Genomic DNA, 100,262 nt, shown 5'->3' with positions numbered 1-100,262 from the left:
GCATTCCGCCAGACTCGCAGGACAGGCCTCAAACCAAAACCCCACGCGGACTCAACCGTCAGACCTCAACCACTAGGCGGACCGCGCCCGTGGTCGCGCCAATCGTCCCGGAGACCGGCGCCCTGGAGGCCGCTGCCTCGGTCCAGGCTCCCGATGCTCGACTATGCCTGACGTGACGGCCACGTTTGCAGTGCAACTCAAATGTTGCAAAGCACAAAACTGCCTTTTATTTCTTCTTGTATCCTACATATACCTAGGTAGTCTGGTCGGCGTTGATGTCGGTGTGGAAATGCTTCTGATCTGTTTCGCCTCGCTCGGTGCCGCCGCAAGTCAAGCCGTCCGCCTGCCCGGGCTTCTTCTCATCGTCCTGGTGCTGGCGCTCGCCATCGGGCTCGAGGGCGTGCTGGAGCAGCGGTCCTTCGGGACGGTGCTGGCGGATGCCGGCTGGATGCTGGTGGCGGTCGAGGCGACCTACGTCGCGACGTCCCTGCTCTGGAACGCCGAGCCGTCGCCCGTCTCCCATCGCAAGGCCTGACCGGACATGGGCCGGCGAGCCGGCCGCCGCCGCCGAGGGTCAGCGCCCCAGGATCCGGCCCCTGATCAGCAGCCGGGCCAGGACCGTGCCGCCCAGGGCGCCGAGGACGGCCCCCGAGCCGCTCGCCGCGAAATCGATGAACTGGGCGGTCCGGCCGGGAATCCAGAGCTGCCCGATCTCCAGGACGGCGCCCAGGGCGACGAGGGGAAGGCCGATGCGCCACCAGGGCCGCCCGTGGAAGCCGAGGACGAACAGGCCGGCCGTCCCGCAATAGGCGATGGCGTGCTCGAACTGGCCGGGCAGCGACGTCCGCGCCTCCCAGTCCCGCGGGATCCACGAGAGCCAGACGAGGGCGCCGACGCACAGCCACGCCGCCGCGCGGAACACTCTCGGATGAACGGCGCCGATCTGCGGCATGACGGATCCCCCTCTCGCGTGCCGGTCGCGGGCGGCTCCGCCAGCGCGCGACCATCCACCCTCCTGCCTCAGGAGGGACAAAACGCAAGCCATGCCCCTTCGTTCAGGCGACGGCGTGCCCCGATCCTGCCGCGCGTCACGCCCGTGCTGGCGATGCCGGGGACCCCGCTGGAGCAGGGCGACCGGCCGGCCCGGCCGGGTCTCGTCAGCGTGCGGCTGCGGCGCGCGAGACGATGTCGCGAACCAACGCGTCCTTGCGCGTCTCCGGTCTCGGATAGGCGTTCCGGCTGTGCGTGAGGTCGAGGGCCAGCAGCGTTTCGGCAAGCTTGTAGGAGAGCGGTCCAGGATTGACGACCGGTACGGGCAGATGCTCGGCGAGATAGGCGGCGGCGCCGTGCATGGTGGTGGAGCCGAGGATCACGACGTCGGCGCCGTCCTCCTCGACGCAGGCGCGGGCCGTTCGCAGCATGAGGGGGAAGGTCGCGTCCTCCTTGCCTTCGGTGAGGTTCACGAAGTCCGGCTCGACGTCGAAGGAGCGCACCGAGGCGCACTGCCGTTCGAATCCGTAGTCCCGCATCACCTTCCGATACCGGGGCAGAGCGGGTTTCCACTGGGCGAGGCGGAGAAGCGGTGCCCCAGCGTCAAGGCATGCAGCATCGACGCCTTGCCGGGACCGATCACTGGAATCGTGAGGACGGAGCGCAGCGCTGCCATGCCGGAATCGCTCATCGTGTCGATGACGATGGCATCGAACCCGTCCACCTCCGCCGAAAGCCCGGCCTCGTAGATGCCGAGATCCATGAGAAGCCAGTCCTGCGGGCCGCTGAAGGAGGTAGGCCCGATCCGTACCGGGCGGAACACCAGGTCCGTGCCGGGGTCGAGGGCGACCTGTCCGCCCTGCGCCGCGCGGCGGGCGACGCCCGCCGCGTCGAGTGGAAAGGGATTGATCACGAGGATGCGGGGCATGGGGCGCCTTCGTCGGTCGGGGAAGGGGTCAGGCCATCGCCGCGAAGAGATCGAGCCGGGGCGCCAGCGGCGCGGGATAGGCGCTCCTCGCGTGGGGGAGGCGCAGCTTCAGCGCCGCGTCCGCCATGCGATAGGTCAGCGGGCCGGGATTGATGACCGGCACGGGCAGACGCTCGGCGAGATAGGCGTGGGCCTCGTGCATCGTGGTGGAGCCGAGGATGATGACGTCGGCACCGTCCTCCTCGATACAGCGCCGCCCGGCATCCAGAAGGGCGGGGAAGACCTCCTCCTCGCGCCCGCCGAGAAGGTGCTGGTTGTTGGGCACGAGATCGGCCGAGCGCAGGGAAACACATTTGTCGGCGAGGCCCAGCTCGCCGAGCGTCTTGCGATGGAGCGGCCGCCAGCGGTCCCACATGGACAGGATCGAGAAGCGCTCGCCGAGATTGAGCGCCAGCAGCATGGCGTGGCGCCCCGGCCCGATCACCGGGATCGATAGGACGGAGCGCAGCGCGGCCATGCCGGAATCGCTCATCGTGTCGATGCACACCGCGTCGAAGCCGCGTGCCTCGGCGTCGTGCCCGGCCTGAAGGATGCCGACATCCGCGAGCAGCATGTCCTGCTGGCTGACGTAGGTCTCGGGCGCGATGCGCACGGCCTCGAAGGTGAAGTCGATGTCGGGGCCGAGCCGGACGGCGCGAAGCTGGGCGCGCCGCTTGTCCAGATTGTCCGGCGACATCGGGAAGGGAACGATCACGAGCACCGTGTGCATGGAAGCCTCCTCGAAGGGTCGGGTCCCAAGCGGGCGCGCGCTGGGCCGCCAACGCTTCACCCGGCTTGGCGCCTTGGTCCGTCACGGGTCTTCGACGCAAGATCGGGACTTGCGTGAAACCGGCTCAGAGCGCGGCCAAGGCCTCGGCGATGGGGGTGACGGCGGCGACGGGGCGTAGCGCCGCCATCGCCTCGTCGTGGACGGTGGTCGAGAAGGCGGCGCATCCATCGGACAGGACCGTCAGCCCGAAGTCACGCACATGGGCCTCGCGCACCGTGGAGGCCACGCCGCCATTGGTGACGATCCCGGCGACCGTCAGATGCTCGACGCCGCTCTTGCGCAGCACCCATTCGAGCCGGCTCATGTAGAAGGCCGAATAGGCGATCTTCTCCACCGCGACATCCTCCGGCCCCAGCTCATCGACGAGCTTCTGGCCCCAGGAACCAGGCGCGAAGTCCCCTTTGCGCAGGAAGGGCCGAAGCGCCCGGAGATGCGGCGAGACGATCGGGTCGCCGCCGCGCCCCGGAACGAGGGTGAAGAGCGTCGAGACGACGAGCCCGCCTTTCGCGCGAAAGCTTCGGGCGAGCGGGGCGAGACGCGCCGGCAGCGCGGCGATGTCCGCCGACCGGGCGCCCCCCCTGGCATAGGCCCCGTCAGGATGGAGGAAGTCGTTCTGGAGATCGACGAGCAGGAAGGCCCGCCGCTCCATCGGGGGAAGGGAGAGGCTCATGCGCAGACCGCGATGACCAGATTGCCGAGCGCATCGACGCGGGCGCAGAGGCCGGGATTGACGACCGTGGTCGCGTCCGGCTGCTCCAGGATCGCCGGACCCTCGATCACCGTGCCGACCGGGATCGCCAGGCGGTCGTAGATCGCGGTGTCATGCCAGGCGCCGTCGAACCAGACGGGCCGGGCGGGGCGGCGCGCCGCCTCCAGCGAGGCGTCGTCCCCGGGCGCCAGAGCCGATAGCTCGAAGCGCGGGCGCCGCCCGACGGCGCTGGTGCGCAGATTGACGATCTTGGCGTCGATCCCGTCGAGAAGGCGGCTGTAGCTGCGCCGATAGGCTTCGCGGAAGGCCGCCGCCACGCCCTCGGCGGTGAGCGTACCGAGGGCTTCGGCGGCGATCGGCACCGCGATCGTGTGCGTCTGGCCGAGATAGTGCATGTCCAGCTCGAACAGGACGTCGAGCCGTTCGATGAAGAGGCCGGAGGCGGAGACGACGGCACGCGCCGCCTCGCCCTCCGCCCGCATCCGGGTCACCAGCGCCACGGCGTCGAGGTCCGACAGGAGGAGGTTGACGGTCCGGACCTGGTCATGGCGAACGTCGGCGATGACGCAGCCGAGTGCCGAGGTGACGCCCGGGAAGCGCGGGACGAGCGCGGCCCGGAGGCCAACGTCCTTGACGAGGGCGCCGGCATGGAGCGCGCCGCCGCCGCCGAAGGGCACGGCGGCGAAATCGGCTGGATCGTGGCCGCGTTCGATCGAGACGAGGCGGATGGCCCCGGCCATGCGCGCGTCGGCGATGCGGACGATCGCCTCGGCCGCCTCCATCGTGCCGAGGCCCAGCGGCCTGGCCACATGGCGCTCGATGGCGCTGCGCGCGGCCTCGACGTCGAGCGTGCGGCCCGTGGAGCCGATCGGCCGCTCGGCGTTGATGCGGCCGAGCACGACATTGGCGTCGGTCAGCGTCGGCCGGTCGTTGCCCGCGCCGTAGCAGACCGGGCCGGGCCGCGAGCCGGCGCTTTCCGGGCCGACCTGCAGCATGCCGCCGGCATCCACATGGGCGATGGAGCCGCCGCCCGCGCCGATCGTCGAGATCTCGATCATCGGCGTGCGGATGACCAGGCCGAAGTCGATCGTCGTCTGGGCGGCCAGCGCGGTCCTGCTGTCGGCCACCAGCGAGACGTCGAAGGAAGTGCCGCCGAGATCGCCGGTGATGATGTTCGGGAAGCCGGCGGCTTCGGCGATGGCCGCCGCCGCGATGACGCCGGCAGCGGGGCCGGACAGGGCGGTGCGCACGGGCAGCCTGCGGGCCGTGTCGGTCGACATCGCGCCGCCGTTGGACTGCACGATGTGGAACGTGCCTTCGAAGCCGTCTTCGCGCAGCGCCGCGTCGAGCTTGCCGAGATAGCCGCCGACCACCGGCTGGAGATAGGCGTTGAGGACCGTGGTCGAGGTACGCTCGAACTCGCGAATCTCCGGCAGGATCTGGGTCGAGGCGACGAGGGAGCCGTTGGGCCAGACCCGGGCCGCGGCCTTCAGGGCGCGCATCTCGTTTGCCGGGTTGGCATAGGCGTTGACGAAGACGATCGCGAGGGCCTCGGCGCCTTGCGCCAGAAGCTGGCGCGCCACGGCCTCGACCTCCGCCTCGTCGACGGATTCGCGGATCGTGCCGTCGGCCAGCGTCCGCTCATCGACCTCCAGGCGCATGTCGCGCTCCACCACGGGCACGAAGTCACCCCAGAGGCCCCAGGTGTTGCGCCGGTCGCGGCGACGCATCTCCAGGACGTCGCGGAAGCCGCGCGTGGTGATGAGCCCGACCCGGGCGCCCTTCCGCTCCAGGAGCGCGTTGGTGCCGACCGTCGTGCCGTGCACGACCGAGGTCAGCCCGGCCACCGCCCCGAAGCTCCGGAGCCCCTGAAGGAAGCCCACGGCCTCGTCGCCTCTGTTCGAGGAAACCTTGGCGGTTCGGAAGGCGCGGGCCTCCTCGTCGTAGTAGAAGAGGTCGGTGAAGGTGCCACCCACATCGACGCCGACGATCCGTCCGAGCGCGGTCATGCAGCTTCTCCCTGGCGCGGGCCGCGCGTTCGGGCGGCTTCGAACGTCCCGTCCTCGCCGATGGCGAGGCCATAGGTCCCGAGCGCCGTCTGCCGGCTGACGAAGCCGAGGCGCACGTCGCGGGCGACCGCCTGCGGATCGCGCGAGAGCGGATCGCCCCAGCCGCCGCCGCCCGGCGTCTCCAGCCGGATGCGCTCGCCCCGACCGACTTTCAGGTCCGTGATCTTGGAGACCATGGGAGGCGTGCCGCCGCCGCCGCCGCCCGTCCAGCCGAAGCGGTTGAGCGCGGCCGGTCCGCCCCCGGAGACGCCGAACGGCGCGACCTTGCCGCGCTCGCCGAGGAGCGCCACGTCCGCCGCCTCCAGGAGCTCGATTTCGTAGACGGCGCCGACCCCGCCACGGTGCTCCCCGGCACCGGCCGAATCCGGCCGCAGCGCCCACTGGGTGAACATCACGGGATAGGCCGCCTCCATGATCTCGGCGGGCGGAATGGTCGCCGTGGAGATCGGGCTGTTGGCGTGGTTCAGCCCGTCCGACTGCGGATTGCCGCCCAGGCCGCCGCCGAAGAACGAGAACATCACCCAGCGGCTGCCGTCCCCGCGAAATCCGGACATCGACAGGGCGTTGATGGTGCCGAACGGCGCGGCGGTGGCGCGGGCCGGGTCGGCCTGTGCCAGCGCCCCCAGGATCACGCCGATGAGGCGCAGGATGGTCTCGGTGTAACCCGCCATCGGCTTCGGGGCCTTGGCCGCGAGCAGCGTCGTCTCAGGAATGACGAAGCGGATCGGCCTGAGGCAGCCGGCATTGGCCGGAACTTCGACGAAGACGTGCTTGAGCGCGACGTAGCAAGCGGCGACCGAGGTCGCGTAGGAAATGTTGATGGGTCCGAGCACGGGCGCCGAGGAGCGGGAGAAGTCGAGCACCATGGTGCCGTCCTCCACCGTCAGGTCGAGGGCGATGGTCAGCGGCTCGTCGATGATGCCGTCATTGTCCAGCACGTCCTCGAAGGCATAACGGCCGGGCCGGAGCGTGGCGATGGCCGAGCGCATCATGGTCTCGGCGCGGTCGGAGAAGATGTCGAAGGCGCTGCGGATCACGGCCGTGCCGTACTGGTCGAGCAGGGCGAACAGGCGCCCTTCGCCCAGATCCAGCGCGTTGAGCTGGCCGTTGAGATCGCCCCAGTTGGAGCGCGGCACGCGCGAATTGGCCTCCAGGATGGCGATGACGTCGCCACTCAAGCGCCCCGCCGCGATCAGCTTCACGGGCGGGAAGCGCACGCCCTCCTGGAAGCTCTCGGTGGCCTTCGGGTTGTAGCCGCCCGCGACATTGCCGCCGATGTCGAGCCAGTGGCCGACCGAGGCGAGCCAGCAGAACAGCGCGCCGTCACGGAACACGGGCCGCACGAGGCGGAAGTCGTTGAGGTGGGTGCCGCCGCAATAGGGATCGTTGAAGAGGAACGTGTCGCCCGGCTCCAGCCCGCCCTCGCGCTCGACCTTGTCGATGACCGCGCGCACGGCGAAGGACATGGCGCCCACGAAGATCGGCAGGCCCGTCGTGCCCTGCACCAGGGTGTCGCCGGTCGTGGCATGGTAGAGCCCGTGGCAGGCGTCGCGCGCCTCGGCGATGATCGGGTTGAAGGCCGAGCGGCAGAGGGTCGCGTCCATCTCGTCGGCGATCTGTTCGAGCCGTCCCTTGAGGACGGCAAGGGTCACCGGGTCGATCGCACTCATGCCGCTTCTCCCGTTTTGCGCGAGGCCTCGCCGGAATAGGTCTCTCCGAGCGCCAGAAGCTCGGGCGTCCCGATGCTCGCGTTCAGCCCGTCGAAATCCTTCATGCGACCGGCGAAGGGCCGGTTCGTCCGATGCTGGGCGAGCGAGGCGTAGTAGTCCTCCGCCGAGCGAGCCACGGCGCGCACGATGCCGCCGGGAAAGATGACGATTTTGAAACCGAGCGCGCCGAGGTCGTCGGCCGAATGAAGGGGCGTCGTGCCGCCCTCCACCATGTTGGCCAGAAGCGGGATCCGGCCGGCGAAGGCCGCGCCGACCTTCGCCAACTCCTCGCGGTCGCGCGGAGCCTCGATGAAGAGGACGTCCGCCCCCGCCTCCTCGTAGAGGTGGGCGCGATCCAGCGCCGCCTCGAAACCCTCGACCGCGATGGCGTCGGTGCGCACGATCAGCAGCGTCTCTTCGCTGGCGCGCGCATCAATGGCCGCCTTCACCTTGCCGACCATCTCCTGTGCCGAGATCAGGGACTTGCCCGCCAGATGCCCGCAGCGCTTGGGCAGGCTCTGGTCCTCCAGTTGCAGGGCATTGGCGCCGGCCCGCTCGAAGAGGCGCAGCGTGCGCTGCACGTTGAGCGCGTTGCCGTGGCCGTTGTCGGCATCGACGATCAGCGTGGCATCCACGCGGTCACGGATCAGCGCGACGGTTTCGGCCATCTCCGTCATGGAGACGAGGCCGATGTCGGGACGCCCGAGCCTGGTGTAGGCGACGCCCGCACCCGAAACGTAGAGTGTGGGGAAGCCGGCCCTGGCGGCCAGGAGGGCGCTCATCGCGTCATAGACGCCGGGCGCGACGACGACGCCCTCCTCGCGGAGGCGATGTTTCAACGACATCAGGACTTTCCTCGTAATCGGCTGGGCGTGTTCAGAGCCCGAGATAGGTTTTTCGAAGTTCGGGGTTTTCGGCGACGGAGGCTGCGCAGCCCGAGATCGCGACCTCGCCGTTCTCGATCACGTAGGCCCGTCCGGCGATCTCCAGCGACTGCACGACGTTCTGCTCCACCAACATGATGGCGAGCCCCTGCGCGTTCAGGCGGCGGATGAGGTCGAACATTTCCTCCACCAGAAGGGGCGACAGGCCGAGCGAGGGTTCGTCGAGAATGAGAAGGCGCGGTTCAGCCATCAGGCCGCGGCCAATGGCCAGCATCTGCTGCTCGCCGCCCGACAGGGTGCCGGCAATCTGGCTCTCGCGCTCCTTCAGCCGGGGGAATGTCTCGAAGACGCGCGCCAGATTGGCCGCGCGGTTGCGCTTCCCGCGTCCGTAAGAGCCGAGTTCGAGATTCTCGCGCACCCGCAGGTTGGGAAAGACGCGACGGCCCTCGGGCACCTGGATCAGTCCGGCCGCCACGATCTGGCAGGGACGGCAGTTGGTGATGGTCTCCCCGTAGAAGCGGACGTCGCCGCCGCGCGCTGGCGTCAGCCCCGACAGGACCATGTTCAGCGTCGTCTTGCCGACGCCGTTGGAGCCGAGCACGGTGACGATCTCGCCGTCGCGCACGTCGAGATCGACGCCACGCAGGATTTCGGTGCCGCCGTAGCCGGCCTTCAGGCCGCGGACCTCAAGCATGGGCGGGGCTCCGCGTCGGAGCGAGGCGCGCGGCGGCCCCCGGTCCGAGATAGGCCTCGATGACCGCGGGGTCGGCGACGACCTCCGCGGGTGTGCCGGTCGAGACGATCCGTCCCTGCGCCAGGACATGCACGCGATCGCACAGGCTCACCACGGCCTGCATGACGTGCTCGGTCATGAGGATGGTCACGCCCGCGTCGCGGAGCGAGCGGATGACCGGGATGATGTCGCGGATCTCGGACGGGTTGAGCCCGGCCAGAACCTCGTCGAGCAGAAGGAGGCGCGGCTCCGTCGCCAGTGCCTTCGCAACCTCCAGCCGCTTGCGGCCCGCGACCGTCAGGTCCGAGGCCGGCCGGTCGAGATCGCCCGTCAGGCCGACGCGCCCGGCGACGTCCCGCGCCAGATGCTCGGCCGCGGTACGATCGCGGTGCCACAGAAAGGCGCCGACCGTGACGTTCTCGATGATCGACAGCCCTGCAAAGGGTTTCACGATCTGGAAGGTGCGCCCGATCCCGTGCCGGGCGAGGACGTGGGCGGGACGGTTGGTGATGTCCTTGCCCTCGAAGAACACTTGGCCCGTGGTCGGCCCGAAACTGCCCGCGACGATCGAGAAGAGCGTGGTCTTGCCCGCGCCGTTCGGTCCGATCAGGCCGGTGATGGAGCCTGTCTCGACGGTGAAGCTCGCGTCCTTGATGGCCTGGAGGCCACCGAAGCGCTTGCCGACGGATCGAACCTCCAGCATCAGACCACCTTTCGAGAGGAAAGCTGCCCGGGCTGGCGACCGGGCACGTGCCGGCGCCTGGCGAGGCCGATGAGCCCGCCGGGCATGAAGGCGATCGCGACGAGGAGGACGGCGCCGTAGAAGGCGAGGTCGATGCCCGGCACGCCGCCGACCATCGCCTTGGCGAGTTCGCCCAGGCCGTGGAGAGCGAGGGCGCCCAGGACGGGCCCCAGGACCGTGCCGAGGCCGCCGACGATGCTGGCGAGCAGCGCCTCGACCGAGATCCAGCTTCCGAAGGCGACCTGCGCATCGATGTAGAGGAAGTTCTGGAGGTAGAGGACGCCGGCGGCCGCGGCGAGCCCCCCGGACAGCGCCATCGCCTTGAGCTTGACCGACAGGACGTCGACGCCGAGCGCGCTCGCCGCTTCCTCGTTCTCGCGCAGGGCCACCAGGTGGGCGCCGAAGCGCGAGCGGCGGATCGCGGCCATGCCGAGGAGACCGGCCGCCACGACGAGCAGGACCAGCCAGTAGAAGACGGTCCGGTCGGAAAACTGAAGGTTGCCGGCCCCGATCTTCAGGGGCAGCAGCAGCCCGGCCGCGCCACCCGTGACATCGAGCGCGTTCGTCAGGACGCGGAACACCTCCGCGAAGGCCAGCGTGACGAGGGCGAAATACGAGCCCCGCAGCCCGGCACGGAAGGCCAGGAAACCGATGCTCCACGCGAGCGCCGCACCGGCGGCGACGGCGACGGCCAGCCCGCTCCACGCGTCCAGCCCCAGCCGCATCTGACACAGGGCCGAGACATAGGCCCCTGCCCCGAAGAAGGCGGCGTGACCGAAGGAGAACTGCCCGCCGAAGCCGCCCAGAAGGTTCCAGGCCTGCGCGACGATCGAGATGATCAACGTCACGATGAGAAAGTTGAGTACGACGTTGGATTGCGTGACGATCGGCGCGAGAGCCAGGAGGGCGACGAGCCCGAGGGGGGCGAGAAAGGGACGGCCTTTCATGCGCGGGCTCCGAACAGGCCCGCCGGACGCAGCAGGAGCGTGAGGATGAAGATCAGGAAGATGCCGATCTGACCGAGGCTCTCGCCCAGGATCAGGCCGCTCAGGCTTTCCACGACGCCGACGATGAGGCCGCCGACCAGCGCCCCGACGATCGAGCCCATGCCGCCCAGGACCACGATCGTGAAGGCGACCAGGACGAAGGTGTTGCCGATGCGCGGGTTCACGTAGAAGGTCGGCAGAAGGAGGCAGGCGGCAATCGCGAGACACGCGCAGCCCAGCCCGAAGGTGACGGCGTAGATGTGCTTCACATCGATGCCCTGGAGCGCTGCGCCGACCTTCTCCTTGGCGACGGCGCGGATCGCCCGGCCGGTGTCGCTGCGCGCCAGGATGAGCCAGAGGACGGCGGCGGTGAGCAGCGAACCCAGCGCGCTCCAGACCCTGGCGGTCGAGAGGAGATAGGGGCCCAGCTCGTAGACGTCGAAGGAATGACCCGTGTTGAGCGAGCGCATCTCCGAGCCGAAGCCGGCCAGAAGAAGGTTCTCGATGATGATGGACAGTCCCAGCGTGACGAGAAGGATGTTCTCGTCGGACCCATGGCTCGACGGCCCGATGATGAAGCGCTGAAGAGCGTATCCAGCGCCGTAGAAGGCGGGCGTCAGCACCAGGACAAGCATGTAGGGGTCGAGGCCCGTGGTCCTGTTCAGGATGAGGACCGCGAACATCGCTGCCGCCAGAAGGGCACCGTGGGCGAAGTTGATGATGTGCAGAACGCCGTAGACCAACGTCAGGCCCAGCGCGATCAGCGCATAGATCGCGCCGTTCAGAAGCCCGTTGATGACGGCTTCGACGATGATGTCTGGGGAATACATGTCAGATCCTCGGCCGGTTCGGGAAGCCGGCCCCGAAGGACCGGCGGCGGAGGCTTAGGGAACCGGGAAGACGGGCTTCGCGTCGGAGAATTCCTGGGGGAAGATGACCTTGATCTCGCCCTTCTGGACCTGCGTGTTGACCGGAGCCGCGCCCGTGTTCTGGCCGTTCTCCATGCGCGTCGGGCCATAGGGCATGATCGGAGACGCGAAGGTGGAAGCGGCGAGCGCCGTGTTGACGGCGCCTGGCTCCAGGGACGCTGCGTGCTCGAGTCCGTCCGCCAGGAACTGCATCGCTGAGTAATTCAACGCGATATTGTAGTTCCATGGCCGGCCGGCTTCGGCGACCTGCTTCATGAGGGCGCGTGCCGCTTCCTGGCGCGGATCGCACCAATGGTTGCAGTCCATCACGTTCTCGGCCGCCTCGGCGAACTCCTTGACGAAGCGGATGTTGGAGGCGGCGCCGTTGAGGACGGCGTAGACGCCCTTGGTGCGCACCCGCTGCTGCTGGAGCGTGCGCATGAGCAGCACCGTCTCCCCGTAATAGGATGAGGGAATGAGGAGATCCGGCTTGAGCGAACGGATGCGCAGGGCGACGTTCGACATGTCGCGGGCGGGCGTCGGATGGGCGATCGTGTCGAGGATCTCGAACCCGTGCTTGGGGAGCTCCGTCGCCATGAGCTTGGCGAGCCCGGAACCGAAGAGGCCGTCCTCGTGGACGAGCACGATTGTTCGCGCCGGGTTGCCGGCGTCCTTGTTGATGCGCACGAGATTGTCGATCGCGGCCTTCGTGCAGATGCCGAAGCCCGGCGAGAAGCGGAAGGTGTTTGTGAGCCCCCGCGCGACGATCTGATCCGATACGCCGACATCGACGAGGTACGGCAGGTTGTACCGCGCCGCCGCTTGGCTGGCCGTGAGGCAGATCGGGCTGGCGAAGCCGCCGACCACGGCCGCGACCCCGGCGGACTGCATGCGCTCCACTTCCTGCGACCCGGCCTCCGGGCTGGAGCGGGCATCGCCGAACACCATTTCGAGGGGCCGCCCGCCCAGCGCCTTGATGCCACCCGAGGCATTGATCGCGGCGATCGCGAGTTCCGCGCCCAGCTTGCCGTAGGCGCCGTCCATCGCGAGATTGCCGGTGACGGGTTGGAGAACACCGATCTTGATGCTCTCGGCCGCCGCCCGCACAAGGCCCGGCATCGCGAGACCACCGACCAGGGCGGCTCCGCCTGCGACGACGGCACGGCGGCTGATCCTGGGCGTATACGTCGTCATCGCGTGATCTTCCGGGGCTTGAGGGGCGGGTCCGAGGCGTCTCGCGCAGGGCCTCCCTCGCGCGAAAGGGTGGGAGACTTCGCCTGCCAGCGCATGGCGTCGCCCTCGCGAGTGCGCTCCAGATCGAGCTGGAGGACGTAGAGGTCCGGCCGGTAGAGGCCGTAGAGATACTCGACGCCTCGACCCTGGTCGTCCTCGACGATACGCGTGATGGAAAGGAGCGCCGAACCCGTCTCGATGCCGAGCTCGGCCGCGATCTCGGGGCCGGCCAGGGCCGCGCCCACCGTCTGCCGACCGCTGACGACGCGCGCGCCCGATCGCTCCAGCAGTTCCAGGAGCGGCGTCGAGCGCAGGTCCGCCTCCGAATAGGAGACCCCGATCCGCTCGGGCACGTAGGTCACGAGGTAGGAGAAGGGCTTACCGTCCGCGATGCGCACACGCACCGTGCGCTGCACCCGCTCGCCGCGCCGGAGCCCGAGCGCCTCGGCCACGGCTGGCGTCGGCGATGTGTAATGGAAGGCGAGAAGCTTCACGTCCGTCCGCCGTCCCATCTCGACCAGGTGAGTGAAGACGTTGGAGAAGTCGGCCACGATCGCGTTCTGACCGGCCACGAGGCGCACGAAGGTTCCCGAGCCCGGTCGACGCTCGACCAGCCCGTCCTTGGCCAGCATGTCGAGCGCGCTGCGGATCGTGGCGCGCGACACGCCGAGGCTGGCGGCGAGGTCGGGCTCGCTCGCCATGCGCATGCCCGCCGAATAGTCGCCGGACAGGATGCGGTCCCGCAGATGCAGGAAGGCGACCTGCGACTTGCGCGGTTCGCTGGAATGGGGGGCTGGGCGAGCCGTCATGCTGATCTCCGCCGGTTCGAGATCAAAGTTTCATCCCAAACCTGTCCTGTCAATCGGACATCTTCTGTCCGGTCTAGAAATCGTCCGGAATTGTGGATGGCGCCGCCCATGGGCGCAGGACGCGGTCCTGCACAGCGAAGGCCGCGATCGCCTCGCCGTAGCTTGCCGTCAGGTCGAGGTCGTCCCAGCCGTTGAGAAGCTTGGTGCGCCAGACCGGCTCGACGGCGAAGTCGATCGCCTGTCCGGCCGCCTCGATGCGGCGTGCCGCGAGATCCACGACGAGGTCGCGTCCGCCCACCGTCAGTGTCTCGATCAGCGCTTCGGCCTCCGCTTCCGTGACGCGCGCGGGCAGCAGGCCATTATTGACGGCGTTGCTGGCGAAGATGTCGCCGAAGCTCGGTGCGATCACGCAACGGATGCCGTAGTCGACCAGCGCATAGACAGCCGCCTCGCGCGAGGAGCCGGCGCCGAAGTTACGGCGCGTCACGAGGATTTCGGCATTCCTGGCGTTCGGCGCATTCAAGGGGAAGTCGGCGACGAGGGCGCCCGCCTCATCGAATCTCAGGTCGCGGAGGAGAAAGTCGCCGTAGCCCTCCGCGCGCGAACGCTTCATGAAGCGCGCCGGAATGAGCTGATCGGTGTCGATGCTCGAATAGGGCAAGGGGCAGGCGATGGCGCGGAGCCGGTTGAAAGGGGTCATGCTCGGCCTGCCTGCGACAGACGCCGCACATCGGTCAGACGGCCGGTGACGGCCGCGGCCGCGACCATGGCTGGCGACATCAGATGCGTGCGCGCGCCAGGGCCCTGACGGCCCTTGAAATTGCGGTTGGTGGTGGAGGCACAGCGCTCGCCGGGCGGGACGATGTCGCCATTCATGCCCACGCACATGGAGCATCCCGCGCCGACCCATTCGAGCCCCGCCTCGATGAAGATGCGATCGAGACCCTCCGCCTCGCATTGCCGCTTGACCTCGGCCGAGCCGGGCGAGACGAGACCCGGAACCTTGGCGCTGCGGCCCGAAAGGACGGCGGCTGCGGCGCGCAGATCCTCCACCCGGCTGTTGGTACAGGAGCCGATGAAGACCCGGTCGATCGCGATCTCTTCCAGGGGGCGCCCGGCGACGAGGCCCATATAGTCCAGCGCCGCGCGGATGTGGGCAGCCCGTCCTTCGTCCGCGGCCCGCGCGGGATCGGGCACCGCCGCGTCGATGGGCAGCGTGTCTTCGGGGCTGATGCCCCATGTGACGCTCGGCGCGATGTCGCGCCCCTCGATCGTCACCTCCCGATCGAAGGCGGCGCCCGGATCGGAGGCAAGCCTCATCCAGATCTCCGCCGCTCGCTCGAAGGCCTCCCCTTGCGGGGCGAACGGGCGCCCGCGCAGGAAGGCGATCGTGGTCTCGTCCGGCGCCACCATTCCGCTGCGCCCGCCCGCCTCGATGGACAAGTTGCACAGAGTCAGGCGTCCCTCCACCGAGAGCGTGCGCACGGCCTCGCCGGCATATTCCACCGCGTGGCCCGCCGCACCGTCCGCGCCGATGCGCGCGATGATCGAAAGCGCGAGGTCCTTGGCCGTGACCCCCTCGCCCAGCCGCCCGCTTACGTCGATCCGCATGCGCTTCGGCCGCCGCTGCCAAAGAGTCTGAGTCATCAGGACATGGGCGACCTCGGACGCGCCGATTCCGAAGGCGAGGGCGCCCAGCGCACCATGCGTGGCGGTGTGGGAATCGCCGCAGACCATGGTCAGGCCGGGCAGCGTCAGCCCCTGTTCGGGCGCCGTGACGTGGACGATGCCCTGGCGCCAGTCGCCGGGGCCGAACAGGCGGATGCCGCTGCGCCGCGTGTTGTCCGCGAGCTTTCGTATGATGTCGGCCACCGCCGGATCGCGGGCGCCGGGCGAATCGGAGCGGGTGGGGATGTAATGGTCCGTCACCGCAAACGTGAGGTCCGGCCGCGACACCTGCGCCCCGCGCGCCGCCAATTTGTCGAAGGCGTGGAAGGAGCCCTCGTGCAGGAGGTGGCGGTCGATCCACAGGAGGTCGACGCCGTCCTCGCGCCGGGTCACGACATGCATGTCCCACAGCTTGTCGAGAAGCGTGCGCGGCGCACCTGGCCGTTGCGCATCTCGCGATACCGGGTCCTCGTTTGCGCTCGTCATCCTCACGCCTTCTGCCGTCGCCGCTGACGGCCCTTGTTGGCTTGTCTTATTTTTAGGACAGGATAGGCTTGTTTTTAAGACAGGCGCAAGGGGCGGCCGACAAGGCGAAGGTTCAGGCAAATGGCATCCATCGAAAGTCGGAACGCGGCATCCTTCGAGGTCGAGGTGGATGTGGTCGTCGTCGGCGCCGGGGCGGCCGGTCTGATCGCGGGCCTGAGCGCCCGCGAGGCGGGTGCGGGCAGTGTCGTGATCTTGGAGCGGGACGCCGTCCCCGCCGGCTCGACGGCCTTGTCCGCCGGCCTCATCCCGGCGGCGGGAACGCGTTGGCAGCGCGAAGGGGGGATCGAGGACGACGCCCCCCGCTTTGCCGAGGACATCATGCGCAAGGCCGAGGGTGAGCCGGACGAAGCGTTGGTCCGTCTCGTCTCGGAGACGGCGGGGCCGACGGTGGAATGGCTCGCCGATCGCTACGGCCTGCCCTTCTCGGTCATTCCGGACTTCTCCTATCCGGGCCATTCCCGCCGGCGGATGCATGGCCTGCCCTTGCGCTCGGGCCAGGAACTCGTGGACGCCCTGCGCGAGGCCGCCGAGGGGGCCGGATGCGACATCCTGTGCGATTCCACGGTGGAGACGCTGTTTCGCGACTATTCGGGGCGGATGACGGGCCTCCGATCGGCGCGGCCGGACGGAACGCGCGAGACTTTGGGGGCCAGGGCGCTGGTGCTGGCCTGCAACGGCTATGGCGGCAACAAGGCGCTGGTCACGCGCGACATTCCCGAGATGGCACAGGCCCATTACTTCGGCCACGAAGGCAATCGAGGCGAGGCCGTGCTGTGGGGCGAGGCGCTCGGGGCGCGTCTGCGCCACCTCTCCGGCTATCAGGGGCATGGTTCCGTCGCCCATCCCGCCGGCATCCTCATCACCTGGGCGGCGATCACCGAGGGTGGGTTCCAGGTGAACCGGGCGGGCGAACGCTTCTCGAACGAAGCCAAGGGCTATTCCGAACAGGCCGCGGAGGTTCTTCGGCAACCCGAGGCCACGGCCTTTGTCGTGTTCGACGAGCGTATCGCGGCGATCTGCCGCCAGTTCGAGGATTTCCGGCGCGCCGAGAGCCTGAACACCGTCGTCGAAGCCGCCTCCTTCGCCGAGCTCGCCCAGCGCATCGGCGTCGATGCGGAGCGCTTGAGCGCGACGGCCGCCGAGGTCGAGGCCATGAAGGCGAGCCGTTCGAGCGACCCGTTCGGGCGCGACTTTTCCGGCGTGGCTCCCCTCAAGGCCCCCTTGAAGGCGGTGCGCGTCACCGGCGCGCTGTTTCACACGCAGGGCGGGCTCGTGGTGGATGAGAAGGCGCGTGTGGTGACGCGAGGCGGCGCGCCGGTCCCCAATCTCTTCGCGGCGGGCGGCGCGGCATGCGGCGTTTCGGGCTCCAAGGCGTCCGGTTATCTCTCCGGCAACGGACTCCTGACCGCCGTCACGCTCGGCCGGATCGCCGGGCGCGAGGCGGCGGGGGTGGTCTGAGAAGCCGCTATCGTACCGCCGCCTCGGCCTCGAGCCAGTCGCGAAAGCTCTTCAGCGTCGTGTTCGCCCGACTTCGAGCGGGGCAGATCAGGGCGTAACGCGACCGACCGGGCAGGACGCGCGAGGAGACCTTGCGCAGACGGCCTTCCGCAAGATCGTCCGCCGCCAGCAGGTCCGGCACCAGCGCGACGCCGAGCCCGGCTCGCGCCGCCGCCAGCACCATGCCGAAATGTTCGAAGCGTGCCCCGCGCAAGATGGCGATGGGATCGAGCCCGGCATCCGTGAACCAATCCAGCCAGAGTTCGGGCCGGGTCGATTGCTGAAGCAGCGGCAGCCCTGCGATCGCCGCGTCGCTCAGGGGGGACTCGCCGTCCTCGGGCAGCAAGGACGGGAGCGCGACCGCAATGAGCGTTTCCTCCGCCAGGGGAACGACATCCGTTCCCGGCCCCGCCAGTTCGGTTCGCTGGATCGCGGCGTCGAACGGTTCGCGTTCGAAATCCACGGGTGCGAGGCGCGCGGCCAGGTCGATGGAGAGGCCGGGCGACAGGCGATGAAACCCGGCGAGGCGCGGGATGAGCCAGCTTGTGCCGAAGGTCGGCAGCACGGCGAGACGCAGCACGCGCATCTTGTCGCCGAAGGACATCACCGTCAGGGCGCTGGCATTGAGGTCCGTGAGGATGCGCTCCGTGTCGCGCAGCATGGCCCGGCCCGCATCCGAGATCACCAGCCGCCCGCGCACGCGATGAAAGAGTTCGACACCGAGCCGCGCCTCCAGCGAGGCGAGCGAGCGGCTGACGGCGCTTTGCGTCAGCCCCAGCTGGAGCGCCCCCGCGGTGACCGAGCCGCTGTTCGCGCAGGCGCCGAAAGCTTGCAGTTCCGACAGGGTCGGCGTGAACGATCGTCTCATGAGGGCGTCCTGCTCGCTCGCATCTTGATGAAGGTAGGCTGCGCGAACAAGCCGAGGGCCGACGGTCGCCCATTCCTTCGCCTCATGGATTCACCAGTCGAACTCATTGGAGTGCACCGGGCGGGGGATCTAGGGTCGCGCCCATCGTCGCGCTTCGGCGCGGTCCGTCGAGGAAATCCCACCATGTCGCTCAAGCCCAAGGACGCGCCCGGTCTCGGCCGGTTCTCGTGGGACGATCCGTTCCGGCTGGACGAGCAACTGACCGACGAGGAGCGCATGCTGCGCGACGCGGCTCGTGCTTTCGCGCAGGAAAAGCTGCGGCCGCGCGTCATCGAGGCCTATCGCGAGGAGACGACCGATCCTGCCATCTTCCGCGAGATGGGCGAGATGGGTCTGCTGGGCGCCACCATCCCCCAGGAATATGGCGGTCTCGGTGCGTCCTACGTCGCCTACGGGCTGATCGCACGCGAGGTGGAGCGGGTGGATTCGGGCTATCGCTCGATGATGTCTGTTCAGTCCTCCCTCGTCATGTATCCGATCTACGCCTATGGGTCGGAGGCGCAGCGCCGCAAATACCTGCCGAGGCTCTCCAGCGGCGAATGGATCGGCTGCTTCGGCCTGACCGAGCCCGATGCCGGCTCCGATCCGGCGGGCATGCGCACCATCGCCCGCAGGACGCAGGGCGGCTATGTCCTGAACGGCGCCAAGACTTGGATTTCCAATTCACCGATCGCCGATGTCTTCGTGGTCTGGGCGAAGTCCGAGGCGCATGGCGGTAAGATTCGCGGCTTCGTTCTTGACAAGGGCCTGACGGGACTCACTGCGCCCAAGATCGGCGGCAAGCTTTCGCTACGCACCTCGATCACCGGCGAGATCATCATGGACGATGTCGAGGTGTCCGACGACGCGTTGCTGCCGGATGTGGAAGGGTTGAAGGGCCCGTTCGGCTGCCTCAACCGCGCGCGCTACGGGATTTCCTGGGGGGTTCTGGGGGCGGCGGAATTTTGCTTCCACGCCGCGCGGCAATATGGGCTCGACCGCCAGCAGTTCGGCCGCCCTCTGGCACAGACCCAGCTCTTTCAGCTGCGCCTCGCCGACATGATGACCGAGATCACCCTCGGCCTTCAGGCGAGCCTGCGGGTCGGGCGCTTGATGGACGAGGCGAATGCCGCGCCCGAAATGATCTCGCTCGTCAAGCGCAACAATTGCGGCAAGGCGCTGGAGATCGCCCGTCGTGCGCGCGACATGCATGGCGGCAACGGCATCTCGGAAGAGTTCCAGGTGATCCGTCACATGGTCAATCTCGAGACCGTCAACACCTACGAGGGCACGCACGACGTCCACGCGCTGATCCTCGGCCGGGCCGTGACGGACCTCCAGGCCTTCTTCTAGGGCGATGGCAAGGATGGAGCCTGCACAGGAGTCGAGTCCGCCTCCGCTCGCGGGTCTCAAGGTGGTGGAACTCGCCCGGATCCTGGCCGGCCCGTGGATCGGGCAGACGCTGGCTGACCTCGGCGCCGATGTCGTCAAGGTCGAGGCGCCGGGCGGGGACGATACGCGCCGCTGGGGGCCGCCCTTCGTGGACCGCGACCTGGCGGACGGAACGCACGACCGGACGGCCGCCTATTTCCACGCCACCAATCGCGGCAAGCGCTCGATCACCTGCGATTTCGAACAGGCGTCCGACCTGTCCCGGCTCCTGGACCTCGTGCGCGAGGCGGATGTCCTGATCGAGAACTTCAAGGTCGGCGGCCTCAGGAAATACGGGCTCGACTACGAGACGCTCTCGGCGCTCAATCCGCGCCTTGTCTATTGTTCCATCACCGGCTTCGGACAGGACGGGCCCTCCGCGCCGCTGCCGGGCTACGACTTCCTGATCCAGGGTCTCTGCGGCATCATGGATCTGACGGGCGAGCCGGACGGAGAGCCACAGAAAATCGGCGTCGCCTGGATCGACATTCTGACCGGGCTATACGGCACGATCGGCATCCAGGCGGCGCTTGCCGAGCGTGCGCGCTCCGGTCGGGGCCAGCATGTCGATCTGTCGCTTCTGGATTGTGGCGTCGCCGCGCTCGCCAATCAGGCGACGAATTATCTGGCAGGCGGCACCCCGCCCCGGCGCATGGGCAACGCCCATCCCAACATCGTGCCCTACCAAGTCTTCAAGGCAGCCGATGGCCACGTCATCGTCGCCTGCGGCAACGACCGACAGTTCGCCGCCTTTGCCGCTCTTCTCGACCTCGGCGGGCTCGGGGCGGACCCGCGCTACGCCACCAACCCGGCCCGCGTGGAAAACCGCGTGTCCCTCTGTACCCTCTTGGCCGAACGTACCGCGCTCATGACGCGCGACGCGCTGATCACGGCCATGCAGGCGTCCGGCGTACCCGGAGGGCCGATCAACGACGTGGCTGGCGCGATCGCTCATCCGCAGATCGCGCATCGCGGTCTTCTCATCGCGCCCGAGGGCGTTCCCGGCCTTCGTACCCCCATCGCCTTCTCACGCAGCCCTCTCGTCACCGAGCGCGCCTCGCCCGCTCTCGGGCAGGACGATCGTCGTCCAGGGGCCGACGAAGGGCGCTGATCCGGCCGTTCCCTCCGACAATCGACACTCAACCGAAAGGCCGTCCGGCATGAAGATCCTGGTCTGCGTGAAGCGGGTTGTTGACTACAACGTGAAGATCCGGGTGAAGCCCGACGGAACCGGCATTGATCTCGCCAACGTCAAGATGAGCATGAATCCGTTCGACGAGATCGCCGTGGAAGAGGCGATCCGTCTGAAGGAGAAGGGCTGCGCGAGCGAGATCGTGGCCATATCGATCGGTCCCGCGCAGGCCGCCGACACGCTCCGCACGGCGCTGGCGATGGGCGCCGACCGCGGCATCCTGGTGAAGGTCGAGAGCGTGGTGGAGCCGCTCGCGGTGGCCAAGATCCTGAAGGGCGTGGTGGAGGCCGAGGCGCCCGACCTCGTCATCCTCGGCAAGCAGGCGATCGACGACGACGCCAACCAGACCGGGCAGATGCTGGCGGGGCTGCTCGGCTGGAGCCAGGGCACCTTCGCCTCGAAGCTGGAGCTCGGCGAGGGGCGGGCGAGCGTGAGCCGCGAGGTCGACGGCGGCCTTCAGACGGTGGACCTGAAGCTCCCGGCGATCATCACCACGGACCTGCGCCTCAACGAGCCGCGCTACGCCTCGCTACCCAACATCATGAAGGCCAAGAAGAAGCCGCTCGACGAGAAGACCGCCGCCGATTTCCATGTCGATACCAGCCCGCGCATCGAGGTGCTGAAGACCGCCGAGCCGAAGGGCCGCGAGCCCGGCATCCGCGTCGGATCGGTGGACGAGCTCGTCTCGGCGCTGAAAGGCGCCGGCCTCGTCTGAGGGCCTTGCCCGCCGCGGGCGCATCGGGCGCGCCGCCTTTGACCTCTTCTTCGCGAGGACGACCAGCATGACGACGCTCCTGATCGCAGATCACGACAACACCACGCTCTCGGGCGAGACCGCCAAGGCGCTCACCGCCGCCCGCGCGCTCGGCGGCGAGGTGCACGTCCTCGTCGCCGGCGAGGCGGCGGGCGCCGTGGCCGAGGCCGCTGCCGGGCTCGCCGGCGTCGCGAAGGTCCGCCTCGCCCAGTCGCCCGAACTCGCCCATCGCCTCGCCGAGCCGACTGCCGCGCTCATCGTGTCGCTCGCCGGCGAGTACGAGGCGATCGTGGGACCCTCGACGGCGATGATCAAGAACCTCCTGCCGCGCGTCGCCGCGCTTCTCGACGTGATGCAGGTCTCCGACGTCACGGCCGTGGTATCGCCCGACACGTTCGAGCGACCGATCTATGCCGGCAATGCCGTGCAGACCGTGCGCTCTACCGACAAGGTCAAGGTGCTGACGATCCGCACCACCGCCTTCGCCGCAGCTGCCGAGGACGGATCGGCCCCGGTCGAGCCGGTGACGGCGGGCGCAGGCGATCTCGGTCTGTCGCGCTTTGCCGGCCAGGAGGTGGCCCAGTCCGAGCGGCCCGATCTCTCGGGCGCCAGGATCGTCGTCTCCGGCGGCCGGGCGCTGGGCTCGAAGGAAAAGTTCGAGGCGGTGCTGCTGCCGCTCGCCGACAAGCTGGGCGCGGCGGTCGGCGCCTCACGCGCGGCGGTGGACGCGGGCTACGCGCCGAACGATTGGCAGGTCGGCCAGACCGGCAAGGTGGTGGCGCCCGACCTCTACGTCGCCGTGGGCATTTCCGGGGCGATCCAGCACCTGGCGGGCATGAAGGATTCAAAGGTGATCGTCGCCATCAACAAGGACGGCGACGCCCCGATCCTCCAGGTCGCCGACTACGGACTCGTCGGCGATCTCTTTGCCATCCTGCCCGAGCTGACGAGCAAGCTATGATCGGGCTGACCCGACGAGGGTTTCGGACCCGGCCAGATGAGAGCCGGGATCGAGGCGGGATTGGAACTCGCTCAAGACCGAAGCGTCGAGGCCGGGATGGTCGGGACGAGCCCGAGCCGGTCCTTCCAGTCGATGCGGACACCGAGGGCGTCGCGCAGGCCGAGACAGGCGTGGCGCCGCGGGAACGTATCGGTTCGATGGACACCGAGACGGCTTTCGCGTCAGGTGTTCGTCCGACGCCCGAGAGCGGCACCTGCCAAGCCGGGTCCGTCGAAAGATGGTCGCGTTGGTCCGCGCCGGCCGGCGCTCTCGACGGGGGCGGTCGGCGATGCCGACCGCAGCGCCATGACCGAAAGCGTCATCCCGATCCCGAATGCGCGTTGCTCGGCCGCCATCGCTTCCGCTCACAGGTTAGGGCTCGGACGGCCTGCTTCGGCGACCGGCCTGCTTCGGCGACATCGAGGGCTTCCATGACCCGCTGCGCCGGTATCCGGCCCTCGGATGCCGCCCGCCAGTCGGTACGAGCCGGCGTCCCGCTCGGACCCGTCACCCGAGATCCGCCTGAGCCCAGCCGAACCGTCTACACATCCCACACGATCGCCGGCCGACATGATGGCGGAAACGGCTGCGGTCTTCGACCGATAACGGTCCCGCCTACCGGCCTGTACGCTGCCGGCGTCGAGGAGACGTGCTTGCTTTCGCTGTCGATGCCGTAGGCTCAATGCCTTTCCAAGCTGTCGGCGCACCAATGCCCCGTAACGCACACTGCACAATTTCCTGTAAGATCAGCGTGTTGTCATCCACGTCAACTTCCCGTTTGCCGCCGGATATGATGTCGAGCTTTGTAGACAGCGGGTCGCAGAGCGCGAGCATATGAATGGCGGCACCCCGCGCAAACTCGTAACGCCAGATCAACTCCGAGCGTGCCAAGCCCGGCATCGCTCGCGCCAGGGCATCTATGAAGCTCTGGGCCCCATAATCGAAGTGGAGCGAAACGAAGACGGAGATCGGGTGGGTCGGCGTCGCCTTGAGATGCTGCATCATGCGGATCACCGTGCGGCCGCCGTCCGGCCCGCGCGGTGCTTCCACGAGAGGCTGGATCAGCGCGGCCAGAATCGCGTCCAGCGTCGGCGGCTCGGGCGCACAGCGGTCCAGAACCAGCGACAAGGCGTCTGATCGGGCCGTGCGCACGGGATTGAACACCTCCAGCATGACTTCCTGAAGCAGCCCTTCCTTAGATCCGAAGTAGTAGCTTACCGCCGCGACATTCACGCCAGTCGCGGCGGTTACATCCCGCACGGTAATCGCCGACAGGCCCTTCAGAGACACAAGCTGAATCGCTGCATCGAGTATACGGCGTCTTGCATCGGCCGAGGATGCGGTCGAAGTCATGGCGGTCGACAAAGGCTCTGGTCCTTCCGGCGAGATGGAGTGCACGGTTTCAGGCTGTGAACTTAATCGTCGCGTCTGTTTGTTGAAAAAATCGCTTTGTAAGAGTATCTAATATTCAGAAACATGACATCGATGCGTGTATTTTTTGCTTTTGGAACATCTTGATGGCGGGTCGCTCCGGGCCTGATGGTGTGGATGGCCCCCGCCACGATATCGCTGTGCCGCGATGAGGTTGTTGGATCTCATCGACAGGAGGTGTTCATGGCACAGGTTCGTACCATCGGCCTCGATCTGGCGAAGAACGTCTTCCCGGTCCACGGCATCGATCCACAAGGCGAGGTCCTCCTGCGTCGGCGACTGCGCCGGGCTGAAGTCCTCCCCTTCTTCGCCAAGCTCGCACCTTCGATCCGCCCCCATCGAAGTGTCTAATCGCTAAGGCGGGCGCGTCGCAAACGCGATCGGGCCAGTGTTCACCTTGCGTTGACCATATGCCCTGCCTGGCGCCTTCCGAACCGGAAGCCGCCCATGATCCTGTCCGCCATTGTGGCCAAGCTCAAGCGGCGTGCCGGGCCAGGCGTGCCGGGCCAAGTTCAATCGCCGGCACTATGAGGCCGGCCTGATCATGCGGGCCGTTTCCCAGGGTCTGTCGTCACGTGAGTCACACGAGGGCTGCGGCGAAGCAGAGCGGGCACCCAAGAAGCTGAGTGCGGCCTTCTCTCAGCGAGGGACGATGGCGCGCCACGCCTTGGGGCGGGCCCAGAGGCGCTCGACCGGGTTGCGGTTCTCGGAGATCGGATCGAGGTACGCGACGGTTCTTTAGCGTTGGTTTGGCATGGCCAGGCCGCTTCTCCCCGGCGATCTCCGGGATGAGATCGCTCCGCAGCTGCCACCGTTTCGTCACCGACGCGCGGCTTCCGCCTGAGCGGAGCCAACCGGCACGACGACGGTGTGATGATGGCAGTCCCCCTCGATACCATTCCGCCTTTTCGGAGTGGTCGGCGCGGGCGATTGCGACGCGCATCGCACGCAACGCCATCGAGAGCTGCGCGAAGCTCGGTCGTCACCGTTGGGCCGTGGAGCGCATCCACGCCTGCTTCAACCGGATCCGTCGTTTGCCAGTCCGCTACGAACGACGCGGAGACCTCTACGCGGCCTTCCCGCGCTTCACGGCCAGCCTCATCACCCTCGACCAGATCAAACGGTTCTGTGAGGCGCTCTGACTCGGGCTTCCTTTAAACCGACTTGTAAAACACATGTTTAAAAATCTATCAATGCCGGCCTCAGGATACCTATTCGGCAAGACGCTGTGGCGGCGCGCGTTTCTCAACTAAACAGTTATAGCTACCTAAAAACAGATCATTAGAGCATATAACTTGTGCTTAAAGCAAAAAATTCAAATATAAATGGTTCGGCGGCTTGTGATATGACGGACCTAGATGTTAAACAAACGTTTGAAAAGAGCGCCGAGCGGTCAGCAGCGGAAGACTGTCCCGCCCGCGTCGAGCGTAGGCGATGATCGTCCCTTTCTGTGACGAGAGAAGATGGCGAGCACAGGATAGTATTTTTACGGAGAGGTTGCTTCGCAAAACCGATCAATCTTGGTCCGTATATACGTATTTTTACTTGAATAAAATAAGTAGTTCTGCTGCACGAGCAGGCATGATTACGGCGGTCAACTGAAGCATCGGGGGCACCAATGACCTATATGAAGCTTTCTATTCTCGCATCGGTGGCCGGATTTGCTTGGATGTCGGGAGCCAATGCTGCAGATTTTCAGATGAAGTCCACAAAGCCTGTGGAATATGTTCGTGTCTGCAATGCGTATGGAGCGGGTTTTTTTTACATCCCCGGTACCGAAACCTGCATCCGCCTGTCGGGGCGGGCGCGATTTGAGTATGCAACCCAAAGTTCCTATAGCAGATCAGGAGGTGTCGGCGATTATAGTTCCTATCGTAGTCTTCTCCGCATCAATATCGATGCGAGAACGCAGACCGATTACGGCGTCCTGCGCGCATTCCTGCGCCTCGAGGCCGCCAGTCGTACGGGAGGGGCACTCCATTCGGCTACGGCGAATCGCATCGGCAACGCCTTTACTGCCACGGGCGTCGATGGAGTCGGTCGACTCCAAAACTATATCGCGACCGATAAGGCATTCATTCAGTTCGCGGGCATCACGGCCGGCCGTGCTTCGTCATTCTTCGACTTTTACGCCCATGACTTCGAGCTGATCGGTGCGACCGCCGGATCCGACATGGGTTCAACGAATCTGCTCGCCTACACGGCATCCCTCGGCAATGGCTTCTCGACGACGCTATCCCTGGAGGATCCCACGTTCCGCCGTACACCGGTCTATGCCGCGCAGGGCATCGTCACGGCATCCTCGGGCAGCCAAGTCGTCCTGACTCCGGTCTTTGCTGGCTACACTACGAATGGCGATCCTTCCGGCGCTGGCTTTGTCGATGTCGTCCAACGCAACCGGATGCCCGATTTCGTCGGGACCTTGCGCTACGACTCTACCTGGGGGTCGGTCCAACTCTCCGGTGCCGTTCACGAGGTGAACACGGGCGGACCGAGTTTGACGAATTTCGCGGGCACCAATCTCGGCACGGCCGTGAGTGCGACCAATATCCGGGCCGTCACAGCCCCGCGGAGCATCTATGGTTGGGCGGTCCAGGGCGGCGTGAAGGTTAATCTTCCTTTCGCTGCTGTCGGCGATGCCTTTTACCTTCAGGTTGGATACGCCGATGGCGCGCAACTGTATTCTGGCTACTCAAATTTCTCGGGCTCTTATTCAAGCACCCCCATCGCGGTGCAGGGATCGGCGTTCAATCTGACGTTCAACGATGCCGTCTTGAATCCCTTCACCAGCAAGCTCGAATCATCGACGAGCTTCACGGCGGTCGCATCGATCCTTCATTACTGGACGCCGGAGTGGCGTTCGGCCCTCTATGGGTCCTATGGCGAGTTGACCTATGCAAAGGGGTCTCGCGCGGCACAGGGGGCGTTCTCCGACTTCCTGGGCACAGGGCCGGGTGCCGTCGGGACGCGATACTACCAAACCAGTGCGATCTTGCGAGATTCCTACCAGTTCATTGCCGGAACGAGCCTGATCTGGTCTCCGGTCAAAGACCTCGATATCGGCATTGAAGGTCTTTATACCGTGTTTGGTCCGAAAAACGGGCGTATACTCGATACGAGCAAGTTTCCGCTGCAGAACATGAGTTACGTGAACAATGTTTCGAACCAGATTTCGACCAGATCCAGCCAAGACGCCATTCATGTCAGGGCGCGCATCCAGCGCGATTTCTGAGGGCTGTCATCAGCCAGCCGTCAGTTGTGCGGCCTGTTGACGAAGGCGACGCGCCTCGGGCTGTCGGGCCACGATCCGTTGCAGCGCTTCATCGCCGGCCCCGCCTGGGATGAAGCGCCGCTCTGGACGGAACTGGCCCGCCAGGCGGATCCGATGCCTGCCTGGTGATCGACGACACGGCCCTGCCGAAGAAGGGCACGCGCTCGGCCGGGGTGGCGCTTCAATACTGCGGTGCGTTGGGCAAGCTGGACTTGCACCGGTTTAATGGAGAGCGGTTTGGTGGGCGATGCCCCTTTCGAACAGGATGGGGCTGGTGAAGCCAAGCGCCGAGTGACGGCGACGGGGATTGTAGAAGTCATCGATGTAACGGGCCAGCGCGTCGATGGCTTCGGATCGTGTCTGGAACGCGGTGCGCCAAACCAGTTCGCTCTTCAGCGTCTTGAAGAACGTCTCGACCATCGCGTTGTCATAGCAGTTGCCCTTTCCGGACATCGAGATCACGATGCCATTTCTTCGTAATTCCGCTTGGTACTCATTTGTACAATACTGACTGCCGCGGTCGGAGTGATGCATCAAACCTGACGGCGGCTGCCGGACGACGAGGGCGCGTCGCAGCGCGGTCAGCGCGAGTTCCTTGTGAAGCCGGTCGCCCGCCGCCCAGCCCACGACCCGCCGAGAGTACAGGTCGAGGACCACCGCCAGGTACAGCCAGCCCTCCCGCGTCCAGACGTAGGAGATGTCCGCGCCCCATTTCCGATCCGGTCCTGCCGCCGTGAAGTTTTGATCGAGGTGGTTGGGCGCGACCGGGAAGGCGTGGCCGCTGTCCGTCGTGCGCTGGAAGCGGCGCGGCTGGCGGGCCTTGAGCCCATTCTACCGCATCAGCCGGGCCACGCGCCGCCGGCCTGCCGCCAAGCCCTTCTCGCGCAACTCGTGCGTCATACGGGGACTGCCATACGCCTCGTGCGAGAGCGTGAAGGCGGAGCGGACATGGGCGAGCAGCACGAGGTCCTCGCGCTGGCGCGTCGAGGCCGGGCGGTTCTTCCAGGCGAAATAGCCGCTCGGACTGACCTCGAGGACCTTGCACAGGCGCGCGACCGGGAAGTCCTTCTTCGCCGCGTCGACGAGGCGGAACCTCATCGACTTCCCTCCTTAGCAAAAAAAGCCGTGGCCCGCTTCAGGATCTCCCGTTCCTGGCGCAACGCCTCGTTCTCACGCCGCAGGCGCCTGAGCTCGGCGGCCATGTCCTCCTGCCGGTCGGCCGGCGGGTGGTCCATCTCCCGCTCAGGCCGGCCGTCGATCCAGTTGCGCAGCGTCGAGAGCCCCACGCCGAGATCGGCGGCGATCTCCCGGCGGGGCCGCCCACTCCTCTGGGCCAACCGCACCGCCTCGGCGCGAAACTCGGGGGTAAAGGTCTGCTTCCGGTCTGCCATCGGAACCCTCCTCATTCAGGAAAAGAGCTCTTCACTTTCGCGGTGCAGGTCCATCGGCTGGCTGAGCCACTGGGGTGGATTTCTGCGCGAGCGCGCCGGGCGCCTCGACGTCGCCGCAGGCCGCCTCGCCTGCCTCATGGCCGCCAACGCTCTCAACAATCCAGCATAAGCTCGCGTCCTCAAACAGGCTCTACGGTGCCGACATTTGCTGACATGCTGAGATAACTGAAAAAATAATTGGCGCGCCCGAAAGGAGGGCGGGGATGCCTCGAATTTCTCAATCAAAACAGTGCGATGCAACCGCCTTCGTAAAAACTATTGTATGACCTAATGGCTCTAGCGCCAACGCCGAGACCTCAGCAAGCCCTCTGGTCCGCGATGGGCGAAAATCCTTTGCGTTTGTCAGCAGCGACAACGAATCAGGACAAAGCGATCATCAGGTAGGCCGCAGGCCACCTTCATTAATTAGCGCGGCTTAGAGAGAGGTAGCAGGAGCCACACGTGTGCAGTCCGCATGGCTCCGCGTTTGCACAGTCAGGAAACCGCTGTAAGCACGTCGGTGGCGTAACTCCGCTGCAAGCGTTCGAAGATCTGACGCATCGTCATTTGGTTGTGCTCTAGAGCTTCTGCTGCTTGTGCCCGCCAGACAAGGTCGCCCGGTTCAACGAACGTGACTCGGAGGTGTCGAACTGCGGCCAACGCCTGCTGAGCCCAATCAACGAACTCCGCGGTGGTCCAGAAGCCCACGCTTCGTGCGTGAGGAACCGCGCCACGTTTGATCTTCGTGATTGGCCCTACGATTGCAGAGATAATTTCGCATGCAGTGGTCTCGGGAACATTGTCGCGCATCCAGCGGGGATGCGATTCTGCTTGTCTGGCTTTGGTAACTGGCAGCGCGGTCTCTGCATCGGCATCTACATAGTCTTCAAAGACCAAGGCGCGACGCCCAGAAATCCACCAGGGGTCGGGGGAGCCGTCCGTCTCAACTTTGCCTGCAGCGAACCCAATGAATTCACCTAAGGCTTTCTGTGCATTTTCAAAGGTGGCCGCAGAGCGGAGGCCAGTCATGATCTCCTTTTCCTTGATCGAGAATCGCCCATCGTGAGAGGTGCCAAGATCTTCTAATACAGCCTCTAGCTGCTCAATTTGTTCCTCCAGGCCGATATCTGCGGATGCAGCACCCACCTCATCTTTCGGCTGAAAGCGTGAGAGTGATACGAGCCACGGGATTAGGGGAGCAGCACCTTTGGCCGCATTGAAGTGCGCTCGCGCTTTAACTTCAAGCGAACTGACGCCCGATTGGAATCCGAGCCATGCAGCACTGCCCGCTAGGTAGTGCCAGAGGGCGCGATAACCCCGCAATTCGGAAGATGTGAGGCATCCCAGCACTCGCTCTGCTGCTGCGAGGGCACCCTCATAATCGCTTTGCCAAAGGCGCGTCTGCCAGGTTATTTCGTGGCCTACAGATTGCCGCAAGTGCTCAACGCCAGGAAACTGCTCCTGCTTGACCACCGCACGATGAGCAACGATTTCTTGGTCGGCAGCTTCCCACTCGGCGCCATGCTTAAGAAAGACGTCAAGATAACCCGTGAAGTCTTCCAGTGCTACGCTTTTGGATTGCTCAATGCCAAAGTGAAGCTCAGCTTGCAGTTCTGGATGCAAGAATTTGCGCCGTTGAGCGCTGACAAGATAATCTGGGATCTCGTCACCTGAGACGACTACGGCTGAAAAATCCTCAAGCGATCGCGTGCAACGCCCAATCGCTTGCAGAACCCGCGTTTGAACTCGCTCATTAAGCAGGATGCTTGCGCCCATGCGAGACATGAGGAAGCGCTCTTGAATATTGGTTGCCTTGGGGAGGCCCTCGATAAACACAAGGCGACACTCGTCTCCGGGAAAGTCGATGCCGTCATAGCGGTTTGCAACAGCTGCAACAGCCTCTTTGGCTGCTACAAAGGGTTTCTTGGAAATTTCAATATCCTCGGCACTAAACACTGGAAAGCCGAGGCTGCTCGAAACGTCATCTACGATCTCGCTTCGAGCGAATTCGCTTGGTACTAAGACAAGACTGCGACCGCTTCTTCTCATCAGCGTGCGGCGTAAAATCTTTTCTTTAGCTTCCGTCAGTGACATGCCGGGGAACATAAAAAATCGGCGCCCGACCCCCTGCCTGTCCCATCCTTCCGGAATGGGGAGACGCTTGATTGAGGGTCGCCCAGTAAGTCGCTCAAGGTCTCCGCCTGCACTCAATGTCGCCGACATGAAGATGCGCTGCTTCGGATTTGAGAAGCCTTCGTGGGTCCAAGCCGGTGGGATCAAGGGCCTAATCAGAATTTCATTCGGCGACATATACAATTGGCAGGCGGCGAGCTGATCGCGTATGAGGCTCCAAGGGTTTGCGAGTTCAGGCGCTTCAGCGTGGGCGTCTAAGATCTCCCGTAGCTGATCCGCGATCTCTATCAACGTGGGGGTTGGGAGCTTATCGACCCAGTTTCTATCAAAGGCACCTTCCGTACGTCCGGAGAGGCGTGTGTGATTGGCTAAGCCGAGGTATTCAGCGAGCAATCCTCGTATCGAAGCATGCAAAGCAGCGTGCTTGCTTCTTTCGATTTTTAGCGACCACAGTGCGGAGATGTAATTCTCGGCCGCGTGAGCGTCATCAACAACGATGATATTAGCTTCGGCAAAGAAAGTGTTTGTGTTAAACAGGCTGCTGTATGTGGTAACTGAAACCTTCTCGTTGCTTAAGTACGCCGCCCGCGCTGCTGGATCATATTTGCGGGCACTGCCGGTAAATCCCTGCACGGACAAGCCGTACTTCTCATCCGCCTGCTCAACCACCTGGTTTACAAGCTGCCTTGTTGGGCACAGGTAGACGATGCGGTCGCCGTACTTCCGCCTTCGCCACTCTCCGATAAGCAAGCCGACTAGCGTCTTACCGCTGCCGGTTGGAAGTTGGAGCGCCACGTCAGGCACATCCAACGCACTAGCTGAGTAGGCCGCGAGCATGGCTTGCTGGTGTGGAAGAATATCCGGAAATTTGCGACGCGGGAGGGTTCGGAAAAGTTTGTCGGGGGAGTCGGGCGCAGCTGGTGCTTGAGTCAGCTTCTTGAACGGCATGAATTTTTCGACCCCGACTAGGCTGCGAACCGAGCGCACTCACCTAGAAGAGCGTTACCGTACAATCAACCTACCTGAAGTCTGACCAGAAGGTTTCGTATGGTGGGCGTGTGACCGTCGAATCATGTGAGCAGGCCTTCGAGGAACGAGTGTGCGCAATGTCTCGCGTCACTTTGGGGCGCCTCCTTGGCAACACCTGGCTTCCGGTAACCCGACTACCCAAGGGGTCACGCACTTCTGACGCCATACGGAACACGCAACGGCAGGATTTCCCCCCGTATGGGTCTGCTGGGTGGGCCTCAGGCCGAACGTGAGGGCGAGGTCCTACCTGGGTCTATCTCGGCAGCTCTAGCTCGCCCCGCTCAGTTCGCCTCGCGACAGCTCAATGTCAGCCCTCGAAGGCTCGTAAGCACACCAGTGGCAGTAGCCTTTGTCCGCGACCTTCGGTGCATTCCGCTGCGAGCACTGCGGGCAGATCAGTACCGACAGCTTGGAGCCTAAGAGGCGAGCGAGCCCACGGCCTTTGAAAGTGACTGTTACCGGTTCGATCTGCCAGCGATTGCTGCCTCGGCTCATCCGCTCTCCTCATCCTGAGGTATGTCAGACCAAACGGACAGCAGGCCTCCTAGTTCACTTCCGCGTGATCGAATGCATATCATCACACGTCGATGGACGTTGATGGGTATTGACACACACCTATCGAGGACTCAGCTTATGGCGACCGCCACCGAGGCCCGCCGCCATGACCACCTACGTTGCCTACTGCCGTGTGAGCACCGACAAGCAGGGCCGGTCCGGGCTAGGCCTTGAGGCTCAGCAGGCCGCCATCCAGTCCCACCTCCGCCCGGGAGACACCCTGCTCCAGCCGCCCTACGTCGAGGTAGAGAGCGGCAAGCGAGCCGACAGGCCGCAGCTTCAGGCCGCCATTGAGCGCTGCCGCAGGACAGGCGCCACGCTCCTCATCGCCAAGCTGGATCGACTGGCCCGCAACGTGGCGTTCATCTCGAACCTCATGGAAGGGGGCGTCGAGTTTGAGGCGGTGGACTTCCCGAAAGCCAACCGGCTCACGGTGCACATCCTCGCCGCGGTGGCCGAGCACGAGGCCAAGATGATCTCCGAGCGCACCAAGGCGGCCCTAGCGGCGGCCAAGCGGCGGGGCACGAAGCTGGGAGGGGATCGGGGATATCGCCCATCCGCGCCGCCATCGCCGGAGGACGTGGCTCGGGCTACGGCTATGAGGCAGCGCAAGGCAGACCATGCGGCCTTCGCGGTGCTGCCCGTGCTGGAGGGGCTTCAGGCCAGCGGCGTGGTGAGCCTCAACGCCCTCGCCAAGCGGCTCAATGAGCTGGGCCACCAGACGCCGCGCAAGGGTGCCTGGACGGCTACGGCGGTGAAGCGGGTCTTGGCGCGGGTGGCCTGAAGTTGCCGCAACGCTGGGCCGCCCGGAGGACCGCTCCGCCATCCGTGCGCCTACAGCGTGTTCCGCTTCAGGGAGGTAGTCATCCGGCCACCCACCTCCTCCTGTCCCATCGAGGCCATCGCTCAAGCCTACCTCGTGACCACCGCGGGCAACGAGGGGCAGGCGCTTCGCATCGCCATCACGGATGCCCTGGCGGACCTCATGGAAGGCGACAGGCGAGCCCGAGCACAGAGCCGACTCATCTCGCGGGGCTACGTGCGTGGTGGTCTGGACGATGCCGCCGAGGAAGCCTGATGCTGTCCCGAACCTCGCGGCTTACCCGTTTGTCGTGGTCCGCGTGGCCTGCACCATGTGCCCGCACCGGACGGGCAGCTATCGACTAGCGAGGCTCGCCGCACGCTTCGGCCCAGAGACGCCGCTGGAGGAAGTCTTGAAGCTCATCGCCCTGGACTGCCCGCATCGGGACCACCCTGGGCGGCGGAAGGGGAACCAGTACGTGCCCCGCTGCCATGCCCACTTCCCGGACCTAGAGCGGGCTCCCACGCCGCCAGACCTGCCGCCGGGCTTGATGGGCCTGCGCGTGATCCAGGGTGGGAGGCGGTGAGGGGCAACCCCGCGCCCAACCGATTCGGCTTCCGCCTAGCCTGGATTGGGCGGCGCCGCGTCATCTGTTCGATGGATTAAGCGCCAAACGGATTCGGGTATTCACCGTCGCTGCACCCCGGGTTTACGAAAGGGTTGGTTGGATGGAACAGAGTCGCGAATCCTTGAAGACGGCACATGACAACCTCACCAAAGCGATGTCTGAATTTGCTAGACTAGTCCTATCATCGGATGCTGGCCGCGCCTCTCTTCCCGATGACCTAAAAAGCCTGTCAATCGCCATTACTCAGCCGGGCCAAATGAAGGTGTTTCGCAAAAACGGCTGGTGTTACATCTATGACGATGCACAGGGCGTTTGCCGACAGTGCACGGCTGAAGAAGACCAGGGGACCATCGATCTTCCTCATTAGCTAGCTTTTGTGTCTGGGCAGCGGGACCATGATCGCTAGTTCGGGCGCCATGGTGTTCCTTAGAGGCAGCAGCTCAATAATCTTCGCCCTCGGTTGGCTTCGCGCTGGCCGGGGGCTTTGCGCTTGAGGTGACCGCTTCGCGGCGCTCTAACTCGGAGACCACAGCCTCCCGAATGAACTCGGCCATCCTCCGCTCACCTACCAGTGTGGCGATGCGTTCGAAGACGGCCTCAGGCAGCCTTACCGTTGTCTTGCGAACCTGGAGGGGCGGGCGTCCCATGGCAGAGGTCTCCGATTGGGCGGCCGGCAGTGCGCAGAACTAAAGGATGGCGCTTATTGACAGCCTAAAGGATGGCGGTTACCTCAGGGCTCGTTAAGGAGCCGTCACCGGCCAAGCCATTTACCTCTGCCGTACCCCTATCCCCGGAGCCGACCAATGGACGAGCATCAAGCTCCGCCCAGTGAGCCGTCACGCCCTATCCCCTTTACCATCGCCCACCTCAAGCTCTGGCAGAGGATCAACGCCGAGGTCCATCGCATCGCCCTGGCGGCCTCTCAGCTCGACATCGCACCCGCAGCCCTGCACCGAGCAGCCCGTCTGCCCTTCGTGCAGCACCAGCCTGGAGCCGACCCTATCGGCGGGATGGTCGAGTTCGCCACTCCTCAGTCCGTCACCTCCGACAATGGCGCGGACGGCTGGCTGATGGTCCACCTCGCGGCCTGCTTCAGCCAGACCTCAGGCTCACACGAGGACCGCATGGCGTGGGTCCTGGGGCAGGAGCCGCTCTGGCGCCGCATCGCCTCCGATCCCTTGGGGGCCACCGAGTGGGCCGCCCCGGAGATAGCCGACCCGTGGTCTGCCCTAGCCGCGGCCCTGGAGTGGGCACGCTTCCTGGACGTTGGGTTCGGCATGGGGTCTCGCCTCCCGGTGGTGCTCCAGGCCGGGCACCTGGAGGGCCTGATGCCGGGCTTCACGCTCCCCGCGCCGCTCAGCACCGCCGATCACGATGCCCTCTCCTGGGCCTGCCGTGAGGCCAGGGAGGCGGGGATAGAGGTAGCAGATGGCCGGAGCGGGGTCTTCGGGGTGCACGCGGCCAATGCCTGGACGGTGGCGCACTACCTGAAGACGGGCATCGAGCTGGCACGGGGCGCTGGGTAGCGGCAGGTTCATCGCCCGACCTCCAACCTAGCAGGTGCCCCCATGCGATCCGTTCCGCCCGCACTAGCCGCTGCCTTCGAGGGCAAGCTCACCATCACGGCACCCGAGCTGTGCCAGCTTCTCCCGTTAGACCCCGACACGCTTCGCCAGCACATCCGCCGCGGGCACATCAGCTTCGTCCAGATGGGCTTCGGGGAGAAGGCGCCGAGACGGGCCTTCACGTTGGAGAACGTGGTGGCTTTCCTGGATGGCCAAGGCCGAACGGAACAACTGCCGGAAAGCAAGCCAATGCGCCGCCGGCCGGTCGCGGCCACTGACAGGGTGGCAGCGGACTTTCTCGAAACGCTAGCCGCAATGAGCACCACTGAGCAGCGCCGGCCCGTGGTCGGGGGCTTCCTGGCCCGACGAGCACAACGGATCGCCCAGGAGCAGGGAGGCGGCACTACCGAGATTGGAGCTAGCAAGAGGGCGCAGCGGCCATGACGCCCATCCCTCCCGCCCTTGCCGCCGCCTACGCAGAGCGAGTGACCCTGACGGCGCCCGAGCTGTGCAGGCTGCTGCCACTGGACAGCAAGACGCTTCGTGGGCACATCCGCCGCGGCCACATCGAGTTCGTAGAGCTTGGCTCCGGCTATACGTCCCCGCGGCGGGCTTTCACGCTGGCGCAGGTGATGCAGTTCCTCCAGGGCCAGAGTTTCCGCGCGACACCGCATGCGGGCCCTCAGGGACAGCGTACGGTCGGCGCGAACTCCGGCGAGGCGGAAGGCGGTTTTCTAGCTCGTCTGGCCCGAGAGCGAAGCGGGCAGCAGCAGTCTCTAAGAGCCACCGCTGCCAAACAGTCCCCAAGTCCTCACTCCCTCCGGCAGCACCAAGCCGCCGAACGCAAGCAGCGCGTGGCCGAGCGCACTGCCAGCAGAGCGAAGTCGCCAACCTGATCCCATCCCGTAACCGAACCAGGAGCCAATCATGGGCCAGAGCACACAGCCGTCCTTCAACGCCGCCACTCTGATGCAGGCCGCCATCACCGAGCACCGCCGCCTCCTGGATGCCATCGAGGCCTCCCCGCCGTTCGATGGCGACTGTGAGGAGATGGTGACGCTAGACGTTGCCGAGTTGCGTGCTCTGGAGGCTATCGTAGCCACGCCCTGCTTCAACCGAGCAGACGCTCTGGCAGTCTTGCAGCACTTCCGGCCCTACGTGGCCGCCCAGGGCAGCGCCTTCGGCGGGATGCTACGAGACATGGGCGAGGTCACCTGCACGGTGGCGGAGACGATCCTGCGGGCACTTGCGGTGGCCCTTGGCGAGGACGAGGCAGCGGATGGTCTTCCCGGCGTGGTCCTACCCCGGGCGCCGAGTAGGGCGCCTATCCACGCCTGAAGGGTTGAGCCTTGTCGCCAGGATGGCCGTTGCGTCTCCCAGGAGAGTCGCTGGCGGCCATCGGTGCTTTTTGGCTCCCTGCGGAGGGCTCGCGGCCGGCGAGTCCTGGCGGGGCGCCTGGAGCCGCAAAACAATAGGCAGCCATATGTGAGAGGCAACTCCGCCCCCGCCACCGGTACGCCTGGATGTACCAGCTCACGCACCTCACGCGGGACAAGGACAGCCTGCACCATGACGACCGCGTGGATGGGCTTGCGGGGGTCGTGGGGGCCTTCGCGGATGTCTTAGGCGTAGACCCCCAGCTCATGGCCGCGAGGAACTCCCAGGAGCGCTACGACGAGGAGTGGGAGAAGCTGTTCGGGGATGACGATGGGGAGGACTCTCAAGGGCTCCCGCGGTTTGGCGGGGGGAGCAAGAGGGCGGCCGGGCTGAAGCCTCAAAGCCGGTAACGGCCGGAAGGCGCTGAAAGTGGGCCTAATGTTTTCAATGACTTAGACCCCCTATTACTAGGCGTATATGAGGGGGCGCCTCCAGGTTACCTATAGGCATAGACCTCCACTCCCCCACCACCCCTATGACCTTGGGCTCCTAGTTCACCCTACCCTTAAGTCTGGCATCACCTGTCCACCTTGAGCACCACACCCAGTTCGGCTCCTGGTTCATCCCCTAGTTCCGCCCCAGGCCCACACCCCAGGTCACCCGGGATAGGGAGCACACCCACCCCCTCATCACCCTTGGCCCGCAACATGGCCACCCGAGGCCTGCACTAGGAGACCGCAGTCCTAGGCTGGTTGGGCCAGGGGTTGGGCATCGGGTGGCGTAGGGCCTACCCCAGGTGACCCCGGCGGAGTGGGAGGCGGTACAGTTCAAGGCATCGAAGTGCATGAAGTGACGCAGGGTCCCCGCGACGGGGCTCAAAACATCATCGTGTGAAGGATCGCTATTGCGCATCAGCGAGATGGACGATGGTGCGACAGAATGGCGAGTTAATAGGTAGCGTATATGAGAAGTGATAGCTCAAAGCCCCTCTGCCGGGCCCTATAGAGACCCATCCCTCGGCACCCACTCCCAGGGGGTCTGAGGAGGGTAGGTCTCACCCAACCCAGGCAGCGCCACCCCCTCGGCACCTTAGACTGACAGCATTCCTACCCTTGTGTGATACCATCGGTTGGCTCCAACTTGGATTGCCCTCCTGATGCCCGACCTCTCAGCCCCCACTTGAGGCCCGCATCATGCCCACCCCCACCAGCACCCACGCCAAGCCCCGGAAGCCAGGAACCGCCCGGTCCTTCTACACCTCGGAGCCCCGGGCCACCGCAGGCAAGCCCAAGGATCGCAGAGTTCGCCTGAACTTCGGCCCACCCCTTCCAGACAGCGTAGAGTCCCTCGTCGCCTACTTCGATGAGGCGGTGGCCTATCTCCAACCTCCGTACACCTCCCCAGCCCCTAGCCCAGTCCTCCTGCTCACCGGAGCGGCGTGGGGGTCTATCTCCTATGCCCGGTGGCTGGACCCTGACGGACCCGACGCCCCGCCCGATGGCGGCCCGGCAGTGGCGTTCAGCCTTGCCCATGGCAGCCACCGCTTCATCGTCCCCGCGGGTTTCTTCCTCCTCCGGGTCCTCACCCTGTTCGAGCGCGAGCGGTACGAGGCGCCCCCTATCCACGGTGTCGAGGTCCTGGCGTCCGGCTTCGAGTTCACCCGGCTCATGGCGAATGCAGACCCCGATGAGGAGGTGCGGCTTAGGAGCGTCTACGCAGACCTCCGCCCCTGGGCCTTAGAGCTTGTTCCCGGCTGCCCGCGCCATGACAGGCAGCGGGAGGATGCCATCAGGTTCGCCCTCGACGGGCACCGCCAGTGCGCTTCACCAAGCATCAGCCGAGAGGACTACTCAGCCCTGCTGAAGGGCGCCTTCCGCCTGTTCGATGCCGAGCATGGGGCACACCTCCTTCGGCCGCTTGGTGGCGGGGGTGCCAAGCCGATGGTGGCGGGAGGGGTCTAATGCCGCGAGGCCAGTTCCTCTCCGGCTCGCCTAGTTCGGCCCCAAGTTCGAATTAGGCATAACTCTGAGAAGACATAGCGCCACCGCCGGGTAGACACCCTGCCCACGAGGTCCGGCCCCTAGTTCATCGCCTAGTTCGAAATAGATATAACTATGAGAAGACGTAGCGCCGGACCACGGGTTCATCTCTCGCCCCTCTGCCTCGACATGTGGTTCGGCCCCAGGTTCGGCCCCCAGTTCGAAATAGGCATAGATACGGTAGGCCCTAGCGCCCGCCTCCAAGTCACCACACCCAGCCCCCGCCCATGTGATGCCATCGGTACTTCCCTACTTGGTGCCCCACTTCGAGCCCGGCATCGCGCCTACTTCGGCCCCTAGTTCGATGCCCCCAGCCCGCCGGTAGCAGTCCCAGGTCGGGCTCCCGGTTCACACCAGACCATCCCCTTTCGGCCACCCCTCAAGCCCACCGAGGCGGAGGAGGCCAACACCCATCACAGCCCGCCATCACCCATCCCCTGCCCAGCCTTCGGTCACCAGCACCGAGGGGCCGCCACCCCATGCCCGCATTGCGCCCGGCATCAGGTCCCCCGGCAGAGGAGGAGGCGGAGCTGTGTGCCCCCGACTGGCCCCCAGGCCGGTCACCCTCACCCCAACCTCCAGCACGACAGGAAGCCACCCCACATGGCCGACACCAGCACCATTGCCGAGACCACTATCCCGGCCGGCACCAAGCCCGCCCAGGGCCGCAAGTCTCCCTACCCAGCGACCACACCGGAAGCCCTCCGCGCGGTCCTCACGTACTTCAACCAAGCCGTAGCCCACCTCCAGGCACCCGAGGCCAACCCGGCGCCAGATATCGCGGTGCTCCTCGAAGGTCTCCCGCAGGGCTCCCTCACCGCGGCCACTCTTGCGGTCTGGCCCGGCGGGGATGTGATCGGGTTCCGGGTGAAGGAGCGCAACCCGCGCTACGTGGTCTCTGCCGGCTTCCTCATCATCCGAGCCCTCAGCCTGTTCGGCGGGTCTCCCTTCATCGACACCAACCGTAAGGGCGGCCAGGAGCAGCACTACGTCGAGGTCTTGGGACAGGGCTACACGGTCCAGCGCCTCATGGCCGGCGCGGAGCCGGGCGAGCGGGTGCGCCTCATGGGAGACCACCACGACCTCACCCCCGGGTCCCTCGCCATCGAGGCTAACGACCCCCGCTCGATGCGGGACCGCCGAGGTGCCATTCGGATCGCCCTCCAGCTTTACCGGAAGAACGCGGTGAAGTGGGGTCTGGCGGACCTCATCTCCCAGGCGGAGTACGAGGCGCTGCTTCGCGGCTGCTTCAGGCTGTTCGACGCCCTGCACGGCAAGCACTTCATCCGTCCAGTCGGCCGCATCACCGGCTGACATCGAGTTCCCCGCCAGGAGCCTAGCCTCCAAGCGCGGGGTGCGGCGGCCGGGAGGGATCACGTGGGGTGGCGCCCTCCCGGTCTAACCAGCTTCTCCAGCCACCCCGGCCATCACCACCGACACCACCTGAACCCCAGGCGCCCGGCATCGAGCACACCCGCTCTGCCGGGCGCTTCCGCATGTCTGATTTGGAGACCACCCCACATGGCCCGACAGCCCTACCGCCCGATGGACGTTGAAGCCCTTCGTCCCGTGGCGTCACCCGTCGATACCTTCGTGAGGCCGCAGGAGCCTTCACGCGACACTAACCTCCAAGACCTCGCCCGCTCCCTTTCAGGGCTAGGTGGGTCTCTCGCCGGCATGGTCGGCAAGCGAGACGCCCAGGCCGAGGAGGACGATAAGATTAGGGGCGAGGCCGCCTACTGGCAGACCAATGGCACCGGAGCGGCCGAGGCGGTCTCCCGTGGTCTCATCCCCGCCCAGGCCAGCCCCGCCTACATGCGTGCCTATAAGCGCCTCGAAGGCGAGGTGGCCGGTGGGCAGTTGGAGCAGAAGTTCTCCGCCGCCTACGAAACCTGGGAGGGGAAGTCCTCGACAGACCCGAAGGCCTACGATGCGTTCGTGGGTGGGTTCATCAAGGACAACATTACCACCGAAGACCCCGACATCCTTCGAGGCCTCCTCCCGAAGGTGCATCAGGTCGCCACCAACTTCCTCCAGCGCCACATCGGGGATGCCTCCAAGGCCACCCAGTCCGGCTTCACCACCGCCCTCTCGGCCAGAGGGGAGCAGGCGATAGATGCGGCCAACACCGCCGGCCTCGCCTCCCGGAAGGGCACCGACTACGCGGGGGTCTTCGGCCAGTTGGAGACCATCCGGGCCGAGGGCCTGAAGGTCGGAGCCAACCGAGAGCAGGTGGACCAGAAGCTCATCGACACGGTCACCGCCGCCGCCATCGTGAAGCGGGACCCGAAGCTCCTGGACTTCCTGGACCGCAAGGTCCCCGGCACGGACTACACCTGGGGCAACACCCCCTACGGCCGGGACCAGCGGCAGAAGACCATCGACACGCTGGAGACCATGGGCCGCAAGTCCATCGCGGACGACGAGAAGAAGAACCGCGAGGAGAAGGCCGCCACCAAGGACGATGTCACCCGGCGCACCATCCAGGCCATCACCAAGTCGCCCAACGACCCGATCCCGGAGGACCTTCTGGCGGCAGGGGAGAAGGTGGACCCGGACTTTCGTATCAACGCCATCCGGTGGCGCGACACCATCGGGAAGGGCGCCCAGACCTCCGACCCGGAAGACATGCTCGCGATCACCACCGACATCATCAACGGCGGGGGGCTCCAGCGCGTCCAGCGCGGCATCCGGGAACGGGTCTTTAAGAACCCCGAGGACCTCACCCGGGCCTACAAGCTGGCCGAGAGCATGAAGGCGGAAGGACCGAAGCTGGACGAGATGCTCCGGGTTGGCACGGCCAAGACCATCATCGACACCCTGAAGAAGCAGACGGCCACCGAGAAGGACGTCTCCAAGATCCTGTTCGATGACGGCTCGATGTCGCGCGAGGGGCTCCAGTCCACGTCCGACTACAAGCAGGCCCTCATGGAATGGCTCATCGAGAACCCGAGGGCCAACAGCCTGGAGAGGGAGAAGGCCGCGCAGGATATCGGCGCCAAGTTCCTGGACCGCCTCTCGCAGCCTGAGGGGCCGATGTCTACGACCTACTACGACCGGCAGGGCCTCGGCTCTCCCAATACGTTCGGTGCCAGCAGCCCGCCTAAGGTCGATCCCACCGCGCCAACATCGGCTCCTAGCAATGCAACCCAGCCCCCTGCTCCCCGGCCCGGGCCGGTCTTCGCGGACCCCTCAGTGCAAATGCCCAGTGGGCTGCCGGGCATTGAGGAGGCTCCCCCGCCAAAGCCTGCCGCTCCAGAGGGACCCGTAAGGATCAAGGGCACCTACGATGGCGCCGCGGCTTGGTACAAATCGCTGCCGGCGGAGACCAAGGCGGCCATGAAGACAATGGCAGAGAGGCAGGGCATCACAGAGCGGCATATGTCGCAGATACTTCACCAGCGTGCCCTCGATGCCGGGCTGCTCACCTCCGATACCGACCCGACGCCTGTGCAGCGTCCAGTTCCGCCGGCACCCGCCGCCCCTGGCAAGCAGTCTAGCATGAAGGCCCCGGACGGGACGCCCATAGAAACCGCCAGCGCCCAGGAAGGGGACCGGATCGGACGGGCTTTCCAGGAGGCAATCGACGCGCCACCCACGCCCGACACGGTGCGGTTAATCGGAGAGGCGTTCCAGAGGGCGATTGCCGCGACAGGCCAACCCACCGGGCACTACTCGGCGGCCACCCTCACCGCCAACCCGAAGGCCGCCCGCATCCTGGACTTCGTGGCGGGGCCGGAGAGCCGGGGCAACTACAACGCCTACTTCGGCAACGCGGGGTCCACCAAGGACCTCGGCGCCATGTCGCTGGATCAGGTCATGGCGTGGTCTGGCAACCGGGGCACCGCCTCCTCCGCCACCGGGCGCTACCAGTTCATGCAGGGGACCCTCCGCGGTCTGAAGCAGGAGATGGGTCTCTCGGGTTCCGAGAAGTTCAGCCCCGAGTTGCAGGACCGGATGGCCCTCCAGCTCTTGGAGCGCCGGGGCTTCTCAAAGTGGACGGCGGGCCAGCTCAGCACCGAGCAGTTCGCCAATAACCTCGCCTTGGAGTGGGCCGCCCTGCCGAACCTCATCCCTCAGCGGGGGCGAGGCGTCGGACAGAGCGCCTACGAGGGAGACGGGCTCAACAAGGCTCTGGTGACTCCCGGAGCGGTGATGGCGGCGCTTAACAGCTCGGCGGGTGCCGCGGCGGCGTCTCCTCGCACGGGCATCGGCGGGATGGTCTCTAGGCTTCTCGGCCGAAGGTCTCCGCAGCAGACCGCCTCGGCACCGTCGAGCGGCCCGGCTGGTCCCGGCGAGGTCTACGCCAGCATCCCGGACGTGGACGGTTCAGGCCGCCCCGGGCAGCGGGCCAAGTTCCTCGAATGGAACCCGGACCCAGTTGGCAACAACGAGCGCAACCTCCAGTCCATCAACCCTTCCCTCGCCTCCGTGATCCGCAAGGCCCAGGCGGATAACCCGGCGCTCCGCTTCGTAGTGGCGTCAGGGCACCGTGATGAGGAACTCCAAGCGAAGGCGGTGAAGTGGGGGTGGTCCAAGACCAACGACAGCAACCACGAGCACGGCGATGCGGCCGATGTCTGGGTGCTCAACGACAAGGGGCAGGTGGTCTTCGACCAGAAGCTCCAGGAGCAGGCCGCCGCTGCCATCAAGAAGGCCGCCGGGGAGCTGGGCACTGGCGTGAACTGGGGCGGCGACTTCCGCACTTTTAAGGACCGGCCGCACTTCGAGCTGGCCAAGACGAGGAAGGCGTGATCCGTTAGAAAGAGGTCTGAGCCGATGAGTGATGAGAAGGACGTAGCCGCCGGCATCGTGCGGGCCTTCGAGGGAGCCGCGGCAGGCGCCGAGCCCAAGACCCCGCCGCCTGGAGACCGCCCGGATGCCGTGAGGTTGATGGACGATGCCTTCAGGCGGGCAGAGGCAGCGTTAGGGACCAACGTGCTGCCGTTCGTGCGGAGGCTAGCGGATCACAGGAAGGTCTAGCGGCAACGAGTGACAAGGCGGCGGGTGACACCCTGAGCGATGCTCCCGCCGCCATCTAGCCTGACTTAGTTCCAACCACTCCGGGGATTTGCCCACAGCCGAAACAGCGCCGCCTCGATCTGCTCAGGGGCGACGCTCCAGGAATGGCTGAGGGCACCGGCCTCTGAAATGAAGCTGCCGTAGCTAGCGGTGCCTCGATGGTAGAACGTCGAGCCCTTTCCGAGTGACGCCCGGGTTCGCGCGAACTCCTCGCCTTGGCTGTGCTTGATGGCGAGGATGACGTTGCTATCGTAAATCAGCGCTCCTCCCTCCAGCAGAGGTAGGCGTGCGAAGTATGCTATTTTACTGGTGGTCGCGAAGCCGATTCCAGGCTGCACGGCGTTCAAGCGAGCCAAGGCTTCACAAGCTGGAACCTTTGCCTTGGCATCGCGAATGCATTCGATGACCTCGGCGTAGCGCTCAGCTTGGCGGAAGGCCTCAGCGAACGGCTGCCAGCGCCCGCGTAGCCCGCCTTTGGGAAATCCCCAGATGATTGCAGCAGCAGCTCCGGCAGCGGTGTCGCAATTCGCAATGTCGAAGACGTGCTTCCGCGTCAGCTTTGAACCACATAGAGTTCGGAAAGCGTCCAGGGACCGGATGGCAGCCCCGGAAGGGGTGTCAGCGGCGGCAAGGAATAAGCGGTGCTTCTCCCACACCGCAGCGTTATGGGCAGCGCCGAAGGCATCAATGGCGGTCAGCGGCAGCAGGTTATCGCGAGCAAGCATCGGAGGCCTCCTACGCTCAAGCTCTCGGGAAACACTGCGTCGGTCAAGAGCAGCGCGACGAAGTGGTCTCAGAAAGCCAAGGCAGATTGGCGAGCTTCATCGAGACGGATCACTCCTAGAAGCTGCCACGTCTGTGGACGCTTTGCTTGGTTCCCAATGGCGAACACCATGCCCTTGCGCGGATACTCTTCGTTGAAGACCCCGTCCATCCACCGGAGCGCGTTGGCCTCGTTGGTCCGCCTGCGCTCATGCCAGAACATGGCGTGGGCCTCCCAGTCGCCATTCTGGTAGTCGTGCTTCCCGGACGCGTCCTCGAAGCGGAAGCGGAACTCGAATGGGGAAGGGTCTAGCGCCGCCAACTCCTCATCGAACATCCCGATTTGCCGTGCCGCCCGAACGTAGGCCTCCCGGTCCTCCTCAATGTCGGCGGTGGTCTTGGGGCGTGCGATGAATCGGGTATTACGGGGGCGAATAAGCGCGAGTGATTGGCCCAGGCTTGCTGCCTCTGCGCCTGATCCTAGGATAAGGGGCTCCAATAGGCTTGACCGGTCCCGCTCTGGGAGCTTGCCGGCGATGGCGATGGTTTCCTCATGAACGTGGCAACTCTCAACCCTGCGGTCGGTCTTCGGCACACCATGCTTGAAGCTCACCCAGTCCCATCGCCCGAAGCTGTGCTCGCCTTTCAGGTGCCGGAACCGCACCGGGAACATCCGCTTCCAGACCCCTTCGGCGGTGACGCCGGCACAGCAGACGGTCTCCCCGTATGCTTTGCTCGGCTGAGGCAGTGCCTTGACTAGGATGGCAACCTTTGCGGCGTCTTGCATTTCAGCGGCGACCCATCCCCGTACAGGTCTATAATCTTAATGCGCTGAGCGGGAATTGCACGCGCCACGATGGTCCGGTGGCACTCGCTTGGCTCCCGCTCGAAGCACATCAAGCAAGTCTTCCGGCCGAATGCCAGCTCGGCAAGGGTCGTAAGTGCGGCTTGTGCGTCGTCGGTTGCGAGATGTCTGCCATAGATCGCGCGGAACTCATCGTACTTCCCGGCCCTGGCCGCGAGGCGGCCGGGCTTGGGATCACCAAGACCGCCAAGATGAACGTACTCGATGCCTGCCTCCGCGAGCCGGGCACGGAGCCCATTCTTGGAGAACCCGGGCTTGCGTGAGACCGTCACAGCCCGCACGTCCGCGAGCACGTCAACACCAGCGCCAACAAGGGTGGTAATGAACCGCTCGATGTCTGTCCCCTCGTACCCGATGGTGAAGATGGTGCTCACAGGACCCCCTCGGTGCTCGCGCACCCGATAGGCTAGGCTTGAGTACTCGTCCACCCTGGATACCTTGGCATCCATCTCAGGCTCCGCACCGCTTCTGGCGCCTCTATGCGGACCATCTCTTCCGCCAGCGCCTTGAGCCCGAAGCCGCTCCCGTAGTCCCGTCCAACGCTTCCCCCGCTGCTGTGCCCTGTGAGGGCATCGTGCGCTTCTTCTGGCACTTTCGCATTGCGTGCGAGCCGCTTGAAGCTGTGGCGGAACGAGTGGAAGACCTTCAAACGGTCCTCAATCCCAGCCTTTTCGCGGAGGTAACGGTTGAACCACTTGGAGTACGGCCCGTTCTGCCGGCCCTCTTGGTCTGCCTCGACGTTGGGCCACAGCGATGTCTCAGGCCCGCTGCCCGCCTCGATGAGCGACTGGCGGTAGCGGAGCAGCCCGATGTTTTCCAAGGCGGGATGCACGGGCACCTTTCGGCGTGAGGAGGCGGTTTTGATGCTGCGCCCGCCAGCCGTGCCGATGTCGAAATACCAGACCCCTGTCTCGGCATCCCGTGTGAGGTCCGCGATCCGAAGCTGGGCTAGCTCCCCCTGCCGGGCACCCGAGAGCAGCGCGATAAGTGGAAGCCAGAAGGCCGCTTCCCCGCCCCCTCCCCTGGGCCGCTCGCCAGCCAGATAGACCCCCGTGCTGAAGATGGCAGCAAGGTCGGCTTGGCTGAAGGGTTGGCGCTTCTCCTCCGCCCTCGCGTCCACCACCAGCTTGGTGCCTTTGCCGAAAGGATTGCGGAACGCCGGCAGGGCGTCGAGCTTACCCGCTGCCTCCGCGTGGCTGACGATGGCGGCGAGGATGTTGAGGACCTTGTTGACGGTCGCGGCGTGCTGCGGCGGGTAGGGCTTGAGGTCCGCCTTGAGCAGCTCCCGCATGGGCAGCCGCTTGAGTCTGTCGGGCATTCGCGTCGGGACGGTCGCCAGCGCGTCGCGAAACTCTCGGGCTTTCTCGCGCGTGAGGTCTCCCAGGCGGATGTCGCCGTGCCATTCCGTTAGGCGCCGCACGGCGTAGGCCGCTTCCAAGAGGGTCCGCTGGCCGGGCTTCTTGCTGCCTCGCGCTCCGCTCCCAGTTTTCCAACTCGCGTATGCCTCCGAGAGCTTCGGGCCCCGGTTGGCGCTTGAAGCAGGGGTGGCGACGATCTCTCCTCGCTGACGCTCCAGCATCAGGGCGTATGCCTTCACGTGTGCCTGTAGCACCGCAAGGCCTGCCTCATGGTAGGCGTCCGAGGCGGGGTCTATCGGTATGTTTTTCCGGCGGAGGTACTCGCGGCACTCGACAGCCACGACACTGGTGTCTGAGCGGGAGAGGGCCCGGCGGTAGTCCTCCAGGAGCAGCTCGATGCCCCCTCCCATGGCATGGTGGTAGTCCTCCGGGATGCCCCTGCGGTCAAAGGAGACGGAGGCCAGATCGCGCCATTGCCTCCGCTCCTCCCGGGTCTGGTGCTGCTTGCGGGGGTCTCCGTCAGACCTCTCCGCCGCATCTGCGGCCAGGAGGTCAGCCAGCACGTCTCCCGCAATCTCACCGGGCGGGGGCATCAGAGAGGGCCGCAGGTCCGCCGTAACCACTTCGCCGCGCTGGGCCCGCTCGGCTGCCTCGAAGTCCGCCATGCAGTCGCGCAGCAGGCGTGACCCGGATCGTTTGGCAGTGGCTGGGTCTTTGGTGCGGAGGCTTTGCTTCCAGTTAGCCTTGCCCGTCCAAGGGGCCGGCATGAATGGCTGGAGGCCCGCCGGAATCACGCGGCGGAAGTAGTACGTCCCAAGCCTATCGCGAAGCAGGTACGACATCAGCGCCATGACCGTTTGCACCACCGGATTGTATGACCGGCGTCTGCGTAAGGCACTGATTTAAGCGAGAATTATTCCCGAACAATGGCTTAGGAATATAATGGCGCGCCCGAAAGGATTCGAACCTCTGACCCCCAGATTCGTAGTCTGGTGCTCTATCCAGCTGAGCTACGGGCGCCTGCGACCGGTGGGCGGGTTGGTGCCGCCCCGGTGTGAGCGGGTGTTTAGAGGCTCCCTTTTGCGCTGGCAACCCTGGCCGGACAGATTTTTCGCACGGACGGGACGGCCGCTCCCTCTGCGCGGCGCCTGGCGAGGCCGCAACGGCGCGTCCGGTCGCGATCCGGGGATACCGTGCGGCGGGACCAGGTGTTTCCACGTGCCTGAGCGATGCGGGTCGCCAAGCGCAGCGTATGCGTCGATAAAACTCTATGTTTTGCCGGAACCTGACCTTGTCGTTTCATTCGATGATCTGTGTCAGGCCAAGGTGGAACAATTATGACGAGGCTCAAACGTGGCCATTCGGAGGTGAATTCGTTGGTTCTGGCCTGGAACGCTTTCCCGTTCTGCGGGATTGAGAGGGACTTCCGCCAGTCGCAGACTTATCCAAGGAGAACGCCGTGAAACGGTCCCTGACCACCCTCGCCATCCTGACGGTCCTCGGTGCGGGTTCGGCCTTCGCCCAGACCACCGTCACCGGCACGCCCGCCCCGGACGCGAAGTCGAGCGCCACCTCCGGCGGCCAGGAAGCGGTGACCCGGCCCAACACCGACAAGCCCGACGCCACCAAGCCCGCCACCGCCAAGGCCGCGTCCAACGCCAAGCTCGAGGAAGGCGCCAACAGCTTCACCGAGGCCCAGACCCAGCACCGCCTCACCGAGGCCGGCTACAAGGACGTCAAGGGCCTGACCAAGGACGACAAGGGCATCTGGCGCGGCGAAGCGATGCTCGACGGCAAGCCGGTCAAGGTCGGCGTCGACTTCAAGGGCAACGTGGCGGCGCAGTAAGCCCGCCCGCGAAACCCGCCCGCACCCCCTCGCCCGCCCACAGGAGTTTCCCATGGCCCAGCAGACCATCACCGCCCTGTACGACGACTACAACGATGCCAGCGCGGCCGTCTCCAAGCTGGAGGCCGCCGGCGTCGCGCATGCCGACATCAGCATCGTGAGCAGCAACGAGGGCGACCGGCATGCCGGGCGCCTGCGCACCACCACCGACCTTGATGCGCCCGGCCATACCGGTGCGGTCCATGGCGACACCCCCGAGAAGGCGTCGAGCGGCGCCGGCGCGGGTGCCACGGTCGGCACGGTCCTGGGCGGCGCCGCCGGCCTGCTGACCGGCCTCGGCCTCCTGGCGATCCCGGGCGTCGGCCCGGTGGTGGCGGCCGGTTGGCTCGTGGCCACGCTCACGGGCGCGGGCATCGGCGCCGCGGCCGGCGGCCTCGCCGGCGGCCTCACGGGCGCGGGTCTCAGCGAGTCCGACGCCCACACCTACAGCGAGGGCGTGCGCCGCGGCGGCACTCTGGTGACGGTCCGGGCCGACCAGGCCCATGCCGCGCGGGTGATGGACATCCTCGAGGAGCACGGCTCGATCGACGTCGACGAGCGCGCGCAGAACTGGCGGGCCGAGGGCTGGACCGCCCCGCAGGCCGCCGCCGCCACTTCGCCGGATGCGATCCCGGGCAACGCCCTGGGCGGCACCGTCGAGGGTCGCAACCGCGTGCGTGCCTATCCGACCACCCCGGTCTGAGCGGCGGATTGCGGCCGCCTGCTTCGCGCAGGCGGTCCGAAACACACGAAGAACCCCGGTGCCCTCGGCGCCGGGGTTCTTCGTGTGCGGGATGGCGCTTCGGAGCGTGGGCGCGACGGCGCGCCTCGGGCTATCGGGCCCCGATCTCTCGACGATCTGCGCATGATAAGGAAAGGGTGGGTCCCGGAGCCGAAGCTCCGGGTTCTGTTTCGACGGTTACCCTACCGCAAGATGCTTACGCCGCGAGGCGGGCATCCATGACAACGTTATCGTTGGCATTTAGAGTTTTGGCCAAATGCTCGAAACAGGGGTTGCCTGCGTCGAACCGGTCGAGTCCTTACCGACAGCCGCATCGTCCCTCACCGAAGTGAAAGCGAACTCGCGATCCCTTTACCGCCCAGTCGATCCTATTTCGCCCCCATCAGAAGACCACCTGCCGCAGCGACTCGCCGGGGCGCGATGAGCTTGTGGTGGAGGCGCCGGAGTACTGCCCTCCGGGTCCTGAAACGTTATTACGAACCGGTCATCAACCGCAGTCCCGATATAGGCGAGATCGCCCCGCGGGTCCAGCCGGCGCGCTATCCCGCCGCACCGGTCCCGCGATCCGTCGCCTGCGCGAACCAGGTGGCGTAGGAGGTGGTGCGGGCCATGTGCCGGTTGAGGTCGGGCGCGCCGTCCTCCCACCAGACGGGGCCGCGCTCGCCGAGGCCTCGCTTGGCCGCGTCGACGGCGCGACGGGCCGCCGCGACGGCGTCCGGGTCTCCGGCCGCCCTGCCGGCCTTCACCGCCCGGCGCGCGTCCATCAGGGCGGCGACGAGGGCTTCGCGCTGGGCCGGCGCGAGGTCGGGCCGGGTCCGGCGCCAGAGCCGCCCGCGGACGACAAGGTAGCGTCCGTCCGGGGTCACCAGGGGCGCGGCGGCCGTCTCCCGTGGCGCGGCCCTACCCCGTGGCGCGGCCGCGGCGATGGGCCTGCTCCTCGATCAGGGCCTCGACGGCCGCGATGGTGTTCTCGAGATCGGCGACGCGGCGCAGCACGCTGTCGGGCGGCAGCATCTCGATCTTCGCGGCTTCGGTGATGAGGGTCCTCTGAGCGTCCTTGAGACGGTTGAGGAGGGATTCCAAGTCTGACATCTCTCGGCTTTAGCGGATGCCGGGGCCGGCCCGCAATGCACATCGCGGCGAGGGACGGAAGATATCCTTGGCTGTTGTCCTGTCGCGCGCCGAAATCCGACGCGCGACAGGGTTCAGACTTCGAAGATCCTGACTCCGTCTTGGCGGTCCCGGCTCAGTTCGGGTGGAAGACCACCTTCACGCAGCCGTCCTTCTTGTCGCGGAAAGTCTTGTAGAGGTCGGGACCGTCGGCGAGGTTGCTGGAACGGTGCGTGATCAGCGAGGTCATGTCGAACTTGCCTTGCTGGATCAGCGCCGTCAGCGTCTCGAGGTAGCGCTTCACGTGGGTCTGCCCGCTCTTCAGGGTCAGGCCCTTCTGCACGATAGAGCCCATGTTGACCGGCACCGGGCCGCCATAGACGCCCGGCACCGAGACGATGCCGCAGGGGCGCACGGCCTTGATCGCCTCGGCGAGCACGTAGGGCCGCTCGGTCGAGGTCAGCTTCTCCTGCAGGGTGCTGAGCACCCCGGCGATGCCGTGGCCGGCGGTGGCCTCCATGCCGACGCAGTCGATGACGCCGTCGGCGCCCTCGCCCTTGCTGATCTCCTTGATGCGCTCGAAGACGTCCTCCTTCATGAAGTCGATGACGTCGGTCGCGCCGTATCTCCAGGCCAGCGCGATGCGCTCCGGCACGGTCTCGATGGCGATGATGCGCTCGGCGCCCATGATCCTGGCCGACTGGATCGCGAACAGGCCGACGGGCCCGGCACCCCAGACCGCGATGATCTCGCCGCCCTTGATGTCGCAATGCTCGGCGCCCTGCCAGCCGGTGGGCAGGATGTCGGTGAGGAACAGGACCGACTCGTCGTCCATGCCGTCCGGCACCTTCATCGGAGCGACGTCGGCCATGGGCACGCGGACATACTCGGCCTGGCCCCCCGCATAGCCGCCGGTGAGGTGCGAATATCCGAACAGGCCCGCGGTGGTGTAGCCGAACTGGGCGGCCGCCATCTCGGCGTTGCGGTTGGAGCGCTGGCAGACCGACCAGTTGCCGAGGCGGCACTGGCGGCACTCCCCGCAATTGATGTTGAAGGGGACGACGATGCGGTCGCCCTTCCGGAACTTGGTGAAGCCCGCGCCGACCTCGACGACCTCGCCCATGAACTCATGGCCGAGCACGTCGCCGGATTCCATGGTGGGCATCTGCCCGTCCATCAGGTGCAGGTCCGAGCCGCAGATCGCGCAGGACGTCACCTTGATGATGACGTCGCGCGCATCCTCGATCGTCGGATCGGGGACCGTGTCGCAGCGGATGTCGCCCTTGCCGTGCCAGCACAGTGCCTTCATGGCGGATCTCCGCCCGCCCGGGGCCGGAATCCGGCGCGCGGCAGGCCTGATTGTGAGGGAAGCGGTGGCCGTGAGCCGGCCGTCCCGACGAGAAGGCGGCCGCACCGGGCCTTGTTCCCTCCGGACCTTGTTCCCTCCGGGTCTTGTTCTCTCCGGGTCTTGTTCTCTCAAGGATCCGGTCCCTGGATCGATCCGGCGGGTGGAACGGGGACGGGCCTTGCCCCGTTGGCCCCGCGGTCCGCGCCGGGCATCCGCGCCGGATCCGCCTGTCCTGCGAAGGCCGCATGCTGCTCCTCGTCCTGTTCCTCCTGCTCTTCGCGACCCTGGTGCTGATGGTCGTCCGGCGGCGCTACATCGGCCGCCTCACCTCCTTGGCGACGCTGCTGGCGGTCGCCATGCTGATGATCTGGATGCAGGACAACGGGCTCCTCCCCGGGACCCAGGGCCGGTTCAGCGACAGCCGCCCCCATACCAGCCTCGATCCGCCCCTGCCCGCGCCTCCCATGCCCGCTCCCCCGCGCGCGCCATGACGGACCGGGCCGTCGCGGCACCGCCCCCGTTTCTCTTCTTCTCTTCGGGTCTTCTCTTCGACCCCTGTTTCTCTTCGGCCCCTGTGTCGCTGGATCGCGTCGGTTGCCATGGACCGTTCGGGCCGATCGTGCGTTCACAGCACGGCCCGAGCCCATGTCTTGCTCGGGAGGCCGCGTCTTGGGGCCTCGGGTCCCGTGCGGACCGCCCGGGCCGCGATGAGCCGGGCGGGATCGGGGCCGGCGACGAACGAGGGGTATGGGGGCGATGGCGAAAATCCTGCTGGTGGAAGATCACGAGGAGATCTGGGACTTCCTGTCCCGCCGGCTGAAGCGGCGCGGCTACGACGTGATCCTCGCCCATGACGGCGAGTCCGGCGTGCAGCAGGCGCGCACCGGGCGGCCCGACGTCATCCTCCTCGACATGAACCTGCCGATCCTCGACGGCTGGTCGGCGGCCCGCGTGCTCAAATCCGGCAGCGACACCAAGGGCATCCCGATCATCGCGCTGACCGCGCACGCCATGTCGGGCGATCGCGACAAGGCGATCCAGGCCGGCTGTAACGACTACCATCCGAAGCCGGTGGATTTCTCCAAGCTGCTGACCCAGATCAACGCCGCCGTCGGACCCCAGGCGCCCGCCGTCGCCTGAGGCGCCGTTTAGGTCGGCGCCTCCCCTGTCGGCGCCCTCGGGAGGCCCGGGCACCGGGCGCCCGCGTCGCTCACCTCAACGAGACCCATCCCATCCATGAGCGACGATCCCATCACCGCCCGCCTCCTCCGGCAGGCGATGCCGGTCTTCACGACCCTGGCCTCCTGCCTCCTCGTGATCACCATCGCGGCGGCCCTGTATCTCGGCCGCGACATCTTCGTGCCGGTGACCCTGGCGATCCTGCTCAGCTTCGTCCTGGTGCCGGGGGTGCGCCTCCTGCGGCGCATCCGGGTGCCGCGGGCGCTGGCCGTCCTCGCCGTGGTGCTCACGGCCTTCGGGGCTCTGCTCGGGATCTCGCTGCTCATCGCCAACGAGGCGGCGCAGCTCGCCTCGGACCTGCCGCGCTACCAGGTGACGATGCGCGAGAAGATCGCCTCCCTGAAGGAGGCGACCGCCGGCAGCGGCACCCTCTCCCGCATGGTCGACATGGTGCAGGACCTCGGCGCCGAGCTGCAGCCGGACCCGAACGCCGCCGCCCCCGAGGGCAGCGCGGGCAGCCCCGCCCATCCCCTCCACGTGCAGATCGCCTCGGCCAAGGCGGGGCTGCTCGGCACCCTCGGCGCCGTCGCCGGGCCGATCCTGCATCCCCTCGCCACCACGGGCCTGATCCTGATCTTCACGATCTTCATCCTGCTGCAGCGGGAGGACCTGCGGAACCGGGCGATCCGGCTGGCGGGCTCCGGGGATCTGCGCCGGACCACAGCGGCCATCGACGACGCGGTGGCCCGCCTCAGCCGCTTCTTCCTCGCCCAGCTCGTCCTGAACATCGCCTTCGGCGTCGTGATCGGCTTCGGCCTGTGGTGGATCGGCGTGCCGAACCCGATCCTGTTCGGGGTGCTGGCCGCGATCATGCGCTTCGTGCCCTATATCGGCGCGGCGATCAGCGCTCTCCTGCCCCTCATCGTGGCCGCCGCCGTCGATCCGGGCTGGAGCATGGTCATCGCCACCGCGATCCTGTTCGTGGTGGTGGAGCCCATCGCCGGCCACGTGGTCGAGCCGCTGCTCTACGGCCATTCCACCGGCCTCTCGCCCATCGCGGTGATCCTGGCCGCCACGCTCTGGGCCTTCCTGTGGGGGCCGATCGGCCTCGTGCTGGCAACGCCCATCACCGTCTGCCTCGTGGTGCTGGGGCGTCACATCGAGCGGCTCTGGTACCTCGACGTCCTCCTGGGCGACCGCCCGGCCCTGGCGCCGCCGGAGATCTTCTACCAGCGCATGCTGGCGGGCGATCCCGAGGAGGCGATCGACCAGGGCCGGATGTTCCTGAAGGCCCGCGCCCTCGTCACCTACTACGACGAGGTCGTGCTCGCCGGCCTGCTGATGGCGCAGGAGGATCTCTCGCGCGGCACCCTCGACCGGACCCGTCAGGACGAGGTCGGCGCCGCCCTGCGCGCCGTGGTCGCCCGCCTCGGCACCGTGCCTGTGGGCCGCAGGGGCGGGTCCTCCGCCTCGGCCGGCAATTCGGAGACCTCGGCGGCCATCGCGGCCATCGGGCCCGACCGGCAGGTCGCCGCGGTGGTTCTGCGCCCCGACGAGCTCCCGGCCCGCTGGCGGGCGCCCCGGCCGGTGCTCTGCGTCTCGAGCCGCGGCCCCTTCGACGAGGCGGCGACGCTGATGCTCGGGCAGATCCTCGGCCGCCACGGGCTCGGGGCCCAGGTGATGTCGATGGCGCAGCTGCGCCGGGGCGAGACGCCGGACGACCTCTCGGGCATCGCCCTGGTGTGCTTCTCCTACCTGGAGCCCGTCAGCCTGTCGCAGATCCGCCTGAACGTGCGCCAGGCGCGCCGGGCGATTCCCGGCGTCCGGGTCTTGGTCGGCTTCTGGCGCGAGCGCGATCCCGCCTCCCTCGACCGCCTGCGCCGCACCCTCTCCGCCGACGTGCTGGTGACCACCCTGAACGGCGCCCTCGACGCGGCCCTGACCTTCGCCAGGCGGGCGTGAGACCGGTCCGGACCGCGGGGGGCATTTGACATCCCCCTGGGCTTGACCCACTTCTCCCCCGCGCCGACCCCCTCTCCGGACGGATGGCGACGCCCCCCGCACAATCTGCGCACGGTCGTTGCCGCGGGTCAGGCCCTGACGAGAGGCTCGTATCAGCACATGAAAGTCGTCGTCGTCGAGTCGCCGGCCAAGGCCAAGACGATCAACAAGTATCTCGGCCGCGACTACGAGGTTCTCGCCTCGTTCGGCCATATCCGTGACCTTCCGGCCAAGGACGGCTCCGTCGATCCGGAGGCGGACTTCCACATGCTGTGGGAGCTCGACGACCGCGGATCGAAGCGCGTCTCCGACATCGTCAAGGCGCTCAAGGGCGCCGACGGCCTGATTCTCGCGACCGACCCGGATCGCGAGGGCGAGGCGATCTCCTGGCACGTGGTCGAGGCGCTCACCGCGCGGCGCGCCCTCAAGGGCATGCCGGTGGAGCGCGTGACCTTCAACGCGATCACCAAGGCGGCGGTGGAGACCGCCATGCGCCAGCCCCGGCAGATCGACCAGGCCCTGGTCGACGCCTACCTGGCCCGCCGGGCGCTCGACTACCTCGTGGGCTTCAACCTCTCGCCGGTGCTCTGGCGCAAGCTGCCCGGCGCCCGCTCGGCCGGCCGCGTGCAATCGGTGGCGCTGCGTCTCGTCTGCGAGCGCGAGCGCGAGATCGAGGTCTTCAAGCCCCGCGAGTACTGGTCGCTGGTGGCGACGTTGATCACGGAGAACGGTGCCAGCTTCGAGGCCCGGCTCACCGGCGCCGACGGCAAGCGCATCCAGCGCCTGGACGTCGGCTCGGGCGACGAGGCGGCGGCGTTCAAGCGCGATCTCGAACTCGCCACCTTCTCGGTCGGCAGCGTCGAGGCGAAGCCCGCCAAGCGCCACCCCGCCCCGCCCTTCACCACCTCGACCCTGCAGCAGGAGGCCTCCCGCAAGCTCGGCATGGCGCCGGCCCAGACCATGCGCGCCGCCCAGAAGCTCTACGAGGGCGTGGAGATCGACGGCGAGACGGTGGGCCTGATCACCTACATGCGGACCGACGGCGTCGACATGGCGCCGGAGGCCATCGAGGACGTGCGCCGGGTCGTGGCCAAGGAGTACGGCGAGCGCTACCTGCCGGGGAGCCCACGCAAGTACAGCGTCAAGGCCAAGAACGCGCAGGAAGCGCACGAGGCCGTGCGCCCCACCGACATGAGCCGGCTGCCGAAGACGGTGGCCCGCACCGTCGATGCCGAGCAGGCCAGGCTCTACGAGCTGATCTGGACCCGCACGGTGGCGAGCCAGATGGAATCGGCCGAGCTCGAGCGCACGACGGTGGACGTCGTCGCCCAGGTCGGCCCGCGCAAGCTGGAGCTGCGCGCCACCGGCCAGGTGGTGAAGTTCGACGGCTTCCTCACCCTCTACCAGGAGGGCAAGGACGACGAGGAGGACGAGGACGGCCGGCGCCTGCCGCCGATGAAGGCGGGCGACCCCTTGAAGCGCGAGCGCATCGCCTCGACCCAGCACTTCACCGAGCCGCCGCCGCGCTATTCCGAGGCGAGCCTCGTCAAGCGCATGGAGGAGCTCGGCATCGGCCGCCCCTCCACCTACGCCGCCGTGCTGCAGACCCTGCGCGACCGCGAATACGTGCGCATCGACAAGAAGCGCCTGGTCGCCGAGGACAAGGGCCGCCTCGTCACCGGCTTCCTCGAGAGCTTCTTCAAGCGCTACGTCGAGTACGACTTCACCGCCGACCTCGAGACGCAGCTCGACCGGGTCTCGAACGCCGAGATCGACTGGCGCGAGGTGCTGCGCGACTTCTGGCGCGAGTTCTCCGCGGCCATCGCCGGCACCAAGGAACTGCGCGTCGCGGAGGTGCTCGATGCCCTCAACGACCTCCTGGGCGCCCACATCTTCCCCGAGAAGGCCGACGGCTCGAACCCGCGCACCTGTCCGACCTGCGGCTCCGGCCAGCTCTCCCTGAAGCTCGGCAAGTTCGGCGCCTTCGTGGGCTGCTCGAACTATCCGGAGTGCAAGTACACCCGCCAGCTCGCCGCCTCGGGCGTCGAGGGCGACGGCGAGGGCTCGTCCGAGAATGGCGGCCAGCCCGGCACGCGGGTCCTCGGCAACGACCCCGTCTCCGGCCTGCCCGTGACGGTGCGCGACGGGCGCTTCGGCCCCTTCGTGCAACTCGGCGAGGCCTCCACCGAGAAGGAGGCGCCCAAGCCCAAGCGCTCCTCGATCCCGAAGGGCACCAGCCCGTCCTCGGTCGACCTGGAGATGGCCCTGAAGCTGCTCTCCCTGCCGCGCGAGGTCGCCCGGCACCCCGAGACCGGCGAGCCGATCCTGGCCAATCTCGGCCGCTTCGGACCCTACGTGCAGCACGGCAAGATGTACGCGAATCTGGGCCGCGACGACGACGTGCTGGAGATCGGCGCCAACCGGGCCATCGACCTCATCGTCGCAAAGGAGCAGGGCGGCGGCCGGCGTGGGCCGGCGGCCGATCCGGGCCGGCCGCTGGGCGAGCACCCCGAGACGGGCAAGCCCATCGTGGTGAAGTCGGGCAAGTACGGTCCCTACGTCACCGACGGCACCACCAACGCCACGCTGCCCAAGACCATGGCCGCCGAGGCGGTCGACCTGCCCCAGGCGCTGGAACTGATCGCGGCCCGGGAAGCCGCGGGCGGCGGCAAGAAGAAGGCTCCGGCGAAGCGGGCGGCGGGTGCCAAGGCCCCCGCCAAGAAGGCGCCGGCTAAGAAGGCGGCCGCCAAGAAGGCTCCGGCCAAGGCGAGTGCGGCCGAGGGACGTGCGGCGGATGCCGATGAGGTCGCGGCCGAGCCCGTGGCCAAGTCCGCTCCCAAGTCCGCTCCCAAGTCTGCCTCGAAGTCCGCTCCCGAGAAGCCGGCGCAGAGTGCCGACACGCCCACCGCGGCGGCTCGCAAGAAGGCCTGAGGCGCAAGACGGCCTGAAGCGCCCGCGCAAGTCGACATCCCCTTCGTCCCCCGACCGCCGCGGTTTCATCCGAAAACCACGACGGTCGGGGGACTGCGATCCGCTCGACGGCGGCAGGCCGACAAGTTCCCCGGACGTGAGATCCTGCCGGCCTCGGCGTTCCGTCCCGACGAATCCCGAATACGTGATCGGTCCCGCGCTCGAAATCCGGGCGCTGCGGATCGGCGCGCGCCACGTTGTTAGCGATTGCTTACGGGGTCGTGCCGAACATTGCGGGCATGCGATTCTTGTCGAGACAACGGGCCGCCCGGCCCCCCGCGACTCCCGCGCACGCCCCGCCCCTCGCGGAGCCTCGGGCGGGGGCCGATCCGTCGCCGCAGGCCGGCCACGGCGATGTGCTGGACGCGATCGAGAGCGACGTCCTCAAGGCGATCGGCAATGTCGGCGATTCCATCGCGGTCACGCGCACGGAGATCGTGGACATGCAGGCGGGGCTGGCCGCCATCCGCGCCCGCATGAGTCACCTCGCCGCGGCGGCGGAGGCGGCGAGCGCGGCGAGCGCTGGCTTCACCGGGCGGACCGAGGGCCTGTCCACGGTCTCGACGCGCATCACCGACGCGATGGACCAGGCCTCGGGGCATCTCGACCAAGCGGGCAGCCGGGGCGCCGAGGCCCGGGCCCTGATCGGCGCCCTGGCGACGGCCGGCAACGAGATCGCCAGCATCGTCGACACCATCTCGACGGTGGCGCGCCAGACCAACCTGCTGGCGCTGAACGCCACCATCGAGGCGGCCCGGGCCGGCGAGGCGGGCCGCGGCTTCGTCGTCGTGGCAGCCGAGGTGAAGGCCCTCGCGGTGGAGACCGCCCGGGCGGCCGACGATGTCCGCAGCCGGATCGCGCGGCTGCGCGAGGGGGCGACCGCCTCCAGCGCGGCTATCGGCGCGGCGGCGGAGGCGATCGAGGCGGTCCGGCCCGCCTTCGGCACCGTGCGGGGCATCGTCGACCAGCAGGTCGGGATCGTCACCCACGTGGTCTCGGAGGCCACGCGCACGGCGGGCCTGATCGCGGACGTGAGCGCCGGCGCCGGCGAGACCAGCGCGGCCACTGTCGCCCTCGATCGACGGGCCGAGGCCATGGAGAGCGCGGCCGGCCAGGCCGCCGAGGAGGCCGCCGGCCTCGGGCGCCGCTTCGTCGCCGTGATCCGCCAGAACGAGATCGGAGACCGGCGCCGGGCCGATCGCTACCCGGCCGACCTGACGGTGGAGATCCGCGGTGGCGCGCGCACCCGCACCATCGACCTCAGTGCCGGCGGCGCCCTGCTGGGCCGGCCCGAGGCCGGGCCGGAGATCGCCGCCGGCCAGAGCCTCGACCTCGACATCGCCTCGATCGGCGCCGTCCGGGCGCGGGTGGCGGCGGTGAGCCCCATGGGTCTGCACTGCGCCTTCGACGGGTTCGATGCCGGAACGGACGCGAGGCTCGCCGACCGGCTCGGGGCGATCCAGGCGGAGTACGCCCCCCTGGTCGCCCGGGCCCAGGGCCTCGCCGGCCGCATCGGCGGCCTGATGCAGGCCGAGATCGCCGCCGGGCGCCTCTCCCCCGCCCTCCTGTTCGACACCGACTACGTGGCGGTGCTCGACACCAACCCGCGCCAGTTCACGACCCGCTCGGTCGAGGCCCTGGAGCGCCTGCTGCGCCCGGTGCTGGAGGCGCCGCTCGCCGAGGACCCGGCGATGATGTTCTGCATCGTGGCCGACCGGAACGGCTACGTGCCGGTGCACAACCGCGCGGTGTCGCAGCCGCAGCGGCCCGGCGACCCCGTCTGGAACAACGCCCACAGCCGCAACCGGCGCATCTTCGACGACCGCACCGGCATCACCGCGGCGCGCTCCACCCGCCCGGCCACCGTCCAGGTCTATCGCCGCGAGGTCGGCGACCGCATCGTCATGGTGCGCGAGGTCGACGCGCCCATCCGCGTCCAGGGCCGGCACTGGGGCGCCTGCCGGACGGCCTACCGCTTCTGACACCGAGGGCGCTGTCACACCGGTGCCATGCGTGCCGGCTAGCGGAAGAGTTTGCCACCCGCCTTCACGGACCCGACGCATGACCGAACCGACGCGAACCCGCTCGCAGGCCGCGGAGGCGGCGGAGGATCGCGGGTCGAACGGCAGCGCCAACCCGACCTTCGGCGACATCGTCGCGGCGCGCTTCGACCGGCGCGACCTCCTGCGCGGGCTGCTCGGCGTCGGCGCCATCGCGGCGGTGGTGACGCCCCGCGCCCTGGCCGCCGGGGCGGCGCAGGCCGCCGAAGCCCCCGACACCCGCTTCCCCTTCGCCGAGATCGAGGCCGGATCGGACGCGCACCATCACGTCGCCGCCGGGCACGACGCCGAGATCCTGATCCGCTGGGGCGACCCGGTGCTGCCCGGCGCGCCGGCCTTCGACCCGCGCAACCAGACGGCGGCCGCGCAGAGCCAGCAGTTCGGCTACAACAACGACTTCGTGGGCTACTTTCCTATGCCGGGGGCGGCCGACCCGGCGGCGCACGGCCTCCTCGTGGTCAACCACGAATACACCAACGAGGAGCTGATGTTCCCGGGCCTCGGCCGCCAGGACATCAAGGCCGTCGCCTTCAAGGGCATGACCCGGGAACTCGTCGACATCGAGATGGCGGCCCATGGCGGCTCGGTCATCGAGATCCGCCGGCAGGACGGCAAATGGGCGGTGGTGCCGGATTCGCGCTACGCCCGCCGCCTTACGGCCGCGACGCCGATGGTCCTGACCGGCCCGGCCGCCGGCACCGACCGGGTGCGGACCGCGGCCGATCCCGGCGGCCGGGCGGTCCTCGGGATGATCAACAATTGCGCCGGCGGCACGACCCCCTGGGGGACCTGGCTGACCTGCGAGGAGAACATCAACTACTACTTCTCGGGCGCCTTGGCCGAGAGCTCGCCGGAGGCCGCCAACCACAAGCGGTTCAACCTGCCGGCCAGCGCCTATGCCTGGGGCCGCTTCCACGAGCGCTTCGACGTCTCGAAGGAGCCCAACGAGCCCAACCGCTTCGGCTGGGTGGTGGAGATCGACCCGTTCGACCCGACCTCGACCCCGAAGAAGCGCACGGCGCTGGGGCGCTTCAAGCACGAGGGCGCGGCGGGCATCGTCGCCAAGGGCGGCCAGTACGTGATCTACCAGGGCGACGACGAGCGCTTCGACTACGTCTACAAGTTCGTCACCGAGGGCCGGGCCGACAGCGGCGACCGCGACCTCCTCGATTCCGGCACCCTGCACGTGGCCCGCTTCGACGCCGACGGGCGCGGCACCTGGCTGCCGCTGGTGTTCGGCCAGGGGCCGCTGACGCCCGGGAACGGCTTCCACGGCCAGGCCGACGTGGTGATCGGCGCCCGGCTCGCCGCCGACCGCCTCGGGGCCACCAAGATGGACCGGCCCGAGGACGTCGAGGCCAATCCGAAGACCGGCAAGGTCTACGTGATGCTGACCAACAACGGGAAGCGCAAGGCCGACCAGGTCGACGCCGCCAACCCGCGCGCCGACAACCGCTTCGGCCACATCGTCGAGCTCACCCCCGACGACGGCGACCATGCCGCCCCCGGCTTCACCTGGGAGATCCTGGTCCGCTGCGGCGATCCGAGCGTCGCGGCGGTGGGCGCCACCTTCTCGTCGGCCACCACGGCGAACGGCTGGTTCGGCATGCCGGACAATTGCTCGGTCGACGGCCTCGGCCGGCTCTGGGTCGCCACGGACGGCAACGCGCCCTCGCGCACCGGCCGCAACGACGGCATCTGGGCGGTGGAGACGGAAGGGCCGGGCCGCGGCACCGGCAAGCACTTCTTCCGCGTGCCCGACGGCGCCGAGATGTGCGGCCCCTATTTCACGCCGGACGACACCACCTTCTTCGTCGCCGTCCAGCATCCCGGCGAGGCCGACGAGGAGGACCCGAAGGCGGTGCCCGCCACCTTCGAGGCGCCCGCCACGCGCTGGCCCGACTTCGACCCGTCGATGCCGCCCCGGCCCGCCGTGCTGACGATCACCCGCCGCGGCGGCGGCCGCGTCGGGACCTGAGGCGGGGCGCGGGAGGGACGCGCGTTCCGCAACGATCCACCGATCACGCCACCGTCAGGCCTTCTTAACCACATCCATACCATGTCATGGGGTGGTACGCCCTGTGCGGCGGGGGCTTCCGGCCCCTGCTCCACCAGGCGGGAACCCCTTTCTGTTTCCGGTTTGTTCCGGTATGGTGAGAGGATGAAGGCGAATGCTGCACGGTCTCCCTCTGCGATCCGGCCCGCGAAGCCCGCGGCCTCACCATCACCCGCGCGAGGCGCTCCGGTGAGCGACCCCGCACGCGATCTATTCGCCGGCGGCAAGGCGCCCGCGCCGAAGGCCGCCGAGCGCCGCAAGCTCGAGGCCGCCGTGGCGCCGCTCGCGCCGCCGCCCGTCTCGGCGGAGGCCGGCTACGACGCCTCCACCATCGAGGTGCTGGAGGGGCTGGAGCCGGTGCGCCGCCGCCCCGGCATGTATATCGGCGGCACCGACGAGCGCGCCCTGCACCACCTCTTCGCCGAGGTGATCGACAATTCCATGGACGAGGCCGTGGCCGGCCATGCCAGCTTCATTGAGGTGGAGCTGGAGGAGAGCGGCCACCTCATCGTCACCGACAACGGCCGCGGCATCCCCGTCGACCCGCATCCGAAATACCCGAACAAGTCCGCGCTCGAGGTCATCATGACCGTCCTGCACGCGGGCGGTAAGTTCGACTCCAAGGTCTACGAGACCTCGGGCGGCCTGCACGGTGTCGGCATCTCGGTGGTCAACGCCCTCTCGGACGAACTCGAGGTCGAGGTCGCCCGCAGCCAGACCCTCTACCGCCAGACCTTTTCGCGCGGCCACGTGCAGGGGCCGCTGGAGACCGTGGGCCGGGTGCAGAACCGGCGCGGCACCCGCGTGCGCTTCCACCCCGACGCCGAGATCTTCGGGGCGCTGAAGTTCGACCCCCGCCGCCTGTTCAAGATGGCGCGCTCCAAGGCCTACCTGTTCGGCGGGGTCGAGATCCGCTGGCGCTGCGCGCCCGCCCTGCTCGAAGGCCTCGACGACGTGCCGGCCGAGACCGTGCACCGCTTCCCCGGCGGCCTGCGCGACTATCTCGCCCGCGACCTCGAGGGCAAGGAGCTCGTCACCGACGCGATCTTCTCGGGCAAGATCACCAAGCCCGGCGGACACGGCTCCCTCGAATGGGCCGTCGCCTGGATGGTGACCGACGACGGCGTCTCGGCCTCCTACTGCAACACCATCCCGACGGCCGAGGGCGGCACCCACGAGAGCGGCCTGCGCGTCGCCCTGCTGCGAGCCCTGCGCGAGCATGCCGAGCGCGTCGGCCAGGCCAAGCGCATGACGGCGGTGACCACCGACGACGTCATGGCGACCTGCGCCTCGATGCTCTCGGTGTTCATCCGCGAGCCCGAGTTCCAGGGCCAGACCAAGGACAAGCTCGCCACCGTCGAGGCCTCGCGCATCGTCGAGACCGCGATCCGCGACGCCTTCGACCATTGGCTCGCCGCCTCCCCGGGCCAGGCCAACAAGCTCCTCGACTGGGTGATCGACCGGGCCGAGGAGCGCCTGCGCCGGCGCCAGGAGAAGGAGGTCGCCCGCAAGTCCGCCACCCGCAAGCTGCGCCTGCCGGGCAAGCTCGCCGATTGCTCCAAGGCGGGCATGGCCGGCTCGGAGATCTTCATCGTCGAGGGCGATTCGGCCGGCGGCTCGGCCAAGCAGGCGCGCGACCGCGCCACCCAGGCGATCCTGCCCTTACGCGGCAAGATCCTCAACGTCGCCTCGGCGAGCCGGGACAAGCTCGGCGCCAACCAGCTGATCTCGGACCTGACCCAGGCGCTCGGCTGCGGCACCGGCACGGGCTACCGCTCGGAGGACCTCCGCTACGAGAAGGTGATCATCATGACGGACGCCGACGTCGACGGCGCCCACATCGCCTCGCTGCTGATCACGTTCTTCTACCGGCAGATGCCCAAGCTCATCGACCGCGGGCACCTCTACCTGGCGATCCCGCCGCTCTACCGGATCAGCCAGGGCGCCAAGACGGCCTATGCCCGCGACGACGACCACAAGGCGCAGCTGATCCGGACGGTCTTCAAGAACGGCAAGGTCGAGATCGGCCGCTTCAAGGGCCTCGGCGAGATGATGCCGGCGCAGCTGAAGGAGACCACCATGGACCCCAAGAAGCGCACGCTCCTGCGGGTCGAGGTGCTGGACGAGGCCCGCGACTCCACCGGGGACGCGGTCGAGCGGCTGATGGGCAACAAGCCCGAGGCCCGCTTCACCTTCATCTCCGAGCGCGCCGCCTTCGCCGACGGGGCCGAGCTCGACATCTGAGAACGCGCTCGCCCGCGCCTTCGGCATTCCGGAGAAGCGGGCGATCGACGGGCGCTCGGACAGGACCCCAGACGCGAGAAAGCCCGGCCGCGAGGCCGGGCTTTCTCGTTGGCCCGAGCCCGCGCGACCGGATCGGTCGCGCGGGCGGCCGTTCGGATCCTAGTAGGAGCCGAACTTGTAGTTCAGGCCGGCGCGGACGACGGCGAACTCGGTGTCGCGGACCTGGCGGCCGCCGCTGACGAGCACGACACCCGGGCTGGTGACGCTGACTTCCTGGCCGGCGTTGTTGACCGCGAAGACGCCGTTGTTGCGGTTGCCGCGGTCGAGGTTCACGTACAGGCCTTCGACCTTCAGCGTGACGGCCGAGGACTTGAAGAAGTTCAGGAACGAGTCGGTGGGGAGCGCGTACTCGATACCGCCGCCGGCAGCCCAGCCGGTCTGGAAGTCGTCGCGGCTGCTGTTGGTCAGACCGAAGTCACGGCCGCCGCCCGAACCGTAGGCGAAGCCGCCGGTGCCGTACACGAGGGTGCGGTCGAAGGCGTAGCCGAGGCGGCCGCGCACGGTGCCGAAGTAGTCGAGGCCCGAGACGCCGGCCGGGTTGAAGACCTGCTGGGCGGCCAGCGGGCCGGTGGCGGAGAAGCGGTTCCGCTCACGACCGAAGTCGACGTACTGGGCGTCGGCCTCGACACCGATGACTACGCCCGAACCCGGGGTGAACTGGTAGTTGTAGCCGACCTGACCACCGCCGACGAAGCCGTCGTTGCTCTGGCCGTTGCTGAACGCGATGGCAGCGGTGGTGCCCGGCAGGACCAGGGTGCTGGCGCCGTTCACGCCGATGACGGTCGGCTGGCTGTTGCTGGAGGCGTCGAAGCCGTAGCCGGCGTTGAAACCAGCGTAGAAGCCGGTCCAGGTGAACACCGGCACCGGCACGAACACCGGGGGAGCCGCGCGGCGCGGAAGATCGGCGGCCGAAGCGACGGCAGTCAGGCCGGCGAGCACGGTGGAGGCGAGAAGCAGTCTTTTCATGGGTTTAACCTGGTCCTGGTTGGCGAGAGCCGGCGCGCTTGTAGTCCCTGGCCGACGCGAGGTCTGTCGCTTTCCTGCAACAAGGCCACCTATTAGGCCCCCAGATGTCAAAGAAGGGTAAAGGTTAGCGATCGGTCATTTCGAGCTTTGTGCGTCGGTGCCATCACGCACATCCTCAAGAGACAAGTGATCCCGGCATTGGGCCTCACCTGTTGAAATCAAGACCTGCCGCAAGACTTTCTTCAGATCCCAATTGCCTGCAGGATCGTGCCGGATTGCGGGTCGATCTCACGTTTTATTGCCGTCCGGCGCGGGGCGGCGCCGTCTCGAAGCGCCCTTGGCGCAAGTCCTCCTTAACCATGACGGGCGAGACTTCGGGACGCGCGGCCAGGGTCCGCGCCGCCAGACGGACGATCGCGCCCATGCTCCTGCCTAGCCCCCCTCTCGACCTGCCCGCGGACGCGCTCGCCCGCGAGGCGAGGATGGAGTTCGGGCGCGGGGCGGCGGAACCGCCGCGCCCGGCGACCCTGCTGCCCTGGGCGATCAAGGTCGGCCTGGTCGTCGCGGTGTGCGCCTTCGGCGCCACCCATTACCTGTCCCGCGCCGTGGAGCGCGGTCCGGATCGCCAGCGCGAGGCGCGGATCCCGGCCACCGATCCCGAGACCACGGGCGCCATCGGCCCCGCGGCGTCCCGCACGCGCCTCGATCCCTGCACGGCGCTCGACCTCAGGCGCTGAGCACGCGCACCGAGGAGGGCGCCGCCCGCCCCGCGCGCCTCGAGGGCTCGTCCGCGCTGCCGGCCCCGAAGCCCGGGGTCTCAGGCGGCCCGGGCGGGCGCGGCGAGACCGCCGAAACGGCGGGTCCGGCCGGAGAACGCCCGGAGCGCGGCGGCGAGGTCCTCCGGACCGAAATCGGGCCAGTGCGTGGACGTGAAGTGCAGCTCGGCATAGGCGCTCTCCCACAACAGGAAGTCCGAGAGGCGCTGCTCGCCGCTGGTGCGGATCACGAGGTCGACGTCCGGGATCGGCTCGCCGCTGACCGCCCGCCCGAAGGCGGCGGCCGATGGCGTGCCGGTTTCCACCGACGTGCCCGCCAGCGCGCCCGCCGCCGCCAGGATCGCGGCGCGGCCGGAATAGTCGATCGCGATGCGCAGGTGCAGGCCGGTGCCGGCCGAAGTCAGGTGCTCCGCCCGGCCCATGGCCTCGGCGAGGCCCTCGGGCAGGCGATCCCGCCGGCCGATCACGCTGAGGCGTATCCCCGCCCGCGCCAGGCGCGCGGCCTCGGTCTGGAGATAGTGCCGCAGCAATCCCATCATGCCGGTGACCTCGTCCGGCGGCCGGCGCCAGTTGTCGCTGGAGAAGGCGTAGAGCGTCAGGGTGCCGATGCCGGCCCCGGCCGCCGCCGCGACGACCCGCCGGGTCGCCGCGACACCGGCCCTGTGGCCGGCCACTCGCGGAGACCCGCGCTCGGTCGCCCAGCGGCCGTTGCCGTCCATGATGATGCCGACATGAATTCGGTCCTGCAGAGTGCTTTGCATTGTAAAGTTTCCTGGCAAATGGAGGATGGATCTTGGGCGTCGGAGAGTGGCGAGGCCTGCGGACGGATCAGGCCGGCTGCGGCTGGGCCGCGGCTTCGGGGGCGCGCTCGGCCGCCTCGGCGGCGTCGCGCACCACGCGCTCCAGCACCGCGAGATAGTCGAGGAAACGGCTGCGCCCGGCGGCGGTCAGGCCGCAGGTGGTCTGGGGCCGGTTGCCGTCGTAGCCCTTGCGGATCTCGACGAGGCCGGCCTCCTGCAGAACCTGGAGGTGGCGGCTGAGATTGCCGTCGGTGAGCCCGCAGAGCCGCTTGAGGTCGCCGAAGGCGAGGCCCTTGGGATGGGCGATCAGGGAGGTGAGGAGGCCGAGGCGAGCCTTCTCGTGGATGACCCGGTCCAGCCCCTCATAGGCGAAGGGGGCAGCCTCAGGCCGCGACATCGGTGGCCTCCGTGCTCTGGCGGACGACCAGCGCCATCAGCCCCTGCCCGACGGCGAAGGGCAGCCCCATCGCCCAGGGCGACAGGGCATGGCTCTCGGCCGTCAGCACCAGCACCGCGAGGCCGGCCACGAGGTACCAGGCGCCCACCAGGGCGACCGCCCGCGGCATGACCCGGGCGCCGGCGAAGATCCCCAGGCTCACCAGCACTTGCCACAGGCCGGGCAGCATCCACAGGTTCTCGGGCGAGACCCGCGCCAGCACCAGGGCGAGGAGCGCGCCGGCGGCACCGGCCGGCAGGAACTGCTCCACCGCGTCCCGGATCATCCCGTCGGCGAAGCCACCGCTGTGCCGGCGGGAACGGGCGCACATCTCCCACCCGATCAGCCCGAGGGAGCCGAAGGCGGTGGCGATCCAGCCGCCGAAGTAGAGCAGCGGCGCTGCCGTCGGGTCGTCGAGGAGGAGGGTCTGTGCCGTGGCGGTGGCGAGCGCGAGCCCGGCGGTGGCCGCGAAGGCCGCCGCCCCGTACCCCCGGAAGGCGCTGCCGCGGCCCAGCTGCGCGCGGATGGCAACGATGTCGGCCAGGGCCTTGTCGAGATCCGTCATCGGGAATACCTCACTCTGCATCGCAGAGTATATGGGCCTGCAAAGCCGATGCAAGCGGATTCTTTGCATCGCAAAGCGAGGGGCGTCAGGTACGGGCCAGAAGATTCGCGAGCGCCGGCGGCAGGCCGAGACTCGCGAGCGGCGGAGCTTCCTCCGCCGGGCGCCCTCCCCCGGCCGCGGCGGCCAGCACCGCGCGGGTGCCGGCCTCGACCGAGCACAGCACCGGGGCCGGCACGGCGGGCTGGATCCGCGCCGCGAGCCCGGCCAGGGCGGCCCCGCCGAGGATCACCGCCTCGGCGCCATCCTCCCGGACGCAGGCGGTGCAGGCCGCGGCGAGGAGGCCGAGGGCCGCCTCCGGGTCGGCGGCGATCTCGGCTCCCGTGGGCGCGACGGTGCGCACGCCGGTCAGGCGCTCGCCGAGGCCGAGGCCGGCGACGAACTCCGTCAGCATCGGCCCCCACAGGACGCCGCCCGTGACGATGCCGAAGGGCCGGGCGCCCGCGCTCGCGGCCCGGCAGGCGGCCTCGGCCATCCCGACCACCGGGACCGGCGAGACCTCGCGCAGGGCGGCGAGGCCGGGATCGCCGAAGCAGGCGAGGTAGACCGCGTCGCAGCCGTGCCCGTGTTCGGCGAAGGCGTCGAGGGCGGCGTGCCCGGCGATCGCCGCCGCCGCGCGGCTGGAGATGTAGCGGGCCCCGAACCGTCCGGTGGCGGGCACCAGGGCGATGCCGTCTCCGGCGATGGCCCGGACATGGGCGGCCACGAGGTCGGTGACGGAGGCGGTGGTGTTGGGGTTGATGAGCAGGATGCGCAATTCGGTCCTCGGTCCAGGGCGGGGATCGTACCCGCCGAGGCAAGGGGCCGGCCAAGGGGCCAGCCAAGGGGTTCGGCCGGGATCCGGGTCATGGTGCGCGGGCGAACGGGCCTGCGGATAAGCCGTCCTGACCGGGTTCCCCTCGATTGACAAGGCCGTGCAAGGCCCTAAGTGTCCCCGCAACGCGGGTGCGCGGCGGGTCGTGTGTCGAAGCCGCCCCTGATGCCAGCCGTCGCCGTGTCGATGTCCTCCGCGCCGGTTGGTCCATTCCCGCGCGCAACGGTTCTCATAGAATATGTCTTTTGCCGACCTCGGATTGAGCGACAAGGTCCTCCAGGCCGTCACGGCGGCCGGTTATTCCGAGCCCACGCCGATCCAGGCCCAGGCCATCCCTCACGTGCTCGCGCGCCGCGACGTCCTCGGGATCGCCCAGACCGGCACCGGCAAGACGGCGGCCTTCACGCTGCCGATGCTGACGCTCCTGGAGAACGGCCGGGCCCGCGCCCGCATGCCGCGCACGCTGATCCTGGAGCCGACCCGCGAGCTCGCCGCCCAGGTGGTGGAGAATTTCGACCGCTACGGCATCAACCACAAGCTCAACGTCGCGCTCATCATCGGCGGCGTCTCCTTCGCGGAGCAGGACGCCAAGCTGATGCGCGGCACCGACGTGCTGATCGCGACGCCGGGCCGGCTCCTCGACCATTTCGAGCGCGGCAAGCTGCTGCTCACCGGCGTCGAGCTGCTCGTCATCGACGAGGCCGACCGCATGCTCGACATGGGCTTCATTCCCGACATCGAGCGCATCGTGAAGATGGTGCCCTTCACCCGCCAGACCCTGTTCTTCTCCGCCACCATGCCGCCGGAGATCGAGCGGCTGGCCGACATGTTCCTGCACACGCCGCAGCGGATCGAGGTGGCTCGGCCCGCCTCCACCGCCGCGACCATCGTGCAGAAGCTCGTGGCCACCAGCTCCGAGGGGCACGAGAAGCGCGACCTTCTGCGCCGCCTCATCCGCGGCGAGGCCGAGCTGAACAACGGCATCATCTTCTGCAACCGCAAGCGCGACGTGGCCCTGCTCCAGAAGTCCCTGGCCAGCCACGGCTTCAACGTGGCGGCCCTGCACGGCGACATGGACCAGCGCGCCCGCACCATCGCGCTGGACGGCTTCCGCTCGGGCGAGGTGCCGCTCCTAGTGGCCAGCGACGTGGCGGCGCGCGGCCTCGACATTCCGGCGGTGAGCCACGTGTTCAACTTCGACGTGCCGCACCATCCGGAAGACTATGTGCACCGCATCGGCCGGACCGGCCGCGCCGGCCGGGCCGGACACGCCTTCACCCTGGTCAGCCGCGCCGACGAGCGCTCGCTGAACGCCATCGAGGCCCTGATCGGCCAGCCGATTCCCTGGGCCGAGGGCGACCTCGCCTCGGTGCCGGATTCCGCGCCTTCCGCGGACGGCGAGTCGACCCGCACCCGCTACCGCGGCAAGACGGGCCGGCAGGTCCGGGGCGGCGAGGGCCGCGGCAAGCCGGAAGGCCGCAGATCCGAAGGCCGCGCCGCGTCGGGCGGCCGTCCGGAGCGGACCAGGGCCGAGAGCGCCAAGGCGAATCCGGCGATGTCGAATCCGGCCGTGTCGGATCCTGCCCAGTCGGAATTGCTCGGCTCGGACGATGCCTTGAGAGCGGATGCCGGCAGCGGGCCGGAGGCGGCGGAGGACCGTGCGCCGAAGCGGGCGAGTCGCCGGGATGGGCGCGGCACGCGCTCCTCGTCCCGCCGCGGCGTGTCCGAGCGCGCGGCGCCGGATACGGAGGTCGTGCAGGATCTCGCCCCGGCCCCCGCGCCGCAGGCCTCGCACCGGGCGCCCCGTCCCGAGCGCACCGCCGAGCGGTCCCGCGAGGAGCGCCGCCCGCCACGCCGCCGCGGCGACGAGGACGAGGGCGAGACGCCGGTCGGCCTCGGCTCGCACGTGCCGGCCTTCCTGCTGCGTCCGGTGGTCGTCAAGCCCTCGAAGTAAACCGGTCCGTCGAGGCGCGCGTCCGCGCCGAGCTTAACCGCATCTCCACGATCGTTTCTGCATGATGCGGCGACGCGAGGACGCTCCGCTCCGGAATCGGGCCGGAGGGATGGGACGGTTGGACGAACGATGGACGGCAGTCATGGCGACCGTGAACGGAGCTTTGCGCTGGCCGAGCGCGCCAACGCGTTGATCCGCGATTACGGCCCGTCGGCCGAGCCGCGCGCCTACGCCGTCTGGTACGCCTACGTCGCCGGCACGCAGCCGCGGATGAACGACGCCCTCAAGCGCCTGACGGCGACCTCGGGGCGCTTGACCGAGGCGGACGTCGACGGCCTCTACGAGACCTATCTCGATCCCTCGCGCCTCTCGGCCGCCACCGAACGTGCGAGCAGCAGCGTGCTGTCGGAGATCGCGGGGGTAATGGAGGTGCTGGACCTCTCCCTCGGCACCACCGCTCAGTACGACGCATCGCTGCGGGATCTGACGCGGGACCTCGACGGCGCCGTTCCGAACGCGGCCGGCCTGCACTCGATCGTCGCCGCCCTGGTGGCGACCACCCGCGAGGTCACCGCCAACAACCGCACCCTCGAGGCGCGGATGCGCGAGAGCCGGAGCGAGATCGAGACCCTGCGCGAGACCCTGGAGGCGACGCGCCTGGAGAGCCTGACCGATCCGCTCACCGGCTTGTCGAACCGCAAGCACTTCGAGGACAGCCTGTGCCGGCTGGTACAGGGAGCTTCCGCGGCAGCGCCGGCCTGCCTGATCGTCATCGACGTCGATTCGTTCAAGCGCTTCAACGACGTCTACGGCCATATCACCGGCGACCAGGTGCTGCGCCTCGTGGCCATTGTCATGCGCGAGCACGTCAAGGCCCACGCGGTCCTCGCCCGCTTCGGCGGCGAGGAATTCGCCATGCTCCTGCCCGCCACTTCCCGCGCGGCGGCCTACGCCCTCGCCGAGACGGTGCGGACCAGCGTGATGGCGCGCGAATTGGTGAAGCGCTCGACCGGCGAGTCGCTCGGCAAGATCACGATTTCCCTCGGGGTGGCGGTGCACCGCCCGGGCGACACGGCGGTGTCGCTGCTCGAGCGCGCCGACCAGTGCATGTTCAGGGCCAAGCGCGACGGCCGCAACCGCACGGTCGACGACGCCGACATGGACCTGTCGAGCGTCGCCTGACGCCGCGTCCGCCCCGCGCGTCAGGCGCTGGCGTGGACCGCCTCAGGGTTCACCGGAGTGATCGCGACGGATTCGCCGCAGCCGCAGGCCGAGGTCTGGTTCGGGTTGTTGAACACGAACTGGGACGAGAGCTTGTTGGTCTGGAAGTCCATCTGCGTCCCGAGCAGGAACAGCAGCGCCTTCGGATCGACGAAGACGGTGACGCCGCGATCCTCGACCTTGTCCTCGCCCGGTTTCTGCGCCTCGGCGTATTCCATGGTGTAGGACATGCCGGCGCAGCCGCCGTTCTTCACGCCGACCCGGACGCCCGCGATGGGCTGGTCCGCATCGGCGATGATCGCCTTGATCCGGTCTGCGGCCGCGTCGGTCAGCGACAGGACCTTGAACTTCGATGCCATGATGTCTCTCCGACAGCCGGGTTCAAGGCCCGGGCGGGTGAGGGTGCTAGAACCCGGTTAAGATAAGGATCGCGGGGCCCGGGGTCCATGGCCGTCCGTGCACGGTCCGGTGGCCCGGCTCGACCGGCGAATCGGACAGGTTCGGGAGACCGCGACCATCGAAGGGCCGGTGGCCGTCATCATCGTCCGGGTATCGGCGCCACGCCGGGGATGGCCGACATATCCGATGGCCTCGCCTTCCTGCAGCGCCGGGACCTCGCCAGCGAGGGCTGATCCCGCGCGCCGCTACCACATGTCCAGCGCGACGCGGGCCTCGTCCGACATCCGGCTCTGGTCCCACGGCGGGTCGAACACCATCGTGACGGCGCAGGATTGCACGCCCGGCACCGCCGCCACCGCGGTCTCGACCCAGCCCGGCATCTCGCCGGCCACGGGACAGCCCGGTGCCGTGAGGGTCATGTCGATGGCGACCGTGCGGTCGTCGGCGATGTCGACCTTGTAGATCAGGCCGAGCTCGTAGATGTCGGCTGGGATCTCGGGATCGTAGACGCTTTTGAGGGCGACCACGATGTCGTCGGTCAGGCGGTCGAGTTCCTCGGGCGGGATCGCCGAGTCGCTCGCGATGGTGGGGGTGTTGGCCCCGCCGGTGATGGCTGCGTCGCTCATGGTCTGGTCCTCAGGCGAACATCATCTCGGCCTTGGCAAGCGCCTCGGCGAGGGCATCGACTTCCTCGGTGGTGTTATACAGTCCGAACGAGGCGCGACAGGTGGAGGTCGCGCCGAAGCGCGTGAGGAGGGGCATGGCGCAGTGCGTCCCCGCTCGGATCGCCACGCCGTAGCGGTCGATCACGGTGGCGATGTCGTGGGCATGGGCCCCCTTCATCTCGAAGGCGATGACGCCGCCCTTGTCCCGGGCCGTGCCGATCATCCGCAGGGAATTCATGGCGCCGAGGCGCTCCTGGGCGTAGGCGAGCAGGGACGCCTCATGGGCGGCGATCTTCTCGCGGCCCAGCGTCATCATGAACTCGAGCGCCGCGCCGAGGCCCACCGCCTCGACGATCGCCGGCGTGCCCGCCTCGAAGCGGTGCGGCGGATCGTTGTAGGTGACGCTGTCCTGGCTGACCGTGCGGATCATCTCGCCGCCGCCCTGGTAGGGAGGCAGGCGCTCCAGCCAATCCTTCTTGCCGTAGAGGACGCCGATGCCGGTGGGGCCGTAGACCTTGTGGCCCGTGAAGACGAAGAAGTCGCAATCGAGCGCCTTCACGTCGATGGGCTGGTGCACCGCGCTCTGGGCGCCGTCGAGGAGCACCGGCACGCCGTGCGCGTGGGCGATCCGCACGATCTCGGCGGCCGGCGTCACCGTGCCGAGCACGTTCGACATGTGGGTGATCGCCACCATCTTGGTGCGGGGCGTGAAGAGTTTCTCGTACGCGTCGACGAGGAAGTTGCCCTGGTCGTCCACCGGCGCCCACTTGATCACGGCCCCGCGCCGCTCGCGCAGGAAGTGCCAGGGCACGATGTTGGAATGGTGCTCCATGATCGAGAGGATAATCTCGTCCCCCTCCCCGATCAGGCCGGCGTGAGCCATGGACGAGGCCACGAGGTTGTAGGCCTCGGTGGCGTTGCGGGTGAAGATGATCTCGTCGGTGGACTCGGCGTTCAGGAACTGCCGCGTGGTCTCGCGCGCGCCCTCGAACCCTTCCGTGGCGGCATTCGCCATGAAGTGCAGGCCGCGATGGACGTTGGCGTAGCCCGTCTCCATGCAGTTCACCATGGCGTCGATCACGGCGCGCGGCTTCTGCGACGAGGCCGCGTTGTCGAGATAGACCAAGGGTTTGCCGTAGACCTTCTGCGACAGGATCGGGAACTCGGCCCGGATCGCCTGGACGTCGTAGGGAGTGTTCGGGACGGGTGCGTTCATGCGTGGACCTGTTTCGTGTCCGATCCGCCCCCTTCGCGGGGCGGGCGCCTCGCGGAGCGAGGCGAGAAGAGGTTGCTCGCGAAGTCGGCCGGATGAAGCGAGCGCCTTGTCTCGATGTGGCGCGGCCCTTCTCCCGGTCGCTCCGCGACCACCCTCCCCCGCGGAGGGGGAGGGTTTTGTCAGGCCCGCGCCGCGAGCCACGCCTCGATGGTACCGACCAGCGCCTCGCGGGCACCCTCGTGGCTGACCGACTCGATGGCCGCGCCGAGGAAGGCCTGGACCAGGAGGCTCTCGGCCTGGGCCTTCGGCAGCCCGCGCTGCATCAGGTAGAACAGCAGGTCCTCGTCGAGGGCGCCGCAGGTGGCGCCGTGGCCGCAGGCGACGTCGTCGGCGAAGATCTCCAGCTCGGGCTTGTTCATCATCTGCCCGTCGTCGGACAGGATGAGGCAGGCCGACATCATCTTGCCGTCGGTCTGCTGGGCCGCCTGCTGGACGATGATCTTGCCCTGGAAGACGCCCGTGGCCTCGCCGTCCACCACGGTCTTGAACAGCTCGCGGCTGACGCCGCCGGTGGCGGCATGGTCGGCCAGGAAGGTGGTGTCGGCGAGCTGGCGGCCGTTGAGCATGGCCGCCCCGTTCACCACCGCGCGGCCGTCGGCCCCGGCGAAGTTCAGGTAGACCTGGTGGCGCGAGAGCACGCCACCGACGACCACGTTGACGGTCTCCACCGCCGACGCGGCGCCGAGCTTCACCGAGAGCGTCGACAGGGCCACGGCCTCGCGACCCTCGGCGTTCAGGCGGGCGTGCCGGAAGGTGGCGGTGTCGGCCACCGTCACGTCGAGGGCGTCGTTGGGCTGGTAGGCGACGCCGTCCGGCCCCTCGTGGCTCTCCAGCACCATGACCTCGGCGCCCTCCCCCAGCACCACGAGGGCGCGGGTGGCGGTGGAGAAGGCTTGGGCGCCGGAGGCGACGAAGCGCAGGTGCAGCGGGGTCTCGACCTTGGCGCCGGGCTCGACGGCGATCAGCGCACCATCCGCCAGGAAGGCGGTGTTGAGCTGGTAGATCGGGTTCTCGGAGGCCTGGCGCACCGGCGTCAGCCGGTCGAGGAGCGCATGGCCCTCGGTGAGCGCCCGGGTCAGCGGCGTGACCGTGACCCCGGCCGGAATCCGGCCGAGGTCGGATTCGGCCTCGATCAGGTGGCCGTTGACGAAGGTGAGGCGCACGGCCTCGATCCCGGCAAAGCCCCTGGCGCTCGCCACGGCCGCCTGCGCGACCTCGGCCGAGGGCATCTCGGCCGGATGGGCCGCGTCACGGAAGGCCGAGCGCAGGTCGGTGTACTTGAAGGCCTCGACGCGGCGGGTCGGCAGGCCGACCGCCTCGAAGTAGCGGAACGCCTCCTCGCGGGCGATCGAGACGCCCGTGGGGTACTTCATCTTGGTGGCTTCGAAGAGCTTGGAGAGCCCGGCCTCGGCCGCGCTGCGCAGGGGGGTGATGTCGGCCATGATCAGGCGGCCTCGCCCGTCCGGTACTCGGCGTAGCCGGAAGCCTCGAGCTCGAGGGCGAGCTCCTTGCCGCCCGACTTCACGATGCGGCCCTGCGACATCACGTGGACGACGTCCGGCACGATGTGGTTCAGCAGGCGCTGGTAGTGGGTGATGACGAGGAAGGAGCGCCCCTGGGCGCGGAGCGCGTTGACGCCCTCGGAGACGATGCGCAGGGCATCAATGTCGAGGCCGGAATCGGTCTCGTCGAGGACGCAGAACTTCGGCTCCAGCAGGGCCATCTGCAGGATCTCCATGCGCTTCTTCTCACCGCCGGAGAATCCGACATTGAGGGCGCGCTTGAGCATGTCCTTGTTGATCTCCAGCTTCTCGGCCGCCGCGTTCACCCGGCGGATGAAGTCGGGGGTGGAGAGCTCGCCCTCGCCGCGCGCCCGGCGCTGGGCGTTCAGGGTCGCCTTGAGGAAGGTCATGGTGCCGACGCCCGGGATCTCCAGCGGATACTGGAAGGCCAGGAACACGCCCGACGCCGCGCGCTCGTCGGGGCTCATCTCGAGGATGTTCTCGCCGTCGAGCAGGATCTCACCGTCGAGGACCTCATAATCTTCCTTGCCCGCGATGACATAGGACAGGGTCGATTTGCCCGAGCCGTTCGGGCCCATGATGGCGGCCACTTCGCCGTCGTTCACCGTGAGGTCGAGGCCGTTGAGGATCTGCTTGTCCTCGATGGCGACCACGAGGTTCTTGATTTCGATCATTGTAGGGTCGTCCTAAGTCTCGAAGCGTTGGATCGCGAACCCTCCCCCCTTTGCGGGGGAGGGTGCCTGCGGAGTAGGCGGGAGAGGGGCGACCTCTCCGGGAAGTGCGCTCCCCTCACCCGGCCCGCTTCGCGGGCCATCCTCTCCCGCGAAGGGGAGAGGGCAAGTGCGCGCTGATGTGGTCGAGCCGGCTCAGCCCACCGAGCCCTCGAGGCTGATCGAGATCAGCTTCTGGGCCTCGACGGCGAACTCCATCGGCAGCTGTTGCAGCACGTCGCGGACGAAGCCGTTGACGATGAGCGCGGTCGCCTCCTCGTTGGAGAGGCCGCGCTGCTGGCAGTAGAACATCTGGTCTTCCGAGATCTTCGAGGTGGTGGCCTCGTGCTCGAACTGGGCCGATGAGTTCTTCGACTCGATGTACGGCACGGTGTGCGCGCCGCACTGGTCGCCGATGAGCAGCGAGTCGCAGTTGGTGAAGTTGCGCGCGCCCGTCGCCTTCCGGTGCGCCGAGACGAGGCCCCGGTAGGTGTTCTGCGAGCGCCCGGCCGAGATGCCCTTCGAGATGATCCGGCTGGTGGTGTTCTTGCCCAGATGGATCATCTTGGTGCCGGAATCGACCTGCTGCATGCCGTTCGACACCGCGATCGAGTAGAACTCGCCGCGGGAATTGTCGCCGCGCAGGATGCAGGACGGGTACTTCCAGGTGATGGCCGAGCCGGTCTCGACCTGCGTCCAGGAGATCTTCGAGTTCACGCCCCGGCAATCGCCGCGCTTCGTCACGAAGTTGTAGATGCCGCCCTTGCCCTCGTTGTCGCCCGGGTACCAGTTTTGGACGGTCGAGTACTTGATCTCGGCGTCGTCGAGGGCGACGAGCTCGACCACGGCGGCATGGAGCTGGTTGTCGTCGCGCTTCGGGGCGGTGCAGCCCTCGAGGTACGAGACGTAGCTGCCCTTGTCGGCGATGATCAGCGTGCGCTCGAACTGGCCGGTGTCGCGCTCGTTGATGCGGAAATAGGTCGACAGCTCCATCGGGCAGCGCACGCCCGGCGGGATGTAGACGAACGAGCCGTCGGAGAAGACCGCCGAGTTCAGGGTCGCGAAGAAGTTGTCGGTCACGGGCACGACGGAGCCGAGGTACTTGCGCACCAGATCGGGGTACTCGCGGATGGCCTCCGAGATCGGCATGAAGATCACGCCGGCCTTCGACAGCTCGGCCTTGAAGGTGGTGGCCACCGAGACCGAGTCGAACACCGCGTCGACCGCGACCCGGCGCTCGGGAGCGATGCCCTCCAGCACCTCGACCTCGCGCAGGGGAATGCCGAGCTTTTCGTAGGTCTTCAGAATTTCCGGATCGATCTCGTCGAGCGACATCGCCGCCGGACGCTTCGGGGCGGCGTAGTAGTAGATGTCCTTGTAGTCAACCTTGTCGTAGGAAACCCGCGCCCAGTCGGGCTCCTGCATGGTCTGCCAGCGCTTGTAGGCGTCGAGGCGCCAGGCCAGCATCCACTCGGGCTCGTCCTTCTTGGCCGAGATGAAGCGGATCACGTCCTCGGAGATGCCCTTCTCGGACTTCTCCATCTCGATCGTGGTCTCGAACCCGTACTTGTACTGATCGAGGTCGATCGAGCGGACCCGGTCGATGGTTTCCTGCACTGCAGGCATTATGCGTCTCCTGACATGCCCGGCGTCAAGGACCGGGTGTTGGTCGGATGGCTTGGGACGGCGGTACTCACGCCGCGTGCCCCTGCCGTCGATATAGGGTCTCCACCAGGCGTTCGCAGGCGGCGCGACACCGCGCTGCGTCGCTTTCGGTGCTGTTCCACCCGAGGCTCACGCGCAGGGCCCCCGCGGCCAGCGCAGGGGTGACGCCCATCGCGATGAGCACGGGCGAGCGCGCGACCTTGCCGGAGGCGCAGGCCGAGCCGGAGGAGATCGCGACGCCCGAGAGGTCCAGCCGCATCAGCGCCGTCGGGGCGTCGAGCCCCGGAACGGCGAAGCACAGGGTGTTGGGCAGGCGCGGGGCGCCGGCGCCGAACACGACGAGGTCGGGTGCGCAGGCGCGCAATCCGTCCTCGATGCCGTCGCGCAAGGCCGCGAGGCGGTCCGTCCGCGCGGGATCGGCGAGGTCCGCGGCGACCCCCAGCCCGACGATGCCGGGCAGGTTCTCGGTGCCGCCGCGCAGGCGGGCTTCCTGGCCGCCACCGCGCAGGAAGCCCGCATCCAGGGTCACGCCCTCGGCGAGCACCAGGGCGCCGACGCCCTTGGGCGCGCCGAACTTGTGGCCCGACAGGCTGAGGGCGTCGAGGCCGAGGGCGGCCATGTCCAGGGGGATCTTGCCGATGGCCTGCACGGCGTCCGTATGCACCAGGGCGCGGCCATGCGCCCGGGCAAGCGCGACGATCGCCGCCAGCGGCTGGATCACGCCGGTCTCGTTGTTGGCGGCGTGGATGGAGATCAGCACGTCCGCCCCGGCATGCCGGGCGAGCAGGGCCTCCAGGGCGTCGAGGTCGATCACGCCGGCGGCGCCCACCGGCACGATGTCGACGGCCTCCGCCGGGAAGCGATGGCCCGCCGAGACGCAGGGGTGCTCGGTGGCGCCGATGAGCAGGCGCGTCGGCGCCGGACGGCCGGCGCGGACCAGGGCACCGGACAGGACCGCGTTGGCGGCCTCGGTGCCGCCGCTGGTGAACACCACGCGGCCCGCGCCCGCCCCGACGCGCCGGGCCACCGCGTCCCGGGCGGTCTCCAGGGCGGCCCGGGCCGCCCGGCCCTCCGCGTGGATCGACGAGGGGTTGCCCGGCAAGCCGAGCGCCCGCGCCACGGCAGCCGCCACCTCCGGCCGAACCGGTGAGGTCGCGTTGTGGTCGAGGTAGGCGCGGGGCGAGGTCATCCGGGAAAAACCACTGGCGGCGTCAAGGGCGAAAGCGACAAATCCTTGCTTTTGCCCCCCACGATCATGCTAAGGCGCGGACACGATACGTGTTCCGGTCGCCCATCGTGCGGGGAACGCGCCGGTCCGAAGCTGGCTCGACCGACGCTTATTTAGAATGATTCTAGTTAGCTAGAATTATTCTAAGAGCGCTTTTAGGTTCGTGGCCGGATGAGTCAAGGCACGCCTCACGGCTTTGCTCAGGCGTCGGATGTGCGCGAGTTCCCGCCGAGCCGGCGATCCCCCGCGCGATGCCCGTCCGGGTCATCCGCTCAGGAGTGTTGGTTTCCATGCCCGAAGTCATCTTCACCGGTCCCGCCGGCCGTCTCGAAGGACGCTATCAGGCCCCCAAGAAGAAGGGCGCGCCGATCGCGATCGTGCTTCATCCACACCCCCAGTTCGGGGGCACGATGAACAATCAGATCGTGTACAATCTTTTCTACACCTTCGCCAATCGCGGCTTCGCGGCCCTGCGCTTCAACTTCCGCGGCGTCGGCCGCAGCCAGGGCGCGTTCGACCACGGCACCGGCGAGCTCTCCGATGCGGCCTCGGCCCTCGACTGGGTGCAGTCGGTGAACCCGGAGGCCCGCGCCTGCTGGATCGCCGGCGTCTCGTTCGGCTCGTGGATCGGCATGCAGCTGCTGATGCGCCGCCCCGAGATCGAGGGCTTCATCTCGATCGCCGCGATGGCCAACCGCTACGACTTCACCTTCCTGGCCCCCTGCCCCTCCTCGGGCCTGTTCGTGCACGGCTCCGAGGATCGGGTCGCCCCGGCCCGGGAGGTCATGCCGGTGATCGAGAAGGTGAAAACCCAGAAGGGCGTCATCATCGAGCACCAGATGGTGGAGGGCGCCAACCACTTCTTCGACGGCAAGGTCGACGAGCTGACCCAGACCGTCGACACCTACCTCGACAAGCGCCTCGGCCCGAAGCCCGAGGCGGCGTGAGGCAAGCGCCGCGCCGCGGGCTCGCTGGGCTTCCCGCGACCCTGCGGCGATGGCGGATAACGGATCGCATCGTTCAAGGCCAAGCGTCGGTCCAGGGGTTCAGCAGCGGCACGCGGGTCTTCCGGTAATCCGCGACATCCCGGGTCACGATCGTCAATCCGTGCAGGAGGGCCGTGGCCGCGATGATCAGGTCTGGCTGCGGGAAGGTGTGGCCCGCCTTGCGGCCCTCCTCGACGAGGAGGCGCCAAGTGAACATCACGTCCTCCGTGATCTCCAGAACCCGGTTCTCGAACAGCGGCCGGACCCTCTGGGTCAGCCACGTATTGAGTTCTGCACGCCGGCCGACATCCGCGACGCATTCGATACCGAAACGGATCTCGGCGAGAGTCGCCATGCTGACATAGAGGCGATCGAGGGGCTGCCCGGCCACGAAATCCACCACGCGCCGCTCCGGTTTGGGTCTGCGCAGCTCGGAGAGAATGTTCGTGTCGAGAAGCCAGCCGGTCACAGGGTCACGTCGCGCACGGGCATGACGGTCCGCGGTGGATCGAGGTCGACATCCTGGGAAGGCCCGGCCTGCATCGCGGCGACCAGCACCGTGCCGTCGCGATCGCCCTTGAGCCGTCGGAATTCCTCGGCGGAGATCACCACCACCTCGTCGCGCCCACGCACCGTGACGTGCTGAGGACCCTCGCTGCGGACACGACGTACGAGTTCACTGAAGCGCGCCTTGGCGTCTTGCAACGGCCAGGTTCCCTGTTGAGGCGACGACTCGGGCGACTTCGACGATCTGGTCATACTGACCAGATTAACAGGTCGTCGCCGTCGATCCAGCGACAACTCTCACGCCGGCGCGTGCACCACCGGCACCGCCGGCGCCCCCTCCCACTCCGAATGGGCCGGGATCGACTCGCCCTTCATGACGATGGTGAGCGGGCGCAGGCGGGCGTAGTCGCCGACCTTGGTGTCGTAGAGCACCGTCGAGAAGGCACCGACCGAGACGCCCCGGCCGACCTCGACCCGGCCGACCTTCATGATGCGGTCCTCGTAGAGGTGCGTCTGCAGGGCGGAGGTGCGGTTGATGGTGGCGTAGTCGCCGATGGTGACGCAGTCGAACTCGGTGATGTCGGTGGTGAGCATGCACACCCCCCGGCCGACCTTCACCCCGAGGAGTCGCAGCATCCACGGCAGGAACGGGGTGCCGACGAGGTGCTCCAGCAGGACCTTGCCGGCGAGACCCCAGTAGAGCACCGCGACGGCCTCGGTGCGCATGGCCCACCAGGACCACATCGGCTGCATGCCGGGCTTGTAGGCGCCCATCAGCAGCCACTTCACCGCGATCACCGTGAAGGACTGGATGAAGGCGATGGCGACGGAGACGGCCACGAAGCTGACCGCGAGGCCGGTCCAGTCCTGGGCCAGGATCGCCGGGTAGAAGTAGAAGTCGATCGCCGAGATCGCGAGGGTGATGAACAGCATCGGCGAGAACGAGGTCGAGAACGCCTCGAAGATGCCGCGCCGGAGCTTGGGTCCGATGCCGGGCTCATAGGTCTGGGCGTTCGAGCCGAGATCGACCCGCTGGCGCGAGGGCAGCTTGATCGGCGGCGAGCCGAACCAGGTGTCGCCGGGCGTCATCAGTTCGTTGGCCGGCGGCTTCGACTTGATGCCGATGAGCACGTCCTCGGGGATCACGGCGCCGGGCGGCACCACGGCGTCGTTGCCCACGAAGACGCGCGGGCCGGTCCGGACCTCGTGCATCGTCATCCAGCCGCGCCGGATCTCCTCCTCGCCGAAGACCACCTCGTCGGCGATGAAGTTGCGCGCGCCGATATCGGCCAGATCGTAGCGCCCGGCGAGGTTGGTGGAGATCTCGGCCCCCTGCCCCATCCGGGCGCCCATCAGGCGGTACCAGGCCCGCATGTAGACGGTGGCGAACAGGGAGGAGAGCGTCTCCAGCGTCACCTCCGCCGCCAGGGCCACCGCCCACTTGCGCAGGTAGAAGCCACTGTAGATCGAGTGGGTGCCGGAGGAGACGCGGGGCAGCACCAGCCAGCGGATCGCCGCGATCAGCAGCACGGTGCCCGCCGTCATCAGCATGGCGGTCGGCCAGGTCAGCAGCGGCAGGTACCAGTGGTAGTCGATGTCGGTGATGTCGCCGAGGGAATCGCTGAGCTGGTCGAAGATGTAGAAGGCCGGGAAGATCGGCAGCAGGCCGATGGCGGGGATCGCCGCCAGCAGGAAGGTGTAGAGGGCCGCGAAGGCGAAGCGACGCCCGGGCGAGGCCGTGGCCGGTTCGGGGAGCGCCCCCGGATCGGCCTCGCCGACCTTGCGCCCGGGTGAGCCGTCCCAGATCTCGGCCGCTCCCACCCGCGTCCCGGTGGGGATGGTGGTGAGGTCGCCGATCTCGGCATGGTCGCCGATGACCGTGTCGGGGCCGATGACGCAGGAGGCGCCGATGGAGACGTCGGCGCCGATGCGGACGCGGCCGATGATCAGCGCATCGCCCACCACCTCCGCGTTCGCGATGACGAGGCGTCCGCCCAGCGAGGCGCCGGGGCCGACGCTGAGAAGGTCCGGCGCGCCGATCTCCGCGTCGGAGATCAGCGCGTCCTTGCCGATGTCGGCGCCGAGCAGCCGCAGGTAGAACACGATCGCGGGCGAGCCCTGCAGCCACTTGATGTGGACCAGCGGCGTCAGGCGCTGCGCCAGCCACCAGCGGTAATAGTACACGCCCCAGAGCGGGTAGCGCCCGGGCTTCGTGCGCCCGAGGATTAGCCACTTGGCCGCCACCGCCACCGAGGCCGTCACGGCGTTGATGCCGATATAGACCAGGAGCAGCACGGCGAGCTCGCCGAAGAACCCGAGCCCGCCGCCGGTGAGCAGCAGGTAGGTCACGAAGATGCCGAGCCACTGCGCGGTGGCGAGCGCGATGACGAAGGGCAGGGCCGCGGCTTGCGCAAGGCCGCAGAGGAAGCGCCGCTTCAGGGAGGGCGCCGGGAAGCTGAGATCGCGGATCGCCATCTCGGTGCCGACGCCGCCGGTGCGGGCGATGAGGGTGTCCGCCATGGCCCGCAGGGTGCGCTGGCCGTAGACGTCCTGCAGGGTGATGGCGGCGAGCGCCGGTACTTCGCGGACCGCGCCGACGAAGCGGGCGGCCAGCAGCGAGTGGCCGCCGAGATCGGCGAAGAAGTCGCCCTCGAGGGGGATCGCCTGGTTGCCGAAGATCCTGTTGGCGGCGGCGAGCAGCGCGGCCTCGGTCTCGTTGCGCGGCGGCTCTTGCTCGCCCGTGGTGTCGGCCACCGTGAGGGTGGCGATGCGCAGGGCCTTGCGGTCGACCTTGCCCGAGGTGAGCCGCGGCAGCACCTCCACCGCCTCGAAATGTCCCGGCACCATGTAGGGCGGCATCTGCCCGGCCAGGGTCTGGCGCAGGGCGGCCTTGTCGATCTCGCTGCCGCGCTCGGGCACCAGGAAGGCGACCAGGCGGTCGACCCCGTCGTCCTGGCGCAGCACCACGGCCGCCTGGTTGATGCCGGGCACGACCTGGATGCGCGACTCGATCTCGCCGAGCTCCACCCGGAAGCCGCGGATCTTGACCTGGTCGTCGATGCGGCCGTGGAACAGGATGTTGCCGGCCGCATCCAGGGAGACCGCGTCGCCGGAGCGGTACAGGACCGGGTCGGTCCCGTCCGAGGCGAAGGGGTTGGCGATGAACTTCTCGGCCGTCAGCTCGGGGCGCTTCAGGTAGCCCCTGGCGACGCCCGGGCCGCCGATGAGGAGTTCGCCGGGCTGGCCCGGCCCGAGGAGTTCCAGGGTCTCGCCCGCGACGTAGACGGAGTAATTCGGGATCGGGCCGCCGATGGTCACGGGCACGCCGGGCCGCATCTCGGCGGCGGTGGCCACCACCGTGGCCTCGGTCGGCCCGTAGGTGTTGAAGAGCTGTCGCGCGCCACTCGCCCAGCGGGCGACCAGGGGCTCGGGCAGCGCCTCGCCGCCGAGCAGCACGAGGCGCACCGTGGGCAGGTCCCGCGAGATCATGGCGAGGAGCGTCGGCACCGTGTCGAGGACGGTGACGCCGGCCCGGGCGATGATGTCCGGCAGGCTCTCCACGTCGCCCATCATGGCCGGCGAGGCCACGAACAGCGTCGCGCCCACGAGGTAGGGCACCCAGATCTCCTCCATCGAGAGATCGAACGCGACGGAGGCGCCCTGGAAGACCACGTCGTCGGGCCGCATCCCGTAGAGCGCGTTCCCCGAGCGCAGGAAGTGGCAGATGTTGGCGTGGCTGATGACGATGCCCTTCGGCACGCCGGTCGAGCCCGAGGTGTAGATGAGGTAGGCCGGGTGCTCCGGCGTCAGGCCCGCCGCCCGCAGGTCCGGGAGTGCGGCCTCCGCCGGCGTCGCGGCCGCGAGTCCGGCCACCGTCAGGCTCGGCGTGCCGGCGGGGGCCTGCGGTTCCAGGGCGGGCGAGACGAGGAGCGCCTTGGCCTGGGCATCGTCCAGGCAGACCGCGACCCGGTCGGCCGGGGCCTCGGCGTCGAAGGGCAGCCAGGCCGCGCCCGACAGGGTGATGCCGATCTGGGCGATCAGCAACTCGGGTCCCCGTGCCATCCAGAGGCCGACCACGTCGCCGGGGCCGATGCCGCGGTGGGCGAGGCCGCGGGCGATCGCGCTCGCTTGGGCCTCGACCTCCGCATAGGTGACGGCCGGATGGCTGCCGTCGGGGCCGGTGCGGGCACCGTCCACGAGGGCCGGATGGTCGGGACGCGAACGGGCGCTCTCCCGGAAGATCTCGCTCAGGGTCTCGTCGCGGATGAGGTCGGGGCGGACCTCGCCGCGCAGGACCGCCCGCGGGCCGGCCGCCTCCGCCGAGGGACTCGTCTCCTGAGGCCCGCGCGTTGCCGCCCGGGGCCGGGTCGTCTCGGCGAGACTGGTCATCCGCTGCTCCGCTGCCGGCGCCCGATCGATCGGGCGCCGTCCTTTTGGCCGGGTAGGCGCCCGGATCGCGCCGAAATCACGGCGCGTCTAGCACGTTTGGGCGGCAGGCTTGAACCGGGGTTGAACGCGCAGGACGGCCGAGTCAGGCCCAGCGCCACCCGGCCCGGTCGAGGACGAGGACGCTGCCCTGGCGGATCCCGATGCGGGGCGCGTCGCGGATGCCGAGATGGCCCCGGATCACCAGGATCGCCCGGGCGACGCCGCCATGGGCGACGATCACGGCCGGCCGCGTCAGCGCGGTGATGGCGGGCGTGACCCGTTCCACCAGCATGGCGTAGCTCTCGCCGGTCCCGCCGGGCGGGCGATAGCCCCAGCGGTCGCGGTCGCGGGCCAGGGCCCCGGCGGAGTCCCAGCGCCGGATCTCGGCCCAGGTCGAGCCCTCCCAGGCACCGAAGCTGATCTCCGTCAGGCGGGAATCGAGGCGATAGCCCTCCGGCTCGAGGTCGAGGGCCGTGCGCAGGGTCTCCATCGTCCGTCGGGTCCGGGTCAGCGGGCTCGCGACGAAGTCCATGCCGGCGAGGTCGGCGCCGCCGGTGGCGGCGGCGAGGCGGGCGGCCACGGCGCCCGCCTGACGGAGGCCCTCGGCGTTCAGGTCGATGTCCCGCTGCCCCTGGAGGCGCCCCTCTGCGTTCCAGTCGGTCTGGCCATGGCGGATGAAGTAGATCGGGTTCACGGCCTCATGACCGCCGCTCGCCGGAACGGCCGAGCCGGGCTATCGTTCTCGCACTCACATCCTGGCCCTGCACATCCTGGCCCTGCATCTCGGCGGCCGCCCCAGTCCGCCCTCCACCGAGGAAGCGAGTCTCATCATGTCGAAGCATCACGGCAAGCATCGCCGGGGCCAGAGTTCGGGAGAAACCGAGGTTTCCGCGTCGCAGCGTGACGTTTCGCACCGCAAGGATCCCGCGCACGGCAAGGGGGACAAGAAGGGCAAGTCGCGCCGGGCCGGGCACCGGCCCCACTCCTCCGCGCACTGGGCCCGCGAGGCCGAGATCCGGGTCGGCGCCGCCCTCGATCACGTCGATCCCCGCCCGGCGCCCGCCGCCTCCGGCATCGTCACCGTGCAGCCCCGTAGCCGCTGCGACCTCGGCGCGATCGATCCGGACGCCGATGGCGGCCTCGACAAGGACGAGGCCAAGGCGGCGCTCGTCACCGAGCGCGCCCGCATCGCCGCCCTGCAGGAGCGGCTCTATGCCGAGCACAGGCGCAGCCTGCTCGTCGTGTTCCAGGCCATCGACACCGGCGGCAAGGACGGGACGATCCGGGCGGTGTTCGAGGGTGTGAACCCGCAGGGCTGCCGGGTGTGGTCGTTCAAGGTGCCGAGCGCGGAGGAGAGCGACCACGACTTCCTGTGGCGCTACCACGCCAAGGCGCCGGCGCGCGGCATGATCACCGTGTTCAACCGGAGCCATTACGAGGACGTCCTCGTGGTGCGGGTGAAGGACCTCGTGCCGGAGCCGGTCTGGCGCGCCCGCTACGCTCAGATCAACGACTTCGAGCGGATGCTCGCCGCCGCCGGCACCACCGTGCTCAAGTTCTTCCTCCACATCTCCAAGGACGAGCAGAGGGAGCGCCTGGAGGCCCGGATCGCGAACCCGGACAAGCACTGGAAGTTCGATCCCGCCGACCTCGTGGAGCGCCGGTCCTGGGACGCCTACCAGGCGGCCTTCGCGGATGCCCTGACCGCGTGCTCCACGCCGCAGGCGCCCTGGCACGTGGTTCCGGCCAACCGGAAGTGGTATCGCAACCTCCTGATCGCCCGCACCATCGCCGACACCCTGGAGGCGATGGACCCGCGCTTCCCGCAGGCCCGGGCGGGGATCGCCGGCATGACCGTCCCGGATTGACCCTACGCAAAAATGAAACCAAGGGTTGTTTTCGAGCCTCGCGCGTCCCGCGCGACCGGTGGGAGCGCGCGCATGCTGGCTGTCCGTGACGTCGCCGTATCGGGGTATCGGTCGTTGCGATCGATCCGCTTCCCGGTGGGCGCCCTCTCGGTCTTCATCGGCGCCAACGGCGTCGGCAAGACCAACCTCTACCGGGCGTTGGAATGCCTGCAATCGGCCGCCGCGGACACCCTGATCCGGGATCTCGCCGCCGAGGGCGGAATGGATTCCGTGAGCTGGGCCGGGGAGCGCAAGCGCCACGAACCGGCCCGGATCCGCTGGAGCGTCGAACTCGCCGACGACGCCAGCGGCCTGGCCTACGATTATGCCGTCGAGGTCGGGTTCAAGCCGGTCAAGGTGGCGCCGGGCTTTCCCCTGGAGCCCGACCTGAAGACCGAGCGCCTTCGCCTGATCTCGGCCCGGCGGCCGGCCACCATGCTGGAGCGCGACGGTCCGGCAGGCTTCGTGCGCGACGCGGAGGGGCGCAAGCGCAGCCTCGGGAGCGATCTCCTGCCGTCCGAGACCGTCCTTGGCACCATCCAGGATGCCGGTGCCTATCCGGAACTGCATCAGGTGCGCAGCGCCCTGGCGGCCTGGCGCTTCCACCACGATTTCCGGACCGACGGCGCCTCGGCGCTGCGCCGCCCCTGCCTCGCGGTCACGGCACCGGTTCTCGCCTCCGATGGATCGAACCTCGCTGCCGTGTTCGCCACCCTCGAGCATATTCGCGGCGACACGGTCGACCTCGCGGTCGCCGTGGACGACGCCTTTCCGGGGGCCCGTCTCGACCTGCCGGTGCCGGGGCGCGAGGCGCGGTTCGGAATGGTGTTTCCCGATTATCCGAAGCGGGTTTTCGAGGCGGCCGAGCTCTCCGACGGGACGCTACGGTTCCTGGCCCTGGCCGGCGCCCTGCTCGCCTACAGGCTGCCGCCCTTCATCGCCCTCAACGAGCCCGAGACCAGCCTGCATCCCGACCTGCTGGTCCCCCTCGCCCGCATGATCGTCAAGGCGTCCGAGCGCACGCAGGTCTGGCTGGTGACCCATTCCGAGCGACTGGCCGACGCCATCCTGGCCGAGGGCGGCGCCCGGCCCCACCGGGTGATCAAGCGCGAGGGCGCGACCTGGATCGAGGGCCTGAAGCACTTCGGCGAGTTCGCGGAGGACGATTGAGAAAGGGCGACGCCCGCCCTCAGTCCTTGTCGAGGCTGAGATCCGGGGCTTCCGGGTTCTTCATGCCGACGACGTGGTAGCCTGCATCGACATGGAGGATCTCGCCGGTCATGCCCTTGCTCATGTCCGAGACGAGGTAGGTCGCGGTCTCGCCGACCTCCTCGATGGTCACGGTGCGGCGGAGCGGCGCGTTGTACTCGTTCCACTTCAGGATGTAGCGGAAGTCGCCGATACCGGAGGCGGCCAGCGTCTTGATCGGGCCGGCCGAGATCGCGTTGACGCGGATCTTCGAGGGGCCGAGATCGGCGGCGAGGTAGCGTACGGAGGCCTCGAGCGCGGCCTTGGCCACGCCCATGACGTTGTAGTGCGGCATCCACTTCTCGGCGCCGTAATAGGTCAGCGTGAGGAGCGACCCGCCGTTCGGCATCAGCTTCTCGGCGCGCTGGGCGATGGCCGTGAACGAGTAGCAGGAGATCAGGAGCGACTTGGTGAAGTTCGCCTCGGAGGTCTCGACGTAGCGGCCCGTCAGCTCGTCCTTGTCCGAGAACGCGATGCAGTGGACGACGAAGTCGATGCCCTCGGGAAACACCTCGGCGGCGGCGGCGAAGACCGCGTCGATCGAGGCCGGATCGGTGACGTCGCAATGCCCGACCACGTGGGCGTCGAGTTCCCGCGCCAGGGGCTCGACGCGCTTCTTCAGGGCGTCGCCCTGATAGGTGAAGGCGAGCTTGGCGCCGTGGGCGGCCGCACTCTTGGCGATGCCCCAGGCGATCGAGCGATTGTTGGCGACACCGAGCACCAGGCCGCGCTTGCCGGCGAGGAGACCGCCGACGTGATCGTGAACCGGGTGCGTGTCCGCCATGTGTCACCTGAGCCAGAGCCGTGGCGCGTGCCGACGGGTCCGTCGGGCGACGGATCGGCGTGTTCGCGCCGGGCATCCTTAGCGGAGGCGCGCCTGGGACGGAAGTCCGAGGCCTGACAGCGCCGAAGTGCCGTCGCGCCTCCGGCGAAGGCGCCCGATCGCGCGGCCCCGTCAGCCGGCCTTGGCCGCGCGCCGGGCCTGGGCGAACTGGGTGAGCGCCGGGTCCTCGCCGCTGGGCAGGGTCACGGCCGTCACGGCGAGGAGGTCGCCCCGCGTTCCGTCCTTCTTCGGCAGGCCCTTGCCCCGGAGGCGGAAGGTGCGGCCCGAGCCGGTCATCGGCGGGATCTTCATCTCCACCGCGCCGGTGAGGGTCGGCACCCGGATCGGACCGCCGAGGATCGCGTCCTCCAGGGCCACCTCGACGCTGCCGCGCAGGTCCGCGCCGTCCACGGTGAAGCGGGCATGGGGCAGGATGCGGATGGTCAGCAGCGCATCGCCGGGCGCACCCCGCAGGCCGCCGGAATTGCCGAGGCCTCGCAGGCGGATGGTCTGGCCGTCGACCACGCCCTTGGGCACCACCACGTCCACGTCGCGGCCGCCCGGCAGGGACAGGCGCAGCTTCTCCTCGCTGGCGACCTGCTCCAGGGTCACGCTCAGTTCGGCCGCCACGTCCTCGCCCTTGACGGGGCCGCGCTGCGGGCCACCCGGCCCTGCGCCGGCCGCCCGGAAGGCGTCGCCGAACAGGTGGGAGAAGATGTCTTCGCCGATGCCGCCCCCTCCGGTGGGGCCGCGTCCGCGCGCGGCGCTCTCGAAATCGAAGCCGCCGCCCCCGCCGCCGCGACCGCCTCCGAACCCTCCGAAGCCCTCGAAGCCCGTGGCGCGCGGCTTGCCGTCCGCGTCGATCTCGCCGCGGTCGAACTGCGCGCGCTTGCCCGCATCACCCAGGATCTCGTACGCGCTGTTGGCCTCCGCGAAGCGGTCCTTGGCCTTGGCGTCGTCCTGGTTGCGGTCGGGATGGTAGGCCTTCGCGAGCTTGCGGTAGGCCTTCTTGATGTCGGCTTCGCTGGCGCCCTTGGAGACGCCCAGCACATCGTAGGGATTTCGCATCGGTCTTCAGGATTCTCGGTGCCGCCTGGGACCGGGCACGGGCCCGGTTCCTTCGGATTCGTCTGTCATGTGGACGGCCTGTTGCTTCTCTGCAACGGTCTCGCGCGAGAATTCGCTGCGATTGGCGCGGCGTCAACGCTTCTGTTCGAACTGTGATCCGGCCGGACCTGCGAGAGCCCTCAGGAGGATGCCTTGGCAGCCCGCACCTTGGTCAGGGTCCAGTCCCCGCCGGACGGCTTGCAGCCCGTGCCGCGCACGAAGCGGCTGCCGGCGGGAGAGATCACCGAGGCGAGGAAATCGCGGCAGACGAGGTCGTTGGCGACGTAGGGCAGGCCGGTCGGGTTCACCGAGCCGCGCAGGGTCGTCTCCGGGTTGTCCCACTTCACCGGGCGGCCGTTGCCCTGCGGATCGAGGGCGATGGCCAGGGCCGCGTTGGCGCGGCGCCAGTCCTCGGCGCCGAGGTCGTTGCCGAATCCGAGCGGGCGCCTGTCGATGCTGCCCGTGCTCGTCGGCTCGTCCGGCAGTGCCGCGCTCGCCTTGTCGCCGCGCTTGGCCGCCTCCGCCACGGCGCCGGACGCGGCCGTCTCCTCCGCCTGGAAGGTGATGATCGGCAGCCCGCAGCCGCCGAGGCCGAGCAGCACGCTGAGGCCGATGGCCCGCGTGGCGCGCTGCGGCACGGTCCTCGACCGGCGGCGGACACGAATTTCTGGGACGGCCTGGGCTTTACAGTCGCGCCGACGCATTACACCTGATCTCAAACGACGTGTTGGGCCGAAAACGTTCGTGTCCCACGTCGGTGCCCCCGACCCGGATCTCACCACAGGATTACGCCTTGGAACGGTTAAGGATCGATGATCCCGCTTCCCGCAGCGCGACCGGGGACGCCACGGGGTCCGGCGACGACTTCACCCGTGCCACCGATCCCTGGGCGCTGTTCGCGGCCTGGATGGCCGAGGCCGAGGCCTCGGAACCCAACGATGCCAACGCGATGGCGCTGGCCACGGCCGGCGCTGACGGGCTGCCGGACGTGCGCATCGTGCTGCTGAAGGGCGTCGATGCGCGCGGATTCGTGTTCTACACCAACCTCGACTCCGCCAAGGGCGACGAGCTGCGCGAGAATCCCCAGGCCGCCCTGGTCCTGCATTGGAAGAGCCTGGGCCGTCAGGTCCGCGCCCGCGGCCCGGTGACCCAGGTCACGGCCGAGGAGGCGGATGCCTACTTCGCCAGCCGCGCCCGCAACAGCCGCCTCGGCGCCCATGCGAGCCGCCAGTCGCGCCCGCTGGCCGACCGGGCGACCCTCGAGCGCGAGGTCGAGGCCCTGGCCGAGCGCTACGGGGAGGGCCCGGTGCCGCGCCCGGAGAACTGGACGGGCTTTCGCATCGCGCCGGTCTCGATCGAGTTCTGGCAGAACGGCCCGTTCCGCCTGCACGATCGCGTTCGCTTCACCCGCGACGGCGAGGCTTCCGGCGGCGGGACCTCCGGCGGCGGGGCTTGGCGCGGGGCGCGTCTCTATCCCTGAGGCGGATCGACGGCCCTCCATCCCTGAGGCGGATCGACGGCCCTCCGCCGTCGGCGCGCCGGCACCTTGGTGCGTCGCGGGATGACCCTGGATTTTAGCACCCGCGCCCCTTAGACCTGAGCGTGGCGTGGGGGCTTCTCGGCGGCACGGCGGTCTCGCCGGCCGGACGCCTCCCGATCCTGAAGGAACGGTCTTGGCCTCATCCAACGAACGCCGGCGCGTCATGCTGCTCACGGGGGCGAGCCGTGGGATCGGCCACGCCACCGTCAAACGGTTCTCGGCCGCCGGCTGGCGGGTGATCACCTGCTCGCGCCATCCCTTCCCGGAGAACTGTCCCTGGGAGATGGGTCCGGAGGATCACCTCCAGGTCGATCTGTCCGACCCCAAGGATACGGTGCGGGGCATCGAGGAGGTGGCCGGGCGCCTCGCCGCCGAGGGCGGTCTCCTGCACGCGCTCGTCAACAATGCCGGCATCTCGCCGAAGGGGCCGCAGGGCGAGCGCCTGGGCGCCATCGCCACCGAGTTCGGGGACTGGCAGCGGGTGTTCCAGGTCAACCTGTTCGCACCCCTCCTCCTGGCGCGCGGCCTCTGCGAGGAGCTGACCCGGGCCAAGGGCTCCATCGTCAACGTCACGTCGATCGCGGGCTCGCGCGTCCATCCCTTCGCGGGCGCCGCCTACGGCACCTCCAAGGCGGCCCTGGCCGGCCTGACCCGGGAGATGGCGAGCGATTTCGGGCCCCTCGGCGTCCGCGTGAACGCGATCTCGCCGGGCGAAATCGATACCGCGATCCTGTCGCCGGGCACCGACAAGATCGTCGCCGGCATCCCGCAGCGCCGGCTCGGCACCCCCGACGAAGTCGCCAAGGCGATCTACTTCCTGTGCACCGAGGCCTCGTCCTACGTGAACGGCGCCGAGTTGCACATCAACGGCGGACAGCATGTCTGAACGGGGGACGCGCCGCGCGCTTCTCATCGGGCTCCTGATCGCCGCGACCCCCGCCTGGGCGGAGCCCTCTGTGACGATCCTCGACCTGCCTTTCCGCGCCCGCGCCCTGCGGGGGCCGGGTAGCGAGGTCGCCACCGCGGTGGCGACCTCCGGCCTGCTTCCCCTGGCGCGGGCCCGCAACGCCAATCCCGCCGTGGTCGAGCCGGAGGCGCCGATCGCCGTGGTCTGGGGTGATTCCGGCGGCGCGGCCCTCAGCCTGGTCGACGGACAGGTGGCGACCACCCTGCTCGGCGCCGAGGCGGTGGAGGGACTGGCGGCCGCCGAGACCCCGCGCGGCGCCCTGCCCGGCTCCCGCCGCGCCGTCGCCGGTCCCTTGAGCGTGCACCTGGCGAACCCGGTGCCGGCCCTGGCCGGCGGCCCCGAGCAGGCCGGAAGCCTCGTCCTCCGCGAGCGCCAGCCCGTGGCGATGGGGGGCGATCCGAAGCCCGTGCCGGTGGCCACCACCACCCTCTCCGCCGCGCCCGATACGGCCTTCGCCCTGCGCCGGCCCCGGATCGGCCGGCTGGACGGCAGGCCCATCGTCCTCGCCGTCACGATCGCGCCCGCCGGCGGCGCCGCCCTCGCCCTGTTCGCCAAGGCCGAGCCCGGCGCGGGAACACCGCCCGGCACGGGCTGGACGCTGCTGGCGCGCGGTCCCGAGCAGCCCACGGGTCCGGGCGGCCAGCCCCTGAAGCCGGCCGCGATCGCGGATTTCTCCGGTACCGGCCGGCCGCAGGTCGCGGCGGTGGCGGCCCCCGACGGCGCCGGCCAGCTGCAACTCTGGACCCTGGAGGCCGGCACCCTGCGCCTGGCCCAGGAAGCGCCGGGCTACACCAACGTCTCCCCCGGCGAGGGCGAGGCCGATCTCGCGGCCCTGGTCGAGCCGGAGCGCGAGGGCGCACCCGAGCTCGCCTTGCCGATCGCGGACCGGAGTGCCCTGGCGATCCTCTCCCTCAAGGAGGGCATCCGCGAGCGATGGCGTGCGCCCCTGCCTGGCCTCGCCGCCTTCGGCCTCGCCAGCCTCGGCCGGGGCGCGGCCACCCGCCTGCTCGTCGGCCTCGCCGACGGTCGCATCGCCGTGGTGACGCCGTGAGCGGAACCGAACCGGAGGCGGCCGAGTCGCGCCTGTTCCCGACGCGGCCCTTCGTCGGCACCTCGATCGCGGTCCTGCGCGACGACCGCGTGCTCCTGGCCGCCCGCGCCAACGAGCCGATGCGCGGTGTCTGGACCCTTCCCGGCGGCCTCGTCGAGGCGGGCGAGCCCCTGGCCCAGGCGGCCTTGCGCGAATTGCAGGAGGAGGTCGGGCTGTCGGCCGAGGTGGTGGGCGTTCTCAGCCCCACCGAGATCATCCTCCGCGATCCCGAGGGACGCGTGCGGCATCACTACGTGGTCCATCCTCACGCCGCCCTCTGGCACGGGGGCGAGCCGGAGGCCGGTCCGGAGGCTTTGGGCGTCCGCTGGGCCACGCTGGCCGAGCTCGAGACCCTGGCGACCACGCCCGGCCTCGCCGGAACCGTCCGCGAGGCCTTCGCCCGTGCGGCCCGGCACGGGGAGCCGGCGGCGTGAGGGTTCGTGATGCGGGACTCGCGGTCGTGGCCGGCCTCGCCGTGCTGATGGCCGTGCCGGATGACGGCTTCGCGCAGCAATCCCGCGGCGGCTCGTCCCGGGCCGCCCCGAAGCCGGCCGAGAAGGAGAAGGAGCCGCCGCCCCCGCCCGAGCCGCCGCCCGCGCCCTACGACCGGGATCTGCTCCGTCTCTCGGAGGTCATCGGCTCCCTCGCCTTCCTGCGCGACCTCTGCGCCGCCCCGGATGCCCCCGAATGGCCGGCCCGGATGAAGGCTCTGATGGAGGCCGAGGGCGTGACCCCGGGCCGGCGCGACCGTCTCGCCGGCGCCTACAATCGCGGCTATCGCGGCTACAGCCTGACCTACCGGGTCTGTACCCCCGCCGCGAACGAGGCGGCGGCCCGCTACGTGGCCGAGGGCGAACGCCTGTCGCACGCCCTGGCGAGCCGGTTCGGCGGGTAATGATGCCGTGCGGCCACAGGGTGCGCGCGGCGCGCGAAAACGAAGAATTTGAGCGCCCGCGTTAACCGCTTCGCAATTCCTGGCTTTGCGAACCTGACCGATCGCCCTATCCTCGTGGTTACTCGCCGGGTCGTTCACCGGCGCAAACGATGATGTGGCCCATGCACATGGATACGGTTTCCTCGCCCTTCGAGGCGGATCTCGACGACAAGCGCGTCGCTCTGGGCTACGTCTCGGAAGCCTTCGCCGAGGGCTGTCTCGACGGTCTCGACGGCGACTGCATGGCCCAGGCCGCCCTGTTCGCGGCCTTCCAGGAACTCGTCACGACCTATGGCGAGGAAGCCACCGCCCGCTACGCCGAGGGCTTCCCGGACCGCATCCGCGGCGGCGCCTTCACCACCAGCCCGCAGCATTGACGACACCGCCCGTCGCCCGCTCCGGCGCGACGGTGTGACGACCACGGGGCAGGCGCCGGGCGCCTGCCCTTTTTGCTGCGCGACGGCGATCAGGCCGGCGGCAGGGCCTCCTCGAACAGCACCGCCTCGCCGCGGGACGGCGCAGTCAGGGTCCCCTCCCACATCACGCTGTTGCCGCGCACCAGGGTGCCCACCGGCCAGCCCGTCACGGTGACGCCGTCATAGGGCGTCCAGCCGCATTTCGAGGCGATCCAGGCGTTGCGGATGGTCTCCCGGCGCTTGAGGTCCACCACCGTCACGTCGGCGTCGTAGCCCACCGCGAGCCGGCCCTTCCTGGCGATGCCGAACAGCCGCTTCGGGCCGGCGCTGGTGAGGTCGACGAAGCGGGCCAGCGACAGCCGGCCGGCGGCGACATGGTCGAGCATGACCGGCACCAGGGTCTGTACCCCCGTCATGCCCGAGGGCGAATCCGGGTAGGGCTTGGCCTTCTCCTCAAGCAGGTGCGGCGCGTGGTCGGAGCCGAGGATGTCGGCGACGCCCTGCGAGAGCCCGTGCCAGATGCCGTCGCGGTGGTCGGCGCCGCGCACCGGCGGGTTCATCTGCACCAGGGTGCCGAGGCGGGCATAGGCCTCGTCGCCGTCCAGGGTGAGGTGGTGGGGGGTCACCTCGCAGGTTGCCACGTCCTTGGCACCGGCGAGATAGGCCATCTCCTCCTTCGTCGAGATGTGCAGGATGTGGATGCGCGCGCCGGTGGCCCGGGCGATGCGCACGAGGCGCTGCGTCGCCTTCAGGGCCGCCTCGGGCGAGCGCCAGACCGGATGCGAGGACGGGTCGCCCGGCACGCGCCGGTCCTTCTGCGCCCGCAGCATCGGCTCGTCCTCGGCATGGAAGGCGGCGCGCCGGCGGGTGCGCTTCAGGATCTCGGTGACGCCGGCATCGTCCTCGACCAGCAGCGAGCCGGTGGAGGAGCCGACGAACACCTTGATGCCGGCCGCCCCGGGCAGGCGCTCGAGCTCGGGAACCAAGTGGGCGTTCTCGTGGGTGCCGCCGACCCAGAACGCGAAGTCGCAATGCATCCGGTGGTGCGCCCGGGCGACCTTGTCGGCGAGCGCCTCGGCGCTGGTGGTGAGCGGATTGGTGTTCGGCATCTCGAACACCGTGGTGACGCCGCCCATGACGGCCGCGCGCGAGCCGGATTCGAGGTCCTCCTTGTGGTCGAGCCCCGGCTCGCGGAAATGCACCTGGCTGTCGATGATTCCGGGCAGCAGGTGCAGGCCGGTGCAGTCGCGCCGCTCGGCGGCTTGCGCCTGCGCCAGATCGCCGATCGCCGCGATGCGTCCGGCACGGATGCCGAGATCGGCTCGGGTCGCACCGTCCTGGTTCACCACGGTGCCGCCGGTGAGGAGGAGGTCGAAGGGCTGGTCCATTCCGGATCTCCTGGGGCCGTCCGCGGGTCGGACGCGCATTGAGACGGGGTCGCGGGCGGCTTATGTCAGCCCCGGACGGCGCGCAATGCCGCCGCCGCTCGTGAAGGAGTCGTCATGCCGATCGCCCTGCTGCCGGACCGCGCCGTCGTCACCGTCTCGGGCGAGGATGCGACGAGCTTCCTGCAGGGCGTGGTGACCTGCAACGTCGAGACCCTGGAACCCGGCGAGGCCCGCCTCGGTGCCCTGCTCACGCCCCAGGGCAAGATCCTGTTCGACTTCCTCGTCGCGCGCACGGCCGACGGCTTCCAGCTCGATGCCGCTGCCGAGCAGGCGCCCGGCCTCGCCAAGCGTCTCGGGCTCTACCGCCTGCGCGCCAAGGTGACGATCGCCCTCGACCCGACCCTCGGCGTCGCGGCCGCCTGGGACGGCGCGGAGACCGCCGCGGCGGTGAGCCGCCTGCGCGACGGCCGTCTCGGGACGCTGGGCGAGCGCCTGATCTTCCGGCTCGGCGCCTTCTCGGCGGACGCGACGGAGGCCGACTACCACGCCCACCGCATCGCCCTCGGCATCCCCGAGGGCGGGCGCGACTTCCCCTGGTCCGACGCCTTTCCGCACGAAGCGCTGATGGATCAACTCGGCGGCGTCGATTTCCGCAAGGGCTGCTATGTCGGCCAGGAGGTGGTCTCGCGCATGCAGCATCGCGGCACGGCCCGGACGCGGATCGTCCCGCTGGTGGCGGTCTCGGACCAGGCCCTGGCTCCGGACCAAGTCCTGCAGGGCGGCGCCGAGATCACCGCCGGGCAGCGCGCGCTCGGCACCGTCGGCAGCGTCGCGGGCCGGCGCGCCCTCGGCCTCCTGCGCCTGGACCGCCTCGCCGACGCCCTGGCGTCCGGCGAGCCCCTGCGGGCGGGCGCGGTTCCGGTCGGCGTCGAGAAGCCGGCCTTCGCCACCTTCGCCTTCCCCGGTACGGCCCCGGCCGGTTGAGGGCGCCACGAGATCGACGCGCGGGCCGTCCCCGGCTAAACCCTCGCCGATGCCCACCGATCCCTCCGGCCTGATCCACCATCCCGACGGCTGCGCCCGCTGCTGGTGGGCCGGGCTCGACCCCGTCTACGTCGCCTACCACGACACCGAGTGGGGCGTGCCCGAGCGCGACGGCCGCGCCCTCTACGAGAAGCTGATCCTCGACGGTTTCCAGGCCGGCCTGTCCTGGATCACGATCCTGCGCCGCCGCGAGGGGTTTCGGCGCGCCTTCGCGGACTTCGACCCGGAGGTGATCGCGCGCTTCACGGAAGCGGACGTGGCCCGCCTGATGCAGGATACCGGCATCATCCGAAACCGGGCCAAGATCGTCGGCACCATCGCGGGCGCCCGGGCCTACCTCGCCATCGAGGCGCGTGGGCCGGGCTTCTCGGCCTTCCTCTGGGACTTCGTCGACGGCGCGCCGGTCCAGGGCACGGCGCGGGATCGCCAGGGCATCGCCACCGAAACCGAAATCTCGCGAAAACTGTCCAAGGCCTTGAAGGCGGAGGGTTTCACGTTCTGCGGGCCGACCATCGTCCATGCATTCATGCAGGCGGTGGGCCTCGTCAACGATCACCTCGTCGGCTGCCACCGGCATGCCCCCTGCGCCGCCCTCGGGGATCGGACGATCGGGAGCGCGGCATGAGCGGCGACCGCGGCCGTGCTTGGCAGCGAATGCTGTCGGGACGGCGCCTCGACCTCCTCGACCCGGCCCCGCGCGACGTCGAGATCGCCGACATCGCCCACGGACTCGCCCGCGTCGCCCGCTGGAACGGGCAGACGGCTGGGCCGCACGTCTTCTCCGTGGCCCAGCATGCCCTGCTGGTGGAGGCCATCGGCCGTGCGCAGGCGTCGGATCTGGCCGGCGCCGACTGCCTCGAACTGCTGCTGCACGATGCCCCCGAATACGTCATCGGCGACATCATCTCCCCCTTCAAGGCGGCCATCGGCGATTCCTACAAGGCGGTGGAGCGCCGGCTGCTCACCGCCATCCGCCAGCGCTTCGGCCTTGCCGAGCCGGGCCCGGAACTGTCCGCCCTGGTCAAGCTGGCCGACGGCATCGCCGCCGCTCACGAGGCGACGCGCCTGGCCGGGTTCTCCGAGGCCGAGGCCGATGCGATCTTCGGGGTCCGCGTGCCCCTCGGCCCCGAGGCCGAGGGGCTGCTGGCGCCCTGGCCCACCGGCGTGGCGCAGGCGCGCTTCCTCGCCCGCTTCCAGGCCCTCGCGCAACCGGATCCCGCCTGATGCCGCATCTCCAGGTCTGCCCCCTGTCGCGCTTGCCCGAGACCCTGGACGCCTCGGGCGCGACCCACCTGATGACCCTGATGAAGGTCGGTACCGCCATCGCCCGGCCCGAGGGCATCGCGGAGGGGCGCCACTGCGTGGTCGAGGTCAGCGACATCGTCGCGCCGATAGACGGGCACGTCACGCCGGGCGAGGTCCACGTGGCGCAGATCCTCGACTTTGCCAGGGACTGGGACCAGGCGCGCCCCCTGTTGATCCACTGCTACGCCGGCATCAGCCGCTCGACGGCGGCCGCCTACATCGCCGCTTGCGCCCTGGCGCCGGAGCGCAACGAGGCCGAGATCGCCCGGTCCCTGCGCCTGGCGGCCCCATCCGCGACGCCCAACGCCCTGTTCGTGGCCATCGCCGACCGCCTGCTGGAGCGGGACGGTCGCATGGTCGCGGCGATCACGGCGATCGGGCGCGGCGCCGAGGCCTTCGAGGGCGAACCGTTCCGCCTCGCGTTCGCATCCGACATTCGGGTCGCCGGTTAAGGCACTGACGGACAGTCCTGTTCGGCGCTGTCGGTTCGGCCCGAGGCGTGCGAAGCGAGGCACCGAGACTGTGGCGCAAACGCCGCCCCGGACGACGAAACGACGATCCGCGGGCCGGATCGGGTTGTCGGCTTCCGGGCCGGAGGCTTAGACCGTCCAAATCACGGGGTAGTTTAGAATGAGTGTCACGCGACCCGCCGTTGCGTCGACGTCCGGCACGGACGAGCCGAGCCTCGACCTGCCCTTCGAGAAGGCACTGGAGCAGCTCGAGGACATCGTGCGCCGCCTGGAGAAGGGGGACGTCCCCCTCGACGAGTCGGTGGCGATCTACGAGCGCGGCGAGGCGCTGAAGCGCCATTGCGAGGGCCTGCTTCAGAAGGCCGAGGCACGCATCCAGAAGATCACCCTGGGTCCCGACGGCAGGGCGGCGGGCGTCGCCCCCCTCGACGTCGACTAGGGAGCGGCCCCGCTCCCGAACGAAATAATCCATCGGCGCCAAATCATTGCGCGCATGTTTTCCCTCCGGGCGTGAGGTTGGTTCGGTGTCACGGCAAGAAACCTCGCGAGACAAGGGCTCGCAAGACAAGGTCGCGCAGGACAAGGCTTCGCCGGGCTCGGC

At 68.4% G+C, this 100,262-nt stretch carries 88 protein-coding genes, 1 tRNA gene, 1 other RNA gene and 6 pseudogenes; 46 read left to right on the top strand and 50 right to left on the bottom strand.

The window, feature by feature from the left end; genetic code table 11:
- The first annotated feature begins 289 nt into the window (after positions 1-289).
- Positions 290-535 (top strand): hypothetical protein, encoded by a 246-nt coding sequence (locus AC0IWM_RS20735; RefSeq protein ID WP_471758087.1) that lies wholly within the window; start codon positions 290-292, stop codon positions 533-535.
- 39 nt (positions 536-574) lie between these two features.
- On the opposite strand, the gene AC0IWM_RS20730 is transcribed toward AC0IWM_RS20735, so the two are convergent.
- The 16 genes from AC0IWM_RS20730 to leuC all read right to left on the bottom strand — a co-directional run bounded on the left by AC0IWM_RS20730 (position 575) and on the right by leuC (position 15,683).
- Positions 575-952, bottom strand: coding sequence for a VanZ family protein (locus tag AC0IWM_RS20730; RefSeq protein WP_471758085.1), 378 nt, complete (start codon positions 950-952; stop codon positions 575-577).
- 205 nt (positions 953-1,157) lie between these two features.
- On the bottom strand, positions 1,158-1,529 hold the full coding sequence (locus AC0IWM_RS20725; protein ID WP_471758083.1) for an aspartate/glutamate racemase family protein: 372 nt from the start codon (positions 1,527-1,529) through the stop codon (positions 1,158-1,160).
- Positions 1,529-1,918 carry an aspartate/glutamate racemase family protein gene (locus AC0IWM_RS20720; RefSeq protein ID WP_471758081.1) on the bottom strand — a complete coding sequence of 130 codons (390 nt, stop codon included), beginning with the start codon at positions 1,916-1,918 and terminating at the stop codon, positions 1,529-1,531. Before AC0IWM_RS20720 ends, AC0IWM_RS20725 begins: the two co-directional genes overlap by 1 nt.
- A 28-nt stretch (positions 1,919-1,946) precedes the next feature.
- The gene (locus AC0IWM_RS20715; RefSeq protein ID WP_471758079.1) at positions 1,947-2,687 is read right to left on the bottom strand and encodes an aspartate/glutamate racemase family protein; all 741 of its coding nucleotides are present in this window, start codon (positions 2,685-2,687) and stop codon (positions 1,947-1,949) included.
- 124 nt (positions 2,688-2,811) lie between these two features.
- Positions 2,812-3,417: a cysteine hydrolase family protein gene (locus tag AC0IWM_RS20710; protein ID WP_471758077.1), complete on the bottom strand. Its 606-nt coding sequence runs from the start codon at positions 3,415-3,417 to the stop codon at positions 2,812-2,814.
- The gene (locus AC0IWM_RS20705) at positions 3,414-5,465 is read right to left on the bottom strand and encodes a hydantoinase/oxoprolinase family protein (RefSeq protein ID WP_471758075.1); all 2,052 of its coding nucleotides are present in this window, start codon (positions 5,463-5,465) and stop codon (positions 3,414-3,416) included. Before AC0IWM_RS20705 ends, AC0IWM_RS20710 begins: the two co-directional genes overlap by 4 nt.
- Positions 5,462-7,195, bottom strand: a complete 1,734-nt coding sequence (locus AC0IWM_RS20700; protein WP_471758073.1) for a hydantoinase B/oxoprolinase family protein — start codon at positions 7,193-7,195, stop codon at positions 5,462-5,464. Before AC0IWM_RS20700 ends, AC0IWM_RS20705 begins: the two co-directional genes overlap by 4 nt.
- Positions 7,192-8,079, bottom strand: coding sequence for an isocitrate lyase/PEP mutase family protein (locus AC0IWM_RS20695; RefSeq protein ID WP_471758071.1), 888 nt, complete (start codon positions 8,077-8,079; stop codon positions 7,192-7,194). Before AC0IWM_RS20695 ends, AC0IWM_RS20700 begins: the two co-directional genes overlap by 4 nt.
- 31 nt (positions 8,080-8,110) lie before the next feature.
- Complete coding sequence (locus AC0IWM_RS20690; RefSeq protein ID WP_471758069.1) at positions 8,111-8,812, bottom strand: ABC transporter ATP-binding protein; 702 nt, start codon at positions 8,810-8,812, stop codon at positions 8,111-8,113.
- Positions 8,805-9,554: an ABC transporter ATP-binding protein gene (locus AC0IWM_RS20685; protein WP_471758068.1), complete on the bottom strand. Its 750-nt coding sequence runs from the start codon at positions 9,552-9,554 to the stop codon at positions 8,805-8,807. The genes AC0IWM_RS20690 and AC0IWM_RS20685 overlap by 8 nt, the downstream gene beginning before the upstream one ends.
- A complete protein-coding gene (locus AC0IWM_RS20680; RefSeq protein ID WP_471758066.1) occupies positions 9,554-10,540 on the bottom strand; it encodes a branched-chain amino acid ABC transporter permease in 987 nt (328 codons plus the stop codon). The genes AC0IWM_RS20685 and AC0IWM_RS20680 overlap by 1 nt, the downstream gene beginning before the upstream one ends.
- Positions 10,537-11,409, bottom strand: coding sequence for a branched-chain amino acid ABC transporter permease (locus AC0IWM_RS20675; RefSeq protein WP_471758064.1), 873 nt, complete (start codon positions 11,407-11,409; stop codon positions 10,537-10,539). Before AC0IWM_RS20675 ends, AC0IWM_RS20680 begins: the two co-directional genes overlap by 4 nt.
- A 54-nt stretch (positions 11,410-11,463) precedes the next feature.
- Positions 11,464-12,681 carry an ABC transporter substrate-binding protein gene (locus tag AC0IWM_RS20670; RefSeq protein WP_471758062.1) on the bottom strand — a complete coding sequence of 406 codons (1,218 nt, stop codon included), beginning with the start codon at positions 12,679-12,681 and terminating at the stop codon, positions 11,464-11,466.
- Positions 12,678-13,529: a GntR family transcriptional regulator gene (locus tag AC0IWM_RS20665; RefSeq protein ID WP_471758060.1), complete on the bottom strand. Its 852-nt coding sequence runs from the start codon at positions 13,527-13,529 to the stop codon at positions 12,678-12,680. Before AC0IWM_RS20665 ends, AC0IWM_RS20670 begins: the two co-directional genes overlap by 4 nt.
- Before the next feature lie 73 nt (positions 13,530-13,602).
- Positions 13,603-14,229 carry a 3-isopropylmalate dehydratase small subunit gene (gene leuD / locus AC0IWM_RS20660; RefSeq protein ID WP_471758058.1) on the bottom strand — a complete coding sequence of 209 codons (627 nt, stop codon included), beginning with the start codon at positions 14,227-14,229 and terminating at the stop codon, positions 13,603-13,605.
- Entirely contained in the window at positions 14,226-15,683 is a 1,458-nt protein-coding gene (leuC, locus tag AC0IWM_RS20655) for a 3-isopropylmalate dehydratase large subunit (protein WP_471758096.1), read from the bottom strand. The genes leuD and leuC overlap by 4 nt, the downstream gene beginning before the upstream one ends.
- Positions 15,684-15,803: 120 nt before the next feature.
- On the opposite strand from leuC, the gene AC0IWM_RS20650 reads away from it, so the two are divergent.
- Positions 15,804-17,201 (top strand): FAD-dependent oxidoreductase, encoded by a 1,398-nt coding sequence (locus AC0IWM_RS20650; protein WP_471758056.1) that lies wholly within the window; start codon positions 15,804-15,806, stop codon positions 17,199-17,201.
- A 7-nt stretch (positions 17,202-17,208) separates the two neighbouring features.
- On the opposite strand, the gene AC0IWM_RS20645 is transcribed toward AC0IWM_RS20650, so the two are convergent.
- Positions 17,209-18,108: a LysR substrate-binding domain-containing protein gene (locus AC0IWM_RS20645; protein ID WP_471758054.1), complete on the bottom strand. Its 900-nt coding sequence runs from the start codon at positions 18,106-18,108 to the stop codon at positions 17,209-17,211.
- A 183-nt stretch (positions 18,109-18,291) separates the two neighbouring features.
- On the opposite strand from AC0IWM_RS20645, the gene AC0IWM_RS20640 reads away from it, so the two are divergent.
- The 4 genes from AC0IWM_RS20640 to AC0IWM_RS20625 all read left to right on the top strand — a co-directional run bounded on the left by AC0IWM_RS20640 (position 18,292) and on the right by AC0IWM_RS20625 (position 22,485).
- Positions 18,292-19,500 (top strand): acyl-CoA dehydrogenase, encoded by a 1,209-nt coding sequence (locus AC0IWM_RS20640; protein ID WP_471758094.1) that lies wholly within the window; start codon positions 18,292-18,294, stop codon positions 19,498-19,500.
- Positions 19,501-19,513: 13 nt separating this feature from the next.
- The gene (locus tag AC0IWM_RS20635; RefSeq protein WP_471758052.1) at positions 19,514-20,689 is read left to right on the top strand and encodes a CaiB/BaiF CoA transferase family protein; all 1,176 of its coding nucleotides are present in this window, start codon (positions 19,514-19,516) and stop codon (positions 20,687-20,689) included.
- A gap of 49 nt (positions 20,690-20,738) precedes the next feature.
- A complete protein-coding gene (locus tag AC0IWM_RS20630; RefSeq protein WP_471758050.1) occupies positions 20,739-21,485 on the top strand; it encodes an electron transfer flavoprotein subunit beta/FixA family protein in 747 nt (248 codons plus the stop codon).
- A 67-nt stretch (positions 21,486-21,552) separates the two neighbouring features.
- Positions 21,553-22,485 carry an electron transfer flavoprotein subunit alpha/FixB family protein gene (locus tag AC0IWM_RS20625; protein WP_471758048.1) on the top strand — a complete coding sequence of 311 codons (933 nt, stop codon included), beginning with the start codon at positions 21,553-21,555 and terminating at the stop codon, positions 22,483-22,485.
- A 654-nt stretch (positions 22,486-23,139) separates the two neighbouring features.
- Here the strand turns inward: AC0IWM_RS20625 and AC0IWM_RS20620 are convergent.
- On the bottom strand, positions 23,140-23,889 hold the full coding sequence (locus tag AC0IWM_RS20620; RefSeq protein ID WP_471758046.1) for a TetR/AcrR family transcriptional regulator: 750 nt from the start codon (positions 23,887-23,889) through the stop codon (positions 23,140-23,142).
- A 249-nt stretch (positions 23,890-24,138) separates the two neighbouring features.
- On the opposite strand from AC0IWM_RS20620, the pseudogene AC0IWM_RS20615 reads away from it, so the two are divergent.
- From AC0IWM_RS20615 to AC0IWM_RS20600, 4 genes and pseudogenes are all read left to right on the top strand, one after another.
- A pseudogene (locus AC0IWM_RS20615) lies at positions 24,139-24,285 on the top strand (IS110 family transposase); the annotation flags it as partial.
- A gap of 501 nt (positions 24,286-24,786) precedes the next feature.
- A pseudogene (locus AC0IWM_RS20610) lies at positions 24,787-25,097 on the top strand (IS5/IS1182 family transposase); the annotation flags it as partial.
- Positions 25,098-25,573: 476 nt separating this feature from the next.
- Positions 25,574-27,187 (top strand): porin, encoded by a 1,614-nt coding sequence (locus AC0IWM_RS20605; protein ID WP_471758044.1) that lies wholly within the window; start codon positions 25,574-25,576, stop codon positions 27,185-27,187.
- 45 nt (positions 27,188-27,232) lie between these two features.
- A pseudogene (locus tag AC0IWM_RS20600) lies at positions 27,233-27,432 on the top strand (transposase); the annotation flags it as partial.
- 16 nt (positions 27,433-27,448) lie between these two features.
- On the opposite strand, the pseudogene AC0IWM_RS20595 reads toward AC0IWM_RS20600, so the two are convergent.
- A pseudogene (locus AC0IWM_RS20595) lies at positions 27,449-28,617 on the bottom strand (IS3 family transposase).
- Positions 28,618-29,151: 534 nt separating this feature from the next.
- Positions 29,152-31,737 carry a DEAD/DEAH box helicase gene (locus tag AC0IWM_RS20590; RefSeq protein WP_471758042.1) on the bottom strand — a complete coding sequence of 862 codons (2,586 nt, stop codon included), beginning with the start codon at positions 31,735-31,737 and terminating at the stop codon, positions 29,152-29,154.
- Between the two features lie 742 nt (positions 31,738-32,479).
- Here AC0IWM_RS20590 and AC0IWM_RS20585 point away from each other — a divergent pair.
- The 10 genes from AC0IWM_RS20585 (at position 32,480) to AC0IWM_RS20540 (ending at position 43,539) form a co-directional block, all read left to right on the top strand.
- A complete protein-coding gene (locus AC0IWM_RS20585; RefSeq protein WP_471758040.1) occupies positions 32,480-33,157 on the top strand; it encodes a recombinase family protein in 678 nt (225 codons plus the stop codon).
- Between the two features lie 57 nt (positions 33,158-33,214).
- Positions 33,215-33,451: a hypothetical protein gene (locus tag AC0IWM_RS20580; protein WP_471758038.1), complete on the top strand. Its 237-nt coding sequence runs from the start codon at positions 33,215-33,217 to the stop codon at positions 33,449-33,451.
- A gap of 452 nt (positions 33,452-33,903) precedes the next feature.
- Positions 33,904-34,170: a hypothetical protein gene (locus AC0IWM_RS20575; RefSeq protein WP_471758036.1), complete on the top strand. Its 267-nt coding sequence runs from the start codon at positions 33,904-33,906 to the stop codon at positions 34,168-34,170.
- 436 nt (positions 34,171-34,606) lie between these two features.
- Positions 34,607-35,329 carry a DNA-directed RNA polymerase gene (locus tag AC0IWM_RS20570; RefSeq protein WP_471758034.1) on the top strand — a complete coding sequence of 241 codons (723 nt, stop codon included), beginning with the start codon at positions 34,607-34,609 and terminating at the stop codon, positions 35,327-35,329.
- A 42-nt stretch (positions 35,330-35,371) separates the two neighbouring features.
- Positions 35,372-35,812 carry a hypothetical protein gene (locus AC0IWM_RS20565; RefSeq protein ID WP_471758032.1) on the top strand — a complete coding sequence of 147 codons (441 nt, stop codon included), beginning with the start codon at positions 35,372-35,374 and terminating at the stop codon, positions 35,810-35,812.
- Positions 35,813-36,295: 483 nt separating this feature from the next.
- Positions 36,296-36,706, top strand: coding sequence for a hypothetical protein (locus tag AC0IWM_RS20560; protein WP_471758030.1), 411 nt, complete (start codon positions 36,296-36,298; stop codon positions 36,704-36,706).
- A gap of 185 nt (positions 36,707-36,891) precedes the next feature.
- Positions 36,892-37,155: a hypothetical protein gene (locus AC0IWM_RS20555; RefSeq protein ID WP_471758028.1), complete on the top strand. Its 264-nt coding sequence runs from the start codon at positions 36,892-36,894 to the stop codon at positions 37,153-37,155.
- Positions 37,156-37,938: 783 nt separating this feature from the next.
- Complete coding sequence (locus AC0IWM_RS20550; protein ID WP_471758026.1) at positions 37,939-38,706, top strand: hypothetical protein; 768 nt, start codon at positions 37,939-37,941, stop codon at positions 38,704-38,706.
- Between the two features lie 681 nt (positions 38,707-39,387).
- Positions 39,388-40,098, top strand: coding sequence for a hypothetical protein (locus tag AC0IWM_RS20545; RefSeq protein WP_471758024.1), 711 nt, complete (start codon positions 39,388-39,390; stop codon positions 40,096-40,098).
- Between the two features lie 363 nt (positions 40,099-40,461).
- Positions 40,462-43,539, top strand: a complete 3,078-nt coding sequence (locus tag AC0IWM_RS20540; protein ID WP_471758022.1) for a M15 family metallopeptidase — start codon at positions 40,462-40,464, stop codon at positions 43,537-43,539.
- A 293-nt stretch (positions 43,540-43,832) separates the two neighbouring features.
- Here the strand turns inward: AC0IWM_RS20540 and AC0IWM_RS20535 are convergent, their stop codons facing one another.
- The 5 genes from AC0IWM_RS20535 to AC0IWM_RS20515 all read right to left on the bottom strand — a co-directional run bounded on the left by AC0IWM_RS20535 (position 43,833) and on the right by AC0IWM_RS20515 (position 47,811).
- Positions 43,833-44,531, bottom strand: a complete 699-nt coding sequence (locus tag AC0IWM_RS20535) for an 8-oxoguanine DNA glycosylase OGG fold protein (protein ID WP_471758020.1) — start codon at positions 44,529-44,531, stop codon at positions 43,833-43,835.
- A gap of 68 nt (positions 44,532-44,599) precedes the next feature.
- Positions 44,600-45,355 carry a hypothetical protein gene (locus AC0IWM_RS20530; protein WP_471758018.1) on the bottom strand — a complete coding sequence of 252 codons (756 nt, stop codon included), beginning with the start codon at positions 45,353-45,355 and terminating at the stop codon, positions 44,600-44,602.
- Complete coding sequence (locus tag AC0IWM_RS20525) at positions 45,325-45,882, bottom strand: DUF488 domain-containing protein (protein ID WP_471758016.1); 558 nt, start codon at positions 45,880-45,882, stop codon at positions 45,325-45,327. Before AC0IWM_RS20525 ends, AC0IWM_RS20530 begins: the two co-directional genes overlap by 31 nt.
- Positions 45,840-47,642, bottom strand: a complete 1,803-nt coding sequence (locus AC0IWM_RS20520) for a DUF6538 domain-containing protein (RefSeq protein WP_471758014.1) — start codon at positions 47,640-47,642, stop codon at positions 45,840-45,842. The genes AC0IWM_RS20525 and AC0IWM_RS20520 overlap by 43 nt, the downstream gene beginning before the upstream one ends.
- 92 nt (positions 47,643-47,734) lie before the next feature.
- Positions 47,735-47,811: transfer RNA gene (locus tag AC0IWM_RS20515), tRNA-Arg, on the bottom strand.
- A 439-nt stretch (positions 47,812-48,250) separates the two neighbouring features.
- Here AC0IWM_RS20515 and AC0IWM_RS20510 point away from each other — a divergent pair.
- The gene (locus AC0IWM_RS20510) at positions 48,251-48,637 is read left to right on the top strand and encodes a hypothetical protein (RefSeq protein ID WP_471758012.1); all 387 of its coding nucleotides are present in this window, start codon (positions 48,251-48,253) and stop codon (positions 48,635-48,637) included.
- Positions 48,638-48,689: 52 nt separating this feature from the next.
- Positions 48,690-49,379: a hypothetical protein gene (locus tag AC0IWM_RS20505; RefSeq protein ID WP_471758010.1), complete on the top strand. Its 690-nt coding sequence runs from the start codon at positions 48,690-48,692 to the stop codon at positions 49,377-49,379.
- A 193-nt stretch (positions 49,380-49,572) separates the two neighbouring features.
- On the opposite strand, the gene ssrA is transcribed toward AC0IWM_RS20505, so the two are convergent.
- From ssrA to AC0IWM_RS20485, 4 genes are all read right to left on the bottom strand, one after another.
- Positions 49,573-49,952, bottom strand: a transfer-messenger RNA (tmRNA) gene (gene ssrA / locus AC0IWM_RS20500).
- A gap of 5 nt (positions 49,953-49,957) precedes the next feature.
- Positions 49,958-50,287, bottom strand: a complete 330-nt coding sequence (locus AC0IWM_RS20495; RefSeq protein ID WP_471758092.1) for a hypothetical protein — start codon at positions 50,285-50,287, stop codon at positions 49,958-49,960.
- A gap of 31 nt (positions 50,288-50,318) precedes the next feature.
- Positions 50,319-50,510 (bottom strand): hypothetical protein, encoded by a 192-nt coding sequence (locus AC0IWM_RS20490; RefSeq protein WP_056469438.1) that lies wholly within the window; start codon positions 50,508-50,510, stop codon positions 50,319-50,321.
- A 154-nt stretch (positions 50,511-50,664) separates the two neighbouring features.
- Positions 50,665-51,837 carry a zinc-dependent alcohol dehydrogenase gene (locus tag AC0IWM_RS20485; protein WP_471758008.1) on the bottom strand — a complete coding sequence of 391 codons (1,173 nt, stop codon included), beginning with the start codon at positions 51,835-51,837 and terminating at the stop codon, positions 50,665-50,667.
- 284 nt (positions 51,838-52,121) lie between these two features.
- Between AC0IWM_RS20485 and AC0IWM_RS20480 the strand changes: the two genes are divergently transcribed.
- The 7 genes from AC0IWM_RS20480 (at position 52,122) to parE (ending at position 64,386) form a co-directional block, all read left to right on the top strand.
- A complete protein-coding gene (locus AC0IWM_RS20480; RefSeq protein ID WP_471758006.1) occupies positions 52,122-52,367 on the top strand; it encodes a hypothetical protein in 246 nt (81 codons plus the stop codon).
- Between the two features lie 265 nt (positions 52,368-52,632).
- On the top strand, positions 52,633-53,016 hold the full coding sequence (locus tag AC0IWM_RS20475) for a response regulator (RefSeq protein WP_056469573.1): 384 nt from the start codon (positions 52,633-52,635) through the stop codon (positions 53,014-53,016).
- A 96-nt stretch (positions 53,017-53,112) separates the two neighbouring features.
- On the top strand, positions 53,113-55,017 hold the full coding sequence (locus AC0IWM_RS20470) for an AI-2E family transporter (RefSeq protein WP_471758004.1): 1,905 nt from the start codon (positions 53,113-53,115) through the stop codon (positions 55,015-55,017).
- A 159-nt stretch (positions 55,018-55,176) separates the two neighbouring features.
- Positions 55,177-57,987 (top strand): type I DNA topoisomerase, encoded by a 2,811-nt coding sequence (gene topA, locus AC0IWM_RS20465; protein WP_471758002.1) that lies wholly within the window; start codon positions 55,177-55,179, stop codon positions 57,985-57,987.
- A gap of 395 nt (positions 57,988-58,382) precedes the next feature.
- A complete protein-coding gene (locus tag AC0IWM_RS20460) occupies positions 58,383-60,008 on the top strand; it encodes a methyl-accepting chemotaxis protein (protein ID WP_471758000.1) in 1,626 nt (541 codons plus the stop codon).
- A 79-nt stretch (positions 60,009-60,087) separates the two neighbouring features.
- Positions 60,088-62,064, top strand: a complete 1,977-nt coding sequence (locus AC0IWM_RS20455) for a PhoX family protein (protein ID WP_471757998.1) — start codon at positions 60,088-60,090, stop codon at positions 62,062-62,064.
- A gap of 267 nt (positions 62,065-62,331) precedes the next feature.
- Entirely contained in the window at positions 62,332-64,386 is a 2,055-nt protein-coding gene (gene parE / locus AC0IWM_RS20450) for a DNA topoisomerase IV subunit B (protein ID WP_471757996.1), read from the top strand.
- A gap of 159 nt (positions 64,387-64,545) precedes the next feature.
- On the opposite strand, the gene AC0IWM_RS20445 is transcribed toward parE, so the two are convergent.
- Positions 64,546-65,412, bottom strand: coding sequence for an outer membrane protein (locus AC0IWM_RS20445; protein ID WP_471757994.1), 867 nt, complete (start codon positions 65,410-65,412; stop codon positions 64,546-64,548).
- 422 nt (positions 65,413-65,834) lie between these two features.
- On the opposite strand from AC0IWM_RS20445, the gene AC0IWM_RS20440 reads away from it, so the two are divergent.
- On the top strand, positions 65,835-66,149 hold the full coding sequence (locus AC0IWM_RS20440) for a hypothetical protein (protein WP_471757992.1): 315 nt from the start codon (positions 65,835-65,837) through the stop codon (positions 66,147-66,149).
- A gap of 80 nt (positions 66,150-66,229) precedes the next feature.
- Here the strand turns inward: AC0IWM_RS20440 and AC0IWM_RS20435 are convergent, their stop codons facing one another.
- From AC0IWM_RS20435 to AC0IWM_RS20420, 4 genes are all read right to left on the bottom strand, one after another.
- Complete coding sequence (locus tag AC0IWM_RS20435) at positions 66,230-66,949, bottom strand: di-trans,poly-cis-decaprenylcistransferase (protein ID WP_471757990.1); 720 nt, start codon at positions 66,947-66,949, stop codon at positions 66,230-66,232.
- Positions 66,950-67,016: 67 nt separating this feature from the next.
- Positions 67,017-67,385 (bottom strand): transcriptional regulator, encoded by a 369-nt coding sequence (locus AC0IWM_RS20430; RefSeq protein ID WP_471757988.1) that lies wholly within the window; start codon positions 67,383-67,385, stop codon positions 67,017-67,019.
- Positions 67,372-67,989: a hypothetical protein gene (locus tag AC0IWM_RS20425; RefSeq protein ID WP_471757986.1), complete on the bottom strand. Its 618-nt coding sequence runs from the start codon at positions 67,987-67,989 to the stop codon at positions 67,372-67,374. Before AC0IWM_RS20425 ends, AC0IWM_RS20430 begins: the two co-directional genes overlap by 14 nt.
- Positions 67,990-68,074: 85 nt before the next feature.
- Complete coding sequence (locus AC0IWM_RS20420; RefSeq protein ID WP_471757984.1) at positions 68,075-68,803, bottom strand: aspartate/glutamate racemase family protein; 729 nt, start codon at positions 68,801-68,803, stop codon at positions 68,075-68,077.
- A 295-nt stretch (positions 68,804-69,098) separates the two neighbouring features.
- Here AC0IWM_RS20420 and AC0IWM_RS20415 point away from each other — a divergent pair, with 295 nt between their 5' ends.
- Together AC0IWM_RS20415 and AC0IWM_RS20410 are read left to right on the top strand one after the other, a co-directional pair.
- Positions 69,099-70,814, top strand: a complete 1,716-nt coding sequence (locus tag AC0IWM_RS20415; RefSeq protein ID WP_471757982.1) for a DEAD/DEAH box helicase — start codon at positions 69,099-69,101, stop codon at positions 70,812-70,814.
- 129 nt (positions 70,815-70,943) lie between these two features.
- Positions 70,944-71,996 carry a GGDEF domain-containing protein gene (locus AC0IWM_RS20410; RefSeq protein WP_471757980.1) on the top strand — a complete coding sequence of 351 codons (1,053 nt, stop codon included), beginning with the start codon at positions 70,944-70,946 and terminating at the stop codon, positions 71,994-71,996.
- A gap of 20 nt (positions 71,997-72,016) precedes the next feature.
- On the opposite strand, the gene AC0IWM_RS20405 is transcribed toward AC0IWM_RS20410, so the two are convergent.
- The 7 genes from AC0IWM_RS20405 to AC0IWM_RS20375 form a co-directional block, all read right to left on the bottom strand.
- Positions 72,017-72,394 carry a HesB/IscA family protein gene (locus tag AC0IWM_RS20405; protein ID WP_471757978.1) on the bottom strand — a complete coding sequence of 126 codons (378 nt, stop codon included), beginning with the start codon at positions 72,392-72,394 and terminating at the stop codon, positions 72,017-72,019.
- A gap of 285 nt (positions 72,395-72,679) precedes the next feature.
- Positions 72,680-73,060, bottom strand: coding sequence for an SUF system Fe-S cluster assembly protein (locus AC0IWM_RS20400; RefSeq protein WP_056469487.1), 381 nt, complete (start codon positions 73,058-73,060; stop codon positions 72,680-72,682).
- Positions 73,061-73,070: 10 nt separating this feature from the next.
- Positions 73,071-74,315 (bottom strand): cysteine desulfurase, encoded by a 1,245-nt coding sequence (locus AC0IWM_RS20395; protein WP_471757976.1) that lies wholly within the window; start codon positions 74,313-74,315, stop codon positions 73,071-73,073.
- A gap of 179 nt (positions 74,316-74,494) precedes the next feature.
- Positions 74,495-75,817 carry a Fe-S cluster assembly protein SufD gene (sufD, locus tag AC0IWM_RS20390; RefSeq protein WP_471757974.1) on the bottom strand — a complete coding sequence of 441 codons (1,323 nt, stop codon included), beginning with the start codon at positions 75,815-75,817 and terminating at the stop codon, positions 74,495-74,497.
- A 2-nt stretch (positions 75,818-75,819) separates the two neighbouring features.
- A complete protein-coding gene (gene sufC, locus AC0IWM_RS20385) occupies positions 75,820-76,572 on the bottom strand; it encodes a Fe-S cluster assembly ATPase SufC (protein WP_056469498.1) in 753 nt (250 codons plus the stop codon).
- Between the two features lie 192 nt (positions 76,573-76,764).
- Entirely contained in the window at positions 76,765-78,234 is a 1,470-nt protein-coding gene (gene sufB / locus AC0IWM_RS20380; protein WP_056469500.1) for a Fe-S cluster assembly protein SufB, read from the bottom strand.
- 67 nt (positions 78,235-78,301) lie between these two features.
- Complete coding sequence (locus AC0IWM_RS20375) at positions 78,302-79,462, bottom strand: cysteine desulfurase family protein (RefSeq protein WP_471757972.1); 1,161 nt, start codon at positions 79,460-79,462, stop codon at positions 78,302-78,304.
- Positions 79,463-79,791: 329 nt separating this feature from the next.
- Here AC0IWM_RS20375 and AC0IWM_RS20370 point away from each other — a divergent pair, with 329 nt between their 5' ends.
- A complete protein-coding gene (locus AC0IWM_RS20370; protein WP_056186925.1) occupies positions 79,792-80,448 on the top strand; it encodes an alpha/beta hydrolase in 657 nt (218 codons plus the stop codon).
- Positions 80,449-80,521: 73 nt separating this feature from the next.
- On the opposite strand, the gene AC0IWM_RS20365 is transcribed toward AC0IWM_RS20370, so the two are convergent.
- The 5 genes and pseudogenes from AC0IWM_RS20365 to AC0IWM_RS20345 form a co-directional block, all read right to left on the bottom strand.
- Positions 80,522-80,956 (bottom strand): PIN domain-containing protein, encoded by a 435-nt coding sequence (locus AC0IWM_RS20365; RefSeq protein WP_471757970.1) that lies wholly within the window; start codon positions 80,954-80,956, stop codon positions 80,522-80,524.
- Positions 80,953-81,246 carry a type II toxin-antitoxin system Phd/YefM family antitoxin gene (locus AC0IWM_RS20360; RefSeq protein ID WP_471757968.1) on the bottom strand — a complete coding sequence of 98 codons (294 nt, stop codon included), beginning with the start codon at positions 81,244-81,246 and terminating at the stop codon, positions 80,953-80,955. Before AC0IWM_RS20360 ends, AC0IWM_RS20365 begins: the two co-directional genes overlap by 4 nt.
- A gap of 45 nt (positions 81,247-81,291) precedes the next feature.
- Positions 81,292-83,394: pseudogene (locus tag AC0IWM_RS20355) on the bottom strand (Pls/PosA family non-ribosomal peptide synthetase); the annotation flags it as partial.
- Positions 83,395-83,511: 117 nt separating this feature from the next.
- Positions 83,512-85,383, bottom strand: a pseudogene (locus tag AC0IWM_RS20350) (non-ribosomal peptide synthetase); the annotation flags it as partial.
- Between the two features lie 142 nt (positions 85,384-85,525).
- The gene (locus AC0IWM_RS20345) at positions 85,526-86,116 is read right to left on the bottom strand and encodes a histidine phosphatase family protein (RefSeq protein WP_471757966.1); all 591 of its coding nucleotides are present in this window, start codon (positions 86,114-86,116) and stop codon (positions 85,526-85,528) included.
- A gap of 136 nt (positions 86,117-86,252) precedes the next feature.
- On the opposite strand from AC0IWM_RS20345, the gene AC0IWM_RS20340 reads away from it, so the two are divergent.
- Positions 86,253-87,290 carry a polyphosphate kinase 2 family protein gene (locus AC0IWM_RS20340; RefSeq protein WP_471757964.1) on the top strand — a complete coding sequence of 346 codons (1,038 nt, stop codon included), beginning with the start codon at positions 86,253-86,255 and terminating at the stop codon, positions 87,288-87,290.
- A gap of 72 nt (positions 87,291-87,362) precedes the next feature.
- A complete protein-coding gene (locus AC0IWM_RS20335; RefSeq protein WP_471757962.1) occupies positions 87,363-88,499 on the top strand; it encodes an AAA family ATPase in 1,137 nt (378 codons plus the stop codon).
- A 19-nt stretch (positions 88,500-88,518) separates the two neighbouring features.
- On the opposite strand, the gene fabI is transcribed toward AC0IWM_RS20335, so the two are convergent.
- The 3 genes from fabI to AC0IWM_RS20320 form a co-directional block, all read right to left on the bottom strand.
- Positions 88,519-89,361, bottom strand: a complete 843-nt coding sequence (fabI, locus tag AC0IWM_RS20330; RefSeq protein WP_056469522.1) for an enoyl-ACP reductase FabI — start codon at positions 89,359-89,361, stop codon at positions 88,519-88,521.
- Between the two features lie 171 nt (positions 89,362-89,532).
- Positions 89,533-90,468, bottom strand: coding sequence for a DnaJ C-terminal domain-containing protein (locus tag AC0IWM_RS20325; protein ID WP_471757960.1), 936 nt, complete (start codon positions 90,466-90,468; stop codon positions 89,533-89,535).
- Between the two features lie 179 nt (positions 90,469-90,647).
- The gene (locus tag AC0IWM_RS20320) at positions 90,648-91,211 is read right to left on the bottom strand and encodes an RT0821/Lpp0805 family surface protein (protein WP_471757958.1); all 564 of its coding nucleotides are present in this window, start codon (positions 91,209-91,211) and stop codon (positions 90,648-90,650) included.
- 89 nt (positions 91,212-91,300) lie between these two features.
- Here AC0IWM_RS20320 and pdxH point away from each other — a divergent pair, with 89 nt between their 5' ends.
- The 6 genes from pdxH to AC0IWM_RS20290 all read left to right on the top strand — a co-directional run bounded on the left by pdxH (position 91,301) and on the right by AC0IWM_RS20290 (position 95,415).
- Positions 91,301-91,987, top strand: a complete 687-nt coding sequence (gene pdxH / locus AC0IWM_RS20315) for a pyridoxamine 5'-phosphate oxidase (protein ID WP_471757956.1) — start codon at positions 91,301-91,303, stop codon at positions 91,985-91,987.
- Positions 91,988-92,210: 223 nt separating this feature from the next.
- Complete coding sequence (locus tag AC0IWM_RS20310; RefSeq protein WP_471758090.1) at positions 92,211-92,933, top strand: SDR family NAD(P)-dependent oxidoreductase; 723 nt, start codon at positions 92,211-92,213, stop codon at positions 92,931-92,933.
- On the top strand, positions 92,926-94,065 hold the full coding sequence (locus tag AC0IWM_RS20305) for a hypothetical protein (RefSeq protein WP_471757954.1): 1,140 nt from the start codon (positions 92,926-92,928) through the stop codon (positions 94,063-94,065). The genes AC0IWM_RS20310 and AC0IWM_RS20305 overlap by 8 nt, the downstream gene beginning before the upstream one ends.
- On the top strand, positions 94,062-94,538 hold the full coding sequence (locus AC0IWM_RS20300; protein WP_471757952.1) for an NUDIX hydrolase: 477 nt from the start codon (positions 94,062-94,064) through the stop codon (positions 94,536-94,538). Before AC0IWM_RS20305 ends, AC0IWM_RS20300 begins: the two co-directional genes overlap by 4 nt.
- Before the next feature lie 47 nt (positions 94,539-94,585).
- The gene (locus AC0IWM_RS20295; RefSeq protein ID WP_471758088.1) at positions 94,586-94,999 is read left to right on the top strand and encodes a TIGR02301 family protein; all 414 of its coding nucleotides are present in this window, start codon (positions 94,586-94,588) and stop codon (positions 94,997-94,999) included.
- A gap of 161 nt (positions 95,000-95,160) precedes the next feature.
- Positions 95,161-95,415, top strand: coding sequence for a hypothetical protein (locus tag AC0IWM_RS20290; protein WP_471757950.1), 255 nt, complete (start codon positions 95,161-95,163; stop codon positions 95,413-95,415).
- Between the two features lie 89 nt (positions 95,416-95,504).
- Here AC0IWM_RS20290 and AC0IWM_RS20285 read toward each other — a convergent pair whose 3' ends face one another.
- Positions 95,505-96,842, bottom strand: a complete 1,338-nt coding sequence (locus AC0IWM_RS20285; protein ID WP_471757948.1) for a dihydroorotase — start codon at positions 96,840-96,842, stop codon at positions 95,505-95,507.
- Positions 96,843-96,956: 114 nt separating this feature from the next.
- Here AC0IWM_RS20285 and ygfZ point away from each other — a divergent pair, with 114 nt between their 5' ends.
- The 5 genes from ygfZ to AC0IWM_RS20260 all read left to right on the top strand — a co-directional run bounded on the left by ygfZ (position 96,957) and on the right by AC0IWM_RS20260 (position 100,100).
- Positions 96,957-97,826 carry a CAF17-like 4Fe-4S cluster assembly/insertion protein YgfZ gene (gene ygfZ / locus AC0IWM_RS20280; protein WP_471757946.1) on the top strand — a complete coding sequence of 290 codons (870 nt, stop codon included), beginning with the start codon at positions 96,957-96,959 and terminating at the stop codon, positions 97,824-97,826.
- A 49-nt stretch (positions 97,827-97,875) separates the two neighbouring features.
- Positions 97,876-98,511, top strand: coding sequence for a DNA-3-methyladenine glycosylase I (locus AC0IWM_RS20275; RefSeq protein WP_471757944.1), 636 nt, complete (start codon positions 97,876-97,878; stop codon positions 98,509-98,511).
- Positions 98,508-99,110: an HD domain-containing protein gene (locus tag AC0IWM_RS20270; RefSeq protein WP_471757942.1), complete on the top strand. Its 603-nt coding sequence runs from the start codon at positions 98,508-98,510 to the stop codon at positions 99,108-99,110. The genes AC0IWM_RS20275 and AC0IWM_RS20270 overlap by 4 nt, the downstream gene beginning before the upstream one ends.
- Positions 99,110-99,643 carry a tyrosine phosphatase family protein gene (locus AC0IWM_RS20265; protein ID WP_471757940.1) on the top strand — a complete coding sequence of 178 codons (534 nt, stop codon included), beginning with the start codon at positions 99,110-99,112 and terminating at the stop codon, positions 99,641-99,643. The genes AC0IWM_RS20270 and AC0IWM_RS20265 overlap by 1 nt, the downstream gene beginning before the upstream one ends.
- Positions 99,644-99,821: 178 nt before the next feature.
- A complete protein-coding gene (locus AC0IWM_RS20260; protein WP_056469553.1) occupies positions 99,822-100,100 on the top strand; it encodes an exodeoxyribonuclease VII small subunit in 279 nt (92 codons plus the stop codon).
- The last annotated feature ends 162 nt before the right edge of the window (positions 100,101-100,262 follow it).

This window comes from Methylobacterium sp. AC433 (assembly GCF_979253015.1).
Note: the sequence above shows the minus strand (reverse complement) of the source record. Positions and strands in the feature narration are given on the sequence as shown.

Bases quoted from the DNA above. Each gene is read 5' to 3' on its own strand.
- fabI (WP_056469522.1), bottom strand. From the start codon at position 89,361: ATGGCGGACACGCACCCGGTTCACGATCACGTCGGCGGTCTCCTCGCC.
- AC0IWM_RS20270 (WP_471757942.1), top strand. From the start codon at position 98,508: ATGAGCGGCGACCGCGGCCGTGCTTGGCAGCGAATGCTGTCGGGACGG.
- AC0IWM_RS20505 (WP_471758010.1), top strand. From the start codon at position 48,690: ATGGCCCAGCAGACCATCACCGCCCTGTACGACGACTACAACGATGCC.
- sufD (WP_471757974.1), bottom strand. From the start codon at position 75,817: ATGGCCGACATCACCCCCCTGCGCAGCGCGGCCGAGGCCGGGCTCTCC.
- AC0IWM_RS20455 (WP_471757998.1), top strand. From the start codon at position 60,088: ATGACCGAACCGACGCGAACCCGCTCGCAGGCCGCGGAGGCGGCGGAG.
- AC0IWM_RS20290 (WP_471757950.1), top strand. From the start codon at position 95,161: ATGCACATGGATACGGTTTCCTCGCCCTTCGAGGCGGATCTCGACGAC.
- AC0IWM_RS20405 (WP_471757978.1), bottom strand. From the start codon at position 72,394: ATGGCATCGAAGTTCAAGGTCCTGTCGCTGACCGACGCGGCCGCAGAC.
- AC0IWM_RS20680 (WP_471758066.1), bottom strand. From the start codon at position 10,540: ATGAAAGGCCGTCCCTTTCTCGCCCCCCTCGGGCTCGTCGCCCTCCTG.
- AC0IWM_RS20635 (WP_471758052.1), top strand. From the start codon at position 19,514: ATGGAGCCTGCACAGGAGTCGAGTCCGCCTCCGCTCGCGGGTCTCAAG.
- AC0IWM_RS20370 (WP_056186925.1), top strand. From the start codon at position 79,792: ATGCCCGAAGTCATCTTCACCGGTCCCGCCGGCCGTCTCGAAGGACGC.
- AC0IWM_RS20715 (WP_471758079.1), bottom strand. From the start codon at position 2,687: ATGCACACGGTGCTCGTGATCGTTCCCTTCCCGATGTCGCCGGACAAT.
- AC0IWM_RS20285 (WP_471757948.1), bottom strand. From the start codon at position 96,842: ATGGACCAGCCCTTCGACCTCCTCCTCACCGGCGGCACCGTGGTGAAC.
- AC0IWM_RS20400 (WP_056469487.1), bottom strand. From the start codon at position 73,060: ATGAGCGACGCAGCCATCACCGGCGGGGCCAACACCCCCACCATCGCG.
- sufB (WP_056469500.1), bottom strand. From the start codon at position 78,234: ATGCCTGCAGTGCAGGAAACCATCGACCGGGTCCGCTCGATCGACCTC.
- AC0IWM_RS20735 (WP_471758087.1), top strand. From the start codon at position 290: ATGCTTCTGATCTGTTTCGCCTCGCTCGGTGCCGCCGCAAGTCAAGCC.
- AC0IWM_RS20725 (WP_471758083.1), bottom strand. From the start codon at position 1,529: ATGCGGGACTACGGATTCGAACGGCAGTGCGCCTCGGTGCGCTCCTTC.
- AC0IWM_RS20555 (WP_471758028.1), top strand. From the start codon at position 36,892: ATGTACCAGCTCACGCACCTCACGCGGGACAAGGACAGCCTGCACCAT.
- AC0IWM_RS20720 (WP_471758081.1), bottom strand. From the start codon at position 1,918: ATGCCCCGCATCCTCGTGATCAATCCCTTTCCACTCGACGCGGCGGGC.
- sufC (WP_056469498.1), bottom strand. From the start codon at position 76,572: ATGATCGAAATCAAGAACCTCGTGGTCGCCATCGAGGACAAGCAGATC.
- AC0IWM_RS20710 (WP_471758077.1), bottom strand. From the start codon at position 3,417: ATGAGCCTCTCCCTTCCCCCGATGGAGCGGCGGGCCTTCCTGCTCGTC.
- AC0IWM_RS20705 (WP_471758075.1), bottom strand. From the start codon at position 5,465: ATGACCGCGCTCGGACGGATCGTCGGCGTCGATGTGGGTGGCACCTTC.
- AC0IWM_RS20685 (WP_471758068.1), bottom strand. From the start codon at position 9,554: ATGCTGGAGGTTCGATCCGTCGGCAAGCGCTTCGGTGGCCTCCAGGCC.
- AC0IWM_RS20650 (WP_471758056.1), top strand. From the start codon at position 15,804: ATGGCATCCATCGAAAGTCGGAACGCGGCATCCTTCGAGGTCGAGGTG.
- AC0IWM_RS20340 (WP_471757964.1), top strand. From the start codon at position 86,253: ATGTCGAAGCATCACGGCAAGCATCGCCGGGGCCAGAGTTCGGGAGAA.
- leuD (WP_471758058.1), bottom strand. From the start codon at position 14,229: ATGACCCCTTTCAACCGGCTCCGCGCCATCGCCTGCCCCTTGCCCTAT.
- AC0IWM_RS20540 (WP_471758022.1), top strand. From the start codon at position 40,462: ATGGTCGGCAAGCGAGACGCCCAGGCCGAGGAGGACGATAAGATTAGG.
- AC0IWM_RS20470 (WP_471758004.1), top strand. From the start codon at position 53,113: ATGAGCGACGATCCCATCACCGCCCGCCTCCTCCGGCAGGCGATGCCG.
- AC0IWM_RS20665 (WP_471758060.1), bottom strand. From the start codon at position 13,529: ATGACGGCTCGCCCAGCCCCCCATTCCAGCGAACCGCGCAAGTCGCAG.
- AC0IWM_RS20475 (WP_056469573.1), top strand. From the start codon at position 52,633: ATGGCGAAAATCCTGCTGGTGGAAGATCACGAGGAGATCTGGGACTTC.
- AC0IWM_RS20530 (WP_471758018.1), bottom strand. From the start codon at position 45,355: ATGCAAGACGCCGCAAAGGTTGCCATCCTAGTCAAGGCACTGCCTCAG.
- AC0IWM_RS20305 (WP_471757954.1), top strand. From the start codon at position 92,926: ATGTCTGAACGGGGGACGCGCCGCGCGCTTCTCATCGGGCTCCTGATC.
- AC0IWM_RS20295 (WP_471758088.1), top strand. From the start codon at position 94,586: ATGGCCGTGCCGGATGACGGCTTCGCGCAGCAATCCCGCGGCGGCTCG.
- AC0IWM_RS20625 (WP_471758048.1), top strand. From the start codon at position 21,553: ATGACGACGCTCCTGATCGCAGATCACGACAACACCACGCTCTCGGGC.
- AC0IWM_RS20560 (WP_471758030.1), top strand. From the start codon at position 36,296: ATGGGCCAGAGCACACAGCCGTCCTTCAACGCCGCCACTCTGATGCAG.
- AC0IWM_RS20645 (WP_471758054.1), bottom strand. From the start codon at position 18,108: ATGAGACGATCGTTCACGCCGACCCTGTCGGAACTGCAAGCTTTCGGC.
- AC0IWM_RS20440 (WP_471757992.1), top strand. From the start codon at position 65,835: ATGCTCCTGCCTAGCCCCCCTCTCGACCTGCCCGCGGACGCGCTCGCC.
- ygfZ (WP_471757946.1), top strand. From the start codon at position 96,957: ATGCCGATCGCCCTGCTGCCGGACCGCGCCGTCGTCACCGTCTCGGGC.
- AC0IWM_RS20670 (WP_471758062.1), bottom strand. From the start codon at position 12,681: ATGACGACGTATACGCCCAGGATCAGCCGCCGTGCCGTCGTCGCAGGC.
- AC0IWM_RS20360 (WP_471757968.1), bottom strand. From the start codon at position 81,246: ATGACCAGATCGTCGAAGTCGCCCGAGTCGTCGCCTCAACAGGGAACC.
- AC0IWM_RS20275 (WP_471757944.1), top strand. From the start codon at position 97,876: ATGCCCACCGATCCCTCCGGCCTGATCCACCATCCCGACGGCTGCGCC.
- AC0IWM_RS20375 (WP_471757972.1), bottom strand. From the start codon at position 79,462: ATGACCTCGCCCCGCGCCTACCTCGACCACAACGCGACCTCACCGGTT.
- AC0IWM_RS20605 (WP_471758044.1), top strand. From the start codon at position 25,574: ATGACCTATATGAAGCTTTCTATTCTCGCATCGGTGGCCGGATTTGCT.
- AC0IWM_RS20265 (WP_471757940.1), top strand. From the start codon at position 99,110: ATGCCGCATCTCCAGGTCTGCCCCCTGTCGCGCTTGCCCGAGACCCTG.
- AC0IWM_RS20550 (WP_471758026.1), top strand. From the start codon at position 37,939: ATGCCCACCCCCACCAGCACCCACGCCAAGCCCCGGAAGCCAGGAACC.
- AC0IWM_RS20730 (WP_471758085.1), bottom strand. From the start codon at position 952: ATGCCGCAGATCGGCGCCGTTCATCCGAGAGTGTTCCGCGCGGCGGCG.
- AC0IWM_RS20525 (WP_471758016.1), bottom strand. From the start codon at position 45,882: ATGGATGCCAAGGTATCCAGGGTGGACGAGTACTCAAGCCTAGCCTAT.
- AC0IWM_RS20695 (WP_471758071.1), bottom strand. From the start codon at position 8,079: ATGTCGTTGAAACATCGCCTCCGCGAGGAGGGCGTCGTCGTCGCGCCC.
- topA (WP_471758002.1), top strand. From the start codon at position 55,177: ATGAAAGTCGTCGTCGTCGAGTCGCCGGCCAAGGCCAAGACGATCAAC.
- AC0IWM_RS20485 (WP_471758008.1), bottom strand. From the start codon at position 51,837: ATGAAGGCACTGTGCTGGCACGGCAAGGGCGACATCCGCTGCGACACG.
- AC0IWM_RS20675 (WP_471758064.1), bottom strand. From the start codon at position 11,409: ATGTATTCCCCAGACATCATCGTCGAAGCCGTCATCAACGGGCTTCTG.
- AC0IWM_RS20575 (WP_471758036.1), top strand. From the start codon at position 33,904: ATGGAACAGAGTCGCGAATCCTTGAAGACGGCACATGACAACCTCACC.
- AC0IWM_RS20640 (WP_471758094.1), top strand. From the start codon at position 18,292: ATGTCGCTCAAGCCCAAGGACGCGCCCGGTCTCGGCCGGTTCTCGTGG.
- AC0IWM_RS20320 (WP_471757958.1), bottom strand. From the start codon at position 91,211: ATGCGTCGGCGCGACTGTAAAGCCCAGGCCGTCCCAGAAATTCGTGTC.
- AC0IWM_RS20630 (WP_471758050.1), top strand. From the start codon at position 20,739: ATGAAGATCCTGGTCTGCGTGAAGCGGGTTGTTGACTACAACGTGAAG.
- AC0IWM_RS20325 (WP_471757960.1), bottom strand. From the start codon at position 90,468: ATGCGAAATCCCTACGATGTGCTGGGCGTCTCCAAGGGCGCCAGCGAA.
- AC0IWM_RS20430 (WP_471757988.1), bottom strand. From the start codon at position 67,385: ATGTCGCGGCCTGAGGCTGCCCCCTTCGCCTATGAGGGGCTGGACCGG.
- AC0IWM_RS20565 (WP_471758032.1), top strand. From the start codon at position 35,372: ATGCGATCCGTTCCGCCCGCACTAGCCGCTGCCTTCGAGGGCAAGCTC.
- AC0IWM_RS20410 (WP_471757980.1), top strand. From the start codon at position 70,944: ATGGACGGCAGTCATGGCGACCGTGAACGGAGCTTTGCGCTGGCCGAG.
- AC0IWM_RS20690 (WP_471758069.1), bottom strand. From the start codon at position 8,812: ATGCTTGAGGTCCGCGGCCTGAAGGCCGGCTACGGCGGCACCGAAATC.
- AC0IWM_RS20425 (WP_471757986.1), bottom strand. From the start codon at position 67,989: ATGACGGATCTCGACAAGGCCCTGGCCGACATCGTTGCCATCCGCGCG.
- AC0IWM_RS20310 (WP_471758090.1), top strand. From the start codon at position 92,211: ATGCTGCTCACGGGGGCGAGCCGTGGGATCGGCCACGCCACCGTCAAA.
- AC0IWM_RS20570 (WP_471758034.1), top strand. From the start codon at position 34,607: ATGGACGAGCATCAAGCTCCGCCCAGTGAGCCGTCACGCCCTATCCCC.
- AC0IWM_RS20535 (WP_471758020.1), bottom strand. From the start codon at position 44,531: ATGCTTGCTCGCGATAACCTGCTGCCGCTGACCGCCATTGATGCCTTC.
- AC0IWM_RS20260 (WP_056469553.1), top strand. From the start codon at position 99,822: ATGAGTGTCACGCGACCCGCCGTTGCGTCGACGTCCGGCACGGACGAG.
- AC0IWM_RS20480 (WP_471758006.1), top strand. From the start codon at position 52,122: ATGCTGCTCCTCGTCCTGTTCCTCCTGCTCTTCGCGACCCTGGTGCTG.
- AC0IWM_RS20415 (WP_471757982.1), top strand. From the start codon at position 69,099: ATGTCTTTTGCCGACCTCGGATTGAGCGACAAGGTCCTCCAGGCCGTC.
- AC0IWM_RS20520 (WP_471758014.1), bottom strand. From the start codon at position 47,642: ATGGCGCTGATGTCGTACCTGCTTCGCGATAGGCTTGGGACGTACTAC.
- AC0IWM_RS20490 (WP_056469438.1), bottom strand. From the start codon at position 50,510: ATGTCAGACTTGGAATCCCTCCTCAACCGTCTCAAGGACGCTCAGAGG.
- AC0IWM_RS20445 (WP_471757994.1), bottom strand. From the start codon at position 65,412: ATGAAAAGACTGCTTCTCGCCTCCACCGTGCTCGCCGGCCTGACTGCC.
- AC0IWM_RS20590 (WP_471758042.1), bottom strand. From the start codon at position 31,737: ATGCCGTTCAAGAAGCTGACTCAAGCACCAGCTGCGCCCGACTCCCCC.
- AC0IWM_RS20700 (WP_471758073.1), bottom strand. From the start codon at position 7,195: ATGAGTGCGATCGACCCGGTGACCCTTGCCGTCCTCAAGGGACGGCTC.
- AC0IWM_RS20395 (WP_471757976.1), bottom strand. From the start codon at position 74,315: ATGAACGCACCCGTCCCGAACACTCCCTACGACGTCCAGGCGATCCGG.
- leuC (WP_471758096.1), bottom strand. From the start codon at position 15,683: ATGACGAGCGCAAACGAGGACCCGGTATCGCGAGATGCGCAACGGCCA.
- AC0IWM_RS20585 (WP_471758040.1), top strand. From the start codon at position 32,480: ATGACCACCTACGTTGCCTACTGCCGTGTGAGCACCGACAAGCAGGGC.
- AC0IWM_RS20435 (WP_471757990.1), bottom strand. From the start codon at position 66,949: ATGCAAAGCACTCTGCAGGACCGAATTCATGTCGGCATCATCATGGAC.
- AC0IWM_RS20545 (WP_471758024.1), top strand. From the start codon at position 39,388: ATGGCCGACACCAGCACCATTGCCGAGACCACTATCCCGGCCGGCACC.
- AC0IWM_RS20335 (WP_471757962.1), top strand. From the start codon at position 87,363: ATGCTGGCTGTCCGTGACGTCGCCGTATCGGGGTATCGGTCGTTGCGA.